Here is a 113,517-nt window from a genome sequence, read left to right on the forward strand (position 1 = left end):
GCCCCGCCCCCGCCCCCGCCCCCGCCCCCCCGTCGGTCATGGAGTTGTGGTGGTGGACGTACTTCTCTTCCGGGGTGAAAACGCCCACCACAAGTCCATGATCGACGAGGCGGGGGCGTGGATTCGCGTCTGTCTGGTGTTGGACAGCGGGGGGTTGGATTTCAGCGGGGGCGGGTTGTTGAGGGCCCGCCATCGTCACAGTGACCCGCTTCGAGCCCTACTCACGGTGTACGGTGGCGCCGTCCGGCAGTGCTGAGCGCGGTGGGGCGGGACTTCACCGCCGCGCCCGAGCGGTTTGCCGCCCGCGAAACCTGAAACGTGGGCGGCGCGTTACGTTGGACATCCGGACCGCCGGTGCCACGGCGGGGTCGAGAACGGTCGCTTCTCGGGCACCGGCAGGCCACGAGCAGGAGTGAGGTCGACAGAGACGTGCCGAGCAAAGCTGGAACCACCCGTCTGGTCATCGTCGAGTCACCGGCGAAGGCCAAGACGATCTCGGGCTACCTCGGCCCGGGGTACGTCGTGGAGGCCAGCTTCGGTCACGTCCGCGACCTGCCGCGCAACGCCGCCGACGTGCCGGCCAAGTACAAGGGTGAGCCGTGGGCCCGCCTCGGGGTGGACGTCGACAACGGCTTCCACGCGCTCTACGTCGTCTCCGCCGACCGCAAGCAGCAGATCAGCAAGCTGATGAAGCTGGCCAAGGAGGTCGACGAGATCTTCCTGGCCACGGATGAGGACCGCGAGGGCGAGGCGATCGCCTGGCACCTCGTCGAGACGCTCAAGCCCAAGGTGCCGGTCAAGCGGATGGTCTTCCACGAGATCACCAAGCCGGCGATCCAGGCGGCGGTGGCCAACCCCCGGGAGATCGACCGCGACCTTGTCGACGCCCAGGAGGCGCGGCGGATCCTCGACCGGCTCTACGGCTACGAGGTCTCCCCGGTGCTGTGGAAGAAGGTCATGCCGAAGCTCTCGGCGGGCCGTGTGCAGTCCGTGGCGACCCGCATCGTGGTCGAGCGGGAGCGGCAGCGGATGGCGTTCCGCACCGCCGAATACTGGGACATCCTGGCCACCCTCGCCGTGGCGAACGCCGGTGAGGGGCCGCGCACCTTCAACGCCACCCTCGTCGCGCTCAACGGTGACCGGATCGCCACGGGTAAGGACTTCGAGCCGACCACCGGCAAGGTGAAGCCCGGCGCCGGCGTTGTGCACCTCGACGAGGGCGGCGCCCGAGGGCTCGCCGCCCGGCTGGAGGGGCGGCCGTTCACTGTCACCCGCGTCGAGGAGAAGCCCTACCGCCGTCGCCCGTACGCGCCGTTCATCACCTCCACGCTTCAGCAGGAGGCGGCCCGCAAGCTGCGCCTGTCCTCGCAGCAGACGATGCGCACCGCGCAGCGGCTCTACGAGAACGGCTACATCACCTATATGCGTACCGACTCGGTGAACCTGTCGGAGACCGCCATCTCGGCGGCCCGCCGGCAGATCGTCGAGCTGTACGGCGAGCGCAGCGTGCCGCCGGAGCCGCGCCGATACACCGGCAAGGTGAAGAACGCGCAGGAGGCGCACGAGGCGATCCGCCCGGCGGGGGACAACTTCCGCACCCCGGGCGAGGTGGCCAAGGAGTTGTCCGCCGAGGAGTTCAAGCTCTACGAGCTGATCTGGCGGCGCACCATCGCCTCGCAGATGACCGACGCGGTCGGCTCCAGCGTCTCGGTGCGCATCCGCGCGGTCTCCACCTCCCAGGAAGAGGCGGACTTCGGCGCCACCGGCAAGACCATCACCGATCCAGGCTTCCTGCGCGCGTACGTCGAGTCCTCCGATGACGAGAACGCCGAGGCCGAGGATGCCGAGCGCCGGCTGCCGACCCTGGTCAAGGACCAGCCGCTGACCGCCGACGAGCTTGCGGCGCAGGGTCACCACACCCAGCCGCCGTCGCGCTACACCGAGGCGTCGCTGGTCAAGGCCCTGGAAGAGCTGGGCATCGGCCGCCCGTCCACCTATGCGTCGATCATGCAGACGATCCAGGACCGGGGGTACGTCACCAAGCGCGGCCAGGCGATGATCCCTACCTTCCTGGCGTTCGCCGTGATCGGGCTGATGGAGCGGCACTATCCCCGCCTCATCGACTACGACTTCACGGCCACGATGGAGAACGAGCTGGACGAGATCGCCGGCGGGGATCACGCCGCTGTCGACTTCCTGACCGCGTTCTACTTCGGCAGCTCAAACGGTGCCGGCGACCAGGGCATCGCCCGTTCGGGTGGGCTCAAGAAGCTTGTCACCGAGAACCTCAGCGAGATCGACGCCCGCAGCGTCAACTCCATCCCGCTGTTCACCGACGACGACGGCCGCGAGGTCGTGGTTCGGGTCGGCCGCTATGGGCCGTACCTCCAGCGGGAGCTGCCCGGCGGTGAGCAGCCGACGCCGGCCGCCTCCGGTGACGGCGAGGAGGGCGGTGCCCAGGGCGACCGGGCGCCGATCCCCGAGGGCCTGGCCCCCGACGAGCTGACCCCGGAGAAGGTGCACGAGCTGTTCCTCGGTGGCAGCGGCGAGCGCAAGCTCGGTGACGACCCGGCCACCGGCGAGCCGATCGTGCTCAAGTCCGGCCGCTTCGGCCCGTACGTGTCCAGTGGCGAGCGGAAGTCGTCGCTGCTGCGTTCGCAGACCCCGGACTCGCTCACCCTGGAGCAGGCCCTCAAGCTGCTCAGCCTGCCCCGGTTGGTGGGCGTCGCGCCGGACGGCGTCGAGGTGTTCGCCAACAACGGCCGCTACGGCCCGTACGTGAAGCAGGGCGAGGAGTTCCGGTCGCTGGAGTCCGAGGAGCAGATGTTCACGGTCAGCCTGGACGAGGCGCTGGCCCTGCTGGCGGCTCCGAAGACCCGTGGACGGCGGGCCGCCGCGCCGCCGCTGCGTGAGATGGGCGTCGACCCGCTGACCGAGAAGCCGCTGGTGATCAAGGACGGCCGCTTCGGCCCGTACGTCACCGACGGGGAGTTCAACGCGTCGCTGCGCCGTGGGCAGACCCCGGAGGCGTTGAGCATCGAGGAAGCCTCGGAGATGCTGGCCGAGAAGCGGGCGAAGGGTCCGGCGCCGAAGAAGAAGGCGGCGGCCAAGAAGGCTCCGGCCAAGAAGGCAGTGGCGAAGAAGGCAACGGCCACCAAGAAGACGGCTGCCGCCAGCAAGTCCACAGCTGCTAAGAAGGCCACGACAGCCAAGGCGAACACCGCGGCGAAGAAGACCCCGGCCAAAAAGGCCGCCCCGCGCAAGGCCACCACCAGCACCGAGTAGTAGGCCTCGCCTTCCTGGAGCCCTTGGAAGGAACACGCCCCTCCAAGGGCTGCTTCCTTCCAAGATCTCGGGCACCCTAGGCGCCGAGGACGTGGGTCAGGTGGGGGTTTGTGAAGACGCGGTCGGGGTCCAGCCGGTCGCGGATCGCCTGGAAGTCGGTGAAGCGGGGGTACGCGGCGGCCAGCGACTCCGCGTCGCGGTAGTGCAGCTTGCCCCAGTGCGGGCGACCGCCCAGCTCGGCGGCCACCTTCTCGAAGGCCCGGAAGTACGGCTCGTACGGTGTGCCGACGTACTGGTGCACGGCGATGTACGCGGAGTCCCTGCCGTACCCGTGCGACAGCCAGATGTCGTCGGCGGCGGTGAACCGCACCTCGACGGGGAAGAGCACCTTGAACGGCAGGCCGTCGATGATGCGCCGGAGCGCGGTCAGCGCCTCTGTCAGCGCCTCGCGGGGCAGGCCGTACTCCATTTCGACGAAGCGGACCCGGCGCGGCGTGCAGAAGACCCGGTCGGAGCGGTCGGTGTAGCGCCGTTCGGTGAGCGCGCGGGCGGAGACGGCGCTGATGCCGGGTGCCAGCGCGGGCACGGCGCGGCCGAGGCGGCAGGCGCCGGCGAAGACGGTGTTGGACAGGAAGTCGTCGTCCAGCCAGCCGCGCCACCGGGGTAGCGGACGGTCGTTGGCGGGTACCCGGTCGTTGGCTTTGACCTGGGCTCGGGTCGTGTAGGGGAACCAGTAGAACTCGACGTGGTCGTGCCTGTCGATGAGTGCCGGCAGTTCGCCGAGCACGTCGGCGAGTTCGGCGGGGCGTTCGTGGGCGTGCAGGACGAAGGCGTCCACGCAGCGCAGCGTCACGTCGACGAGGACGCCGAGCGCGCCGAGGGACACCCGGGCTGCGGCGAAGATGTCGGGGTTCTCGTCGGCGGAGCAGTGCAGCAGTTCGCCGGTGCCGGTGACGAGGGTGAGCGCCTCGACGAACGTGGAGAGGCAGCCGTATGCGGCGCCGGTGCCGTGGGTGCCGGTGGAGATCGCCCCGGCCACCGTCTGCGCGTCGATGTCGCCGAGGTTGGGCATTGCGAGGCGGTGCCGGGCGAGCAGCCCGTTGAGCGCTTGCAGAGTCGTTCCCGCCGGTACGGTGACCAGTCGCCGCTCGACGTCGACGCTGACGGTGGTCTCCAACTCGGACAGTTCCATCCGCCGGTCGTCGGCCAGGGCAATGGCTGTGAACGAGTGGCCGCTACCGGCGACGCGGATCCGGCCTCCGGCGGCGGCGGTGGCACGGACGGCTTCGGCGACATCGCTCGGCGAGCCGGGGCGCAGGATCGCGGTGGCGGTGCCACGCTGGTTGCCGGCCCAGTTTGACCAGCGGGCGGGAAGCGATGCGGTGCCGGCCATGCGGGCTCCTCAATCATGAATATGAACTGACTTCATATCAGGAACGTTGTACCTGGTAAATACCGCAATTGCAGTCCGCTCGTTGTACCGGTAGTCACGGACTCGTGACATGAAGATATGTTCATCCGTCGAAGGGGGGTGGCGCCGAGTGTCCACACCAGCCGCCACGACCGGGCCGCTGCGCCGCGTACCGGTGCAGGGTCGAAGTGTCGCGCGGGTCCAGCGCATGTTGGATGCCTGCGCCGAACTCGTCGACGAGGTGGGGTACGAGGGACTGACCACTACCCTGCTCGCTGAGCGGGCCGAAGTGGCGATCGGTTCGGTCTACCAGTTCTTTCCGGACAAGCGGGCGATCGTGCAGGCGCTGACCCTGCGCACGATGGAGTCGTACCTTCAGCGGCTCGACGAGCGCTTCGCATCCGACGAGATGACCCACTGGTGGGACGGTGTCGACGCGGGGATCGACGAGTACATCACGATGCACCGCACCGTCCCCGGTTTCCGTACTCTGCACTTCGGCGACGTGGTCGACCTGCACCTGCTCGATGAGCAGCGGGACAACAACGGCGTGATCGCCGACCAGTTGGCCCGGGTGCTCACCGAACGTTTCGGGCTCACCGATGTGCCGAAGCTGCGCTTCGTCCTGGAGATCGCGGTGGAGGCGGCCGACGCGCTGATCAAGCTCGCGTTCCGCCGGAAGTCCGACGGCGACGATCGGGTGTTGCTCGAGGCGAAGGCGCTGATCCGGGAATATCTGCACCGCCAGGTCGACGGCCCGGACAGCGGCCGTCCCGTCGCCGTTCCGGTCGAGGCGGCCCAGCCAGCCTGAGGCGGCCCGGTCCGCGGTGACCGCGCGCTGCCCTGGCGCGTCACAGGAAGGCATGGCCCTCGCCCCGGTAGGTGGGAACGGTCGCCACGACCGCATCCCCCTCCACCAGGTGCAGTTCGTTCACCCGTTCGCACAGCTCGCCGGCTTTGGCGTGCCGGAACCACACCCGGTCGCCGATGTTCAGGGTGCTCGCCGCCGCACCGGACAGCGGGGTCTGCACCTCGCCGGCGCCCTCGGTCCCGACCAGCTTCAGGCCGGCCGGCAACCACGGCCGGGGGAGCCGGCTGTCGGCGGCCGGTCCGGAGGCGATCCACCCGCCGCCGAGCACTGTCGCCAGCTCGGGCGTCGGGCGGCGGACCACAGCGCAGGCGAAGAACGCCGCCGGGGTGGGGCGCCAGGCACGGTAGGCGTCGAACAGTGTCGGCCCGTACAGGCCCGATCCCGCGGTGACCTCGGTGACCGCGGGATCGGCGCTTGTCGCGGCCACGCTGCCGGTGCCGCCGCCGTTGACGAACTCCAGGTCCGCGTGTTCGCGTACCGCTGCCACCGCCGCACCCCGGCGGGCCAGCAACTCGCGGTACGACCCGCGCTGGGCCAGCCTGATCGCGCCGGCCAGCAGCGTCTGCCCGGGCGGCGCGTCGCCCAAGCCGGCGATCTGCGCCTCGTACGACATCAGGCCGACCAGCCGGAAGCCGGCCCGACCGGTGACGGTGGCGGCGAGCGCGCCGGCTGCTCGGGCGCTGTGCACCGGTGAGCGGCGTACGCCGACGTGGACCCGACCCCGCAGCGGTCGCCAGGAGGCGTCCAGGTCCAGGCAGAGCCGCAGCTCGGCGCGCTGACCGGGGGCGCGGACGGCGTCGATGAGGTCGAGCTGCCCGGTGCTGTCGATCATGAGGGTGATCGCGGCGGCGAGGGTCGGGTCGGCGGCCAACTCGGCGAGCGACGCCCGGTCCGCGCTCGGGTAGGCGAGCAGCACGTCGTCGCTGACTCCGGCGCGGACCAGCCAGATCGCCTCGGGGAGGGTGAACGCCATCACGCCCCGCCAGCCGGGCCGGGCGAGCGCTCGGCTGATCAACTCCCGGCTGCGGACCGACTTGCTCGCCAGCCGGAGCGGTTTGCCTGCGGCGCGGTCTGTCAACGCGGCCGCGTTCGCGTCGAAGGCGGTGAGATCCACCACTGCGTACGGCGGGTCGAGGTGGTCGGTCGCCCGGTCCAGGCGCTCGCGGAGTTTGTCGCTCTCGATGGCCACGTGTGCACGCTAACTGTCCGGCGGTGAATGCGAAATACCCTCGCGTACGCCTGGGCTGCGGACGGTACCTTCGGCGGCCTAGGCTCAGCGAGCAGGAGAATGTCGCCGGTGGGGCGGCCCCCCACCGGGTCTAGAGTGTTCCACCGGAGGTGCCCAGCGATGGGCCGGCACGTGGAGGTACGGCCATCGAAAGCCAGAACAGCGGCGAGTCGCCCGGCGTGTCGCGCCCGGGTGACCAGTCGGGCAGCGCCGCCAACCAGACCAGTGCTGCCCAGGGAGATCCGTCCGGCTACGCGGCCATCCGCTCCGTACTGCGGATCCAGCCGTTCCGGCGGCTCTGGATCGTGCTCGGCGCCGCGTCCTTCGGTGACTGGCTCGGCCTGCTGGCCACCTCGGTCTTCGCCGCCTCCCAGGTGCAGGGCAGCACCGCGCAGGGCGCGGTGTTCGGTGGCGTGATCGCCATCCGGCTGCTCCCGGCCCTGGTGCTCGGCCCGGTGGCCGGCGTGCTCGCCGACCGGTTCGACCGCCGCTGGACGATGGTCATCTGCGACCTGCTCCGGTTCGTGCTCTTCGCCTCCATCCCGATGGTGGCGCTGGCCGGCGCCAGCGGCGGGATGGTGGTCGCGTGGGCGACAATCGCCACCTTCCTGATCGAGTCGATCACGCTGATCTGGATTCCGGCCAAGGAAGCCGCCGTCCCCAACCTGATCCCGCGCGCCCGGCTGGAAGCGGCCAACCAGCTCACGCTGATCACCACCTACGGCCTCACCCCGGTGCTCGCCGCGCTGGTCAGCGCCGTACTGGACCGCAGCGTCCGGGGCATCACCGGAGGCGAGTTCCCGAACTGGGCCGAACCGGCCCAGTTGGCGCTCTGGTTCAACTCGTTCTCCCGGCTGGCCACCGCCCTTGTCGTCGCGTTCGGCATCAAGGAGATCAGCCAGGGGCAGACCGCCGAGGGCGACCGCCAAGAGCAGAGCATGCTGCGCCAGTTCAAGGAGGGCTGGCAGTTCATCGGCCAGACCCCGCTGGTACGCGGGCTGGTCCTCGGCATCCTCGGCGCTTTCGCCGGCGGCGGCATCGTCATCGGTACGGCGAAGTTCTTCGCCAGTTCGCTGGGTGCCGGCGACGCCGCGTTCTCGCTGCTCTTCGGTGCCATCTTCGTCGGCCTGGCGCTCGGCATCGGCCTCGGCCCGATGATCGTCAAGGACATGTCCCGGCGTCGCTGGTTCGGCATGAGCATCGTGCTGGCCAGCGCCGCCGTGATGACCCTCGCCTTCGCCATCCACCTGTCCATGGCGATCGTCGGCGCGGTGCTGGTCGGCGCCGGCGCGGGCATGGCCTTCCTGGCCGGCACCACCCTGCTCGGCGGCGAGATCAAGGACGAGGTACGCGGCCGGGTCTTCGCCGTGGTGCAGATCGGCACCCGCCTGGTGCTGATCCTGGCCATCGCGCTGAGCAGCCTGCTCGCCGGTGTCGGTGGCTCGCGCAAGCTGGAGATCGCCGACCTGGGCATCTCCATCTCGTCGACCCGCCTGCTGCTGCTGGCCGCCGGCGCCGCCGGCATCTTCGCCGGTATCAGCGCGTTCGGCCAGATGGACGACAAGAAGGGCGTCCCCGTCCTCGCCGACCTGTGGGGCTCGATCCGGGGCCGTCCGCTGATGCCGTCCGAGCCGTTCGTCTCCGCCGGGCTGTTCGTGGTGTTCGAGGGCGGCGAGGGCGCCGGCAAGTCCACCCAGCTCGCCGCGCTCGCCGAGCGGCTGCGCGACCAGGGGCACGACGTCGTTGTCACCCGCGAACCGGGGGCGACCACCGTCGGTAAACGGATCCGGTCGCTGGTGCTCGACACCTCAGGCGACGATGCGCCCTCCCCGCGTGCCGAGGCACTGCTCTACGCCGCCGACCGGGCGCACCATGTGGCCGCTGTGGTCCGGCCCGCACTGGTCCGCGGCGGTGTGGTGATCAGCGACAGGTACGTCGACTCGTCGCTCGCGTACCAGGGCGCCGGACGCACGCTCCCTGTCGACGAGGTCTCCTGGCTCTCCTCCTGGGCCACCGGCGGGCTCAAGCCTGACCTGGTGGTGTTGCTCGACGTCGAGCCGCACACGGGCCTGTCCCGGGTGGTCTCCCGCAGCGGGGACGTCGACCGGCTGGAGGCGGAGTCGATCGCCTTCCACGAGCGTGTCCGTTACGCCTTCCTCGACCTCGCCGCCGCCGACCCGAAGCGCTACCTGGTGCTCGACGCGTCCCGCCCGGCCGATGAGATCACCGGCCTGGTGGTGCGGCGTGTCGAGGAGATGCTCGGCAGGCCTGGCGGCATCGTGCACCCCCGCCCGGCGCAGGGCCCGGACACCTCGGTACAGCCCGAGTTATCCGACGCGGAGCTGGTGACGATGGAGCACAAGACCTGATGCCTGACGTCTTCGCCGACCTTGTCGGTCAGGACGAGGCGGTGGTCGAGCTGCGCCGGGCCGCCGCCGCGGCAGCAGCCGTGCTGCGCGCCGCAGCGGCCGACCGTGCACCCGCGCTGCTCCCCGCCGGCCCCAGCGGCGGCGACGAGCCCGAGGCCGCCGCCGTGCCCGGTGGGCCTGATGTGTCCACCGGGATGACCCACGCGTGGATCTTCACCGGGCCACCCGGCTCGGGCCGCTCGGTCGCCGCGCGTGCCTTCGCCGCCGCTCTGCAGTGCGTGCACGGCACCGGCTGTGGCGAGTGCCCCGGCTGCCACACCACGATGGGCGGCACCCACGCCGACGTCCGGCTTGTGGAGCCGGAAGGGCTCTCCATCGGCGTCAACGACATGCGCGCTCTGGTGCTCCGGGCCGCCAGCACCCCGTCCGGTGGGCGCTGGCAGGTGGTGGTCATCTCCGACGCCGACCGGCTCACCGAGGCCGCCGGCAACGCGCTGCTCAAGGCGATCGAGGAGCCTCCACCGCGTACCGTCTTCCTGCTCTGCGCGCCGTCCACCCACCCGGACGACGTCTCGGTGACCATCCGGTCGCGCTGCCGGGTCGTACCCCTGCGGCAGCCGCCGGCCGCGGCGGTGGCCGAGGTGCTGGTCCGTCGGGACGGCGTGGCGCCCGACGTGGCGCGGTGGGCGGCGGCCGCCGCGCAGGGTCACGTGGGTCGGGCCCGCCGGCTGGCCCGCGATCCGGAGGCCCGCAAGCGACGTGAGGCGGTGCTCGCCGTACCGCGTCGGCTGACCGGTGTCGGCGCGGCGTTCGACGCGGCGTCCGCGCTGATCGAGGCCGCCGAGGCCGAGGCTGAGGCGTCGGTGTCCGAGGCCGACACGACCGAGCGGACCGCGCTTGAGCGGGCGCTCGGCGCGGGCGGCACCGGCCGGGGCGCGGCCGGCGCGATGCGCGGCGCGGCCGGGCAGCTCAAGGAGTTGGAGAAGCGGCAGAAGTCGCGGGCCACCCGGGCCCAGCGCGACGCGCTGGATCGGGCGCTTGTCGACCTGGCGGGCTTCTACCGGGATGCGCTCACCATGGCGCTGCGCGCGCCGGTCGACCCTGTGCACACCGACACCGCCGCGATGGCCGGCGCGGGCGCCCAGAAGTGGGACGCCGAGGGGTCGCTACGCCGGCTGGAGGCCGTGCTCGCCTGCCGGGCGGCCATCGAGGCGAACGTCAAGCCGCGGATCGCGGTCGAGGCGATGATGCTCGCCCTCTGGAAGGGCTGACCCGCAGCAATCGGCCGTGGTCCCGTCCGCCGGACCGTTCATCCACAGGCCATCGACACGTGCGATTGCTGTGCGGTACGGTCCGGTGTGCCGTGGTGACGGTCGCAGCACGCTCAGTGAGGGCCATCCGGGAGGAGTCGCCGATGCCGCGGGGGGAGATCGACGAAGCCTGGATCGAGGAGGCGGTGCGACGCTACCGCCGCATCGAATCGCTCCAGGCCGAGTTCGACCAGGCGGTGTCGACCGTCGAGGTCACCGTGCGTTCGCCGGACGGGCTCGTCGAGGTGGTGGTCACCGCCGGCGGCCGGATCACCGACGTCCGGTTCCTCGGGCCGCTGCACTCCCGCAGTCCACGCGACGTGGCCGGCTCCGTGCAGGCAGCGGTCACCGCGGCGGCCGACGCCGCCGAGTGGGCCCGCGAGAAGCTGCACAACGAGACGTTCGCCGCCTACCGACCACTCGCGGGGGCCTGAGATGGAGGCACTGCGCGCGCTCTCCGCCCGACTGGACGAGGCGAGCGCCACGCTCACCACCCTGTCGCACCGGGTCACCGCCAGCGACCCGGCCCAGGTCGCGTTCGGTACGGACGCCCCGGGCCGACCAGGCGAAATCGGCCGTGCGCTGCACCGGCAGTGGGTCGCCGCCACCGACGACCGTGCTCGCGAGGCACGGGCCGCGGCGCACCGGCTGGCCTCCGCCGCAGCGGCGATCCGCGAGGCCGCCGACCGTTACAGCGACGTCGACAGGGCCGCCCGACGCCGGATCAGCGGGGAGCGGTGATGGACCCGCTGGACAGGCTCGCCGAACCCGGCCTCGACCTGCTGCGCCGTGTCGACGCGTTGCTCGCCGCAGGCGTTCCCGAGGGGCACCGGGTCTGGCCGCTGCTGCGCCGGATGCAGGTGCTGCCGGGCGACGCCGTCCGGGGCTTCCTCGACCTGCACCCCACGCCGCTCGCCAGCGCCGGGCACGCGGTGCGCAGGCTCGTCCGGGGGTACGACGACGTCAGCGCCACGCTCACCGACCCGGTGCTCTGGGCGGGTCCGGCAGCCACGGCGTACGGGCAGGAACGCGCGGCGCTGCTGCACCACCTCGACGACGGCCCGGAGAGCCTGGTCGGGCGACTGGAATCCACGGCCGGGTACGCGGACGCGCTCGCCGACTGGGTGGAGGGCAGCCGGCTCGCACTGGCCCGCACCCTGGCCGACGTGCTGCGCTCGGCCGAGGCGGTCGCCGTGGTCGCCGCCACCGCCGCTGGCCCACCGCGCCGCATCGAGCCCGTCGGGCCAGGTGTGGCCGACGCGGCCGAGATCGCCGCGCGGGTGCTGGCGGTGCTCTCCGTGGCGTACGACGGTGTCGAGACGTTGCTGCGCCAGTGGGCGCCGAGCCTTGCCGAGTCCACCTGGCGGCCGACGGTGAGCGGCCGGCCCCGCTACGACCAGCCCACAAGGGTCGGCTGGTAACCAGCAACCGCCGTTGCGCACTGGACAAGCGGTCGTCGATGCGAGCGCGGCGTAATCGTTCGGCGACAGCCGGCGCGCGGTAGGGCCATGGTCCGTCGTAGGGTGGAGCAATGGGCATGCTCTGCGCGGTCAGCTTCAACCGGTACGGGCGCCTCTACTACCTCGACCCGGGCGAGCTGCGCCCACAGGTGGGCGACAAGGTGCTGGTGCCCACCGACGACGGGCCCGAGGTGGCCGAGTGCGTCTGGGCCGCCCAGTGGGTGACCGAGGAGACTGACGGCTTCCCCCGACTGGTCGGGCTGGCGGGCGACGACGACCTGAGCCGGGACGAGGCGCTGCGTCGGCGTAAGGCCGAGGCCAAGGTGGCCGCGAAGCGGCTGATCCGGGCACATGGCCTGCCCATGAAGGTGGTGGCCGTCGACCACGTGCTCGCCTCCGCCGACGGCGGTGGTGAGCGCAGCACCGTCTACTTCACCGCCCCGCACCGGGTGGACTTCCGCTCCCTGGTCCGCGACCTGGGCGCCACCCTGCACTGCCGGGTCGAGCTGCGCCAACTCAGCGCCCGGGACTCCGCCCGCGTCCAGGGCGGCATCGGCTCGTGTGGGCGCGATCTGTGCTGCGCCACGTTCCTCAACGACTTCGAGCCGGTGACCATCCGGATGGCAAAGGACCAGGACCTGCCGCTGAACCCGCTGCGCATCTCGGGCGCGTGTGGCCGGCTGATGTGCTGTCTCAAGTACGAGCACCCTTTGTACTCCAGATTTCAGGAGTCCGCCCCGGCGATCGGCGCCCGCGTCACCACCCCGGAAGGGGAGGGCCGCGTGGTCGGCCACAGCGTCCCGAGAGACGCGGTGAACGTTCGCCTGGACGCCGACGGCTCGCGCTCCATGTGCTCCCGCGCGGACGTCTGCGGCTCCCGCCGCGCCTACGAAGGCCGTGACCAGTCAGGTCCTGCGGGCGTAACGAAATGATCGAGCAGCCGTCGCGGTGGCAGCTGTTACCATCCCGCGATGGGCGTGCGAAACTATCTGATTGAAGGAGTTTCCTGCACCGGCAAGACTTCAGTATGCAAAGAATTGCGGCGACGCGGCTATCATGCCATCAACGGTGACCGGGAACTGGCTTATCAAGGCGACCCGGAAACCGGTGAGCCGTTGGATGGTCTCGGGCACGAGAATCACATCTGGCGGGTGTACGACGTGAGAGCCCTGGTCGACAAGCATGACGAGCCGGTGACCTTCTTCTGCGGTGGTTCACGGAACTTCCCGAAGTTCATCGACCTGTTCGACGGCGTCTTCGTCCTCGACGTCGACCTGGACACATTGAATCGGCGGCTTGACGGGCGGCCGGAAGAGGAGTGGGGCGGAAGACCGGCGGAACGCGCACTCATCGTGCGATTGCATCGAACGAAGGAAGACGTGCCGAGGAATGGCGTCGTGCTCGACGCCACCGCACCTCTCGCGAGCGTCGTCGATGAAATCCTTCGTCGAGTAATGCTGGCTCCGAGCAAGTGAGAGCACGCTCTGTACCGGCGCTTCCAGTAGGGCGCCCCGGCAGTGGGCAGCCGGGTCACCACACCCGAGGTGATGGTCATTGCGGCCTGGGAAAGCCGCATCCATGATCGTCATTAGAACTGGCATGCGGATGGAAAACTTTTGGAAAGGCTGCGTCGCCATGCTGTTCGGCAGGGGGCGGCTACGGCAGGTAGCTGCCCAGCCGAGCAGGAGGAAATGCGATGCCGGTCAGTCAGGGTGCGTCCGAAAGGTTATCCGGGAGAAGGTCGCAAACGTTATTGAGGCGGCTCGTGGTGGTCGCCGCTGGTGCACTCAGCCTGCTGGTCGCGCTGATCACGCCTGCGCAGGCCGGCACCAGTTGGGTCAGCCACGACGGCGGGGCCAACGTGAAAGTCGTCTGGACTTTCCATGGTAAGCAGATGGTGTCGCTCACCTTCACCGTGGCCGATACCAAATGCAACGCCGCCTCCGCCTGGGGTGACGTGGGGTTGCGAAAAGTGGAAGGGATTTTCACCTCGTACCACGGCCTGTTGAACGACCTCGGGTGCGGCACGACGAAGACGCGCAGCACCGGTCCCTTCTCGACCGGCTTCGACATCCTGAGCCTGCAGATCTGTGCCGATGGCGACGGGTTGGGTAAGAAGACGCCCTCGGCCTGCGGTTCGTGGCATGACAATCCCTATACGTGACAGGTGATCGATGACCCGGTCACCCTTCACTGGCCACGTCAGTGAAGGGTGACCGGGGGTTCGGCCAGGCGTGGGGTCAGCTGCGTCTTCGGGGTCAGCCAGCTCGCTGTGGGGGACTGGTCGGGGTTGACCTGCCAGTCGCGCGCAACCCGGTCCACACCGATCGGATAGATGGTCAGCGTGCCGTCCGGGTCGATGCGCAACCGGAGAAACGACTTGGAGTCCTCGATGCCCTGCCCGGCGAACAGCTCGTTGACGTTCACCCCGAAAGACCCCGCCACCAGCAGGTACGCCGCCACGAGCTGGCTGGACACCAACCCGATCACCGGGCCGTACAGCACCACCGCCGCAACGGCCGGAAGCGGCCACGGCCAGTCGTAGAACGGCAGCGCCAGCCACGCCCAGGTGCCGGCAGCGGCCAGCGCCACGTGCGCCACGCCGTGGCTGACGCCGAGGATCCAGTGCCGTACGTGTCTCTTGCCGCTCGCGTTGGGCGGCTGGGCGAAAAGGACCGCGGCCGCCACAGTGACCAGCACCATCGCCACCAACGGAACGCTGAACAGGCGCTGCCCGGTGGCGTCGGTCCAGTTGGCGGTCGCGCCGGCCATGGCCAGCATCAGCAACGTGTGCAGGGTGCCGAGCAGTGTGGTGAAGCCCGGGTTGCGCAACGGCAGCCGGGCGAAGATGCCCCAGCCGTAGCGGCGGGAACGGGCCGCGTCCGGATAGCGGGCCGCGAGGTCGTACGGCCGAGCGCGGCTGGCTTTTCGCGCCAACGTGTCGCGCGGCGGCACCTCAAGGCGCTCCGGCAGCTTGTGGGTGGGATACAGGTACGCGCCACCGCCGCCACAGGTGATCAGCTGGCGGTCGGTTCCCGTGTAGCGGGCGTAGTGGTGCAGGTCGCCGGAGAGCAGCAGCCGAACCTTCGCCCCGGTCGGGTCGATGATCGTGCGGATGAAGTAGTCGATGGAGTCGTACGCCGTCGGATGGTCGGCGGCCTTGACCCACGTCGGCGCCGGCGCCGCGATGATGACCTTCGACTCCGGGCCGAGTCGCCGGGCCACCTCGTCGAAGTACGCAAGCTGCGGGTCGTCCAGGTACGAGCCGGACTGGTCGTCAACGCCGAGCAGCCACCAGCCGGCAGGCAACTCCACAGCGAAGTACGACCGCGACTGCCCGGTGCCCCAGCCGCCGAAGTTCCGGTCCCGGGAGCGGACGAACAACCGCAGGAAAGCGGTCAGACCGTCGTACCAGTCGTGGTTGCCGGGCACCGCGAACAGCGTCGGCTGCTCCGGCGGCGCCACCGGCAGCGCGGCCTGGTAGGGGCCTTTGCACCGGTTCTCATACTCGGCGTAGGCAGCCGACGGGTACACCTGGTCGCCGCCCATCACCAGGGTCTGCGCGCGGGGCAACCGGTGCCCGTCCACAGTCAGTTCCGGCTGCGCCAGCAGGTACGCCACCGAGTAGGTGGCGTTGAAGCCGTCGCCCAGGTCAGCCACGTAGTCGAGCCACAGACCGCCGTCCGGACCGGCCTGGCGGAAGACACCGTCGCCGAACGCGTTCTGCAACTCACGCTTGTCCAGGTACGCCCCGAACAGCATCGCCAGCAACGTCCGGATACCCGTGCTGATCAGCAGGAACGGGGCCAGCCACGGCACCGGCTTGCGCGGGGTGAAGCCCAATTCCAGCGGGTCCGTGGAGCGCGGCCGGTGGGTGGCCCGCTCGTCGGCGGGTACGGGATCGGGGCGGGCGTCCGTCGGGTCGGGGGTGCGAGGGGTGTGATCGTCGCTCACCCGCCGCAGCCTAATGCCGCTTCCGGTGATCCGCTGTCCGGTAAACGTCCAGATGGCATTCGTTGTCCGGTTAGTGGCAGTGAGCGGGGCGGGGGTATCCCGTGCGGTCCTCGGCCGGCGGTGCCGTACACTTGCTGATCGTTGCCGCCTTAGCTCAGTCGGCTAGAGCGACGCACTCGTAATGCGTAGGTCGACGGTTCGATTCCGTCAGGCGGCTCGGAAAGAAGAAAGGCCCCGTGACCAGGCGAAACGCCACGGTCACGGGGCCTCTCTCATACCTCCCGGAGATCAGCCGTTCGGGCGCTCCGTTGCAGCATCGCGTTGCAGTAGCGCCGCCAGGCTCCATCCATCAGCGCGGACACCGCCCGGTCGACCGCCTCCCGCTTCACCTTCTGCGCCATATCCACATAGATCTGTGTGGTCGTGATCTGCGTGTGCCCGAGGATCTCCTGCACGATCCGAGTGTCGGTGCCAGAGGCGACCATCATGGTGCCGGCGGTGTGCCGGGCGGCGTGCAGCTTCGCGTCAGCGACCCCCGCTCGCCGCAGCGGCGCCTCCCTCGCCGGCTGGGGCCGACCTGATTACGTGCGAAGTCGCACTGTGCGGCGGCAGCGGTTCCGGCACGTGTTCGGGTGGTTCGGCCGGCTACTGCGACCGAACCGCCCTGGTCATGCTCGGGCGTTACGCTGCCCGGTTGTGCGCCCACCTGGATGTCGTATCGACGGTCGTGGCCGGCCACGTTGACAGCCGCAGTTCGAGCAGGGCGGGATGCGGGTCTTTAGCGGCGAAGGCCGAACTGTTGACGTACAGGCGCGTGCGGCCGTGGCGCGGGTCGCTGAGCGCGACCGACGTCGGGTTCTGCAGGCCGGCACTGGCGTGGGTCAGTAGTGTGGTCACCCGTCCGGTGGGGGCCACCCGGACGACGCGGTCGACCGTGTTGAGCGCGGCGTACACGTTGCCTTCCTCGTCGAAGGCGAAGTCGTCGATGGTCCTCAGGTTGCGGTGAACGATCTTGGGCGTGCCCGGGCGGTCATTCGCAACGGGTACGCGGACCAGAGTGCCCCGCGCGGTGTTCGCCACGTAGACCGCGCTGCCGCGAATCTTGAGGCCGTTGGCGCCGGGCATCGGGGCCCCGGCGTACATCTCGCCCGTGGGCTCGAGCAACGGATGTGTGAGCCACGGCTTGCGGACCTCGCGCTGTCCGGGTTCGACGCGCCACACCGAGCCCTGGATGTCGGCCGCGTAGAGAGTGCCCTTCTTGTCGTACGCGATGCTGTTGGGGAGCGCTGTGGACGGCAGGACCACCGAGCGCACCGGTTTGCCGGTGGAGTGGAAGGCGTTCTCGGGCACCGTCCAGATCGCCGCCTCGGCCGGCTCGTCCCTCTTGACCGCCACGTTGAGGGCGCCGGTCCGGGGATCGCGTGCGATGCCCAGGGCGCGGTCTCCCGGAAGTACGACCGACGTACGCCGACCGTCCGGAGTGATCCTGACGACGGAGTGTGCGAACAGCATTGTCAGATAGATCGTGCCGTCCCTGTCCACCAGGATGTTCTCGGGATTCTCGCCTCGCGCGGCGTCGAACGTGGCGACCACCCGGTGCTTACTGTGTGCGGTTCCCGATGACGCCTGCGCCGCAACGGGAAACGCGCTGACGGTCATCACGGCTATCGAGGCCAACGCCGTTGTCTTCGTCCAATCCATCCTTCGCTCCTTTGTTCTCTGCTGCTTCTTGTCTGTCCGGCAGTCCCTCAGATCAGCGACCGCTAGTCGTCGAAATCCGTGCTGCGGTTGACCGGCTCCCAGGCGGTGGCGCCTCCCATGCCCATGGCGCCGCCGGTCACGATCGCCGTCCTGCCTGAAATCCGTCCCGCTTTCGCGCTCCTCTGCTCCTGGTTGACACAGTTTCGAGGGCTCATCCCGTGGCTGCCGGGATGAGGCGGGCGAACCGGAGGGTCCCCTCATGTTCGAGGCTAGCAAGATGAGGGTTGCCTCGACTTGATAGGTTCGTCACATGGAGGCAGCATCGGCATCACCCGCGAGTCCGACCCGCACGCTCCGGCGCGACGCGCAACGGAACCGCGCAGCGCTGCTCGCGGCGGCTGCGGACGCCTTCGCCAGAGAGGGTCTGGAAGCACCGCTGGAGGGCATCGCGAAGGCGGCCGGACTGGCCATCGGCACCCTGTACCGGCACTTCAACACCCGTCTCGACCTGGTTCAAGCGGCCTTCGAGGAGAAGTTCCGCGCCTGGGCCGCCGCGGCAGAGGAGGCGGTCGCCGCGGACGATCCGTGGGTCGGCTTCGTCCGGTATCTCGAGGCGATGTGCGAACTGCAGGCCGACGACCGCGGCATGAACGACCTGGCCTCGATGCGCCTACCCGTGTCCGGCTACATCGAAGAGCAGCTCATGCGCATTCGTGGCCTCGCCCGACAGGCCATGCAACGTGCGCAGGACCAGGGGATGCTGCGGGCCGACCTGACCCCCGAGGACCTGGCCTTCGTCATCTGGTCACACAGCCGTATCGCCGCCGCCACCCGCGACGTACGACCCGACGCGTGGCGTCGCCACCTCTACCTGATGCTCGACGCCTTCCGCGCCGACCGCGCGCACCCACTGCCCGTGCCGCCACTGACCGAGAGTGAGCTATGGAACGCAATGACCAACCTCGGATCCGGCGCCTCCTGCGCCGAATAGACGCCCTCTCCCGCCGGGCCGTCCGGCCACACCGGGCCTCAGTGTCGGCTGTCGCGGCAGTGCAGCCAACCCGCAATGACCGCAGCGGGCAAGGCGAGGAACATGCCGACCAGATGGGCGACCAATGCCCATGAATCTAAGCTGGCCCCGTCCATCCCCTCGTGGTCGATGAAAAATGCCAGGCCGCCACACGGGATAAACAGCACTCCCATCACGACGGCACCCACCAACAGCAGGGCCATCGAACGACGGATAGCGGCCGTCATCAAAACGACCGTCACCGAGGCCGGCACGCCCAGGAGCGCCGGGCCGTCCACCGGCCCCCGACGAGGAGATCCGCTCTTGTAGCCGAGTAGCTACGCCGTCACCGCAGCCTCTTTGTCCTCCACCGCCAGGGTTCAGGCAAAAGGGCGCCTCGCCCGTTCGTTTGTCCACCACGACAGGGGCATTGCCGACCACCGCCTGATGCCAATCATCAGACGCCTTCTGGAGCTAGTGGTGAACGTCAACCTGTCGCCGACACAGGCCGCCGAGCGGCTGGCGGTCTGCCGGCGGTGGAGTCGAACGCCGAGCCGACTGAGCCTCCGGTCAGTCGATGCCTTCGATGATGCGGAAGTCGCGCTCGACGCCGTCGGATAGGGCGACCAGCGCCTCCTGGTAGGCATCACTCTCGTGTGCCGCGATGGCCTGCTCAAAGCTGTCGAACTCGATCAGGACAGTGCGCTCGGCGATTCCGGCGTCGTGTGCGACGATCCGACCGCCACGGGCGAGGAGCCGCCCGCCCCCGGCTTGGACGGCCGGACCGGCCAGCTTGTTGTAGGCAGCCAGCTTCTCAGGGTCTGAAATGGTGTGGTAGGCACTGACCCAGTAGCCCTTGGCCACGGAACCTCCAGTGTTCGGAAGGGCACATCTGGCGATCTGTCAGGCAGATTCCAGTGAGATCACCTTCTCATCATCTCTGAGTTGCTATGCCATCACGTGCCAGTGCGTGCCGCCGCTGGGCGCGGCAACGCTAAGCGGCGAGGCTCTTGATCATGATGTGCTCCCGACGGATGCCGTCGGGCATGTGGCTGCCGAGTTCACCAGTGTCGTGGAAGCCGTTTCGCTGGTAGAGCGCCCAGGCGTGCTTGTTGTCCTCCACAACGCCCAGCCGTAGCGTCCCTGCGCCGACCTGCCGAGCCCACTGCTCGACCGCCTGTACGAGGTGGTCGCCGACACCTCGGCCACGGCCCGCCGGTGCCACGTACATCGAGATCAGCTCGACGACGCCGTCCTGATCTGTCGGCACTCCGCTGGCCATCCCCACGGGCTGCCCGTCGAGCGTCGCCACCATGTTGTACGAACCGGGGATGCCCAGCCGACCGCGCCAGCGGTCCTCGCGGTCGTTGTCGCCCTGCCAGTCCGCCAGTTGGGAACCGAAGGCGTACGGCGCCTCGGTCAGCGCGACGAGCCGTAGCTCCCGCCAGGTCTTCCAGTCGTCCTCGGTGAGCACAACAGTTTTGATCATTGTGGAAGGCTGCCGCAGGTCCGGGAGACCGGGCAATGCGTTTTCGGCGGTCTAGCGCCGTACCGGTGCTGAGGTGGGAAGCTCGGCGGCCACCGTTCCCAGCAGCGCCAATGCCTGCGCCGAGCGGCTGCCGGCCTCGGCCTGGTAGACGATCAGCTGCTGGCCTGCGGCGCCGTCGACGGTGAGGGAGTCGTAGGTGAGGGTCAACTCGCCGACGTCATGATGGTTGAACACCTTCGCCTCGTGGGTCTTTCCCCGTACGTCGTGACGTGCCCACAGGTGGCGGAACTCCGGACTCTTCAAGGACAGCTCCCCGACGAGGTCGGTGAGTCGGGCGTCGTTCAGCAGGTCGCCGGCGGCGGCGCGCAGAGCGCCGAGGCTGGACTGCGCGACGTGCTCCCAGTGGGGATAGAAGGAACGGGCTGCCGGGCTGAGGAAGACGAACCGGACGAGGTTGGGCTCGTCGTCCTCGAACGCCTTGGCGAACAGCGCACGCCCCAACCCGTTACCTGCCAACATGTCCATTCTGCGGTCGACGATCAGTGCGGGGGTGTGCAGCCAGCCGTCCATCAGGCGCAGCAGGCTCGGCCGGACGGTCTCACGGCGCCTCCTGCGGACGGGACCGCGCCTGGTCCTGGTCAGCAGGTGCAGGTGTGCCGTCTCCTCGGGGTCGAGTCCGAGGGTGCGGGCCAGTGCGTCCAGCACCTGGTCGGACGGGTGCTGTTCCCGCCCCTGCTCCAGACGGGTGTAGTAATCGGTGCTGACCCCGGACAGTTGGGCGACTTCCTCCCGCCGCAGACCCGGCGTCCGGCGTCGGCCCGACGAGACGATTCCGACCTCGTCCGGGTTTGTCATTTCACGCCGGGCGCGCAGGAAGTCGCCGAGTGGATTGGTGCCGTCCATGCGCCAAAGATAGCCACGGACGGCCGGCTGCCAGGACGGTCTGCGGGGGTGTGACGCACCCTGGTTGACGGCCGCCGGAGGCCGGAGGGTGGATTCATGGAGTCCACGAAGAAGGTAGTTCTGGTCACCGGTGCGAGCAGCGGGATCGGCGAGGCTGTCGCGCTGCGTCTGGCCGGCGAGGGGCATGACGTGGTTGCGGGCGCTCGGCGGCGGGAACGGCTCGCCGCGCTCGCCGAACGCCACGACAACATCCGGGTACGGCGGCTCGACGTGACAGATCGCGGCGACGTCGCGGCGTTCGTCGACAGCGCGGTCGCCGAGTTCGGGCGGGTCGACGTGATCGTCAACAACGCAGGGCTGATGCCGTTGTCCCGGCTCGACGCCCTGCTTGTCGACGAGTGGGACCGGATGCTGGATGTCAACGTGCGCGGTCTGCTGCACGGCATCGCCGCCGTCCTGCCGGTCTTCCAGCGGCAGGGCAACGGCCATCTGATCACCGTTGCCTCCGTCGGCGCCCACGAGGTGGTGCCGACTTCCGCGGTGTACTCGGCGACGAAGTTCGCGGCATGGGCGATCACCGAGGGTCTGCGTCTGGAGGCTGACCCGAGCCTGCGGGTCACCACGATCACGCCCGGCGTCGTCGAGTCCGAGTTGGCCGAGACGATCAGCGATCCGGTCGCCCGCGAGGCGATGCGGGAATACCGCAAGAACTCGATCTCCCCGGACGCCATCGCGCGGGCGATCTCGTTCGCAGTCGATCAGCCTGCGGACGTCGACGTCAACGAAATCATCATCCGTCCGACCCGGCAGCGAGGCTGACATGTCCAGCGTTGAGCAGCGCAAGGTGTCCGGGGCGGTTGCCAGCATCGTCGCGACGGCGGCGCTCACCGCCTGCGCGACGGAGACATCGTCCACGCCACAACCCGCGCAGGCAACGGCGCGGCCCTCGACCACCGAAACCATCACCCACGGGTACGTCGGGATGTGGGTGACCGCCGACAACCACATCCGGCAGGAGTTGCTGGCCAACGGCCGCTACGACGAGGCACGTGGCCAGCGGGACAGCGCCTACACCGGCCGGTACGAGGTGACCGGCGACCACATCGACTATTGGGATGACACCGGCTTCACCGCCGACGGCCGCTTCGAAGGCGACGTCCTGCACCACGGCGGCTACGTGTTCTACCGCGAGGGCAGCGCGGCCCATCGGCAAGCCGTTGTCACGCGGGGATCCACCGGGTCTTCCTCCTGAGTCCGGAGCGAGCACCACACCGGCGGCGGCGCCGAGGAGGGTGCCAGTGACCGTGGCGGCGAGATATCCGTCCGGCGCGGACGGTGCGATGCTCAGCCTCGACCCGTACTCCCGGTGGGTGAGCGTGACCGTCAGCCCTTCCCGCTCGGCCCGCCAGCCGTCGCAGAGGTCGCCCGGTACGCGATGGCTGCCCTGCCACCGCACCAGCCCTCCCGCAGCCCCGGCGGTGGCTACGGCGACGAGCGCGGGCGCGGGCGCGCGAGTGAGCTGCCGGTCGGCGGAAGCCTTCTGGCATACGGATGGAAAAACCTTGGCAAGACCGCGCTGCCAGTCTGGGTTGGCAGAAAGCGGCTGCGGTCCCCAATCGGGATCCGTTGCGCCGCTTTCTCACAACAAATCGGGGAGGTGAAACATGATTCGAATGATCGAGAACATCGGATACCGGGCGCTGTCGCGCTTCGTGCCGTCCGCCTCGGCTGCCGCCTGGGACTGCAAGTGTGAGGCCTACTCACGGTGGGCCTTCAGGAACGGCTACTGCGTCTGTTCCGGCGACTGCCGGACCGTCACGTGCGTTAGCGGCCCTAAGTAGCCATCAGGCCGGTGGTGGGCCCCGCGCCCACCACCGGCTTGAGCCCAGTGCTCATCCCCGATCGGAAGCAGTCATGCTGACCTCGTTACTTATCACGGTCTTGATATTGAGTGTTATCTCCCTGTTCAACCTCGTTCTCGGGATGGGCATCATTCGGCGCCTGCGGGAGCACACCGAAATTCTGGCGGGCTCCGGGAGTCAGGAGGGTCTGACGCAGCCGGGACACCGCATCGACGACGTCGCGGTGGCAACCCTCGGCGGCGGGACCTTCGCCCGGGACAGCCTGGCCGGCCCCACGCTTGTGGCGTTCTTCATGCCGGGCTGCGCAGGCTGCAAGATCGCCCTTCCGGAATTCATTCGTGAGGTCGGCCAGGGCCGGTACGCCGGACACCGGGTCATCGGCGTGGTCAACGGCTCCGGCGAGGAGGCGGACGCGTTGCGCGACCAGCTCGCCGCACTCGTGGACACCGTGGTTCCGACGGCCACCCGAGACGTCATCAAGGCGTTCGACAGCTCGGTGTACCCGGCCTTCTACGTGATCGACGAAACCGGGACGATCCGACAGAGCAGTACGAAACTGGCGGAGATCGACCTTCCTGTTCCGGCCGTGGCCGGGAACTGATCTGCGACACGGAAGTCGAGCGACGGTGATGGAAGCGACGTCGGGCAGCTGGATCTCGCCCAACCTGCGGCGCGTCGGCCCGGTCCTGTCCCTGGCGTGGAGGGCCGGGCCCGCGCTCCTCGGTGCACAGTCCGCTACTGCTCTGCTGCAGGCCGTTCTTCCGGTGACGATCGCCTGGCTGACGAAGGCGGTTGTCGACGGCGTGGGAGGTCGGGACGCGGGTCTCGCGGCGGGGGCGACAGCCGGTCTCGTCGCCGCTGGCCTGATGATGGGAGTCGCCTCCCATCTTCAGTCCTTCCTCGACAAGCTGGGCGGCTACCGGTCCAGCCTGTACGCGCAGGACGTTCTCTACCAGGCCGTCAACCGCTTCTCCGGCCTGGCCCGGTTCGAGAGCCCAGAACTCCAGGACCGGCTGCGGTACGCGCAGGCCACGGCCGGCCAGACGGCGAGCAGGGCGGTGTCCGGGATCCTCGCGATCGCCGGCGGTGTCCTGACGACCACCGCGTTGCTCTACTCGGTGGGCGTCATCAGCCCGGTGACGGCGGCGTTCCTGGCCCTGTCGGCAGCGCCGGCCGCGGCTGCGGAATTCATGCTGGCCCGTCGCCGGGCGGCCCTGCTGTGGGACCTGGGTCCGCTGGAGCGGCGGGAGATCTTCTTCGCCGGCCTGATCACGAGTATCGGCGCCGCGAAGGAGGTGCGGCTCTACGGGATCGGTGACTATCTGAAGAGCCGCGTACGTCGCGAGCGTCTACAGATCAACGCGCTCCACGGCACCCAGGACCGCCGGGAGCTGCTGACGCTGACCGGCCTCGGCGTGCTCGGCGCCGTCGGCACCGGCGGGGGGTTCGCGTGGATCGTGATGTCCGCCATCAACGGCACCGCCACCGTCGGTGACGTCGCGTTGTACATCGCGGCGGTGGGCGCGGCCCAGGCCGCCGTCATAGCGCTCTCCGGAAGCCTCGCGCGGACGTACGAGGACCTGCTGACCTTCGAGCACTTCCAGTCGGTCGTCACCGCCGAGCCGGACCTGCCGCACGCGGTGCAGCCTCGTCCGGTCACGACGCTCCGTGAGGGGATCGAGCTGCGGGACGTCTGGTTCCGCTACTCACCGTCTCATCCGTGGATCCTGCGCGGGGTCAACCTGTGGATCCCAGCGGGCGCCTCGGTGGCTCTGGTCGGCAGGAACGGCACTGGAAAGAGCACCCTCGTGAAGCTGCTGTGCCGGTTCTACGACCCGACCCGGGGGCAGATCCTGTGGGACGGGGTCGACCTGCGGGAGCTGGACCTGGCCGCACTGCGCGGCGCGATAAGCGCCGTGTTCCAGGACGCCATGCACTACGACCTCACCGCGCGGGAGAACATCGGCCTCGGCGACATCGACCAGATGGACGACCTGTCCGCCATTCGAGGTGCCGCGCGACTGTCCGGGATGGACGACGCGATCAGCGCCCTTCCCCGCGGCTACGACACGCTGCTGACCCGGCTCTTCAAGAGCGCGGCGGAGGCGGACGACGCCGCCACCGGCGTGATCCTCTCCGGTGGCCAGTGGCAACGGCTGGCGCTGGCCAGGGCTTTCCTGCGCGGACGGCGGCACTTGTTGATCCTCGACGAGCCGAGCACCGGCCTCGACGCGGTCAGCGAGGCGGATATCCAGGAACGCGTACGGGGCGTGTGGCAGGGGGTGGCGACGGTGGTGATTTCGCACCGGCTGTCGACGGCCAAGGCGGCGGATGTCGTCGCCGTACTCGACGAGGGTCAGATTGCCGAGGCCGGCACGCACGCCGACCTGATGGCCCGATCCGGGATCTACGCGGGAATGTTCGAACTCCAGGCCAGGGGTTATCAGGAAACCGATGCGGTGGTGGGCTGAACAATGGGAATCGCTTATCTGGAATTCGGCTGTCGCCTCACCATCGGCCTGGTTTTCCTGATCTCCTCGGCCGGCAAGGTCGGTTCTCCGGCGCGGTTCGCCGACTTCCGGTCTGAGATCGCCGCAATGCGTGTGGTTCCGGCGGGTCTGACCCGAGCCGCAGCAGCGTCGGTGTGCATTGTCGAAATTGCAGTGGTCGGCCTCTTGGTCAGTGGCTTCACCGCCGTTGTCGGGTTCGTCGTCGGGTCGGCTCTGCTCGCGGTGTTCAGCGCGGCGATCCTCCGCACCGTACGGTCCGGGGTCGGTGCCCGTTGCCACTGCTTCGGTTTCCGCTCCGGCCGTCTCGGAATACGGCACCTGTACCGCAACGGCTTCCTGATGGCGGTCTGTGCCGCCGGAGTCCTGGCGGCCACCGCCGGGCCGGATCGGACGCCGGCGTGGGTCGACCTGCTGCCCGTGACGCTGCTGGCGCTTGTGGCTGTGGCACTTCTCGTCTTCATGGACGACCTCGTGGACCTGCGGCGAGTGGACGCGACCCCCGGCCGGGGGCGGTTCTGATGGCAGCGGTAGCGGGGCTGATCAGCGCGCTGGCGCTGCTGGGCGGCGCAGCGGTGTGGGTCGCACGCCGTCAGCTCGTGATGATCACCGTCACTGGCGGCAGCATGCATCCGAGCTTGAACGACGGCGACACGATCCTGGTTCGGAAGATGCCGCTGCGCGCGATCCGCGCGGACATGATCGTCGTCTTCGCGCATCCGAAAAGGCACGAGGAGGCGTCGGCGAACGCAGGCGGTGCTGCCACCGACCTGGCCACGACGTGGCTGATCAAGAGGGTCGTCGCGGTACCCGGCGAGCCGGTCCCACCGGAGTTGGGGTGGAACGACCAGACGGTGCCCGCCGGCTGCCTCGTGGTGTACGGCGACAACCGCCGCTCCAGCCACGACTCGCGCCACTTCGGATACGTACGCCGAGCCGATGTGCGGGGGGTCGCGGTGCAGAAACACCTGCCGGACCGGGGCCGCCGCAGGCTGGTCGAGAACAGCCCGGGAGAAGGCCCGTGGCAGAGGACGTATCGCCACCGTGGGACGGCGTAGTGGCCAGTGAGTCGATTGCAACCCGGGAGGGCCAGCGCATGTTGCCGCAGTTGAAGGGGGTCGTCTGGGAACGCTCCGGAGCAGACGTCCAGATCGTCTACGACTTCCGCGACTCGTTCATCGTCACTGACCACGACGGTAGCGTGGAGGCCCTGCTCGACCTGCTACGGGAAGGCGGGCGTACTCCCGAGACGTTGGCCCGTGCCCTGTCCGACCGCTGCGGGCGCGACGTGCCGGTCGACGACGTGCTCGCGGCGATCGAAACGTTCGACGGCTATGGCCTGCTCGAGAACGGGGCGCGGCTGGGGCGGCTGGGGGACAGCGCCACCGGTCGGTATTACTCGAACCTCGCGTTCTTCGAGTCGTTCGCCACCCTGGCGCGGAGCAGGGAGGACTTCCAGGAGCGGCTGACCCGTTCCCATGTCCTGGTGCTGGGCACGGGCGGCCTCAACTCGAACACCATCCCGCACCTGTGCGGCCTGGGCGTGGGCCGCCTCACCGTGACGGACCGTGACGTCGTCGAGCCGCGCAACTTCGCCCGGCAGTACCTCTACCGGTGGGACGACGTCGGGAAGAGCAAGGTGGAGCGGGCCGCCGCCTGGGTGCGGGCGTTCGATCCCAGCATCGACGTCCGCTCGGTCGAGGCGAGCATCGACGGAGTTGCGGACGTGCTCCGGCTGCTTGACGTGGCAGGCCCGGACGTCGTCCTGTCGGGGGTGGACAGCCCGGACGGGATCGACGACTGGGTGAACACCGCGTGCGTGGTGCGGGGCATACCGTATGTGCGGGCCGGGATCTGGGTCACCCAGGGCATCGTCTGGTCGGTCGACCCCGGTAACAGCGCATGCCGAGCCTGCGCCCGGACGATGGCGAACCAGAGCCGCGACGCGGCCAGCGGTGACGCCGCTGTCGCGTTCACCGCTGCCGACCTGTTCCGCACCAAGCCGCGGAGCAATCGTGGGATCGGCCCGGTGGCCGGGCTGCTCGGTTCGTTGTCCGCGTTCGAGGTGCTCCGTTACCTCACCCGGTTCGAGCCGCCCGCGTACGCCGGCAACCCGCTCGAGATCGACTTCGCCGCCGGTTGTGCGATGCGAACGACTGCCTGGCAGCGCCAGGACGAGTGTGAGTGCGCGAACCCACAAACCAACAGCTCTCCACGCACGGAGGCGATCGTGGGCAGCTGACCGTGTTCGAAGGACCGTGGAGAGGAGGCGAAATGAAGATCGAGATCCGACGGATCGAGAGTGTGCGAGTCACCGTGATTGTTGGCGGCCCCACCGACAGCTGACCGGATCGGCTGTGAACGACAGGACACGGACGGCCTGGGAAGTCTTGCGACCCGGGCCGTCCGCTGCGAGGCGAGGAGTTCGCGATGGACGGATCGCCGGTGTTGGCGGTCGGCGTGCCGGCAGCGGTACGGCTGCTCATGGTCGCGCAGGAGGGCGACGAGTTCACCCTCGGCCGGCACGACCTCGGCGTGTACGTCGCGGTGCCCGAGCCGGGAGCGGTGTTCGTCCGCGCGTTGCAGGCGGGTAGTTCGATCGCGGCGGCCACCGACCGGGCCAGCACGGCGGCCGGAACGGCAGTGGACGGCGCCGACTTCCTCGACGGCCTTGCCGCGGCGGGCCTACTCGACGATGTCCGCGGCGACGGCGCGTCGGAGACGTCCGGATCGACCGGGGCGCCCCGGGGCACGATCCGCTGGATCGAGGGCGTCAGCCCACGGGTGGCCCGGGTGTTCTTCGGCTGGCCGGCCTGGCTGCTGTACGCGGGGGCCGCTGCCGCCTCCGTGGCCATGCTGGCGACCGAGCCGGCGCTGCGGCCCTCCTACGATCACATCTGGTGGCTCACCGACCCCCTGCTGGCGGTGCTCCTCTACGTGCCGATCGGTTTCGCGTTGGCAGCCCTGCACGAGATCTGGCACTGGCTCGCCGGTCGTGCGGTGGGCATACCCGCGGCGTTCCGCGTCAGCCGACGCGGCATCTACCTCGTCTTCGAGACCGACCTCAGCCAGCTCCTCACCATTGGCCGGCGGGCTCGTTACGGCCCCTTCCTGGCGGGCATGGCGTTCGACGTGACGGTGCTCGCGCTCGTGCTGGCGCTGCGGTACGCCCACATCGTCGGCGTGACGACGATGCCCGCCGCACTGGACCGGCTGCTGCGGGTGGTCATCCTCTATCTGATCTTCAGCGTCGTCTGGCAGTGGGCGGGGGTGTTCCTGCGCAGCGACGGGTACGCCGTCCTGGCCAACGCGCTGAAGTGCCACAACCTTTACCGCGCCACGGTGCTGACCACCAAGTGGCGGCTCTGGCGCCTGACCGACGACGAGCGCGTCGAACTGGACGCGATCGGACCGCGCGATCGGGCCGTCGCACGCTGGTTCGGCCTCGTGTACCTGGCCGGAATCGTGGTGATGTGGTGGATGGCCGTGACCTTCGCTGTGCCGTTCGCCATCGCGATGGGCGCCTGGGTGCTGGCGAACCTCAGTGCGTTCTCGCCCGCCTCGGTCGCCTTCTGGGAGTCGTTGGTCGTGCTGATTTACCTGGTCTTCGGCCTGATCGCGCCGGTCGTCATCGCCTTGCGTGAGCGCCGGTTGCGACGGATGGGAGCGCTGCTGTGAGTTTGCACCCGCACCGCTGGTGGTGGCGGACGGCGACGATGTCGGCGATCGGGGCGCTGGTGGCCACCCTGTTCACGGGAGGAACCCTGTTCGGGTCCGGGGCCCGTTCGGAGGCCGACGCGGGCCCACGACCGTGTCCGGCCGGCGAGACCGTACCTGTGCTGGAGAGCCCGCACATATCGCAGGCGGAGGCCGCCTCGGTCCGGTACTCGTCGCAGCCCCCGACCTCCGGCCCGCACTTCCCGTTCAGCCTGGCGCCGGGCGCCTACGACAGGCCCATTCCGGATGGACTGACGTTGCACGCGCTGGAGCAGGGCCAGGTCGCCCTGCTGTACGCGCCGGACACCCCGGTCGAGGTCGTCGCGCAGATGCGGCGGCTCGTCCACGCAAACCCGAGAAGTCTGCTGCTCGCGCCGCATCCGGCCGTCCGGGGCGGCGTGGTGCTGACCGCCTGGGGTTGCCTGCAACGGCAGCCGACGTACGACGCGGCGGCGGCAGCGGACTTCGTCGGCGAGGTCATCCGACGGCGAGAGCCGAGGTAGCGGAGCCGCAGCGGGCCGCCGGGGCGCAGGGCGTGCGGAAGTGCGGGAACCGAGGCGACCTGGTGCGGCACGTCGCCACCCGTAGCGAAAAGTCCTGGCATGCGGGTGGAAGGCAATGGGTCTGTCTCCGGCTGCCCTCCAACGCTGTCGACATGATCGACGAGTGGTGGCGGGCGCAGATCGCCGGGCTCGCGTAGCCCTTCCTCCGGCACCACGGCGGCCAGGGTCGATATGGGCGCACAGCGGGTGCAACCTCCCGGGCTGGCCGCCAGGGACCCCGACGCCCTCAGGGTTGATGCGGCCGCCCGGGTTGGCGGCGCGCGAACACGATGCCACCGAGCCGGCTCTCCGGTGAGACGACTGTCGTCTGCGCCTCGACGGTGAACCCGGCGTCGTGCAGCCAGGCCGCCAATTGGGCTGGCTGGCGGCGGTGGACGTGGATTTTCATGGGATGGCCGCCGTACCCCTGGGTCTTGAGAGTGGTCTCGTCGCCGACATGGAACCCGAGCAGCAGCGGGCCGCCGGGACGCAACACCCTCCGGAACTGCGCGAGGACCGCGCCGATCGTGTCGTCGGGGATGTGGATCAGCGAGTACCACGCCACCAGCCCGGCGATCGAGCCGTCGTCCAGATCGAGGTCGGTCATGGAGCCCACCTCGAACCGGAGACCGGGGTGGTCCCGTCTGGCGACGTCGATCATCCCGGGTGACAGGTCGATGCCGAAGGCGTCCAGGCCGAGGTCGTGCAGATGGGCGGTGATGCGCCCCGGCCCGCAGCCGACATCGGCGACCGGCCCGTCACCGGCGGCCCGGACGAGGTCAGCGAACAGGGCGAAGGCAGCCCGTTCGTAGGGCGCTTCGGCCAGGAGGCCGCGCAGCAGGTCCGCGTAACTGTCGGCGACCGTGTCGTAGGAGGTGCGGGTGTCCGCCAGCCAGCCGTCCTCGCTCATGACGGCCACGCTAGACCGACGACCAGTGGCGCGACGTCGGGTCCGATCCGAGCCCGCGCCGATGAGATCGTGTCTCCGACGACATCCATCCTGGAGAGACCATCCGCCGGACATCCTGGAGCCGATTCCATGACGTACGCCCCCGTGACCGTCAGCCTGCCCGTCGCCGACCGCGCGACCGCACACCGCTTCTACTCCGACGGCCTCGGCCTGGAGGCGGTGGGGGAGTTGGCCGACGACGGCCTTCCGGAGCCGTTGCAGTTCGTGGTCAACGACGGGTTGCGGCTGATGCTCGTCCCGACCGGCGGCTTCGGCTGGGTGATCGGCTCGCACGAGGTCGCCGCGCGGGGCCAGAGTGAGTGCGTGCTCAGCCTCGGCGTCGCGTCTCCCGCTGACGCGGACGCGATCGTCGAGCGGGCCCGCGCCGCCGGCGCCGAGGTGGTCACCGAGCCGGCAGCACAACCCTGGGGGTACGCGGGGGCCTTCGCCGACCCGGACGGTCACCTGTGGATGGTGTCCGCTGAGTAGCCGGCCAGGCCCAGGCAGGACTGTCGGTGGTGCCGGATACGGTCCGGTCGTGACAGTGACCACCGATGCCACAGGCATGTTGCCTACCGCCGCCGACGAGGCCCGACTGTGGGCGCTCATCGAGTCGGCGTGGGCCGGGCTCGACGCGGAGGCGCTGGCGCTGCGCCGAGCCATCGTCGAGCGTGATCCCGACGGGGAGGATGACGTGCGGTTCTACGCGATCGACGACTGGCTGGCCCCGTTCCTCGCCCGCCTCGGCGCCCTCAGCGACGAGTTGTCGGCGCAGGAGTTGACCGACCTCGACCGGGTGGTGGAGCGCAAGCTGCACGACATCGACCGGGAGGACATCCACGAGGTGACCGACGGCTCGGACGACGGCTTCCTCTACTGCCGCGGCTTCATCGTCGCCCTCGGCCGGGCCTACTACGAGGCCGTCCGCGTCAATCCTGCTCTTGCTCTGGAAGACGCCGACTGCGAGAGCATGTGTTATTTCTTCGCCCACCTGCACAACGACCGGTTCGGCGGTTGGCCGCAGACCGGCTCCGGCATCTCCCGGGAGTCATTCGGCAACCCCGCCGGCTGGTCGACCTGACGGCACGACGGCGTTCGGCGGCAATGCGCGGAGGGCTGCCGGGGCAGTGCGGGTGCCACCCCGGGCACCCGCGTCAGGAGTAGATCGTCCTGACGTACTCCGGGCCGTAGTGTCGTTCCAGCTCTTCCAGGCTCTCTGCGGGCGCCTCGACCTCCTTGATGAGGCGCGCACGGGCTGGCAACACGTCGGGCTGCCAGGTCTCCGGCTGCCACAGCGACGACCGCAGGAACGCCTTCGCGCAGTGGTAGAAGATCTGCTCGATCTCCACCACCACGGCGAGCACCGGCCGATGCCCCTTGACCACCATGTCGTCGAACCACGCCGCGTCCCGCACCAGCGTGGCGCGACCGTTGATCCGCAACGTGTCGGTCCGCCCGGGGATCATGAAGAGCAGCCCGACGTGCGGGTTGTCCAGGATGTTGCGGTAGCCGTCCGCGCGCTTGTTGCCCGGCCGCTCGGGCAGCGCGATCGTCACGTCGTCCAACACCAGGGCGAAGCCGGCAGGGTCGCCCTTGGGGGAGACGTCGCAGGTGCCGTCCGCGCCGGCCGTGGCCACCAGGCAGAACGGCGAGGCGGCGAGCCACTGCCGGTCCCGCTCGTGCAACCGGACACGATCCTTGTTGGCGGCCCGCGGGTGCGGCGCTCCGAGCAGTTCGCGTAACTCCTCGTGCGAAGTGATCTCCACCGTCACGTGTTCCTCCCCCAGCCGTTGACAGGGGTGGCGGGGCCACACCCCTCGCCAGCCTAAGGCTTGACCAGCGGGAGGTTTGTCCCCCGTCGCCGGGGGTACGGCCTCATCCGACGCGCCCGCCGCACGTACCGTCCGCAGCACGCCGACCAGTGGAGGCCGGGAGATGGAGAGCCGACTCAAGGTGCTGGGCCACCCGGTCCATCCGATGCTGGTCATGTTCCCGGTCGCGCTGCTTGTCACAGCGGTGCTGTTCGACATCGTCGACACTGTCGGCGGTCCCGACCTGCTCGGCGAGGTCGCGTACTGGAACATCACCGTCGGCCTGATCGGCGGCCTGCTGGCCGCGGCGGCCGGCACGTTCGACCTGCTGGCGATCCCGACCGGCACCCGCGCCAAGCGGGTGGCGTTGCTGCACGCCGGGGCCAACGTCGCGGTGATCCTGCTCTTCGCCGCGATCTGGGTGGTCCGGCTCAACGCCGACTCCCGCGCCGCCGGCGGCGCGTTGCTCGTCGTCGAGGTGGTCGCGGTGGCGATCCTCGGGATCAGCGCCTGGCTCGGCGGTGAGCTGGTCGACCGGCTCGGTGTGGGCGTCGACCGTGACGCGAATCTGGACGCGCCCAGCTCACTGCGGCCTCCCACGGCCGCCCAGCGGATCGGAGAGGCGCGATGAGTGAGCAGCAGCCCGGCGGCTTCAGCAGGGGATGGCGGAGCCGGCAGCAGGGCTGGGACCCGATGGGCGAGTTGCAGTCGTTGCGCTCCGAGTTGAGCCGGCTGGTGGGCGGCCGGGCCGGAGCATCAGACGTCGAGCTGAGCGAGACGTCCGACGGCTGGGAGGTCGTCGTCCGGCTGCCCGGCGTGGCACCCGAGGAGGTGGCCGTCGAGCTCGACGACCGGGAGCTGTGCGTGCGCGCCCGCTCCGAGGCGGAGGTCAACGCCGACCAGGGCATCCCCGGCGGCTTCGAGACCCGCGGGTTCGAGTACCGCGTCGACCTGCCCTCCCGCGTCGACCCCGACGGCATCGACGCGGTGATGGACCACGGGCTGCTGCGGGTCCGCCTGCCCCGGGCGGCACGGGCCACGCCGCGCACCATCACCGTCGGCCGCACCGGACCGCGCTCCACAGTCCAATCCGGGGGTACGCCGATGCCTGCCGATCCCGCAGCGGACCGGGAGCTGCACCACCCGGACACCGTCGGCGAGATCGACCGGCCGTAGCAGCCGGCGTGGTCACCCCGTCCCTGCTCGGCCCGACGGCCGGGCTCGTCCCCGACGTGCGGCGGATCGCGGTGCTGCGGGCCAACGCGCTCGGTGACTTCATCTTCGCCCTTCCAGCGCTTGACGCGCTGCGCGCCGCGTACCCCTCGGCGGAGATCGTGCTGCTCGGAGCGCCGTGGCACGCGAAGCTCTGGCGTGACCGGCCCGGCCCTGTCGACAGGGTGCTTGTGGTGCCGCCCGCGCCCGGCATCCGCTCCCCGGAGCCCGACGAACCAGAGTCGTCGATTGACGACTTCCTGGCGGCGGCGGCCACCGGCTTCGACCTGGCGGTGCAGATCCACGGGGGTGGCGCCAATTCCAACCCCTTGATGAGCCGCCTCGGAGCCCGGGTCACCGTCGGGTTGCGCGCCGAGGACGCCCCGCCGCTGGACCGGTGGATCCGCTACGTCTACTACCAGCACGAGGTGATCCGCTACCTGGAGGTGGTGGCACTGGTCGGTGCCCCCGCCACCACTGTCGTACCGACGCTCGCCGTCACCGACGCCGACCGGGCCGAGGCGGCCCGGGTGCTCGGCCCGGCGGACCGTCCCCGCGTGGCGCTGCACCCGGGCGCCACCGACACCCGCCGCCGCTGGCCGACCGAACGCTTCGCCGAGGTGGCCCGCGAGCTGCACGGCGACGGCTACGAGGTGCTTGTCACAGGTACGCCGTCCGAGCGGGAGGTGGTGGACCGGGTGGTCGCGGCGGCGGGCGTGCCGGTCCGGCCGCAGGTCGGCACGCTCAGCCTCGGTGGGCTGGCCGGCGGGTACGCCGACTGCGCGCTCGTCGTCTCCAACGACACCGGGCCGCTGCACCTGGCCGCCGCCGTGGGCACCCCCACGGTGGGCATCTTCTGGGTCGGCAACCTGATCAACACGGCGAACCCGCTGCGCGGTCGGCACCGGCCGATCTGTTCCTGGATGGTGCACTGCCCGGTCTGCGGCGTCGACTGCACGCCCGGCATCTACCCGCACCGGCCCGGCGACGGCGAGTGCCCGCACCGGGACTCGTTCGTCACCGACGTGCCGGTGGCCGAGGTGCTGGAGGCCGCCCGCGAACTGCTCACGCCGTAGTCAGGCCGGCTGCGGGGCGTCCTCGTCGGCGAGGACGACCTCCCACGCCTCCACGTCCCGCTCGGTGACAGTGGTCGGGGACTCCAGGTGGTACGCGCCGCTCGGCAGGACGCCCGCCCCGCCGTACCGGGCCAGCACCGCGAGCTGGGCCGCCACGTCCTCGCCCTGGTGTTTCTCCTGCACCCGTCGCCAGAAGTCGAACCCACCGGACGCGACGAGCTTCGCCCTGTCGTAGAGGACGCACCCGCCGATCCAGGACACCTTGTACGCCCGCCACGCGCCAGGCGGCAGCGCCAGCTTGGCGGTGATGTGCAGCAGGTTGGCCGCCGAGTGGATACGCGCACGGTCCCACTGGGCGGTGCCCGGCCGGATCCGCTCCGGCGTCGGCGGGCCGGCCCACTCCTCGTAGTGCCCGTGCGCGTCCGGCCGTACGTCGTCGGTGTACGACAGCCCGTGCACCCCGTTGCCGACGAAGCCGCAGCCCAACTCCTCGATCGCGGTGACCAACCGGTGCAGCGCCCCCGGTTCCAGCCAGACGTCGTCGTCGAGGCTGAGCACGTACCTGGCAGTCGACGCGGCGAGCAGGTACGCGCGGTGCTCGGCCAACCCGCGCCGGGGCAGGCGGCGGGTCAGCAGCACCGGGTGACCCCCGTGGCGCAGCGCCCGGACCATTGTGGCCGCCGCAGGGTGGGCGTACGCCGGCTCCCCGTCGGACTGGTCGCTGACCACCACCCCGAAGGCGGGCACCCCGTTCTGGGCGGCGAGCCCGGCCAGGGTGACCGCCAGCTCGGCGGGCCGGTTACGTGTCGGGATCAGCACGTCGACAAGCCGGTCGGTGCGGAACGACGCGGCGGTGCCGAGGTCGAGGGGCCGGTTCACGACGGTCGGGTGGTCATGCTGCTGCCCGTCGGCGGCGCGCTCGCCGGTTGCGTCCCGGTGCTCAACGACGTGTCGGGCCTGCTGGCCTGGGCGCGGGACACCGCGTCGGGCTCCGGGTCCGTGGCCTGCGACGACAGGTCCTGGCTGTGTGACCGGATCCGCTCGATGATCGCCGACGTGGACCGGTCCGGCACGTACCCGAGGGTCCGCACCTGGCCACCGAGCCGGCGTACCAGTGGCGCCTCCGGCACCAGCTCCGGCGGATAGTCGCCGCCCTTTACGTACACGTCCGGCCGGACGGCCTCGATCAGCGCGGCGGGCGAGTCCTCCTCGAAGATCACCACGTGGTCCACGCAGGACAGCGCGGCGAGCAGTGCGCCCCGGTCCTCCACGGGGTTGACCGGCCGGTCCGGCCCCTTCAGGCGACGGACGCTGCCGTCGGAGTTGACAGCCACGATGAGCAGGTCGCCGAGGGCACGGGCCTGTTCCAGGTAGCGCACGTGCCCACGGTGCAGCACGTCGAAGCAGCCGTTCGTGAACACCACCGACCGTCCCGCCTCGCGATGCGCGGCCACTATGGCGTCGAGTTCGTCGGTGCCGACGAGCGCCGGATGCCCGCCGGTCACCGGCCGCATGTCGAGGGCGGCGAGCAGGTCGTCGCGCAGGCACACGCAGGTGCCGGTGTCGGACACGGTGATGGTGGCCGCGAGCTGGGCGAGTTGCGCGGCGGTGGGCAGCGGCGCGTCGGCGGCCAGGGCCAGCGTCATCGCCGCCAGGTACGCGTCCCCGGCGCCCACGGCGTGGCTCGCCGGGACCGGGGTGCTGTGGCTGCGCCGCCGCTCGCCGTCGGCGCCGCCGACCACAGCGCCCTCGGTGTCCAGGGTCACCGCGACCACGTCGGCGCCGGTGTGCGCGTGCAACTCGGCCAGGCGCGACTCGGCGAGCACCGCCCGGTCCACGCCCGCCCCGGCCTCGGTGTTCACAGTGACACCGGTGCCGGTGACGCTGAGCCCGTCGCCGGTGAACGCCACCCGGCCCTCGCTCGCTGTGGGTTCGCCCACCGGGCCGGGGCGGTCGGCGCTGATCCCCGCCGCTCGGCCGGGGGCATCGGCTCGGACGAAGCCCGGCGCGGTGCCGTCGGTCTGAGCGGCGCTGTCGGTGTGGGCGGCTCCGTCGGTGTGGGCTGTGCTGTCGGTGTGGGTTCCGCCCGGGGCCGCGCCGACGGTCAGTTCGGAGGGACCGTCGGTCGGGTCGCTGTCGGGGTGTTCCAGGTGCAGGTCCGTGCCGCCCGTCGGGCGGGACGCGCCGCCGGCACGGGCCAGCAGCCTCGTCGCCTCCGCGAAGCTGGGAGTGACAACCGTCGGTGCGAGGCCCCGCCAGTCGGCGAGGTCGTGAGCGTCGAGCGCGACGGTGGCGTACCGCTCCCGCTGCGCGACCAGCCACGCGCGGACCGGCGCGGGCAGGGCACCCAGACCGTAGTCGCAGACCACGAGGGTCGGCGCCTCCCCGCCGGCGGCTGCCCGCAGCTCCTCGGTGGCGCAGTCAAGCGCCGTGAGCAGCCGGGACACCCCGTCCGGGTCCAGCGCGTCGTCCGGGTCGCCGGAGTCCTCCCGGAGCAGGATCTGATTACCTGCCAGCATCCGCCGCTTCACGGGTGTGGGGCGGCCGGGCTGGCTTACCGTACGGTCCCAGACGCCCGCGCGGTCCAGACAGTCGTGCAGTTCGTCGCCTGCCACGTCGGCGCCCACGGGGGCCACCAATACCGCCCGTCCGCCGAGGGTGGCGACGTTGACCGCGGTGTTCGCGGCCCCGCCCGCCGCGGAGATCCGCCGTCGCAGGGTGAGGACCGGTGCGGGCGCCTCCCGGCAGAGCCGATCGGAGTCGGCGAACCGCCACTCGTCAAGCATGGCGTCGCCGACGATCAGGACCGGGCGCCCGAGCCAGCTCTCCACGACGGTCGCGAGCCGGCGCTGTTCCGCTGCTGCTCCTGCCATGCCTCCCCGGGTCCCCAACGCCCTCCGGGCCAAACCTGGCCGGTGAGGCGTCCGGCCGCTGGTCAGGTGGCCTTTGTCAATCGGGGGGCCGTGCGCTGCCGCACAGTGCCCTTCCTTACCGGCCGGACCTGTTTCGGGTGTTCGGCGGCGGGAAGGGAATTGAGGTGCCCCCGGAGAGGAGATGTACCGAGATGACAGCGACACTGCAAGGCAAGCGGATCGCGTTCCTGGCCACCGACGGCGTCGAGGAGGTCGAGTACGTTCAGCCGCGCGAGGCCGTCGAGAAGGCCGGCGCGACAGCCGAGCTGGTCTCGCTCAAGCCGGGCTCCATCCAGGCGTTCAACCACCTGGACCAGTCGAAGACGTACGACGTGGACGTCACCGCCGACAAGGCGGACGCCGCCGGGTACGACGCGCTTGTGCTGCCCGGCGGGGTGGCGAACCCGGACTTCCTGCGTACCGACCCGGACGCGGTGCGGTTCGTGAAGGCGTTCTTCGACGCTGGCAAGCCGGTCGGGGTGATCTGCCACGGCCCGTGGACGTTGATCGAGGCGGACGTGCTGCGGGGCCGACGGATCACGTCCTGGCCGAGCCTGCGGACGGACCTGACGAACGCCGGGGCCACCTGGGTCGACGAGGAGTGCGTCACCGACGGCAACCTCACCAGCAGCCGCAACCCCGACGACCTCCCCGCCTTCTGCGAAAAGATCACCCAAACCTTCGCCGCCTGACCGTCCCCCCTCGCCCCCGGCCCCGCCCCACCCTGTCGATCATGAGGTTGGCGGGAGCGATACGCCGATCCGGCCCCGGCAACCTCATGATCAACCCGGGGAGGGTGGGGGTGGGCGGGACGGGGTGGGGGTCGGGACGCATGGTTTCTGTTGGGCGGGAAAGTAGGCGGAATGACCCAAGCCTCCGCCGCCCCGGTGTTGAATCACCGGCAGATCCGGCTGCTCATGCTCGGTCTGATGACCGGCATGCTGCTGGCCGCACTCGACCAGACCATCGTCGGTACGGCCCTGCCGACAATCGTCGGTGAACTGGGTGGGATCAACCACTACTCGTGGGTGGTCACGGCGTACCTGCTCGCCTCGACGGCGTCGACGCCGTTGTACGGCAAGATGGCCGACCTGTACGGCCGCCGGCCGGTGTTCCTGTTCTCGATCGGCACGTTCCTGGTCGGGTCGTTGCTGGCCGGGTTGTCGCAGAACATGACCCAGCTGATCGTCACCCGGGGCATCCAGGGCCTCGGCGCGGGTGGCCTGATGACGTTGGCGTTCACGATCATCTCGGACGTGGTGTCCCCCCGCGATCGTGGCCGCTACCAGGGGTTGTTCGGCGCGGTGTTCGGCATCTCGTCGGTGGCTGGCCCGCTTGTCGGTGGTTACTTCGCGGAGACCGACTGGCGGTGGATCTTCTACATCAACGTGCCGCTGGGGATCCTTGCCATCGTGGTCTGCTACCACGTGATGCGGCTGATCCCGTTCGAGCGGCGTAAGCACGCGATCGACTGGCTGGGTGCGGGTCTGCTTGTCGCCGGGGTGAGCTGTCTGCTGCTGGCGTTGAGCTGGGGCGGCAACGAGTATCCGTGGGGTTCCGGGGTGATCATCGGCCTGCTGGCCGCGGGCGCGGTGCTGGCAGTGCTCTTCGTGCTCCAGGAGGCCCGTGTCGCCGAGCCGATCCTGCCGCTGCGGCTGTTCCGCAGCGCCACGTTCGCGCTCGCCAACTCCGCAGGCTTCGTGCTGGGTCTGGTGATGTTCGGGTCGATCATCTTCATCCCGCTGTACCTGCAGATCGTCAAGGGCGCCTCGCCGACCCGCAGCGGTCTGCTGATGCTGCCGATGATGGCGGGCATCATCGTCACGTCGATCGTCACCGGCCGGGCGATGAGCCGCATCGGGCGGTACAAGTGGTTCCCGGTCGCCGGGGCGGTGACGCTGGTGCTGGGCATGCTGCTGTTCACGAGGCTGCACGTGGACACCTCGCTGTGGGTGGCGTTCGGCTTCATGGTGGTCATCGGCGTCGGCCTGGGTCTGTGCATGCAGTCGCTGGTCCTGGCGGTGCAGAACGCGGTCTCGGTGCGGGACCTGGGCGCCGGTACGTCCTCGGCGACGTTCTTCCGGTCGCTTGGTGGTTCGTTCGGCGTGGCGATCCTCGGCACGCTGCTGTCCTCGCGGCTCAACACGCAGTTGGCCGAACGGCTGCCGGGCGCGATCGCCCAGCTTCCGCCGGACCAGCAGGCGGCGATCGCGGCGAGCGGCGGAACGAACATCTCGATCAACGACCCGGCGACGATCATGTCGTTGCCCGGTGCGGTGCGGGCCGCCATCCAGGAGTCGTTCGTCGACTCGCTGCACCTGGTCTTCCTGACCGCCGGCCTGGTCGCCATCGTGGCGGTGCTGGTCACAGTGGCGATGCCCAACAACACGCTGCGAGGTGCGGGGCCGGAGGGTGCCACCGGTGGTGCCGACCCGATCGGCGGTAAGGCTCCGGCGCCGGGCGGCAAGCCGCTCACCAAGGAGTCGAAGGATGAGGCCGCCGCCGACATGGAGGCCAAGTCCCAGACGATGATCTGACGGACCGCCGGCTCACCTACTTCAGGATGAGCCGGTTGGTCTGATCGAAGACGTCCAGGTCGGCCAGGGTCTCGTTGACCGAGGCGGAGAGCGGTGCCGGGAACCGGTCGCGGGGAAAGAAGCCCGCGTCGGTGGTCTCGTCGGTGGTCCGGGACAGCTGCCCGTCCCACTCCTCCACCTTGAACGCGGTGGTGAAGACCTGGTACGTGTGCCCGTACATGTTGGTGCTGGTCCGGTCCGGGCCGGTGTAGAGGGCGAACGCGCAGACCCGCAGCGCCCGCAACCCGGTCTCCTCGCGGACCTCGCGTACGGCGCAGTCGGCGATCGACTCACCCAGCTCCATGGCGCCGGCGGGCATTGCCCACTGGCCGTTGTCCGAGCGTTGGATCAGCAGGATGCGCCCGGCGTTGTCGTTGACCACGGCCCGGGCGCCGACGAACATCAGCGTCCGGTCACCGGCCAGCGCGCGTAGTTGCCCCACGTACGAATCGGCCCAGGAAATGCTCACCTGCGCCAATTTACGGGGGTTCCCAACGTGTGACCGGCGACACTAGCTTGTTACCCATGCGTAGCACGATGATGGACGCCCCTCTGCAGGTCTCCCGGATCCTCGACCACGGCGCCGGGGTGCACGGCACGGCCGAGGTGGTCACCTGGACCGGCGGCGAACCCCGCCGGATGACGTACGCCGAGGTGGGCCGCGCGGCGGCGCGGCTGGCACACGCGCTGCGCGACGAGTGCGGGGTGACAGGCGACGAGCGGGTCGCCACGTTCATGTGGAACAACAACGAGCACCTGGTGGCGTACTTCGCGGTGCCGAGCATGGGTGCGGTGCTGCACACCCTCAACATCCGGCTCTTTCCCGACCAGGTCGCCTACATCGCCAACCACGCGCAGGACCGGGTGGTGCTCGTCGACAGCACGCTCATCCCGCTGCTGGCCCGGGTGATCGGCGAGCTGGCCACAGTGCGGCACGTCGTGGTGGTCGGCGGCGGTGACCCGGCGCCCCTGGTGGCTGCTGCCGGTGACCGGATCACCGTGCACCACTGGGACGCGCTGCTCGCCGACCGTCCCGACACGTTCGACTGGCCCGAGGTGGACGAGCGGGACGCGGCGGCGCTCTGCTACACCTCGGGCACCACCGGACATCCCAAGGGCGTCGCCTACTCGCACCGCTCGATCTACCTGCACTCGTTGCAGGTCTGCATGCCCGAGGGGTTCGGCCTCGGGCCGACCGATCGGGAGCTGGCGATCGTGCCGATGTTCCACGCCATGTCGTGGGGCCTGCCGTACGCGGCGTTCCTGTCCGGCGCGTCGCTGATCATGCCGGACCGGTTTCTCCAGGCGGCGCCGATCGCCGAGATGATCGCCGCCGAGCGGCCGACGCTGGCCGGCGCGGTGCCGACCATCTGGACCGACCTGCTCGCATACCTGGACACCCACGACGTGGACACCTCGTCGCTCACCGAGGTGATCGTCGGTGGCTCGGCCTGCCCGCCGGCCCTGATGCACGCGTTCGACGAGCGGCACGGCATCGACGTGATCCACGCCTGGGGGATGACAGAGATGTCCCCGCTGGGTTCGGTCTCCCGCCCACCGGCCGGCGCGAGCGGTGAGCAGGCGTGGCGCTACCGCTACACGCAGGGCCGGGTGCCGGCCGGCGTGCAGGCGCGCATCGTCGGCCCGGCGGGCGAGCCACTGCCCGCCGACGGCACGTCAGTGGGCGAGCTGGAGGTCCGGGGGCCGTGGGTGACCGCACGGTACGTCGGTGACGACGCCCCCGACGAGGAGAAGTTCCGCGACGGCTGGCTGCGTACCGGGGACGTGGGCACGCTGTCCCCGGACGGGTACCTGACGCTCACCGACCGGGCCAAGGACGTGATCAAGTCCGGTGGTGAGTGGATCTCCTCGGTGGAGCTGGAAAATGCGCTGATGGCCCATCCGGCGGTGCTGGAGGCCTGCGTGGTGGGGGTGCCGGACGAGCGGTGGGGCGAGCGTCCGTTGGCCACCGTGGTGGTCCGGGAGGGCGGCACGGCGACCGCCGAGGAACTGCGCGACTTCCTGGCCGCCACAGTTGTCCGCTGGCAGCTGCCCGAGCGGTGGGCGTTCATCGACGCGGTGCCCAAGACCAGCGTCGGGAAGTTCGACAAGAAGGTCGTCCGTTCGCGGTACGCCGGAGGCGAGCTCAGTGTCCGGGAGCTGACAGCCCCGTAACGTTTTAGCGGGCACCGTCGCCTGTTGGGGAAGAGGGAATTCTCCTGATCATTTCCTCCCCAGGGGGCGGCCCCGGCGTTCGCACCGCGCCGGGGCCGCCCTTTCCTTGCGGGTAACCCGCACCGTCATTGTTGCGAAAATTGTTCGGCTCTGTCCTGATGACGGGGAAATCAGCAGCCGAAGACCCGATCAGGCGTCGCTGGTGGGGATCTGGACCTTGCCCACCACCGAGTCCTCTACCGCCTGGTGGGCCGCCGCCGCGTCCGCCAGCGGGTAGGTGTGCAGCGGCAGGCCGGCGTCGGCGCCCACCCGGATGCCACCCTGGTTGGCCGCCGCCGCCACGTCGACCACGCCCTGTGCCTTTGCCGCCTTCGGCTCCGTGTAGACCAGCACGAACTGCCACCTGCTGTTGAGCGCGAACAGTGGACGGACCGGCACCGTCATCTCGGCGCCACCGTCGTCGGCGTACACGCAGACAGCGCCGCCCTGCCGGAGGACCTGCGCGTCCGTCGACGCGTTGCGGGCAGGGGAGACCTCGACGACCGTGTGGACCCCGTCCGGGGCGATCTTGCGGACCTCTTCGACCACGTCCTGCTCCCGGTAATTGATCACCAGGGAGGCGCCGGCCGCCGCAGCGAGCTGCGCCTTCTCCGGGCTGCTCACCGTGGCGATCACAGTGGCGTCAGCCCACCGGGCCAACTGGATCGCCGCGTTGCCGACAGCGCCCGCCCCGCCCTGCACCAGCACTGTGTGGTCGGCCAACGCGCCGGAGCGCAGCGCGTCCGGCATGAGCTCGCCGGCCGTCAGGCAGCGGTGCGCGGTCAGGAACGGGATGCCCAGGCTCGCCCCCAGCTCGAACGAGGCGTCACCCAGCGGCACCGTCTGCCGCACCGGCACCAGCGTGTACTCCGCGGCGGTGCCCCACGGCCGCTGCCAGGCAGCCTCCCAGATCCAGACCCGTTCACCGATCAGCTCGGCGTCGACTCCCGTGCCGACCGCCTCGATCACTCCCGCGCCGTCCTGCCCGGGGATCTGCCACCTCTTCGGCGCGGAGGACCGCCGGGACTTCCAGTCCGTCGGGTTCACCCCGGACACCGCCATCCGGACCAGGACCTCGCCCGCCCCCGGCTCCGGCACCGGGCGGTCGACCAACTCCAGCACCGAAGGGTCGCCGGTGCGCTCGTACACGATGGCCTTCATCCGTCGACTCCTCAGCTGTCCGGCGCGCGGCACCCGTGTCGAGCACCGTCGCCTGCGGTACCCCGCACGGTCCCCGTCATGCCGACCGAGACCGGCCCGGAAACCGCACAACCGGGGACAGCCGTGACGGCGCGCAGGTCAACCCTTCAGCCCGCCCACCAGCTCCGGGGTCAACTCACCGATCGAACCCAGCGTCGCCGCCGCCAACGCGGCCGCATCCGGGTCCAGGGGGTACGAGCCGTGCGGCACCGCCACCACCCGCATCCCTGCCGCGGCAGCCGAGCGGACCCCGTTCGACGAGTCCTCCACCGCCGCACAGCGGGTCGCGTCGACGCCGAGGCGCTGCGCGACGGTCAGGTACACGTCCGGTGCCGGCTTGCCCCGCTCGGTCTCCTCGGTGGACAGGGTGACGGCGAAAGCGTCGGTCAGACCCGTGGCGTCCAGCGCCGCAGCGATCAGCCGGGTCGGCGACGAGCTGGCCAGCCCCAGCGGCCACCGCGCGGCCATCCGGCGCACCACCTCGTCCGCGCCGTCGATGAGGGGTACGTGTTCCCGGTAGCGCCGGGCCATCTCCCGCACCACCTCGTCGGCGACCTGCTCAGCGGTGCGCCGCACGCCCAGCTCGCCACTGAGATAGGCGGCCCACTCGCCGGTGCTCATACCCATCAGCCGACGCTGGGTGTCCGGCTGCCACGTCCCGCCGTGCTCGGCCACGTACGCCCGCCGGACCTCCTCCCACACGGGCTCGGAATCCACGATCACGCCGTCCAGGTCGAAAACCACAGCATCCACCACGGGCCCATCCTGCCCGACCCGGAGGCGTCCGGTCAGGCGGGCAGTGGGGGCAGCCCGATCGGGCTGTCCGGCGGGATCAGCGTGTGACAGGACCGGGCGATCGGTTCCAGCAGCTCACGCAGCCGGTCGGTGCGATCCACGCCGAGGGCCAACCACGGGTGTTCGGCGGCCCGGTCGGTGGCGTCCTCGACGGCCTGGAAGTCGGCCCGACTCTGCTCGGTGGCCGTACCGTCCGGTGCCAACCAGCCGCGCTGTGTCAGCCGCTCGCAGGCGGCGTGCCACTGCTCTTCCGTCCAGCCCCGGCCCAGCAGGTTCACAGGTGACATGCCGACGGCCACCTTCCAGGCCAGCGTCTCCACCGGGTCCAGGCCAGCGGCCACCAGCGCCGCAACGTGCCCGTCGCCCCGCTGCTCGCGCAGCGTCGTCGCGGCCTGCCAGATTCGGGCCAGGGGGTACTCCCCGATCGGCAGCGCCGCATTGGCAGCGCCGAGCACCCGGCCCGCCGTCTGCGCCGCAGTGGCGGCCTCCTCCAGCAGGTCGGCGGTCTCCATGAGGTGCGCCTCGGGCAACTCGTAGGTCAGCTCGGCGAGCGCCTGCACGGCACCTGTCAGCCGGGCCCGCAACGCCTCCGTCGGCGTGGCCAACCGCCACACCGCCGGCAGCGCCCGGCTCACCATCGGCGGCGCGAAGGTGAAGAAGGCGGCAATCACCGGAGCCGCCTCGGTGGCGCCCAGCGGCGCGGAGCGGCCCGCGAAGTAGCCACGCCAGTACCCGCGCAGGCCGACCGCCTCGTACGCGGCACGGGCCCGGGGATGGAAGTAGGTGACAGCGTGCACCGCTTCGAAGTGCGTCCACATCAGCCGGGCGGTCCGCCCAGGCTCAGCCAGCGTCGTCACACCGCACCTCCGCGTCCCCGTCCGGATGCCCACCCCGGGGCGGCGGACCGCCCAGGGGGTGACGCCGAACCTACTGCCGGTGGGTAACCGGCCGGAAGCCCCATGTGAACAACTCCATCGCGCCCGGACGACAACCGGGGCGATCCAGACAGGTCACTGGGCGGCGAGCACGTCCACCACGAAGCGCAGCGGGCCGGTCGGACGACCGCCAGCGGCTGCCTCGTCGTTGCCGTACGCCAGCTCGCCCGGGATGTCGAGCTGCACCCGGCTGCCCACGGTCACGCCCACCAGGCCCTGGTCCCAGCCGGGAATGACCTGCCCCACCCCGATGGCGAAGGTGGCCGGCTGGCCCGCGTTCCAGGACGAGTCGAACTCCTTGCCGTCCTTGTAGAACACGCCCACGTAGTTGGTGGTGATGGTCTGGCCCTGCTTGACGGCCGGGCCGGTGCCCTTGATCACCGGGGTGACAGTGAGCTTCTTCAGCTCGCCAGTGCCGGCCTTCACCGTCGGCTTCTTGCTCAGCGCCGGGTCGGCGTTCTCGGGCATCTGCGGAGCCGGGGGCGCGGTGGGGGCGTCCGCAGCCGGGGCGGACGCCGACGGGGTCGCACCTGCCTGGTTGGTGGGCTTGTCGTCGCCCCGGTTCCGGTCGATCCACACGAAACCGCCGATCAGCAGCGCCATCACGGCGACGCCGGCGAGGCCACCCGCCCACGCGTTGCGGCGCCGCTTCGCCTCGGCGGCCTTCTGCGCCGCCAGCTGGGCGGCCAGACGCCGCCCCGCCTTCGTCGCCGGGCTCTGGCCCTCCGACCGGTTCTGCTGCGTCCGCTCGCTCACGTCGTCGACTCCCTGCTGCGAAGGTGTGGCCGGCACCCGGTGCCGGGGGGAAAGCCGACGCACACGGTACCCGCCCTGCGGCCCGCTGTGCCCGCCCCGGACGTCTCGGATCGCCCAGGGAGGCCGTCGCGGGACGTTATTCGGGTACGACCATGAAGTCGGTCACGAACGACGTGACACTCCCGTCGGCCGCGCGCCCGATCCAGGTTCCGTAGCAACCGTCGCCCCAACCCGTGGTGACGGTGACGACGTTCGCGCCGGTGGTCTCGTCCAGCACGGCCGTGATCAGCCCCGGGACCTGCGACTCGGGCGGCTCCGCGGGGATGAAGACCTCCTCGACGCGATCCTCGTCCCAGGCTTCCAGGGCGGCGAGCGCTGTCGGGTCGGCGAGAGTGCCGGCGCCGGCGTCCACCCCGTACCCGAAGTAGTCGTCCGGGCCGAGGGCGGCGACATCCTGGTCGCCCGCGACGGCCGGCTCCCAGCGCACCGTCGGCGCCTCGGAGATCACCAGCTCCAGTGCCGCCACCCGCCGGTCGACCTCGGCGTCCTCCCGCAGCACCGCAGCCACCCAGGCGCGGGCGGGATGACGCCCAGGCGGCACCGTGACAGTGAACGGCTCGGCCTCAGGGCGGACCAGCGGGTCGCACCCGACCACCTGGCCGGTCGGCAGCACGATGTCGCCCACCGGGTGGACCTCGATCAGGTACGCGCCGTGCGCATCGGTGAAGCGCGCCCCGGGCGTCAACAACCGGTCCAGGTCAGGGGTGTACGGCATGAGGGCTCCTCCGGTTGCCAGCGGCCGGCGGAGCGTACCCGGTCCGGCCGACACCCCTCGTCGCTGCCGTACCGGTCAGGCGGTCTTGCGCGGTGCGGTCTTGCGGGCGGTCGTCTTCTTCGCCGGTTCGGCCTTCTTCGCCGCTGTCTTCTTGGCGGCGGTCTTCTTCGCCGGCTCGGCCTTGGCTGCCGTCTTCTTCTCGGCGGCCTTCTTGGTGGCGGTCTTCTTCGCAGGGGTCTTCTTGGCGGCTGCCTTCTGCGCCGAGCGGGCCGACGAGATGGGCGTCGGCTCGCCGCCACCGCCGCGGGCCGGTTGCTCGCCGCGCGCCGCACGGGCCCTGTCCACCGACGCCTTCAGCGCGGCCATCAGGTCCACCGCCGCGGCCGGAGCCTCCTCGGCCTCCTCCGGCTGGACGACCTCCCGACCCTCCACCTTGGCGTCGATGACCTCCTGCAATGCCGCCCGGTAGTCGTCGGTGAACACGTCCGGCTCGAACTCGCCGGCCATCGAGTCGATAAGCGAACTGGCCATCGCCAACTCCGGCGGGCGGACCTTGAGGTCCTCGTCGAGGAAACCGAAATCCGGGGTACGGATCTCGTCCGGCCAGAGCATCGTGTTGAGCAGCAGCACACCCTCGCGCACCCGCAGCGTTGCGAGCTGCTCCCGCTGGCGCAGCGCCACCTTGACGATCGCCACCCGCTCCGAGTCGATGAGCGCGTCGCGCAGCAGCACGTACGGCTTGGTGGCAGTGCCCTCCGGTTCGAGGAAGTACGCCTTGTTGTAGAGGATCGGGTCGACCTGCTCGGCGGGTACGAACTCCAGCACGTCGATGGCGCGTGAGCTGGTCAGGGGCAGCTCGGCGAAGTCCTCGTCGGTGAGGATCACCATTTCGCCGCCGCCGATGTCGTAGCCCTTGGCGATGTCGTCGTAGGTGACCTCCTCGCCGCAGACCGAGCAGGTGCGCTTGTAGCGGATCCGACCGCCGTCCTCGCGGTGGACCTGGTGGAACCGGATGTCCTTCTCCTCGGTCGCGGAGTAGAGCTTCACCCCGATCGAGACGAGCCCGAACGACACGGCTCCCTTCCAGATGGCACGCATCCTGCGCTCCCTTCCCCGGTATCGACCATGCTCGCATCCGAAAGAACCGGACGCGAGGTGTTCGGCCTGGTACTACAGTCGGGTCGTGCCCGGAGCGCCGCTCAAGCCGATGCTCGCGATGACCGGGCCCCTCCCTGCGGGTGACGGCTGGGCCTACGAGTTCAAATGGGACGGCATCAGGGCACTCGCCGACATCTCCGGTCGTGCTCAACATCTGTACGCCCGTACCGGCGTGGAGATCACCGCCGCGTACCCGGAGCTGGCCACCCTGCCCGAGCAGGTCGACGACGTGCTGCTCGACGGCGAGGTGGTGCTGTTGGGCGAGGGCGGGCAGCCGTCGTTCACCGCGTTGGCCGAGCGCATGCACGTCCGGGACCGCAACAAGGCGGCACGGTTGGCGGCGGTCATGCCGGTCACGTACATGATCTTCGACCTGCTGCGGATCAATGGCGACGACCTGACCGGCTGGCCGTACGAGCGCCGCCGGGAGGCCCTGGACGCGCTCGCGCTCGGCGGTGCCCGGTGGGCGGTGCCGCCGGTCTTCTCCGACGGCCCGGCCACCTACGAGGCGGCCGGCGAGCACGGCCTGGAGGGCGTGATGGCCAAGCGGGTCGACGCCGTCTACCGGCCGGGGGTGCGCTCGCCGGACTGGGTGAAGGTCAAGCTGGAGGTGACCGGCGACTTCGTGGTGGGCGGCTGGCGGCCGGGAGCGCGCCGCATCGGCGGGCTGCTGGTCGGCGTACCCGGCCCGGACGGCCGGCTGATCTACCGTGGGCGGGTCGGCGGCGGGATCGGCGCAGCCATGGAACGGCAGCTCCTCGCCGAGCTGGAGCCGTTGCGCTCCGGCGTGTCACCGTTCGCGGCGGGTGTGCCGCGCGAGGATGCCCGGGGTGCCATCTGGGTAGAACCCCGGGTGGTGGTGGAGGTGAAGTACGGCCAGCGCACCCCCGACGGCCGGCTGCGCTTCCCCCGGGTGCTGCGGATGCGCCCGGACAAGCCGCCGGAGGAGGTCGACGATGCCGGCTGACCGGCTGAAGGTGGACGTCGAGGGCCGCCCACTGGAGTTGTCCAACCTGGACAAGGTCCTCTATCCGGCGGCAGGCTTCACAAAGGGTGAGGTGATCGACTACTACACCCGGATCTCGCCGGTGCTACTGCCGCACCTGGCCGACCGACCGGTGACCCGGATCCGGTTTCCCAACGGGGTGGACGACAAATCGTTCTTCGAGAAGAACAAGCCGGCAGCCACCCCGGACTGGGTGCGGGTGGAAACCCTGCCAGCGCCCGGCTCGACCAAGGGCCGGGAGACCATCGACTACGTGGTCGCCGACGACTTGCCAACCCTGGTCTGGCTGGCCAACCTGGCCGCGCTGGAGCTGCACACACCGCAGTGGAAGGTCGGCGAACACCCGGACATGATGGTTGTCGACCTGGACCCGGGGCCGCCGGCAGGGCTCGCCGAGTGCTGCCCGGTGGCGGTGCTGATGCGCGACCGGCTCGCCGACGACGGCATCGACTCGTACCCGAAGACGTCAGGCAAGAAGGGCATGCAGCTGTGCTGCCCGATCGCCGGCAACCAGTCCGCCGACGACGTCTCCGCCTACGCGCGTCGCATCGCGCAGGAGTTGGAGAAGGAGCACCCGAAGCTCATCGTGTCGAAGATGGCCAGGAACCTGCGCCCCGGCAAGGTCTTCATCGACTGGAGTCAGAACAACGCGGCGAAGACGACAGTCGCGCCGTACTCGCTGCGCGCCCAGCGGGCACCATCGGTGTCGACGCCGCTGACCTGGGACGAGGTCGAGGCCGGCGCCCGCGGCCGGAAGCCGGCCGTCCGCCAGTTCACCTCCGCCGAGGTCCTGGACCGTGTCGAGGAGTACGGCGACCTGCTCGCCCCGCTGCTCGACGGCGGCCCGGAACTGCCCGCGCGCTGACGTTGCCGACAACTACGGCTGTCGGCCGACGACGGTCGGGACCAAAGTCGTTGAGTAGGGTGAATCCGACGTCGTCACCGGGGAGCGGACATGCAGGCAACCGTCACTGTCGACCTACCCGTCGACGTCGAACGTCCCCTGCTCAGCTATCGCGACGAGGCCACCGGTGAACGCGTCGACCTGGCCGCGCACCAGCTCGGTGCCTGGGCGGCGCGCAGCGCGAGCCTCCTGCGGGACGGCTGCGGGCTCGGCCCCGGCAGCCGCGTAGCGGTGCTGCTGCCGCCGCACTGGCGTACCGCCGCGGTGTTGTTGGGGGCGTGGGCCTCGGGCCTGGCGGTGTCGTTCCGGCCGCGCGCCACGGCGGGCCTGCCCGTGCTCGAACCGGGCGGGGACCGGCCGTTCGACGCGGTCTTCGTGACGCCGGAGCGGCAGGACGACTGGCTGGAGGACGTGCCGGACGCCACGCACCGCTACCTGGTGGGCACCGGGCCGGGTCGCCTGGCCGACGTGCCGTTGGGCTGGCTCGACTGGTCCGCCGAGGTGCTCCGGCACCCGGACGTCACGCCCGACCACGCCGCCATCCACCCGTCGGATCCGGCCAGCGCGGACGGGACGACCTACGGGCAGTGGGGTGCGCTCGCCCAGGAGGTCGCGGGGATGCTGGGCCTGCGCGCCGGCGATCGGCTGCTTGTCGACGCCGCCGAGCACGAGCAGCCGCTGAAGTGGTTGCTCGCGCCGCTGTCGGCTGGCGCGTCAGTGGTGATCAGCGCCAACCTCGACCCGGCGCGGCGGGACGCGGTCGTCGCCGCCGAACAGGCGACCCGGGTCCTCTGACCCGCGCCCGCCAGGCCCAACAGCGCTTGGCGAACCTGTTCCGTTACATCGTCATCCGCCCTGTTCACAGGGTCTTTCGTCGATGCCGTAGGCGTGTTCTCATACCCCACGACGACGTCATCGACGCGCACCGCTTCCCGCACTGAAAGGTGCAACGATGCACAGGAGACCAACCTTCCGACTGGCCGTCCTCACCGCCACCGCCGCGACGCTCCTGGCGTCCGGCGGCGCCTCCGGGGCGCTTGCCACTGCCGCCCCCGCCTCTCCGGGTGTCGAGGCGTGTGAGTCGGGCGCCGACCGGCACAGCGCGGCCCGGGTCGCCAAGGGCGCCACCGCGCAGGAGCCAGAGCTGTACTCCACGAACGAGGCGAAGGCCTATGGGGTGGTCAAGGACGCCCCGCGCCTGGCCAACGGCAGCGTCACAGTGCCGACGGTCTTCCACATGGTGTCGGACCACCCTCTCAGCGCGGCCGAGCGGACCAGGTGGAACACCCTGATCGCCGCGCAGCTGACCGTGCTCAACGACTCGTTCGCGGGCCGTACGGCGGCGAACGCCTCCGACACGCCGTTCCGGTTCTCGCTCGTCGAGACGACGTGGACGGTGAACAGCGCCTGGTACACGGTCGAGCCGGGCAAGAACGAGCGGGACATGAAGAGGGCGCTGCACACCGGCGACTCGGAGACCCTCAACGTGTACGCGGCCAACATCGGCGGCGGTCTACTCGGCTGGGCGTACTTCCCGAAGGACTACAACAACGGCCGCGCGTACATCGACGGTGTGGTGATGCTCGACGAGTCGATGCCGGGCGGCACCGCCGGCAAGTACGCCCTCGGCGACACCCTGACGCACGAGGTCGGGCACTGGCTGATGCTGGAGCACACCTTCGCGCACGGCTGCTCCGCCGCAGGTGACTTCGTGGAGGACACCCCGCGCGAGGCGGGGCCGCAGTTCGACTGCCCGGTGGGCGCGGACTCCTGCACCGCACCAGGGCTGGACCCGATCCACAACTTCATGGACTACACGCAGGACTCCTGCATGAACATGTTCACAGCCGGACAGGCCGACCGGATGAGCGACGCCTGGGTGGCGTTCCGAGCCGGCGGCGCCGGCTGACCAGGGCGCAGTGGTCTTGATCGACTCGGTTTCCTTGAAGGCGCGGTATCAGAGCGCTGGGGATACCCCGATTTCCTGGAAACCGAGTCGATCAAACTGCCGTCAGTCGAACGACGGCAGGGACGGGCCGAGGACGTCGTCGGCGTCGACGATCGTGTACGCGTACCCCTGCTCGGCGAGGAAGCGCTGCCGGTGCGCCGCGTACTCGGTGTCGATCGTGTCCCGGGACACCACCGTGTAGAAGTGCGCCTGCCGCCCGTCGGACTTCGGCCGGAGCACCCGGCCCAGCCGCTGCGCCTCTTCCTGGCGCGATCCGAACGTGCCTGACACCTGGATCGCCACCGCCGCCTCGGGCAGGTCGATCGAGAAGTTGCCGACCTTGGAGATCACCAACGTCCGCAGCTCGCCGGACCGGAACGCGTCGAACAACCGCTCGCGCTCCTTGTTCGTGGTCGAGCCCTGGATGATCGGCGCGTCGAGGTATTCGCCGAGCTGGTGCAACTGGTCGATGTACGCGCCGATCACCAGCACCTGATCCTCCGGGTGCCGGTCGACGAGCGCCTTCACCACCGGCAGCTTCGTGCGGGCGGTAGCCGCCATCCGGTACCGCTCCTCGGCCTCCGCCGTCGCGTACGACATCCGCTCCGCGTCGGTGAGGGTCACCCGGACCTCGACACACTCGGCCGGGGCGATCCAGCCCTGCGACTCGATGTCCTTCCACGGCGCGTCGTACCGCTTCGGACCGATCAGGCTGAACACGTCGCCCTCCCGGCCGTCCTCGCGTACCAATGTCGCCGTCAGGCCCAGCCGGCGGCGGGCCTGGAGATCCGCGGTGAACCGGAAGATCGGCGCGGGCAGCAGGTGCACCTCGTCGTAGACGACAAGGCCCCAGTCGCGGGCACCGAACAGGTCAAGGTGGGTGAACGCGCCGCCGCGCCGCGAGGTGAGCACCTGGTACGTCGCGATGGTGACCGGGCGGATCTCCTTACGCTCGCCGGAGTACTCGCCGATCTCCTCCTCGGTGAGCGAGGTGCGGGCGATCAGCTCCCGCTTCCACTGCCGGCCGGCGACGGTGTTGGTGACCAGGATCAGCGTTGTCGCCTTCGCCTCGGCCATCGCCGCCGCCCCGACAAGGGTCTTGCCGGCCCCGCAGGGCAGCACCACCACACCCGACCCGCCGGCCCAGAACGCCTCGACGGCTTCCCGCTGGTACGACCGCAGCGTCCACGGCTTGCGCCCGTCCTTGCCGGCCTCGGCCAGCTCGATCGGGTGCGCCTCGCCGTCGACGTACCCGGCCAGGTCCTCCGCCGGCCAACCCAACTTCAGCAGCGCCTGCTTGAGCCGGCCACGCTCGGACGGGTGCACCTGGATCGTGTCGTCGTCGATCTTGTTCCCAAGCATGCCGGCGAGCTTCTTGCTCTTGGCCACCTCGATCAGCACGAGCCGGTCCAGCGCACGCAGCACCAACCCGTACGCCGGGTCGTTGGCGAGTTGGAGCCGGCCGTACCGGTCCATCGTCTCGGCGACGTCCACCAGGAGCGCGTGCGGCACCGGGTACCGCGAGTATTTGAGCAGCGAGTCCACCACGCCCTCGGCGTCGTGCCCGGCGGCGCGGGCGTTCCAGAGCCCGAGCGGGGTCAGCCGATAGGTGTGCACATGTTCGGGAGAGCGCTCCAGCTCGGCGAACGGCGCGATCGCCATCCGGCAGGCCTGCGCGTCGGGGTGGTCGATCTCCAGCAAAAGGGTCTTGTCCGACTGAACGATCAGTGGTCCACCACTCACGCCAGCGTCCTCTCCTCGATTGGCTGTCGGGTCGCGGCAGTCGCTTACCCGACGCTGGCCGACCATCCAGTGTCGCACGATCCGGGATCAGCAAAGAAAGATGCCGACTGGGCGCAACCGCGACCGTACTGACAAACGTCTAGCAATGGGACGACTGTCCAGGGGAGGTCTCATGAAGCGGTTCCGGATCACTTCCCGGCTGGTCGCCCCGCTGGTGGTCGTGCTGGTCGGCACCGGCGCGTGCACGTTCGATCCGCAGTCCGGCGGGGGTGGCGGCGGGGGAGCCGCCCCGGCAGGTGCGGCGGAACAGGTAACGGGGGCGAGCGGCACGTCCGGGCCGGACCAGCGCGGCCGGCCAACGCCGGCCGCGCCGACGGCGGGGCCGACCAGCAGCGCCACGACGAAACCCAAGCCCAAGCCGACCCGCAGCACGCCCGCCCCGACCACGGCCGCGCCCACTGCCCGAGCCGCCGGCTGCCCGCAGGGCGAGCACCAGCGCGCTGTGGAGACCTACCTAGCCCAGTTGGGCGGGTTCGGGCCGGTGACCGTGGACGGCCAGCAGTCCGCCGCCGACTGCGCGGCCATCAAGAAGTTCCAGAAGAGGTACGGCATTCGCCCCGTCGAGGGTCGCGCCGGGCCAACCACGTTCGACGTGGCGAAGCGACTCGCCACCACCGATCCGACCCGCTGCAAGGCGGGCACCGGCACCACGTTCTGCGTGGACCTGACCCGCCAGACAGTGTGGGCCCTGCGCAACGGCAAAGTGATCATGGAACCGACGGTGACGCGGACCGGCATGTCCGGCTACCGCACCCCGTCCGGCACGTACGCCGTCAACTACCGCAACCCCAAGGAGTGGTCCAACCCGTACGAGGTGTGGCTGCCGTACTGGCAGCACTTCACCCAGGGGATGGGCTTCCACGAGACCACCACCTACCTGCACGACAAGTCCATCGGCTCGCACGGCTGTGTCAACCTGCTGCACGCCGACGCCGTCCGGATGTGGGAGTTGGGCAAGGTCGGCACACGCGTCGTTCTGGTCGGCCGTCGGCCCGGCACCTGAGTGACCTGCCCGACTCCGGGTTTTAACCCCTGTCACAGCGGTCCCAGGAGTGACACTCTTGGGAGTTCAGGGGCCGAACCGGGCGGGGAGGGCTGGGCATGACGGTCGACCGTGACGTGATCGCAGAACACGAGCAGGCACCGCCCGACGAGGTGTCCCGAGCGACAGTGGTCGCGTACGGCGTCGCCGCGACGCTCCTGCTCGGATGGTTCCTCTTCGGCTGGCTGGTGCTCCAGCAGGGCTTCGTCGACTCGGTCGGGGAGTCCGCAGGCGCCGGCTTCGCGCTGCTGCTGATCGTCTCGGTCATCGGCACCGTACGCCGCAGCCGCAGTCACCGCTGATCCAACAGCGTTCCCCATTCATGGGGCAGTTCCGTCTTGTCCAATGGTCGTGTGGCGGCGCCGCTGTGGAGCTGCCCCACTTATGGGGCGGCTCTGTTTGGTCCGGCGGTCGTGTGGCGGCACCGCTGTAGAGCTGCCCCACTTTTGAGGCAGCCCTGTCTTGCCCGGCGGTCGTGTGGCGGCGCCGCTGCTGCGTGCCCCACGCATGGGGCAGCTCGACAGGGAGCGGCCATACCCCTGCGGGCTGGCGGCGGGCGGGTGGCGCTCGACCGGACTGGCAGGGTGGACGGCGGCGAGCGCGCTGGGCAGGTCACAGGCACGGGACCGCGCTGACCGAGCGCACGAGGGCGGGCTAACGTGAGGGGCGTGGCGCTCTCCCTGGCGATCTCGCCCTGCCCCAACGACACGTTCGTCTTCGACGCCCTGGTGCACGGTCGGGTGCCCGGCGCACCGCCGGTCGAGGTGACGTACGCGGACGTGGACGTCACCAACACGGCAGCCGAGCGGGGCGCATTCGACCTGGTGAAGGTGAGCTTCGCGGCGCTGCCCTGGCTCCTCGACAAGTACCACCTGCTGCCCTGCGGCGGCGCTCTCGGCCGGGGATGTGGGCCCCTGGTGCTCACCCGGGGCGACCGCGCGGGCGGCCCCGACCGCACCGACCTGACCGGTGCCACGGTGGCGGTGCCGGGCGACCGGACCACCGCGTACCTGCTGTTCCGGCTCTGGTCGGCGGGCCGGCCGCCGGCGCGGATCGAGGTGGTTCCGTTCCACGAGATCATGCCGGGCGTCGCGGCTGGCCGGTACGACGCCGGGCTCGTCATCCACGAGGCACGGTTCACCTACCACCGGCACGGCCTGACCGCGCTCGTCGACCTCGGCGAGTGGTGGGAGGCCGACACCGGCCTACCCATCCCCCTCGGCGCGATCCTGGCCCGGCGTGGCGTCGTCGACCCGGAGGCCGCCGCCGGCTGGATCCGCGAGTCGGTCCGGCAGGCCTGGGCGGACCCGACGGCCAGCCGGGAGTACGTGCTTGCGCACGCCCAGGAAATGGAGCCCGACGTGGTGGACCGGCACATCGACCTCTACGTCAACGAGTTCACCGCTGACCTTGGGGAAGCCGGTTTCGCCGCGGTGACGGCACTGCTCGACCGGGCCGCCGACGCCGGGCTCGTGCCTCAGACCTCCAGCTCGCGCGCCACCGCGTGGACCAACTGAGCGATCTTCTGCGCGGCCTTCTTGTCCGGGTACCGACCCCGACGCAGGTCCGGTTGGACCTTCGCCTCCAGCACCTTGATCATGTCTTCGACGAGACCGTGCAGCTCCTCGGCCGGTCGCCGGCGCAGCTCCGCCATCGACGGCGGCGCGTCCAACAGTTTGACGCCCATGGCCTGCGAGCCCCGGCGGCTGTCCACCACGCTGAAGTCGACCCGTTGACCACCCTTGAGGTCGGTGACGCCCGCAGGCAGGGCACCCTTGGGCAGAAACACGTCGCCGCCCTCGTCGCTCGTGACGAAGCCGTATCCCTTGGCCGTGTCGTACCACTTCACTCGACCCGTAGGCACCTGTAAACCCCTGCTTCACTTGAGCCGCTACTGCTCCAAGGCTAGCTGGATCATGCCGTCGAGCGCCGCTGGGAATCCGACGAGATCGTCAAGCACCAGCTTCGCCCCGGCCGCGCGCAACTCCTGCGCGGAACACGGGCCCGTCGCTACACCGATCCCGGGCAGCCCGGCGGCTTCCGCAGCCACCATGTCCGCCACATGGTCACCGACGTAGTGGGTCGCGTCGTGCTCCCTCAAAGCGATCGCCTTCTGCTCGGCGAACAGGTCACCGGCCAGCTCGTCGACCTTAAGGCCCAAGTGATCCAGGTGCAGCCGGGCCAGCCGACCCATCTTGGCAGTGACAACCAGCACACGACCGCCCCGTGCGCGGATCGCGTCGACCGCCTCCCGGGCGCCGGGCATCGGGACCGTCGGGGTGATCGCGTACGCCGGGTACAGCTCCCGGTACGCCAACACGGCCGACTCGACCTGCTCCGGCGGAAACCAGTACGCGAGCTCGGTACGCAGCGGCGGCCCGAGCCGGGACACGGCCAGATCGGCGTCCACCGGCACGCCCGTCCTGGCGGTCAGCGCCCGGAAGGTCGCGGCGATGCCGGGGCGGGAATCCACCAGGGTCATGTCGAGATCGAATCCGACGGTCGGTGCGGGCATGTCGAGAAACGTACCCGGTGACCCGGGGTCGGCCGGACGTCCGAGGGGCGCGACTGCCCCGTCCCGGGCTAGCGTGGAAAGACGATGACCACCTCACTCGCCGACCACCTGCGGTCACTGCCCGACGAGTCGCTGGCCGCGCTGCTCCAGCTTCGGCCGGACCTCGTCGTGCCCGTGCCGGCCGACATCTCCGCCCTGGCCATCCGCGCCCAGTCCCGGGTCTCGGTGGCACGCGCGCTGGACGGGCTCGACCAGTTCACCATGCAGATCCTCGACGCCGCCCGGCTCACCCGGCACCCGGACGAGGGCACCACGGACACCGACTCCGTGCTCGCCATGGCGACCGCCGGCCCGCACCCACCGGCGCCGACGTCCGTCCGGGCCGCCGTCGACCGGCTACGGGCGCTCTTCCTGCTGTACGGCCCCGAGCACGCCCTGCACGTGGCGGCCGCCGTCGACGAGGTGTCCCCGTACCCCGCTGGGCTCGGCCGACCCGCCGCGGACCTGGACCTGCGCTCGGCCGCGCTCTGCGCGGACCCGGCGAAGCTGCGCCGGACGCTACTCGCCGCGCCCTCGTCGGCCCGGGCGATCCTCGACCGGCTGGCGGCCGGCCCGCCGGTCGGCACCGTGCCACCGGGGGCGTTGCAGGCACCGCCGATCGGCGCGGAGGACCCCGTGCTCGCCGACCCGACAAACGGTGGGGCGCCGACCGGCTCGCCGGTGCGCTGGCTGGTCGACAACCGGCTGCTGGTTTCCACCTCATCCGGTTCGTCGACGGGCGGCGGCACTGTGGAGCTGCCCCGCGAGGTCGGCCTCCTGCTGCGTCGCGACAGTGGCCCACTCGGACCGCTGCACACCAGTGCGCCACCGGTGACTGCCGCGCCGCGCGAGCCGAAGGCGGTCGACTCGGCCGGGGCCGGGCAGACCATGGAGGTCGTCCGGCACACCGAAGGGCTGTTGGAGCAGCTCGCCGCCGAACCCGCGCCGGTGTTGCGCTCGGGCGGTATCGGCGTCCGGGACCTGCGGCGGTTGGCGCGTACCGCAGGGCTGGACGAGGCGACGACCGCGCTGCTGCTGGAGGTGGCGTACGCGGCGGGCCTCGCCGGTGAGCTGGAGCTGTCCGGTACGAGCACCGCCCGGTACGGGGCAGATCAGCAGGTGCTGCCGACCGGCGGGTACGAGGTGTGGCGGGCCGCTTCGCTGGCCCAGCGCTGGGAGCAGCTGGCCCGTGCCTGGCTGACGATGACCCGGCAGGTCGGCCTGGTCGGCCAGCGTGACGATCGGGACCGGCCGATCACCCCGCTCTCCGCCGAGGCTGAACGGGCCAGCGCACCCGCGACCCGGCGGGCGGTCCTCGCCGTGCTCGCCGACCTGGAACCCGCGACCGCACCCACAGCCGAGGAGGTCCAGGCTCTGCTGGACTGGCGGGCGCCACGGCGCAGCCGGGGTCGGGAGGCCGCCCACCGGGAGGTGCTGGCCGAGGCGGCGCAGCTCGGCGTGACCGGCCTGGGAGCGCTCACCTCGTACGGCCGGCTGCTGCTGGGTGAGCTGACGTCGGCCGACGAGCCGGGCGGCGACCCGCTGGGGCTGTACGTGGACGCGGAGAGCGGCGATCCCTCCAGCACCGCCAGGGCGCTCGACGCGCTGCTACCCGCACCGGTCGATCATTTCCTGGTGCAGGCCGACCTGACAGTGGTGGTGCCCGGCCCACCGGAGCCCGAGCTCGCCGCCGAGTTGGAGGCGGCGACCGAGCCCGAGTCGGCCGGCGGGGCAAGCGTGCACCGGGTCACCACGGCGAGCATCCGGCGCGCCCTGGACGCCGGTTACACGGCCGAGGATCTGCACGAGCTGTTCCGGCGTCGCTCGCGTACCCCAGTGCCGCAGGGGCTCAGCTATCTGGTGGACGACGTGGCCCGCAAACATGGCGGGCTGCGGGTCGGGGCGGCCGGGGCGTACCTGCGGAGCGACGACGAGACGCTGCTCACCGAGGTACTGGCCGACCGGCGGTTGGAGCCGTTGACCCTGCGGCGGCTCGCGCCGACGGTACTGATCACCCCGTACCAGGTGGGTCGGCTGCTGGTTGCCTTGCGCGACGCCGGGTACGCCCCGGTGCAGGAGGACGGCACCGGCAGCACCATGCTGTCCCGGCCCCGGATCCGGCGCGCCCCGGCGCGGGTGCCGGTGGCCACCCGGGCGTTCGACCCGCTGGCTGCCCCGAAGCTGCCGATGCCGCGGCTGCTCGGCGTGGTGGAGCACGTCCGGCGGGGCGATGCGGCGGCGCGGGCGGCCCGACGGGCGCCAGCGGTGGTACGCGGTGGTGCGGCGGGGCTCGGCGGTGGTCCCGTGCCAGCGCACACGCACAGCGAGGCCCTCGCGGTGCTCCAGCAGGCGGTACGCGACAAGGCGCTGGTCTGGGTCGGCTACGTGGACGCCCACGGGGCGACAGCCTCGCGGCTGGTCAAGCCGGTGTCGATCGGTGCCGGCTACCTACGTGCCGAGGACGAGCGGACCGAGATGCTGCACACGTTCGCGCTGCACCGGATCACCGCGGCGGTAGTGGCGGACTGATCCGAACAACGGCTCCGCCGCGCGGCCGCCCCTGGTGCCGAACGGCCCCTGCCGGACGCGGCGCGGGTTGCCGCTGTCTAGTGTCGCCGCTGTCTAGTCGCAGTCACGATCGAGGCGCCAGCCCGCCGCAGAGGTATGGGTGTGACTGCCGCTCCCTGTAGAGCTGCCCCATAAGTGGGGCACGCTGAGCCGCGCTGACACGGCTGGCTGCGCCGCGATGCCGGGGGTGCCATGCGGCCGGCCGCTTCCACGCCAGGCTCGAGGTAATCCTGGCGGCCCCCGCGATGGTGGTCGTCGAACCGTGGGGCTGCCCCGGCAGTCCGTCCGCCTGCCCCACTTATGGGGCAGCTCTACAGGCACTCACCGAGGTATGCACAGCGGCGGCGGCGCTATCCACAGGGTTATCCACAACCCGAAGGGCCGCTGTTGACGGTCGATGCTGAGCGGAAAACCATGGATTGGTGGCTATCGGTGAGGATGCAATCGATGTGGGGGCGACACTGCGGGATCTGCGTCGACGTGTCGATCTGAGCCAGCGGGAGTTGGCTGACCGGTCGGGCGTCCCGAAGAGCACGTTGGCCCGCATCGAGGCGGGGCGGGGCGCGGGGCCGGCGTTTCGGACGGTGGAGCGGCTCGTCCGTGCCGCCGGTGGTGAACTCGCCGTCAGGCTGCCCGGCGACGAGTCCAGGCTCGACGAGCCAGAGGCCGAGGGGCCAGAGACCGAGAGATCTGGTGCCGACGAGCCAGAGGCCGAGCTACGGGACGAGGCAGGTCGTCGCTATCCGGCGCACCTTGACGTGCGTCGAGTCTTGACCCTCAAAGACTGGCCAGGTGCCTGGTGGGTGCACTCGTACACGCTGCCGGAGCGGTTGTGGCCGCTGCGTGTCCCGGAGTTGACCTACGACCTGGACCGAGGGCGGCGCGACGAGCGGCGGTGGCGGAATCGGACGCGCGCCCAGGTGCGGTTTCGGCGCGCGACCGAAGGGCTTCCGGTGACGTCCTGGCGCTTTCTTGCCGAGGTGCCCGGAGCCGGGGCGGTCGGTGAGTTGAGAGCCCATGAGCGCAGCGTCGACCTTCTCCTTGGCGAAGACTGGGGCGACAGGCGTGAGCTGGTGCTGGAGGGCGTGGTGGTGGCTCCCGGCCTGCGAACCCTGGGCATCGGGCGTCAGCTGATCGGGCTGCTGGCCAGAGAGATGGCAGTGGCCGGCATCCGGACGACCCACGCGATCGCCGAGGCCGGCGGTGTTGATTTCTTGCTTGCCTGCGGCTTCGAGCTGCAGGCGGGTCGGCCGTCGGCGCTCGCACTCGAAGTTCGTTCCTCTCGGCCGTAGTCAGTGCAGCGCTGCCGCCGCCTCGGTCAACGCGGCGAGGGCCTCGTGTAGGCGCCAGGCGTCGCGGTCACGAGGGCCGACCGGGTTGGAGATCGTGCGCAGCTCGGCGAACGGCAGTCCGGCCTGCGCTGCGGCGACCGCCACGCCGTACCCCTCCATGGCCTCGGCGACCGCGGCCGGATGGCGGCGACGCAGCTCGTCGGTGCTGAGGGCTGTGCCGGTGACAGTGCTGACCGTGAGGATCGGGCCGGCCGTGGCGGCCGGCAGGGCTGCCCGCAGCGCCGCCAGCAACTGCGGGTCGGCCGGCATCACGCTGCCGCCGCCGAGCAGAGCGGGCGGCATGCCCAGCTCGTCGACGGGGATGAAGCCGTCGGGTGATTCGGCACCGAGGTCGGCGGCGATGCTCGCGGTACCGAGCACGGTGTCCCCGACGCCGGCCTGCCCGGCGAAGCCGCCGGCCACGCCGGCGCTGACGACGGCACGGTACGGGTGGCCGGCAGCCTCGGCCAGCACCAACAGCCGGGCGGTGGCGGCACCGGCCACGGCCGGTCCCACTCCGACCGGGGCGACGGTCACCGTGGCGTCGACCAGGCCGGCGCGCACCGCGTCGGCCTCGGCGGGCACCGCCGTCACCACCAGCAGCCCGGTCACGCCAGCGGCGGTCACGACAGCGGGCCGGGGGACTCCCGGCGGGTCTCGTCCTCGGCGCTGCTTCCCGGGCCGCCGACAGCGGACGACGGCCGGTAGATGTGGTAGCCGGGCGGAGCGAGCCCCGGTTCGTCGTACTGTGGCGAGCTGGCCTGGGCCGGTGCCGGCGAGGTGGGCGCGGCGTCCTGCGGTGCCGCGGCGGGCTCGTCGGCCGGCTCGTCGTCGGTGGCCAGTTCGTCGTCACCCAGCGGTCGGCCGGCCAGCTTCTCGGCGCGGAGCCGGGTGGCGACCAGCACCCCTCGGACGGCGGCCAGGATGCCCACGCTGGCCGCTACCGCGATGCCGGTACGACCGTTGAACGGGACCAGCCCGAGCCCTCCGCCTGCGACGAAGGCGAGCATCAGCACCGTCTCGGAGTGGGCGAACGAACTGGCCCGCAGCCGTTCCGGGATGCGTTCCTGAATGGAGGCGTCGACGGCGAGCTTGGAAATTCCACTGACCAGCGCGGTGACCAGGCAGAGCAGCGCCACCATCAGCAGTGAGAACTGGATGACGGCCAGCACGCCCACCCCGGCCACGATGATCATGCTGCTGGACTGGATGGCGGTCGGCCGGTGGATGCGCAGGCGGGTGCCGACGGCCGTGGCCAGGAAAGTGCCCACCGCCAGCGCGGCGCCGACCAGCCCCAGCGCCCACTCCGCCCCCAGATCCCGGCCGAACACCCCGGTGGTCAGGTCGCCCTTCTTGATCGCGAAGGCGAGGAACAGCAGCAGGAAGCCGTACATCGCACGCAGGGTCGCGGCACCGATCAGGCTGGCCATCACCAGCCGGCCGGCTGGACGGCCACGACCCAACGGCCGTTCGCCCCGCCGCCGGCCGAACGCCCGCAGCGGCCGGGGGACCCGCTCCGGTGGCTCCGAATCCGCCTTCGGTGGCAGTCGCAGCGAGATGACCATGCCGACGAGGAAGATCACCGACGCGACACGCAGCGGCCACTGCGGCCCGAACCAGAACGCCGCCAACCCGATCGGCGCCACGAGCGCGCCCGCCACAGTGCCGTAGACGCTGGCCCGCGCGCCCACCTGGGAGAGGCCAAGCCCTTCCGGCAGCAGTCGGGGCACCGCCGCGGATCGGGCCACGCCGTACGCGCGGGACAGCGCGAGCACCCCGAAGGCGGCCGGATAGAGCCCGAAGCCGTGGATGTAGTCGGAGATCAGCCAGGCCAGGAACGCCCGGCCGAGCATCGTGGCGGCCAGCGCGTACCGTCGGCCGTGCCGGAAGTGGTCCAGCAGCGGACCCACCACGGGGGCGAGCATCGCGAACGGAACCATCGTCACCAGCAGGTAGAGCGCGACCTTGCTGCGGGCCTCGCCCAGCGGCACGTTGAAGAAGATCGTCCCGGCCAGGCCGATGGCGATCAAGGTGTCGCCCGCGCAGGAGACGGCGTGCAGGTCGAACAGGCGCACCATGCCGACCTCGCCGCCGGCCCCCCTGGTCCGGGCGCGGCCGGCGTGACGGGTCACCCAGCGTCCGCTGCCCACGGAACCACGCAGGAGCAGGCGGACGGCACGGATGCCGGTGCCGACGGTACGCCCGAGGATGGATCGCCCGGAGCGGTTGTACGGCGGCATGTGCACCATCCTCGCCCATCCGCCCCACCTACGCCGCACCACTGCGGGGAAACGTTCCCTGGGAGTCCCTGTCACCCGTGCGGGGCGCATGGGGAACAATGGTGAAGTGACCAGGCCCGTCTCCACCCGTGCCGCCCGCCTCGACCAGGTCTGTGCCGCCGCCGTCGAGGTGGCCCGCGCCGGCATCACCGAGGTGGACGCCGACGACGTCGGCGATCACCTGCAGGTTGTGGCCGAAGGTGACCGGCTGGTCACCCACTACTTCGACTGTCGTCTCGCGGGTTACCAGGGCTGGCGGTGGGCGGTCACGGTGACCCGAGTGCCGCGCAGCCGGACGGTGACGATCTGCGAGACGGTGCTGCTGCCCGGCCCGGACGCGCTGCTCGCGCCCGGCTGGCTGCCCTGGCAGGAACGGCTCAAGCCGGGCGACCTCGGCCCCGGTGACCTGCTGCCGACCTCACCGGAAGACGAGCGCCTGGCGCCTGGCTATCTGCTCTCCGACGACCCCGCGGTCGAGGAGACCGCCTGGGAGTTGGGCCTCGGTCGGGCGCGGGTGCTCTCCCGGGAAGGCCGCGCCGACGCGGCGCAGCGCTGGTACGACGGTGATCACGGCCCCACGGCTGCCATCTCCACCGCCGCTCCGGCCGCTGCCCGATGCGGCACCTGCGGCTTCTACCTGCCGCTGGCAGGTGCGATGCGCCAGGCGTTCGGCGCGTGCGGCAACTTCTACGCCCCCGACGACGGTCGTGTGGTGAGCGCCGACCACGGTTGCGGCGCCCACTCCGAGACGCTTATCGAGGCCGCCGAGACCGCGGTGGAGGATCTTCCGACGGTGTACGACGACAGCGCGGTGGAGGCCATGTCGGTCAGCCGTGCCCCCGGTTCGGTGGAGTCCAGCGAGCCTGCGGAGCCGTACGGGCATTCCTGAGCCTGCGGAGCCGTACGGGCATTCCTGACAGTGCGCGGTGGTGGCCGGACGGGCCGCTGACGTCAGCTCGCTCGGCGGCGGCGCCGCTTGGCGTCGTGACGCATCATCGTGGCGAGGCCGGGGAAGCCCCACAGAAATCCGGCGAGGCAGGTCCAGAGCCAGTTCTGGTGGCCGTTCTCGGTCAGCCAACCCCGGAAGAAGATCAGCAGCACCAGCCCGGCGACCGCCCAGGCGATCAGCCCGGCGACGGCGAACGGCACCATCGGTGGGTCCAGCGGCGCGGGCCGCGGTTGCTGGTCGTTCGGCACGCGGCAAGCGTACGGGATCTACTTCCCCTGCCCGCCAGCGATCTGGGACGATGCCGGCGTCAACCGGAAAGATCACCTGCGAGGACCTGATGGCAGTTCTGCCGCCCGAGAACGGCACACCACCCGCCCCCGCTCATCCACGTAACGGCTTTGACCGCTTTTTTGAGATTTCCGCCCGTGGCTCAACGTTGAGCCGTGAGGTACGTGGTGGCCTGGCGACCTTCTTCACGATGGCGTACATCGTGGTGCTCAACCCCCTGATCCTGGGCGGTGCCGTCGACGGCGACGGAAAGTCCCTCCCGATTCCCGCTCTTGCTGCGGCGACCGCGTTGGTCGCCGGCCTGATGACCATCCTGATGGGTGTGGTCGGCCGCTTCCCGCTCGCGCTCGCCGCGGGCCTGGGCGTGAACGCCCTGGTGGCGTACGAGATCGCGCCGGAGATGACCTGGGCCGACGCCATGGGCCTCGTGGTGATCGAGGGCGTGCTCATCGCGGTGCTGGTGCTGACCGGCCTGCGTACCGCAGTGTTCCGCGCGGTGCCGACGCAGATGAAGACCGCGATCGGCGTCGGTATCGGCCTCTTCCTGACCATCATCGGTCTGGTGGACGCCGGTTTCGTCCGGCGGATCCCGGACGACGCCAACACCACCGTCCCGGTCGGTCTGGGTATCGGCGGCAAGCTGGTGAGCTGGCCGATGCTCGTCTTCGTGGTGGGTCTGCTGATCACCCTGGTCCTCGTGGTGCGGCGGGTGAAGGGCGCGATCCTGATCGGCATCCTGGCGTCCACGGTGCTCGCGGTGATCGTGGAGGCGGTCGGCAACATCGGCCCGTCGTTCGTCAACGGGCAGCCCAACCCGAAGGGCTGGTCGCTGAACGTGCCGGAGTTGCCGAAGACGGTGGTGGACCTGCCGGACCTGTCGCTGCTCGGCAAGTTCAACGTGCTCGACTCGTGGAGTCGGGCCGGCTGGCTGGTCGTGCTGATGTTCGTCTTCACCCTGCTGATCACGGACTTCTTCGACACCATGGGCACGATGGTGGCGGTCGGCCAGGAGGGCGACCTGCTCGACGAGGAGGGCACTCCGCCGAGGGCGAAGGAGATCCTGCTCGTCGACTCGATCGCGGCGGCGGCCGGTGGTGCTGCCAGCACCTCCAGCAACACGTCGTACATCGAGAGTGCCGCAGGTGTCGCGGAGGGTGCCCGGACGGGCGCGGCCAACCTGGTCACCGGCGCCCTGTTCCTGCTGGCGATGTTCCTGGCGCCACTTGTGGTGGTCGTGCCGTTCGAGGCGGCGTCGACGGCCCTGGTGGTGGTCGGTTTCCTCATGATGACGGCGGTGCGGACGATCGACTGGTCCGACTACGAGATCGCCATCCCGGCGTTCCTCACCATCGTGCTGATGCCGTTCACGTACTCGATCTCCAACGGGATCGGTGCTGGTCTGATCACCTTCGTGGTGGTCAAGCTGGCCAAGGGCAAGGCCCGGGAGATCCACCCGTTGCTGTACGGGGTGGCCGCGCTGTTCGTGCTGTACTTCCTGCGTGGGCCGGTCGAGTCCCTGGTGCTCTGACGTCTGCTCCGGGCGGGGAGCGGATCGGACTTCCCGCCCGGAACGGCGCGAATGTTCTCGTGAGGCGAGTCATATTGGATGTCATTAGCCAGGCTTATTAGTTAGGCTAACTACCGTGATGGAGCGGACGGTGACGGCGGAACGCGTGCCACCGGCGCAACTGGCTCCCCAGTTGCGTGATGCGATCACCCGACTCAACCGGCGGGTCCGCCAGGCCCGGCCGGTTGGCGACCTGACGGTCACCCAGCTCTCGGCGCTCACCAGCATCCGGCTGGCGGGCACGATGACGCCGAGGGAACTGGCCGACGTCGAACGGGTGCAGCCGCCGACGATGACCAAGATCGTTGCGAAGTTGGAGGAACGCGGCCTCGTGCGGCGGACCCCCCACCCGACCGACGGCCGGCAGGTCATCCTCGCGGCGACCGAAGAAGGGCAGGCCGTGCTCGACCAGTTCGAGCGGGCCCGCGATGAGTGGCTGGCCCACCGGCTGGCCGCGCTCGACGAGGACCAACGGGAGACCCTGCTCAGGGCCGCCGGGATTCTCCAGCAGCTCGCTCGCGCCTGAGCCCGCGCCACTGGGCCGTGCCGTCACGTGTCGATGACGCGTACGTCCAAGGAGGCGCACCAAGAGTGCAGGCCAAGCTGAGCACGATGTTCCAGTCCCTACAGGTCCGTAACTACCGGCTCTTCGCGTCCGGGCAGCTGATCAAACTGATCGGCGTCTGGATGATGTTCATCGCCCAGGACTGGCTGGTCCTCGAGCTCTCCGACAACTCGGCCACCGCGCTCGGTGTGGTGACCGCCCTTCAGTTCACCCCGGTGCTGCTACTCACGCTGCTCTCCGGCCGGCTCGCCGACCGGTACGACAAGCGGGTGCTGCTCTTCGTCGCCAACGCCTTCTGGACGGTGCTGGCGCTCGGTATGGCAGTGCTGGTCCTCACCGATCTGGTGCAGCTCTGGCACGTCTTCGCGTTCGCCGCGCTGCTCGGCACCGCCAACGCCGTCGAGACCCCGGTCCGCCAGGCGTTCGTCTCCGAGCTGGTCGGCACGCCGCTGCTGCCCAACGCGCTGTCGCTGAACGCCGCAGTGTTCAACTCCGCCCGGATCGTCGGCCCGGCCGTAGCCGGCCTTGCCATCGCCGCCTTCGACGTGGGCCCGGTGTTCCTCGTCACCGCCCTCAGCTCGATCGCCCCGCTGGTCACCGTGGTCCAGATGCGGACCTCCGAGCTGCACCGCGCCGCCCTGCTGCCGCGCGACGAACGGGACTCCGCCCGGGTGATCGACGGACTGCGGTACGTGTGGCGCCGGCCGGACCTGCTGCTGCCGATGGCGGTGATGTCGGTGATCGGCATGTCGCTGTTCAACTTCCAGCTCACCCTCGCCGCGCTGGCCAAGACGGTCTTCCACACCGGTGCCGCCTCCTTCGGCCTGTTCAGCACGGCACTGGCCGTCGGGGCGCTCGGTGGTGCTCTCAGCGGCACCGGCCGGCGCAGCCGACCGTCGGTCTGGCTGGTGCTCGGCGCCGCTGTCGCCTGTGCGAGCTTCGGCACCCTGGTCGGCTTCGCGGGGGCGTACTGGCTGGTCGTGGCGCTGCTGGTGCCCACCGGCTTCTTCATGGTCTTCTTCGCCCAGGCCGCCAACCAGCGCGTCCAGCTCGGCGTGGACGCCGCCTTCCGGGGACGGGTGATGGCCCTGTGGGTGCTGGTGTTCCTGGGCACCAACCCGGTCGGCGCACCGCTGATCGGCTGGGTCGCCGAGCACTTCGGCGCCGGCGCGAGCATCTGGATGGGCGGGCTGATCTCGCTGGCCACCGCGCTTATCGCGCTGGCCTGGCAGCTGCGCCGCTCCGATGCCCGGCTGCGCTTCCGGGTGCTGCCCATGCCCCGCTTCTACGTCGTCTCCGCCAACAGCTGAGCGCGTCAGGAACGGCCCCTTCCTCTCGCAACCCGCGAGGAGGGGGTCGTTCCCTGTACGGGGCACCGGAGCGGGTCCCGATCGGCGGATTGTGCGGATGCGGCCAAATTGCTGGCGAGGCGGCACGACGGGGCTTAGCGTCGATATGTGGAAGTCGGACGCGCGCTGACGCTTGCCCTGGCGCTCATCGCCATGGCCAGCCTGCCGGCGGCGCTCGCCCTGCTCTTCTGCGCCGACGAAATCCTCGACCGGGTGGTCTGTGGCTGGTCGGAGTGGCGTGAACGCCGTCGGGAACGGCGCACCATCGCCCGTCTCGACCGCGCCGTCGAGGCCGACTCGCTGACCCGCGACATCGACCTCAGTGAGTTCGACAGCGCCGACCGGCGTCCTCTGGAGCAGCTCGCCGCCGACCTGCGCCGCCTCGGTGGCCAGCGGCTCGGCAGCAGCGGCCGGTCCATGGTCTGGTACGCGGGGGTGCTCCAGGCGTACGACGACCGGCTCCGTTTGGCCTGCCGCGCCCTCGGCATCACCGAACACCTCGCCGAGCTGACAGGCGTCGACCAGGAGATCGAACGTGTACGGGTCGAGGGTGTGCTGCACGCCGCCGGCCTGACCCTCCCGGCGGCCCGCGCCGGGCACCGTCAACGGCACCGCTGAGCGGCTCGTCGTTGCGGCTCTTCGTCGCGGTCTACCCGCCCGTCGAGGCGGTCACCCACCTCGGCACCCGGGTCGCCGGCCTGCGTGTCGGTGCGGCGGCCGCCGCCGACATCCCGATCCGGCTCGCCGACCCGGCCAACCTCCACCTCACAGTTGCCTTTCTCGGCGAGGTCGAGACCGCCCGGCTGGTCGAGGTCTTCAGCGCTCTAGGGCTGGCCGCCGAACGGTTCCGCGACGGTCGGGACGCCCCGCCCCGGTTGCGGCTCGGCGGCGGTGGTCTGTTCGGCGATGGCCGGCGCACAGTGCTCTGGACAGATGTGCGCGGTGACGTCGAGGCGTTGCGGACGCTGGCCGGGCTGACCCGGGACCGGTTGCGGCACGCCGGCCTGCCGTATGACGAGAAGCCCTTCCGGCCGCACCTGACCATCGCCCGGCCCGGTGACCGGATGGCCCCGGCCGACATCGAGGCCGACCGGGTCACCCTTGACGACTACCGAGGGCCGGAATGGCCGGTCAGCGAACTGCTCCTCGTACGCAGCCACCCCGGCCCGCGCTACGAGCGCCTCGCCGCCTGGCCCCTGTGAGTCGAGGCATCATGGGTCGCAGTCGAGTGTGAACCGAGGCGCACGTCGCAGTCGAGCCGGTGGGTGGGGTCGCGCGGCCCCGCGTCGACAGGAGGCGGATATCGTCGCCCGTCGACGCGGAGCGTCAGGAAGACTCGCGCGCGGCCGGACCGCTGCCGAAGAGAACGTCGTCCCAGCTCGGCAGCCGCTTGCGCGGCTTGCCGGCAGCGTCGGTGGACTCGCCACCGGCCGCAGCCGCGGCACCGGTCCGCCGAGGTCGCAGCACCGCCAGCGACGGCACGGCCGGGACCTCCTTTGGCGCATCCGCGTCGTCGTCGAAGGCCGACCCCTGGCCGCCGCCGAGAAGCGCGGCGGCACCGCCGCCGACAGGTCGCTGCCGGGGCGCGTCCGACCCTGCCAGAGCAGCAGGGGTACGCGGTTCCAGCCCACGACCCGACGAGGCGCCGAGCGGACGGTCCAGTGAGGCGAGCAGGGCGTCCCGGCCAGCCCGGATCGGGTCCCGACCCTGGCGGGGGTGCTCGGACGCGGCCGGCAACCCGTGCCCACCACGGCTCGGTTCACCACGCGACGGGCCGGGCAGGGCGTGCCCACCCCGCTCCGGCGCCGGCTCCTGACCGAGGATCGGCGTGGGCCGCTCGGCGCACAGGTACTGCGCCATGTCGTCGTGCGGCGTGACCGCCTGCCGGGTCTTGTCGAGATCCCAGATGGCCTGCGCGGTGGCCTTGCCGGACGGCCAGGTGGCGATGATCCGCCAGGTGCCGTCGTCGCGCCGGTAGGCGTCCCAGGAGATCTTCTCGGTGTCGATGCCGTGCTGGCTCAGCCGGCCGTTCACCACCTCGGCGAGCGGGGTCGGCTTCTCCGCGCCCTTGAGCCTGGTGCGGCGGGCGTGCTGGGCGAGCATCGCCCGCTCCTGGAGCACCGGCCCGGCGTAGCGAAGCACACGGTCCACAGGCACACCGGCGATCCGGGCGACGTCCTCGGCGGACTCACCGGAGCGGATGCGGGCCTGGATGTCCCGAGGAGACAGCGAGGGAACCGGGTCGACGGTCGTCGGCGCCGCCGGAAGGGGCGGTGCGCCGGGCTCGGCGTGCAACGCGCCGGCGATCCGCTCGTCGATCGGCAGGGCTAGCAGCCGCCCGACCTCGTCGGCGAGAACCAGGGCATGGCCGTCCTCGGAGAGGGCGACGAAGCGTACTGGGCGCATTGCGTTGCCTCCGTCCCGCTTCGCTGGCCGCACGCCACGAGTCGGCCACCCAGGCGTCTCTGACCACCGTACGCGCATCTGTCTCGGGGTGGGGGAAGCGACACCCCGCATGTCGCGACTGAGCTGCGGCGATGATCACGGTCGGTGTCGGTCGGGGCTCCGACCAACACCGACCGTGACGATCGTCAGAGGCGCTCGACCACGTAGTCGATGGAGGCGGTGAGCGCCTCGACATCGGACGGCTCGACGGCCGGGAACAGCGCCACCCGCAGCTGGTTGCGGCCGAGCTTGCGGTACGGCTCGGTGTCGACGATGCCATTGGCGCGCAGCGCCTTGGCGATCGCCGTGGCGTCCACACCGTCGGCGAAGTCGATGGTCGCGACCACGTTGGACCGCAGCGCCGGGTCGGTCACGAACGGAGTGGCCACTGTGGACCGCTCCGCCCAGCCGTACACCGTCGCGGCGCTCTCGGCGGTGCGCTTTGCCGCCCAGGCCAGGCCACCCTGCGCGTTCATCCAGTCGGTCTGCTCGGCGGCCAGGAAGATGGTCGCCAGCGCCGGAGTGTTGTACGTCTGCTCCAGCCGCGAGTTGTCGATCGCGGTGGTCAGATCCAGGAAGGCCGGGATGTAGCGGCCGGACGCCTTGATCTCGGCGGCCCGCTCCAGCGCGGCAGGCGACATCAGGGCCAGCCAGAGGCCACCGTCGGAGCCGAAGCACTTCTGCGGCGCGAAGTAGTAGACGTCGGTCTCGCCGACGTTGACCTCCAGGCCACCGGCGCCGGAGGTGGCGTCGACAAGCAGCAGCGAGCCCTCGTCCGCGCCCGCGACCCGACTGATCGGCACGGCCACACCGGTCGAGGTCTCGTTGTGCGGCGTCGCGTAGACGTCCACGCCGGCCTCGGCGACAAGGGTGGGCGCGCTGCCCGCGTCGGCCTTGCGGACGGTCGGCTCGCCCAGGAACGGGGCGTCCTTTACCGACTTCGCGAACTTGGCACCGAACTCGCCGAAGCTGGCGAACTGCGCACGGTCCCGGACGAGGCCGAACGTGGCGACCTCCCAGAACGCGGTGGTGCCGCCGTTGCCGATCACGACCTCGTAGCCCTCGGGCAGCGAGAAGAACTCGGCGATGCCGGAGCGCAGCCGGGCAACCTGGTCACGGACCGTCTTCTGCCGGTGCGAGGTGCCCAGGAAGCTGGTGGCCACGTCGGCGAGAGCGGACACGGCCGCAGGCCGGACCTTGGACGGGCCGCAGCCGAACCGGCCGTCAGCGGGCTTGATCTCGTCGGGAATCCGGATGATCGAGGCGTCAGCCACGGTATGAAGGTCCTTCCGCAAGGGCTAGGGCGGGCCCGGCGACACTGCCGGCCCCCATCCTCGCACCAGGATCCGGCGGTGAAGGCCAGGCCCTCACCTGCAGGCCTGAGTCCTTCACCACACTCACCCCCGCCGCGACGAAGGAAGGGCCCCTTCTTAACAGCAGGCGTTAGAAAGGGGCCCCTCCTCTACGCCAGGCGTTAAGAAGGGGCCCTTCCTTACACCTCAGACGCCGTGGGGGATGGCGGCCCAGCCTTCGACGTCGGACGGCTTGCGGGTTTCCGGGCCGACGTAGCGGGCGGACGGGCGGACCAGCCGCTGCAGGCGCTTCTGCTCCAGGATGTGCGCGCTCCAGCCGCCCATCCGGGCGCAGGTGAACATCGAGGTGAACATGTGCGCCGGCACCTCGGCGAAGTCCAGCACGACGGCCGACCAGAACTCGACGTTGGTGGCGAGCACCCGGTCCGGGCGACGTGCCTGCAACTCGGCGAGGGCAGCCTTCTCCAGCGCCTCGGCGATCTCGAAGCGCGGCGCGCCCAGCTCCTTGGCGGTGCGCCGGAGCACGCGGGCGCGCGGGTCCTCGGCACGGTAGACCCGGTGGCCGAAGCCCATCAGCCGCTCGCCGCGGTCGAGGACGCCCTTGACGTACCCCTCGGCGTCGCCGCTGCGCTCAACGGCCTCCAGCATGCTGAGCACCCGGGACGGTGCGCCGCCGTGCAGCGGGCCGGAGAGGGCTCCGATGCCGGAGGAGATGCACGCCGCCGCGTCCGCCCCGGTGGAGGCGACGATGCGGGCGGTGAAGGTGGAGGCGTTCAGGCCGTGCTCGGCGGCCGAGATGAAGTACGCGTCGACGGCCTTGACGTGGCGGGGGTCGGGCTCGCCACGCCAGCGCTTCATGAACCGCTCGACGATTGTCTGCGCCTTGTCGATCTCCTTCTGCGGCACGGCCGGCAGGCCGAGGCCCCGGGCGGACTGCGCGACGAAGGAGAGCGCGGTCACCGAGACCCGGGCGAGATCTTCACGGGCCTGCTCGTCGGAGATGTCGAGCAGTTGGTTGAGCCCCCAGTACGGGGCCAGCATGGCGACCGCCGACTGCACGTCGACCCGGATGTCACCGGAGTGCACCGGCACCGGGAACGGCTCCGCCGGCGGCAGGCCCGGCCCGAACCGGCCGTCGACAAGCAGCGCCCACACGTTGCCGAACGAGACCTGGCCGATCAGATCCTCGATGTCGACCCCGCGATAGCGCAGCGCGCCACCTTCGCGGTCTGGTTCGGCGATCTCGGTCTCGAAGGCTACGACGCCCTCCAGCCCGGGTTTGAAATCGGCCATGTCGCTCTCCTGGATCTGCTCGGTGCGCCCGATCAGCTCATCCGGCCGGTCGGCCGGGCGCCTTAGGCGACCCTCAGGGATGTGTTCGGAACATCTTGCCTGCTGCGTCAGCGGATACGCGACCCACGGCGACTGTGCCGCACGCGACACCCCCGGGCGCGCATATTCCACGCCGCTCGGTGAGACTGGGCGGTGCGGGCTGGTCAGCGCGGGAGTGCGCGACCGGGCCGCCGAGAAGGAGTAGGACGTGACGGGCGACACACCTGGTCCGGCCGCGATGCGTAACGAGTACGCCGCGGAGCTGGGCCTGACCGAGGCCGACCTGGCCGGTGACTGGCACACCCAGTTCGACAGCTGGTTCGCCGACGCGGTTGCCTTCGGGCTACCCGAGCCGAACGCGATGGTGGTGGGCACCGCCGACGCCGCCGGCCGGCCGAGCGGCCGGACCGTGCTGCTGAAGGGGTACGACTCCGACGGCTTCGTCTTCTTCACCAACCACCTGTCCCGCAAGGGAGTCGAGGCGGCTGCCAACCCGTACGCCAGTCTGGTCTTTCCGTGGTTCGCCATGCAGCGGCAGGTGGTCGTGGCGGGCCGGATCGCCCCGGTGGAGGCCCCGGTGACCGAGGCGTACTTCGCCAGCCGGCCGCGCGGCTCCCAGCTGGGCGCCTGGGCCAGCCCGCAGTCGCAGGTGGTGCCGGATCGGGCCGTGCTCGAGGAGCGCTATCGGGAGGTGGCCGAGCGGTTCGCCGACGAGGCCGTCATCCCGCCCCCACCGAACTGGGGTGGCCTGCGGGTCCGGCCCGATTCGGTGGAGTTCTGGCAGGGCCGGGCCGGTCGACTGCACGACAGGTTGCGGTTCCGGCGCACCGACGAGGGGCCACCCGGTGGCGTCCCGAGCGGCGACGGGAGCTGGATCGTCGAGCGGCTGGCACCGTGACGGGCGTGCAGGAGGCCCGGCGGCGGGCAGGACGCCGCTGGGCGATCGACGTACGTCCGCTGCGCGTCCCCGCGTACCGGCGGCTCTGGCTCGGCAACACCGTGGCGATGTTCGGCTTCCAGTTCACTGCCGTCGCCGTGCCTGTGGAGATGTACGCCCTGACGAAGGACTCGTTCTGGGTCGGCCTGCTGGGCGTGGCGGCCTTCGTACCGTTGCTGATCTTCGGGCTCTGGGGCGGCGCCATCGCCGACGCCCGCGACCGCCGGGTGGTGTTGCTCGGCGGGTCGGTGCTGCTCTGGGCGTCCACCCTTGGCCTGCTGGTGCAGGCGCTGCTGAACGTGGGCAGCCCGGTGCTGCTGTTGGCGCTGATGGCGGTGCAGTCGGTGGCGTTCGCGATCAGTTCCCCGGCCCGTAGCGCCATGCTGCCCCGACTGGTGCCGGACAACCTCGTGCCGGCTGCCAGCACCCTGAACTACACGACGTTCACCGCGGCCTCGGTGGCCGGGCCGCTCGCCGCCGGCCTGATCCTCGCGGCCTCCACCGACACCAGGCTCGTCCTGTCGATCGCGTACGGCGTGGACGCGGTGCTGTTCACAGCGATGCTCTGGGCAGCCCTGCGCCTGCCGTCGCTGCCGCCGGAGCCGAGCCCCGACGGTGAGCCCCGCCGTGCCGGCCTGGCAAGCGTTGTCGACGGGTTCCGCTACCTGGCGACCACGCCGGTGCTGCTGCTCTCCTTCGGGGTGGACCTGATCGCGATGATCCTGGCCATGCCCCGGGCGCTGTTCCCGGAGATCGCCCACGAACGCTTCGGAGGTGGTGGAGCGGTCGGCCTGCTCTACGCCGCCATCGCGATCGGCTCGATGATCGGGGGGTTGACCTCCGGTTGGATCGGTCGACTCCGCAGGCAGGGGCTCGGCCTGGTGGTCGCTGTGGTCGCCTGGGGCCTGGCGATCGCAGCCGCCGGGTTGGCCCACCACCTCTGGCTGATGGTGGTGCTGCTCGCCGTCGCCGGTGCCGCCGACCTGGTCAGCGCGGTCCTGCGGCAGTCGATGCTGCTGGTCTACGCGCCGGACCGGATGCGTGGTCGGCTCCAGGGCGTCAACACGGTGGTGGTGGCCGGCGGGCCGCGGCTTGGTGACCTGCGGGCCGGCACCATGGCCGCCGGCTTCGGTGGCGGGGTGGCCTGGGTGGCCGGCGGCCTCGCCTCGGCGGCGCTCGTGGTGGTGCTCGCGGTCGCCTTCCCGGCCCTGGTGCGCTACCGCGCCGCGACGGCGTCGAGCGGCGATCGGGCCTGACGGAGCCGGACAAGGGGCGGCGATCGCGCATGACAGGCGGTGGGCGGTGGGCGGCGAGCGGCCGTGACCGTGTCGAGCGGCGCGCGGGGGTGACCGGTTAGGGTCGCCGGCATGGACACCCCCGACCAGCGCCCCTTCTCCGGCGCCCAGTGGACCATCGCCGCCGCCGGCCACGAGGCCGTCATCGTCGAGGTGGGCGGCGGCCTGCGGACGTACCGGAAGGACGGCGTCGACCTGCTCGACGGGTACGCGACCGACGAGGTCTGCCCCGGCTGCGCCGGACAGGTGCTGGCGCCCTGGCCGAACCGGATCCGGGACGGCCGCTACCCGTTCGCCGACCGTACGCATCAGCTCGCGCTGACCGAGCCGGAGCGGCACGTGGCCATCCACGGGCTTGTCAACTGGGTGCCGTGGCGGCTGCTGGAGCAGACGGCGGACTCGGTGACGGTCGGCTACGACCTGCCGCCGCAGCCTGGCTACCCGTGGCCGTTGCGGCTGCTCAGCCGCTGGAGCGTCGGCGTGGACGGTCTGCGCGCCGAGCACGAGGTGACGAACGTCGGTGCCGAGGTGGCGCCGTTCGGCTTCTCCGTGCACCCGTACCTGCAACTGCCGGGCGTCGCGGTGGACGACCTGGTCATGCGGCTGCCGACGCGTACCCGGGTGCTTGTGGACGGCCGGCTGCTGCCGGTGGGGGTCACCCCGGTGGCAGGCACCGAGTACGACTGGACCAGCCCGCGCCGGATCGGCGGGGTCGAGTTGGATCTCTGCTTCGGTGACGTGATTCGGGACGCCGACGGCGGCTCGTCGGTGAGTCTGACCGCTCCGGACGGCTCGTCAGGGGTGAGTATCTGGGCGGACGCGGAGTTCGGCTGGTGGCAGGTGTTCACTGGTGACGCGCTCACCGGCGAGCGGCACCGGCGTTCGGTGGCGATCGAGCCGATGACCTGCCCGCCGGACGCGTTCCGCTCCGGCAGGGACGTACTCACGCTCAAGCCCGGCACCACCTGGCGGGGCGCCTGGGGCATCCGGCCCGGGGCCTGAGCGGGCGGGAGAAGAGGGCGGGGAGATGGAGTTCGCCGAGGTCGTCCGGCGCCGGAGGATGGTGCGCAACTACGACCCGGACCGCCCGGTCCCGCCCGGCGTGGTGGACCGGCTGCTCGACCACGCGATCCGTGCGCCGTCGGCCGGCTTCACCCAGGGCTGGGGTTTCCTGGTGCTGGAGGAGTCGGCCGACCGGGAGCGGTTCTGGGCGGCCGCGACGCCCGGAGGCGGAGGGCGGGAGCGCTGGCTGGCCGGCATGCGCAGGGCACCGCTGATCGTGGTGCCGCACGCCAACGAGTCGGCCTACCTGCGGCGGTACGCGGAGTCGGACAAGGGTTGGACGGATCAGTCCACCGATCGCTGGCCGGTGCCCTACTGGTACGTGGACACCGGCTTCGCCTCGCTGCTGATGTTGCTCACCGCAGTGGACGAGGGGCTGGGGGCTTGTTTCTTCGGGATTCCGCCGCAGCGGCTGGCCGCGTACCGGGAGGCGTTTGGCGTGCCGGCGGAGTTCCGCCCCATCGGCGCGGTCACGATCGGTTATCCCGCACCTGACCATCGGTCACCATCGCTGCGCCGAGGACGTCGTGGAGTGGACGACGTGGTGCGACGTGGGCGGTGGAGCTGAGTCATTCCTCCCAGTTGTCCGGCTGAGGAACGGACGACGGGTAGCGAAACTGACATCAGGGAGCAGAACGCTGCGTGCGCTGGGCCGCTAGGCTGGCACGGTCATCGGTGCCGCGCCGCGCGGTGCCCGCCGCGGCCCGGCTCGGCGCCGTCGGTCGGCCCGGCCACGGGGAGGGGAGCGTGCCGTCGTGATCTTCAGAGCGGTCCGGGACGGGCGTCCCTATCCGGAGCACAACCTGACGCTCAAGCAGTGGGCGGAGATCCCGCCCCGCCCGCTGCGCCTGGACCAGTTGATCACCACCAAGCGTGAGCTGGCGCTCGACAAGCTGCTCGCCGAGGATTCCACCTTCTACGGTGACCTCTTTCCGCACGTGGTGCAGTGGAACGGCGGGCTCTATCTGGAGGACGGTCTGCACCGTGCCCTGCGCGCGGCCCTTCAGCAGCGCAACCAGATCCACGCTCGGGTGCTCGTGCTCTCCGGGTCGACCGAGTGACGAGCACTTCTGCCACGCCCTGAGCCTTCGTTAAGGTGGCGTCCATGACTGCTCCACTGGACCTGCTCGATCTGGACCCGTCGCTCAGCGAGGAGGAGCGGCAGATCCGGGACGTCGTCCGCCAGCTCGTCGACGACCGGGTCCGCCCGCACGTCGCCGACTGGTACGAGCAGGGTCGCGTGCCGGCCCGGGAGCTGGCCCAGGAATTCGGCAAGCTCGGGCTGCTCGGAATGCACCTGAGCGGGTACGGCTGCGCCGGCGCCTCCGCCGTCGCGTACGGGCTGGCCTGCCAGGAGCTGGAGGCCGCCGACTCCGGCGTCCGCTCGCTCGTCTCGGTGCAGGGCTCGCTTGCCATGTACGCCATCTGGCGCTACGGCAGCGAGGACCAGAAACGGCGTTGGCTCCCCGCGATGGCCACCGGCGAGGTGATCGGCTGCTTCGGCCTCACCGAGCCCGACCACGGCTCCGACCCGGCCTCGATGGCCACGCGCGCACACCGCGACGGCGACGACTGGGTGCTCAGCGGCGGCAAGATGTGGATCACCAACGCGCCGATCGCCGACGTCGGGGTGATCTGGGCGCGTACCGAGTCCGGTGTGCGTGGCTTCGCCGTACCCATGGACATGCCAGGTGTCACGACCCGGGAGATCCCCCGCAAGATGTCGCTGCGCGCCTCGGTGACCGGCGAGATCTCCCTCGACGACGTCCGCATTCCGGCGGCGGCGCAACTGCCCGAGGCGATCGGTCTGAAGGCCCCGCTGAGCTGCCTCACCGAAGCCCGCTACGGCATCGTCTGGGGCTCGGTCGGCGCCGCCCGCGACTGCCTGGAAACCGCCTTGGCGTACGCCACCACCCGTACCCAGTTCGGCCGCCCGCTCGCCGGGTTCCAGCTCACCCAGGCCAAGCTCGCCGACATGGCGGTCGAACTGGTCAAGGGCCAACTGCTCGCCCTGCACCTCGGTCGGCTCGCCGACGCCGGCCGGCTGCGCCCCGAGCAGGTGAGCGTGGGCAAGCTGAACAACGTGCGGGAGGCCCTGGCCATCGCCAGGCAGTGCCGCACCATCCTCGGCGCCAACGGCGTCTCCGGCGAATACCCGGTGATGCGGCACGCGAACAACCTGGAGAGCGTGCTGACGTACGAGGGCACCTCGGAGATTCACCAACTGGTCGTCGGGCAGCGGCTCACCGGGCTCTCAGCATTCGCCTGACCTGCCGTTTTGTGCTTTCCGGCCGCTCACCGCGCGGCTGTCGTACGGGGGCCGTACCGTCATTGGCAGACGACGTGTCTGACGAGGACGGTGAGTGTGATGGCTCGCGACGCTGACATCAACGAGCCCACCAGGGAGTTCCCCGGTTACCCGACCGGCGACGATCTCAAGGAGCGCTCGACCGCGGCACCCGAACCGCCCGCGGACACACCCGGTGACACCGGCGGCCCGACGACCGGCGGGGCAGGTGGGGCGGCCCGTGGCCTGCTCCTGCTGCTCGGTGCCGCCGCGCTTGCCGTGGTGGTGCTGCTGGGCGTGCAGGCGACCGGCTTCCTGCCGGATTTCCGCAACCCGTTCGCCAAGGAGCAGACCGACCGCAGCCAGCCGCCGCTGCTGAAGTCGATTCAGGACCTCAGCCGCTACGTTGCCGCCGAGGGCAACTTCCAGGTCGTGGTCGACACCCAGAACGACAGGCGCAACGTTCCCGACTTCCTGCTCAACGAGCGCACCCTGTTCGTCGGGGCCGGCAGCGTGGAGGCGTACGTCGACTTCGGCAAGATCGGCGAGGGTGCCATCGTGCAGTCCGCCGACGGTAAGTCCGTCGAGATCAAGCTGCCCGCGCCGCAGCTCGGTGAGACCAACCTCGACCTGGAGAAGAGCTACGTCTTCGCCGAGCAGCGCGGCCTGCTCAACCGGCTCGGCGACCTGGTCGGCAACGATCCCAACCGGCAGCAGCAGGTCTACCAGCTGGCCGAGGAACGGATCACCGCCGCCGCCCGGGACAGCGGGCTCTCCGCCCGTGCGGAGGAGAACACCCGCAAGATGCTGGAGGGGCTGCTGCGCTCCCTCGGCTACCAGCAGGTCACTGTCACCTACACCGCTCCCTGAGCTACCAACACCTCCGTACGCGGAAGCGCCCGCCCCGACCTTCGTCGGAGCGGGCGTTTCGCGTGTCCCTGGCGTCGGTGCACGCGGCGGATCCTGCGGTGCTCACGGAGTCCCATGCCGCCGGTCGCCCCGTCGGCCTGCCGTCGCGCCTGTGCCACCCCCTCCTCGCGCCAAGATCCGCGCAACTTCAGGGATGTTGCTGTCTCAGGTGCCGCCGAGGCAGCAACTTCAGGGTTGTTGCTGCCTCGGCCGGCGGTGGTGCCTTAACGCGGGTTGTTGTGGGGAGGGTCAGCGGCCTGTGGCGGCGAGGTAGCGGTCCTCGTTGGGCATGAGGACCCAGAGGATCAGGTAGACGATCACCTGGGTGCCGGGCAGCAGCAGCGACAGCAGGAACAGCAGCCGCACCATGCCGGCGGACATACCGAACCGCTGACCGAGGCCGGCGCAGACACCGGCGAGCATGCGCCCCTGGCGGGGCCGAACCAGTTTGCGACTCATCGTCGTACTCCCACTCTGCGGCAATGCGCCGCGTCTGCAATCCACGGTAGGAAGGGCTGGCCACCCTGCCCTCGGTCTCGAGGAGGATCGGCGACCCGTGGACCCGTAGGTACATACCCGTGCGGACTGCCTCCAACGCCTCCAACGCCTCCCGCGCCCGCGCGCCCCTCGCCCCTCGCCCCTCGCGGGAGATCAAGCATGATCTTGGACCCGGTGCTCGCGACGGGGCGTCAAGAGGCGTGTTCGGGACGCGCGGTGGCTGCGACGGAGTGGTCGGGCAGCCCCGACTCAGCGCCGGGTCGTCGGGCAGGTCGTGCGGTCGCGTGGTCCGGTGGGCGGTGTGCTGGGCGGGTAGGCTCGCAGGTCGGGCACCCACCACCCCGGGTGGCCGGCGGGCGCCCGACCGGGCGACCACGAGCGGGGCCGCCTGACCGGTGGCCACGACCGGGCCGGATCCCGTACGACGGGACGACGGCGAGGAAGCGCAGCCATGATCAGTGTTTTCGACCTTTTCAGTGTCGGTATCGGGCCGTCGAGCTCGCACACGGTGGGGCCGATGCGGGCCGCCCGTACGTTCGTGTCGGGGCTCAAGGCCGACGGGTTGCTCACCGACACGGCGCGGGTGCAGGCCGAGCTGTTCGGTTCGCTGGGTGCCACCGGGCACGGGCACGGCAGTGGTCAGGCGGTGCTGCTGGGGCTGGCCGGCGAGGCGCCGGAGACGGTCGACACGAATTCTGTCGGCTCCCGGGTCGAGCGGATTCGCGCCGAGCAGCGGATCAGCCTGCTGGACGCGCACGAGGTCGACTTCGACCCGGACCGGGATCTGACGCTGCATCGTCGCCGTTCGTTGCCGTACCACCCGAATGGGATGACGTTCGCGGCGTACGACGGGGCGGGTGTAGAGCTGCGGAGCCGCACCTACTACTCGGTGGGCGGCGGCTTCGTGGTGGACGAGGCGGCGGCCGGCGCGGATCGGATCAAGCCGGACGGCACGCGGGTGCGGTACCCGTTCCTGACCGGGGCGCAGTTGCTGGAGGTCACCACCGCGACGGGCCTGTCGATCAGCGAGGTGATGCTTGCCAACGAGCGTTCCTGGCGCAGCGAGGCGGAGATCCGGGCCGGTCTGCTGGACATCTGGCGGGTGATGCGGGAGTGCGTGCAGCAGGGCTGCGAGCGTGACGGCGTACTCCCTGGGGGGTTGAAGGTCCGGCGGCGCGCGGCGGAGCTGCGGCGCAGCCTGGAGGCGGACACCGGGAGTACCGATCCGCTGCGCGTGATGGACTGGGTGACGCTGTTCGCGCTGGCGGTGAACGAGGAGAACGCGGCCGGCGGTCGGGTGGTCACCGCGCCGACGAACGGCGCGGCGGGGATCATCCCGGCGGTGCTGCACTACTACACGCGGTTCGTGCCGGGTGCCGACGAGGACGGCGTGGTGCGGTTCCTGCTGGCGGCCGGGGCGATCGGCGTGTTGTTCAAGGAGAACGCCTCGATCTCCGGCGCGGAGGTGGGCTGCCAGGGTGAGGTCGGTTCGGCGTGTTCGATGGCCGCCGCCGGGTTGGCCGAGGCGCTCGGCGGCACTCCCGAGCAGGTGGAGAACGCCGCCGAGATCGGGATGGAGCACAACCTCGGGTTGACGTGTGACCCGGTAGGTGGCCTGGTGCAGATCCCCTGCATCGAGCGGAACGCGGTGGCTAGCATCAAGGCGATCACGGCCGCCCGGCTCGCGCTGCGCGGTGACGGGGTGCACGCGGTGTCGCTTGACAAGGTCATCAAGACCATGCGGGAGACGGGCGCCGACATGAAGGTCAAGTACAAGGAGACGGCGCGTGGCGGTCTGGCCGTCAACGTGATTGAGTGCTGAGTCGGCCGATTCGGGGCATTCGTTCACCGACTGCTAACCTGTCGTCCGTTTCAGGAGGCGGGAGGCTGCGGTGACCGCTGGCGTCGCGGCGTTGTGGTCGCACCGCAACTCGCTGCGCATCCTGGTCCGGCGTGATCTCGCGGTGAAGTACCAGCAGTCGGTGCTCGGCTACTTCTGGTCGTTGATCGAGCCGCTCGGCATGGGCGCCATCTACTGGTTCGTCTTCGGGGTGCTGTACTCCCGCGACACCGGCCGGCACCTCGGTGAGGCGGCCGGGTCGTACCCGCTGTTCCTGATCACGGGGATCTTCGCCTGGATGTGGACCAGTTCGGCGCTGAGCGAGGCCACGAACGCGCTGACCGGCCAGTCCCGGCTGATCACCACGATGAACGTACCCCGGCAGGTCTTCCCGATCGGCCGGGTCACCGGCCGGTTCGCCGAGTACGCGGCGGGCCTGCCGATCCTCGCCGCCATCGCGGTGATCTACACGGTGCACGGTCGGATCCACCCCGGCTGGTCGTTGCTCGCCCTGCCGCTCGCGGTGGTCGTCCAGGCGGCCCTGCTGATCGGGCTGGCCCTGCTGCTGTCGGCGTGGAACGTGCTGATGCGCGACGTGGAACGGCTCATGAGGCTGATCATCCGGGTGCTCTTCTACGCCACGCCGATCATCTACCCGCTCAGCCTGGTCCGGGAGTCCAGCCTGCCCGGCTGGCTGAAGGTGGTGTACGAGCTGAACCCGCTGGTGGGGATCTTCCAGCTGCACCACGCGATCTGGTACCCGGACGAGTTCCCGGACGCCCGCCTGCTCGCCACCACCGTCGTCGGCAGCCTGCTGGTGCTGGCCGCCGGCTGGTGGTCGTTCCGCCGGCTGGAGCCCGCCGTGCTCAAGGAACTCTGAGATGGCGCCGATCATCGAGGCCGATCAGCTGGGCATCCGGTTCGTCCGCAACCGTCGTCGCCAGCTGCGGCTGCGGGAGTTGTTCATCCACCGGGGCGCGCGGGGTGCCCTGCCGGGCCAGTTCTGGCCGCTGCGCGACGTGTCGTTCACCGTCGAGCCGGGCGAGACGGTCGGGGTGATCGGCCGCAACGGCACAGGTAAGAGCACCCTGCTGCGGCTGATCGCCGGGGTGCTCATCCCGGACGAGGGCAGCATCCGGGTGCACGGGGCGGTGGCCCCGCTGCTGGAGCTGTCCGCCGGTTTCTCCAACGACCTGACCGGCAGGGAGAACCTGCACCTGGTCGGTGGACTGCACGGGCTGTCGGCGAGCTACCTGAAGCGGCACTTCGACGAGATCGTCGAGTTCGCCGGTGAGCAGGTGGAACGGGCCATCGACACGTCCGTGCGGCATTACTCGTCGGGGATGAAGGTGCGGCTCGGCTTCGCGATCATCTCGCACCTGCCGCACCCGATCCTGCTGATGGACGAGGTGACCGCGGTTGGCGACGCGGAGTTCCGCAAGAAGTGTTACGCGACGATTGATCGTCTGCTCGGGGAGGGGCGCACCTTGGTGCTGGTGTCACACAACGAAAAGGACCTGACCCGGTTCTGCCGTCGGGGGTTGTTCCTCGACGCGGGCCGGTTGACGCTCGACGGCACCATCGCCGAGGCGCTCGACGCGTACCACGCCGCGGTCCCGCGGTGACGCTCGCGATAGTGCTCGCCGCCGGGACGCCCGCGGCGGGCCTGGCCACCGCGACCGGCGAGCCGCTTGCCGACCGGCTCGCCGCCCAGTTGCGCCGGGCGGGGGCGGACGAGGTGCGCTTCGCGGCCACCCTCGACGACCTGGCCGCGCTTGCCGACGCCGCCACCGGTCCGCTGCTTGTCACAGGCACCGACCTGGTGGCGCACACAGCCGTACTGCGGCATCTGGCCACCAGCCCGGTGGGGCCGACGGTGGCGCTGGTGCTCAGCGATCCGCCGGTGCCGGGACGGACGGCGGTGCGCGAGGAGCGCGGGCAGGTCGTCGACGCCGGCGCGGTGGGCGACCTGGACGGCGACGCCACAGGCGTGTTCGGCGGTGCGTTGAGGGTCGGCGTGGACGACCTGCCGAACCTCGCCGCTGCGGCCCGCGCCGCCGCGTCCGGAGTGCTCCCCGTCGCCGCCCCGATCGGCCCGGCCGGTGACGTGTCGCCGCTGCCGGTGGCCGGCGGTGTGGGCTCGGCAGGCTCGGCCCCCGCCGATGGTCCCGGGTCCGCCGTGGACCGGCTCGTCGCGGGTCTCGCGGCGCTCGGCACCTTGATCTTCGCCCAGCGGGTACGCCTGCTCGTCGCGCACCGGGTCGAGGACGCCGTCGGGCTGGCCGCTGCCGAGGCGGCGGTGACGGCTGTGGACGAGGACCGGGCCGAACTGCGGCTGTCGGTGAAGGAGAAGGACGACTTCTTCTCCACGTACTTCGTCAGCACCTGGTCGCCGTACGTGGTGCGGCTGGCGGCACGGATGCGTCTCACCCCCACCGGGGTGACGGTGATCTCGGTGCTGTTCGCGCTGGCCGCTGCCGTGCTGTTCGGCGTCGGCGGGCGACCCGCGCTTGTGGGCGGCGCCGTGCTGCTCTACCTCGGGTTCGTGCTGGACTGCGTGGACGGTCAGTTGGCCCGTTACACAAGGCATTTCAGCGCCTGGGGCGGTTGGCTGGACACGATGGCCGACCGGGCGAAGGAATACCTCGTCTACGCCGGGCTGGGCTTCGGGGTGAGCCACGCCGGGCTGGGCAACGGCTGGGCGCTGGCGATCGCCGCGATGACGTTGCAGACCGTCCGGCACATGACCGACACCTGGTACGGGGTGCTGCACGACGAGGCGGCACGCCGGCCTCGATCGGCGACTGGTGCCAGCGGCGGGATCGGTGACCGGCTCAACGCGGCGTCGACACGGGTGCAGGCGGACACGGGTTCGCTGTCGTACTGGCTGAAGCGGACCGTCGTGTTCCCGATCGGTGAGCGGTGGGCGCTGATCGCGATCACAGTGGCGCTGTTCAACCCGCTTGTCAGCCTTGTCGCGGTGCTGGTGTGGGGCACGTTGGCGTTCGCGTACACCGGGGCGCTGCGTACGCTGCGGGCCCGCTGGATGCGGGTGCCGGTGCTGGACACGGTCGACGCGACGCTGCACCGCGACGACGGGCCGTTGGCCCGCTGGTTGCCTGCGGTCCGCCCGATGGGTCCGCTCACACTGGCGGTGATCGCCGCGCTCGGCCCTGCGGTGCTGCTTGTCGCGGCGCTGCTGGGCGACTCGCCGGAGGGTCTGCGCTGGACGGTGCCGGTGGCGTTGCTGGTGCTGCTGGCCGGCGGCCTCGGTGCCGGGGCGGCACACAACGGCCCGTTGGACTGGCTGGTGCCGGCGGCGCTGCGGGCCGGCGAGTACCTGTTCGCCATCGCGGTCGGTGTGGTCGGCGACGCGCCCGGGTGGCTGATCTTCGGTTACGTCTTCGTGCTCACCGTGCACCACTACGACCTGACGGCGCGACTGGAGAAGCGGCAGGTGGCGCCGCCTCTGCACGCGGCCACGCTGGGCTGGGAGGGACGTTCGGTGCTGCTGGCCCTCGCCGCGATTGCCGGTATGGTCGGTATGGGCATGGCTACACTCGGTGCGTACCTTCTCGTGGTCTTCGTGGCGAGCGCCGTCCTGGCCTGGTTCGTCCGACCGGCCCGTGACGCGCGGGCGTCGGCCGCATCCCTGGGCGCGGGAGGTGTGACGCCCCGCTGACGGAGGGACGGCCGGATGACCCTGATCAGTTTCGTGGTGCCGGCCTTCCGGGTGCAGGGATATCTGCGCGAATGCCTGGACTCGATCCTCGGGCAACCGGACACCGACATCGAGGTGATCGCCGTCGACGACTGCTCGCCGGACGCCAGCGGCGAGATCATCGACGAGTACGCGGCCCGCGACCCCCGGGTCCGTGCGGTCCGGCTGCCGGAGAACGTCGGCCTCGGTCCGGCCCGCAACATCGGGCTGGACCGGGCCGTCGGCGAGTACGTGTGGTTCATCGACGGTGACGACTGGCTGATGCCCGACTGCCTGCCGGAGGTCGCCGAGCGGCTGCGGACGACAAAACCTGACGTGCTGCTCGTCGACCACGTCCGGGCGTACTGGAACGACACAGTCACCCGCAGTGCGATGGCCGAGGTGTTTCCCGAGTCACCAGGGACGGCAACGTTCCGGCTGCGGGACCGGCCGGAGACGATGCGGCTGCTGCACACCGCCTGGAACCGGCTGGTCCGCAGGCAGTTCCTTGTCGACCTGGGGCTGCGTTTCTCGGACGGCTGGTACGAGGACGTCTCGTTCAGCTATCCGGTGCTGATGGCGGCGCGGCGGATCGGCGTACTCGATCGGGTGTGTGTCAACTACCGGCAGCGCCGTGCCGGCGCGATCACCAAGACCCGGGGTGACAGGCATTTCGAGGTTTTCCCGCAGTGGCATCGGGTCTTCCACCTGATGGACGCCTGGTCGCCGGCTGTGGACGAGCTGCGGCCGGCGGTGTTCGAGCGGATGATCTGGCATTACCTGACGGTGCTCGGCAACGGCCAGCGGATCGCACCGGAGTTGCGGTCGGCCTTCTTCGTGCAGATCACCGAGGACTACGCGCGGTGGCTGCCCGAGGGCGGCTACCCCCTACCGGAGGGGGTGGAGGGGGTCAAGCACCGGCTGGTCGCGGCCGGCCGGTGGCGGACGTTCACGGCGCTGCGGGCTGCCAGCCGAGCCCGTGACACGGCCCGCCGGCAGGTGCGGACCGCCAAGCGGCGGGTCGGGCCGGTGGCCCGTCGCAGTGCCCGGGTGACCCGCGACGGCCTGCTGCGCGAGTACTACCGGGCGGAGCTGCGCCGGCCTGTCGATCCGGCCCTCGCCGTGTACGCCGCCTACTGGTACCGCGGCTACGCCTGCAACCCGGCGGCGATCTACGAGGTCGCACGCCGGTTGGCCCCCGGTGTGCGTGGGGTGTGGATCGTGCGCCGCGACCGGGTGGACGCCGTGCCGGCAGGGGTGGAGTACGTGGTGGCAGGCACTCCCGCCTACTACCGGGTGCTGGCGCGGGCCCGCTGGCTGATCAACAACGTGAACTTCCCGGACTTCGTCCGCAAGCGGCCGGACCAGGTGCACGTGCAGACCCACCACGGCACCCCGGTCAAGGTGATGGGGTTGGACCAGCAGCGCTATCCCATCGGTGCGGGACGGATGGACTTCGCAGGACTGCTGCGCCGCGTGGACCGCTGGGACTACAGCGTCAGCGCCAACAGCTTCTCCACCCAGATGTGGGACCGGGCGTACCCGGCCACGTACACCACGCTGGAGGTGGGCTACCCGCGCAACGACCGGCTGGTCACCGCCGGTCCGGACGAGGTACGGCGGCTGCGGCAGGAGTTCGGCTTCACCCCCGACGAGCAGGTGGTGCTGTACGCCCCGACGCACCGCGAGCACCTGCCCGGCTACCGGCCCCCGTTTCAGCCGGACCGGTTCGTCGAGGCGTTGGGTGACTCGGGCCAACTGCTGATGCGCAGTCACTACTTCCACGATCGGGATCGCCGTCCCGGCCGGCCGGGTAACTGGGAACGGGTACGCGACGTCAGCGGCTACCAGCGGGTGGAGGACCTCTACCTGGTGGCCGACGTGCTGGTCACCGACTATTCCTCGGCGATGTTCGACTACGCGGTTCTGGATCGCCCGATCGTGCTCTACGCGCCGGACTGGGAGTCGTACCGTCTGGCTCGGGGTGTCTACTTCGACGTCACGGCCGAGCCGCCGGGCGCGGTGGCCACCACCTTCACGGATCTGCTCGACCTGTTCCGCACCGGCGCGGTGCGGACGGCCGGGGCGAACAGCGCCCGGGAACGGTTTCGGGACCGTTTCTGCACGTTGGACGACGGCCGGGCGGCGGAGCGGGTGGTGCGTCGGGTGTTCCTGGGCGAGCCGTCGGAGCAGTCGAGCCGGTGCTGACGCCCGACCCGGGTGCCTAGTGTCGTGTAATAGCAACGTCATCGGCCGAACATGAGACGTTTACCCGATGTGCGAGCGCAATGATCCTGGTCACAGTCTTGTGGGGTTCGGCCGACAAGCTGGGGGAGGTGACGGTGAGCACCGTCGCGCTCAAGGATGTGAGCAAGGTCTTCAAGGACGGCACGCTGGCCGTCGACAAAATCAACCTGGACGTGAACGACGGCGAGTTCATGGTGTTGCTGGGCCCGTCCGGCTGTGGCAAGTCCACTGTGCTGCGGATGATCGCCGGTCTGGAGGACCCGACCGAGGGCGCGGTCCTGCTGGACGGCGAGCTGGCGAACGACCTGCCACCGCGAGATCGCAAGATCGCGATGGTCTTCCAGGACTTCGCGCTCTACCCGCACATGACAGTGGGCGACAACATCGCCTTCCCGCTGCGGCTGGCCGGAGTGGAGCCGGAGCCGCGGGGTGAGCGCGTCACCGACGTGGCGAGCGCGCTGGGCATCAACGACGTTCTGGCCCGCAAGCCGGGTCAGCTGTCCGGTGGGCAACGCCAGCGGGTAGCGATGGGCCGGGCAATCGTCCGACGACCGGGCTTGTTCCTGATGGACGAGCCGCTGTCCAACCTTGACAGCGGGCTCCGCGCCGAGCTGCGCGCGGAGATCTCGGGCCTGACCCGGGAGCTGGGCGTCACCACCGTCTACGTCACCCACGACCAGGCCGAGGCGCTGACAATGGCCGACCGGGTCGCGATCATGCGCCGCGGGGTGCTCCAGGACGTGGGCACACCCACCCAGGTGTACGGCCGTCCAGCGACGCTCTACGTGGCAGCCTTCCTCGGCAGCCCGCGGATGAACCTGCTTGAGGCGTCGGTCTACGTCCACCTCGACCGGTACGTCACGCTCAACCTCGGTGACCAGGCGCTCTACCTGCCCTGGAACGACATCCGCAGCCGGGCGGTGGCGCACTACCACGGCGAGCGGATCGTGGTCGGGATGCGAGCCGAGGCGCTCACTCCTGTCGCTCCGGACAGCCCCGGTGATGTGCTGCGCGGCCGGATCCGCTACCTGGAGCACCACGGCCACGAGTCGCTGGCGTTCCTCGACATCGGGGCGACCGCGATCATGGTGGACGAGATGGGTGCACCGCTGGACTCGCCGCCGATCGGTCAGCGAGGGCTGCGTCGGTTCGGCGCGGTGATGCAGCGGCTCACCGGCAAGCCGGTGGAGACCGAGGAGCCGCAGGCCAATGGCACCCGCACCAGCGTGCTCCCCGATCCGGGTCGGCACCATCGCCGGCCGGCCGAGTTGGCGGTGCGGCTGGCGCCGTACCCGGCGGTCACCGCCGGGCATCCGCTCGCGGTCTCGGTACGGATGGACGCGCTGCACTTCTTCGACGAGCGGGGCGCGCGGATCGACGTGGGTTGGCGGTAACGCCACGCCGGAGCGGGGTGGCGAGCCGCCCTCCCGGTGGCCTACCGTCTGCCCACCCAGTCCACAGTGAAAGTCACCGAGAGGGGTGCACCCGTGTCGGGTGACCGTCCCAGCCCGCTCGTCATCGAGCGCATCCTGCGTGACCGGCAGGGCATCTGGCAGCAGATCGTGGCCGAGCGTGATCTCAACGCGCTGACCGGGCGGATGCTGGCCAGCTCGGCCATCGCCCTCGCCTGTTACGGGGCGGTGCTCGGTGCCTTCCACAGCCCGCTCATGGCGCTCACCTCCGCGCTGAAGCTGCCACTGCTGTTCCTTGTCACACTTGCCATCTGCCTGCCCACGCTCTACCTGTTCAACCTGGTCTTCGGCGCCCGGTTGTCGGTGCGCCAGTCGTTGGCGCTGGTGATGGTGGCGATCACCGTCACCTCGATGCTCGCTGTGGCGTTCGCGCCGATCAGCCTCTTCTTCCTGATCACCGCTCCGGACTACGGCTTCTTCAAGCTGCTGAACGTCGCCATCCTGACGCTGTCGGCGCTGGTCGGGCTGCGCTTCCTGACCGGTGGGATGCAGGTCCTCAACGACCACGGTCTGCTCGCCCCGGCGGTGGCCGCCGAAACCCCGGCCCAGGTCAGCGCCCCGGCGCCGGCCGCCGTGTCCGCAGGCGCCGTGCCGGCCACCGTGGCCGCCGGTTCGACCTCCTCCGCCGGCGCGGAGCCGGTCGCAGTGCCGGCCGGAGCGGCGGCGGCAGGGGCGGGCGCGAACGGCGGCACGCCCGCCGCGGCACCGATTGTCCAGACCCCGGCGCAGGTCCCCACCCAGGCCCAGTGGGGCGGGCAGCCGGCCCCCGGCGTGCTGCCGCCCGGCTACCCGGCGACGAACCGTCCGTGGGGCACCCCGCCGGTCCGCCGCGGCGAGCCGACCCAGCGGCCGGCAAGCATGACGCTGCTCTACATCTGGATCCTGCTCTTCGGCTTCGTCGGGACCCAGCTGGCCTGGACACTGCGCCCGTTCTTCGGCGACCCGGGTCAGGATTTCGCCTTCTTCCGCAGCATCGACGGCAACTTCTACGCCGAGATCCTGCGGACGATCGCCAACCTGTGACCGGGATGGCAGGTGGAAAGGCCCTGGTTGCCGCCTTGGTTACCCGCGAGTAACGTCGGCACATGACAATCGACTCCCGCCAGGTGGCGGCCGGAATGCTGGAAGCGGTGCCGTTCGCCCGTACCCTCGGCATCGAATTCGTCGAGGTGGCACCCGAGGCGGACGGCGGGGTGCGGGCGGTCGTGCGGCTGCCCGACACCCCGGCCATCCACAACCACATCGGCGGGCCGCACGCCGGCGCGATGTTCACGCTCGGCGAGACGGCCTCCGGCACGATCGTGCTTGTCGCCTTCGGGCACCTGCTCGACCGCATGGTGCCGCTCGTCGTCCGGGCCGACATCGCCTACCACAAGCGCGCGTACGGGCCCGTCCTGGCCACCGCGCGACTCGGTCGCCCCGCCCAGGAAGTGATCGACGAACTCGAAGCCGGCCAGCGACCCGAGTTCCCGATCGAGGTGCAGATCGGCACCGAGGACGGCAAGCACACATCGACGCTCACCGTGCTCTGGACGCTACGACCGAACTGAGCGGCGGCGCGCGTCACCGAAAAGGGGTTTGCGGGCCGGCGGGGTGGTTAGATTCGTACCGTGCTGGGCCTACCTGCTCATGTGACCGCCTGTCTCTTCGATCTGGACGGTGTGCTGACGCAGACCGCCCGAGTGCACAACGCCGCCTGGACGCAAACGTTCGACGAGTTCCTGCGCCAGCACGCGACGTCCACCGGGACTCCGTTCCAGCCGTTCGATCCCGGACCCGACTACAACAGGTACGTCGACGGCCGACCGCGCGCCGACGGCGTCCGGTCGTTCCTCGCCTCCCGTGGCATCGTTCTCCCCGAGGGCACCCCGGACGACCCACCGGACGCCGACACTGTGAACGGCGTCGGCAACCGCAAGAACGTCCTGCTACTGGAGCACCTGCGCACCGACGGCGTAGAGGTCTACCCGGGCTCGGTGCGCTACCTGGAGGCGGCGGCCGCCGCCGGGCTGCGTCGGGCAGTGGTGACCGCGAGCGCCAACGGGCATGAGGTGGTCGCCGCAGCCGGGGTGGACCGACTGCTGGAAGCGCGGGTCGACGGGATCGTCGCCCGGCAGCAGGGGCTGCGCGGCAAGCCACAGCCGGACACCTTCCTGGCCGGGGCCGCCCTGCTCGGCGTCGACCCCACCCAGGCTGCCGTCTTCGAGGACGCGCTCTCCGGAGTGGCCGCCGGTCGCGCCGGCGGTTTCGGCTTCGTGGTCGGCGTCGACAGGGTCGGTCAGGCCGACGAGTTGCTCGCGCACGGTGCCGACATCGTGGTCAAGGACCTCGCCGACCTGCTCGACGCCGGTGACGCCGACCCGCCGACGCGTACGGTCGACGCGACGACGAGCGACGATCGGGGCACCGCGTGATCCGGGAACGGGCCTATCCCGTCGAGCCCTGGCACATCCGGGAAACCCGCCTGGACATGGACGTGCTGGCCCAGTCGGAGTCGGTCTTCGCGCTGTCCAACGGTCACGTGGGCCTGCGCGGCAACCTCGACGAGGGCGAGCCGCACGGCCTGCCCGGCACCTACCTCAACTCGTTCTTCGAGCTTCGCCCGCTGCCGTACGCGGAGGCAGGCTACGGCTTCCCCGAGTCCGGGCAGACCATCGTCAACGTCACGAACGGCAAGCTGATCCGGCTGCTCGTCGACGACGAACCGCTCGACGTGCGCTACGGCGAGCTGATCTCCCACGAGCGGGTGCTCGACATGCGCGCGGGCACCCTGCACCGCGAGCTGCACTGGCGCTCCCCGGCAGGCCGTGAGGTCAAGGTCCGCAGTACCCGGCTGGTGTCGTTCACCCAACGGTCGGTGGCCGCGATCAACTACGAGGTGGAGGCCGTCGACGGCCCGCTGCGGCTCATCGTGCAGTCCGAGCTGGTGGCAAACGAGTCGCTGCCCGCGCAGAGCAAGGACCCCCGGGTCGCGGCGGTCCTGGAGTCGCCTTTGCAGGCCGAGGAGGAACTGACCACACCCGACGGCGGGCAGCTGATCCACCGCACAAAGGTCTCCGGGTTGCGGGTGGCCGCCGCCATGGAGCACGAGGTGCACGGTCCGGACCGCACCACGATCGAGTCCGAGGGGTACGAGGACTGGGTCCGTACGACCATCGCCTGCGTGCTCAAGCCCGGTGAGAAGCTGCGGATCGTCAAGTACCTGACGTACGGCTGGTCGAGCCGACGCTCCCTGCCGGCGTTGCGTGACCAGGTCGGCGCGGCACTTGCCGGCGCCCGCCTCGACGGATGGGAGGGGCTGCACCGGGAGCAGCGCAGCTATCTCGACGAGTTCTGGGACGCGGCGGACGTCCTCGTCGAGGGCGACCCGGAGATCCAGCAGGCCGTCCGGTTCGGTCTCTTCCACGTGCTTCAGGCCGGTGCCCGTGCCGAGCAGCGGCCCATCTCGGCCAAGGGGTTGACCGGCCCCGGGTACGACGGGCACGCCTTCTGGGACACCGAGATGTTCGTCCTGCCGGTGCTGACGTACACCCAGCCGAGCGCGGTCCGCAGCGCGTTGCAGTGGCGACACAGCACGCTTGACCAGGCACGCGAGCGGGCCGAGACACTCAACCTCAAGGGCGCCGCGTTCCCGTGGCGAACCATCGAGGGGCCGGAGTCCTCCGGGTACTGGCCGGCCGGCACCGCGGCGTTCCACATCGCCGCCGACATCGCGGACGCGCTGCGCCGGTACGTGCTCGTCACCGGCGACACCGAGCTGGAGCGGGAGATCGGGCTGGAGCTGCTCGTGGAGACCGCCCGGCTGTGGCGCTCGATCGGGCACCACGACCGGCGCGGCCAGTTCCACATCGACGGGGTCACCGGCCCGGACGAGTACACGGCCGTGAAGAACGACAACATCTACACGAACCTGATGGCGCAGCGGAACATGCTCACCGCGGCCGAGTCGGCGATGCGCTACCGCGACGAGGCGTTCCGCCTCGGCGTCACCGACGAGGAGGCGGCGAGCTGGCGGGATGCCGCCGCCGCGATGCACATCCCGTACGACGACGAGCTGGAGGTGCACCAGCAGGTGGAGGGGTTCACCCGCCTCCAGGAGTGGGACTTCGCGCACACGCCTGCGGAGAAGTACCCGTTGCTGCTGCACTATCCGTACTTCGAGCTGTATCGCAAGCAGGTGGTCAAGCAGGCCGACCTGGTCCTGGCGATGCACTGGCGGGGGGACGCGTTCACCCCCGAGGAGAAGCTGCGCAACTTCCTCTACTACGAGCGCCGGACGGTCCGTGACTCGTCGCTGTCGGCGTGCACGCAGGCGGTGCTGGCCGCCGAGGTGGGCTATCCCGAACTGGCGCACATCTACCTGCGCGAAGCCGCCCTGATGGACCTGCACGACCTCAACGAGAACACCCGCGACGGCGTGCACATGGCCTCGCTGGCCGGCGCGTGGCTCGCCCTGATCGGTGGGCTCGGCGGGTTGCGCGACCACGACGGTCAGCTGTCGTTCGCGCCCCGGCTCTCCAGCCGGCTCAGCCGCCTTGAGTTCTCGTTGCAGTGGCGCGGACTGGCGCTGCGCGTGGACGTCCGGCCGCACGAGACGACGTACTCGCTGCGACACGGAGGCCCGGACGACGTGGTGGAGCTGCGCCACCACAACCAGCTGCTGCGGGTCACCTCCGACGAACCGGTGACAGTACCCGTGCCGCAGGCGGAGCCGACGGCTGCGCCGGCGGAGCACCCGCCGGGCCGGTCGCCGCTGCTCCGGCTGCCCGAGCGCGACGAGTGACGGCCGGGACGGGAGTCTCCCGTCCCGGCCGTTGCACGCGTACGTCAGACGGGTTCTCCGGTCGACGGGCGGCCCAGGGCGTCCCTGGGGGCCATCGCCCGGGGATCGTCGGGCAGGCGGGCCTCGGAGGCCTCGTCCCCGAAGTTCCGGCTCCGCTCGATGTCCTGTTCGCGCCGGTTCCGTTCGTCCATCTGCTGCTGCCGGGAGGTCTGCTGCTTGGCCATGGCGATCCTCGCGATCCGTCGGGGCGCGGTTGCGCCTGCGCGGTCTGCGGTCACCTCCCGGCTACCCGGCGGCATCTGCGACAAACGCGGCCCAGGCCCGGGCATCCCGGGTGCGTGCGAAGCCCCAGGCGGGGTACGCGCGTGGGACGGGCGAGCGCGCGGAGGTGCGGTATGGACGAGCAGAGCAGCACGGTGACCATTCCGGTAGGGGACGTCCAGCTTCCCGCCGATCTGCTGCTGCCCGCTGATCCGGCCGGCGTGGTGCTGTTCGCGCACGGCAGCGGCAGCTCGCGGCACAGCCCGCGCAACGTGGCGGTGGCCCGGACGCTTAACGGGCGTGGTCTCGCCACTGTGCTCGTGGACCTGCTCACCCCGGCGGAGGAGGAGGTGGACGCGCGTACCGCCGAACCGCGGTTCGACATCGGGTTGTTGGCTGGCCGGCTGGCCGGGATCGTCGACTGGCTGGCGGTCGAGCGTCCCGCCGGGGACGTACCCATCGGTCTCTTCGGGGCCAGCACGGGTGCCGCCGCCGCTCTGGTCGCCGCCGCGTCCCGCGCGGACCGGGTGAGGGCTGTGGTGTCCCGGGGCGGTCGACCCGACCTGGCCGGTGCGGCGCTGGCGCGGGTGCGTACCCCCACGTTGTTGCTTGTCGGCGGCCTGGACGAGGAAGTGATAGTGCTCAACGAGCAGGCGCTCGGCGAGTTGGGTGAGGTCGGCGAGCTGCGGGTGGTCCCGGGCGCTACCCATCTGTTCGAGGAACCCGGCACGCTCGACCAGGTGGCCGACCAGGCAGGTGCCTGGTTCAGCGACCACCTGGTCGGCGAGGCCGTTCGTCGCAGCTGAGGCCGACGGGGTCAACCCGCCGGAGCGGCCGGAACCGCAAGGGTGGCAGTGGCCCGGTGCCGTTGGACGGTGTCGATGATGCGCCAGAGGACGGCGGTGATCGGGACACTGACGAAGGCCCCGGCGATACCGGCGATCAGGGTGCCGGCGGTGACGGCCACCAGGATCACCGCCGGGTGCAGTCGGACCTGCCGCTTCATCACCAGCGGTTCGAGCAGGTTGCCCTCGATCTGCTGGACGGCGATCACCGCCGCGAGGGTGAGCAGCGCCGTCGTCGGCCCGTTGGCAGCGAGGGCCACGAGCACCGCCACAGCGCCGGCCACCGTCGCGCCGATGATCGGTACGAAGCCGCCGAGGAAGGTGATGAGCGCCAGTGGCAGCGCCAACGGCACCCGCAGCACCACCAGGGCCAGGCCGATGCCGATCGCGTCGATAGCGGCGATCAGCATGGTGCCCCGGCTGTACGCGCCGAGCGTCTGCCAGCCGCCCCGACCGGCCTCGGCGACCACGGCCCGGTTCGGGCCGGTCATCCGGGACAGCACCCAGTGCCACATCGACCGGCCGTCCTTGAGCAGGAAGAAGAGCAGCACCAGGGCGAGCAGCGCGGAGCCGAACACCTCGGTGGCCGTCCGGGCGCCGGAGACCGGGTCCGGCGAACTGCCGCTCAACCCGTCCCGGGCCTGGCTGATCAGGCGGTCCAGTTGGGCGTCGGTGACGGGCAGGGTGGACGTGACGAAGTCCCGGCTGCGGTCGACGCCCTGGGTCAACTCCTGGCTGAGCTGGTCGAACTGGCTCGCCGTCAGGTTCCACACAAGCGCGCCGACGCCCACCAGGATGCCGAGCAGCAGCAGGACGGTGAGCAGCGCGGCAAGTGCCGCGGGCACCCGCAGCCGGCGAAGCCGGAGCAGCACCGGGTCCAGCAGTGCGGTGAGGAAGATGGTCGCGGCCAGCGCGATGGCGAGCGGTGCCAACAGCAGGGCGATCCGGCCCAGCAGGTAGAGCCCGGCGACGATGACCACCAGGCAGGCGCTCCACAGCACCGCGGTGCGGACCAGCCACGGCAGCGCCGTCCACGGGTTGCGCGGCTGTACGTCGTGCGTCGTCTCCCCGGAGTCTGCCCCGGGTTCCTCTGCCGCCATGTCGGTCCTCCTCGATGTCCGGGAGGTCGGTACCCGGCCTGACGCGCGCCGACACCCGTACCGCTCCAACGCGAGGTGGGCCGGTGTCGTGGCGGGTGCACACGGGACATCCGTTCCTGGCCGGCGAGTCTGGATCGTCCGAGTTTGGGCAACCCGGCTCAGGGAAGCCATCACTGACGCAGTCGGAAGTGGAGGAGGACCGCGATGAGCGACTTCATGGACAAGGCCAAGGACTTTGCGGACAAGCACGACAAGCAGGTTGACCAGGGGATGGAGAAGGCCGGCGACGCGGCCGATCGGCGCACCGGCGGAAAGTACGACGACCAGATCGACAAGGGCGTGGATCAGGCTCAGGCCCGTACCGGAGAGGGCGACCAGGTCCGCTGACACACCGGGACATCCCGGGCCGCCACCAAGTGGCGACCCGGGATGTCCCTTGCGGACCGTCACCGACCATCCGGCGACGGGTCAGTGCTGCCCTTCGCGTAGCTCGTCCATCGAGGTCGGCCGGCCGCTCAACGCGTCACGCACACGGTCGACCAGGCCGGTGCCGGGGGCGAGCAGCTTGTTCGCCGGAGGGCGGTCCGGTGCGCTCGGGTGCGGCCGGGTCGGCGCGATCTTCTTGATCGCCGTCACCTTGCCGGCCAGCTCGACAAGCTCCTCCCGGGCCGTCGCGGCACGCAGCCGGGGAAAGAGGTCGTTCTCCTCCTCCTGGACGTGGTGCCGGATGGTGCTGGTCAGGTGGGCGAGCAGTTCGTCGAAGCGCGGATCGGACGGGTCGACCGACTCCAGGTCCTTCATGGTCCGTTCGGCGTCGGCGTGCTCGGCGATCTCATGCTCGGCGATCTGGTCGCCGTCGGGCAGCGCCTTACGGGCCGTCGGATAGACGTACGCCTCCTCGGCAATCGCGTGGCGGACGAGTTCGGAGATCACCACGTCGACGAGTTGACGGCGGTACTCGGGGGTGCCCTGCCGCGTCTCCAACTCGACGAAGAGCGCCTCGACCTCATGGTGGTCGGTGACCAGGATGTCGACGACGTCCTGGTCGTCGACGGTCTGCGGATTGCTCATCTCACGTCCCCTTGCCGGTTGCGGATCGGTGGGTGTGTGTGGCCCCTGGTACCCCGCAGCGGTCTGACAAACCCATGGTCGCCGATGGATTGCCGGGACGACGCCCGGGTATCCGCCGCCATGGCCGACGACCGTCCACGACCCGGCCGCGGCCGGTCTCGACTCGAAACGGCTGCCGAGAAGAGCGGCCAGTTTGTCGAAACAGTGCGGCACCGCAGCGGGCAGGCCGGCCGGCTCCGGGCCCGACAGTGGGAGATCACCCTGGTGATCGCCGCCCAGGCAGGGCTGGCCGCGGCGCTCGCCGCCCTGATCGCCAAGCATTTCCTCGGCTCCGGCTCGCACGTCTTCGCCCCCGCCGCGGCCGTCGGTACGATCGCCACCGCCATCGGGCAACGAGCCCGGCGTACCTTCGAACTGCTGGCCGGCGTCGCGTTGGGCCTCATCATCGGCGACACGCTGCGCTTCGTCGTCGGCTCGGGGCCGTGGCAGACCGGCCTGGTCGTCGCCCTCGCCATCGCCACCGCCCTGCTGGTGGCCGGGAAGGGTGGCCCGCTTGTCGGGCAGGCCGGCGGTACCGCCGTGCTGATCACGACGTTGGCCCCGATGGAGAGCGGCCTTGAGGTGCCCCGGATCTTCGACGCGCTTGTCGGTGGCATCGTCGGCCTGGTGGTGGTCGCGTTGCTGCTGCCGGTCAATCCGCTGCGGGTGCTGGACCGGGCGGCGACACCGATCTTCGAGGTCCTCCGCGAGCAGCTCGCCGAACTCGCGCAGGCGGTGCGGGACCGCGACAGCGACCGGACGTTGCGTGTGCTCGACCAGCTCCGTGGCAGCGACGACGACCTGGGCCGACTGCACGACGCGCTGAGCGGGGCCGAGGAGGTGGTGACGATCGCGCCGGCCCGGTGGCACCGCCGCCAGCAGTTTCACAGGTACGCCCTCAGCGCGGGTCACCTCGAACGGTTGCTGCTGGACAGCCGCGCCCTGGCCCGCTGGTCCACGACAGCACTCCAGTACGACGAGCAGATCCCGCCGGAGCTGCCGGACGCGATCGCCCGGCTCGGTGCGGCGGTGGCGCAACTGCGTACGGAGTGCAGGGGCGATGACACCTTCCAGAACACCCGTACGCTTGTCGAGGAGTGCGCGAACCTGGCCGGGCGGGCGGCCGCCTGTGGGGTCAGGTCGTTCGGCGACGCCCTCGTCACCGGCCTGCGCACCGCGGCCAGCGACCTGCTCCGCGCCACCGGCTGCGAACCGGACGACGCCAACAGGATCGTGCGTGAGGCCGCCGGCGCCGGCGAGGCCGCCACGCACCCGCCGACCCGGCGACACCTGTACCGGATCCGGCCGACCCGTGCGTCGCGGTCCCGACGGCGGGCCGACCTGGCCACCCGTCGCCGTTACGACGGCAGGGCCGGCCTCCCCGACAGTGGGAGACCGGCCCGGTGAACCGTGCGGATCAGGAGGAGTAGCCGCGCTCCGCGATCCAGTTGGCGACCTTCGGCAGACCCATCCAGTACTCGCCGAGCGCCGGGTTGGCAGGGTCGGCGACCCGGATGGTGTCCCCGCCGTCGCGGTAGCCGACAAGCGTCACGTAGTGGCCGCCCTCGTACGAGTGCGGGTTGCCGCTCATGTCGACGGCCGTGCCCTTGATGTTGGCCACCACCGGCCGTCCGGCGTCGACAGCGGCCCGCACGTCGTGCCGCAACTGATCGACCTGGTCGGGGCGGGCCACCGGGTCACTGATCTCGGTCGTCCGGTACCTGTCGCCGGTGAGCGTGTTCAGCACCCGGGTGATGTCGAGGGCCGACGCGGTGCCCGACTCGGTGGTGCCGAGCAGTTTGGCGACGTCGTCCTGCGGCAGTGCCTTGCCCTGGGCGGAGAGCGCCATCCGGGTCGCGGCCGGCCCGCAGTAGTAGAAGTTCGGCTGCGCCTGGTAGTCGAAACCGAGCACCCGCTCACCGCTGCGGTTCGTCTGGTTCGACGACGTAGGGGCAGCCTGTGCCGGGGCGGAGGCCTGCGCAATGGCAGCCGGGCCGAGGGCACATCCGCCCGCGACCAGCAGGCCGACAACGGACAGACCGCTTTTCTGCATGATCGGGTTCATGGTCGAGTCTCCGTTCGAGGGGTTGGAGCCTCCGACTGGGCGGAGGGCAGCAGCACCGGGAATGGCGCTCGGCTCATCAGGGGACGACCCGCGGCGGTCTCGGCCGGGGGTCGTACGGGTGTAACGGCCCTGCTCCGGGCGGCATTCCGCTCTGCGGCGGCACCTCTGACCGCGCAAAACGCCCAAGGATCGTGATGTGGCTCGAACGGGCCGATCGGCGGCGGGTCAGAGGCTCCCGAGCAGCCGGGTCACGGTGATCTCGATGACCACACGTTCGGGATTCGGACGCGGGGTGCGATAACGGTCGGCGTAGCGGCGCTCCGCCTCGGCCACCGCCGACCGATCCGACCGGAGCACCGCCCGGCCCTCGATGGTGAGCCAGCGCCGGCCATCCACGTGGCAGACGGCCACCGGCAGGCCCGCCGGCCCGGCATCGGCCACATGACGTGCCTTGCGGGACGTACCGGAGGTGATCACCCGAGCCAGCCCGGACTCCGGATCGAAGGTGACCCCGACGGGCACCACGTGCGGGGTGCCGTCGGCGCGCAGGGTGGTCAACGTCGCGAGGTGCCGCTCCGCGCAGAAGGCCGCCACCCGGTCGTCGTGCCCGTCCAGCCGGTGATCGCCCGCCACGCCCGTCCCCTGTCCGTCGAACCGACCTCGATCATCGTACGGAGCGTCGGGCGGCCTCCGGAGCCGGCGGCGCGTCGGGCTGCCCGGGCAGCCGGCGACCCTCCGCCCGGCGCTTCTGCACCAGCCGGGTGAGGTAGATCAGCGCGCCGGCCAGGACACCCATGTCGTCCAGATAGATCGGGTCCGGAAGGATGTCGACCGGGAAGATCGCGTAGATGAGCGCCCCGTAGAAGACGACCTTGCCGCTCGCGCCGAGCCCGGTCAGCATCCGGCGGGTACGCACCACCCGCACCGCCAGCAGCACCGCGCCGACAAGTGTGGCGATCGCCAGGATGCCGGCGATCACCACGAGCACCCACGTCTCTCGGGACATGGCGTCACGCTAACCCACCGACGGCGGTCCGGCCCGCTGTCGGACCGCCGTGCCGTGCGGTCAGAACGCGGGGACCGCCGCGCGGCCGCGGGCGACCACCACGTTCTCCCGGGTCGGCTCGGTCAGCGGCCGGCCGACCTCGCTGAGCGGCAGCACCGATGACGACTCCGCCACCCGCCGCCCGGTCGCCTCGAGGGCCTCCGCGCGGAGGCTGCGGGCCGCCGCAACAGCCAGCTCGGCGGCCCGCCAGGCGGCCTGCTCCTGCTCCTGGGCGGCGACGTGCCGGGCCGCCAGGTTGTCGCGGATCGCCCGCTGGAGCACGAGTTCCTGCTCGACCGGGTGCAGCCGGGGGTCCCAGCCATTGCGGTACGCGAACACGTCGCTGAGCTGCTCCACCGACAGCTCCCGCCGCCAGTACGCGTCCAGCGCGGCCCGATGCAGGTAACGCTCGCGGTCGGCGTACTCGGCGGGGGTCTGGGTGGTGTACGGCAGTGGCATCGCGGAGGCCTCGGCGAGCCTGCGGACGCCGGCCTCGGCGGCCTCCAGTTCCTGCCACGCGGCCTCGACCGTCTCCTGCGCGGCCACCCACTCCGCCCGCAGACGCTGGGCGGTGGTGGTGGCGCGCTCGGCGGCCACCGCGACCTCCTGCGCGTAGCGGCTCTGCTCCCGTTCCTCCTGTGCCTCTTCGATCTGACTGGGCATTGCCGCGTCACGGATCCGCGCGGCCAGGTCGAGGCGGAGAAGGCCGGGGCGCAGCAGGAGTACGGCGACAGCGGCCACGACCACCCCGAGCAGGCTCAGCCAGATGACGGCGGCCCGGGGCACGTCGGGCAGGACGGCGGAGAGGACGGTCTGCATGATCAGCACCTCGCGGTCGAACAACGGGTATCGACGGATGGTCCTGACGGCACCGGGCCGGTGATCGAGCGATGTCGACGCGGTCGGCTCCGAGTGGTCGGGAGAAGCTGTTGGCGACCCGATGGGCCGGGACGCGCGTGACCCGGGGGCGGGTCGCGCGGATCGTCAGGCGGGCCGGGTCAGCGGGTGGGCGGGCCGCGCCGGGCGGGTGCGCCCCGGCCGGGCTCGATGGCCGGCGAGTGCTCCAGGCCAGCGGCGACCGGGCCGGTCGCCGTGGTGGTGACGGCTCCATCGGCCGCCTCGGAAGGGTTCGGCGGGCTCGCACTGTCGGCTGTCTGGGCAGCGGACGCGGCCTCGGGCCGGAGGGTGTCCACCCGGCTGCTCACGGCGATCGGCCGTGGCTGCGTCGGGGAGGGAGGCGGTGTCGCGGCGAGGGCGCCGCCGAGGCCGACAGCGAGCACCAGTGCGGTGAACGCCAGCCGGGTCAGCTCCCGCAGTGACCGCAGCACGACCCGCCGGGCTGGGCGGATCTGGTTTGCGGACGACACCCGACCAACCTATCCGCCGACCCGGCGTTGTGCAGCATGTCTGCCGCGCCAGCCGGGGTGACCGCTGCCACTGTGGCCACTGTGGACGGGGCCGACCGGGTGGGCATCCTGCACCGTGCGCGTGACGAACGGCCCGGCCTCAAGTGAGGCCGGGCCGTCAAGGTCCAGTGGTATCCGTCGACGCAGCCCGGCTGCGAGCCGTGCCGCCCCGGGGAACTGTCAGCTTGCGGTGCCGAGTACCGGCGGCGCGGCGTCCCCGCCGTCCTGCCACACCATTTCGTCCTCGGTCAGCCAGGTCAGGCGGTCGTCGGACTCGTCGTCGGTCGGCCGGCCGTTCCCGCCGAGAAGGCCGGGACGGTTGGTGCCCGACCCGCGGCCGGAACCCGCCCGGCCGGTCGCTCCCTGGCCCCCGGCTGCGGCAGCCCGGCCGGTGGCCTCGCCGCGCCGGCCGTCGATGCCGCGCCCGACGCCGCTCGCCGAACGGGTGTCGGCAGCTGCGGCACCACCGGTCGGCCGTGCCGACGGGGTGGGCGTGCTCGTCGAACCCGCAAGCGTGGACGTGCGCAGCACCCCGCCGGCCGGTGTCCCACCCGGTGCCCCGAAGAGCAGGCCCCGGCCGGTCCCGGCGCTGGCCGGTGCCGTGGTCGGCCCGGACATGCTGGCCAGCCCGGCGACGCCGCCGGCGAGCAGTGCCCCGCCGATCAGAGGGTTGGCACTGGCGAGGGAGGTGCCACCCGTGGAGGGGGCCGGACCGGTGACGACGCCGGGCGTGCTGCCGGTGACCGGGCCGCCTTCCTGGCCGGTGACGAACCCGGCGGGGACCGGGGCCGCGGACGTGTGGGTCGGCGTCGTGATCGTCGCGCCGCCGGTGTGCGCGAGGCGGCCGGTGGTGGTCGGGGCGGCGTGGGGCGTGGTGGTGCTCGGCACGCTGCGGGGCGTCGTCGGGTCCTGGTTGACAGTCTTCGGCGTCTCGGCGTCCGGACGCGGCGGGTCGACCACGCGGTCATAGGCGGACAGGTCGTAACCGGCGGCCAACTCGGCCACCACGTTCACCATCCGCTTGTGGGCCTTCTCCTGCTCGGCCTTGTCCTGCTGGTGGCCCATGATGCCGCCGACGACAGCCCCGGGCAGACCGAAGGCGGCGCCCTTGAGCGCACCGGAGATCGCCCGGTCGTTGTCGTCGGTCTCCTCCGGGCTCTCCGCCTGCTTGCGGGCGGTGCGGAGCTGGCCGGCCATCATGGTCAGGCCCTGCTTGACGCCGGTCATGCCCTCGCTGAGCGCGTCGGTGTGGCTGACGACCAAGGTCAGCCGCCGCTGGAACTCGCGGCCTGCCGAACCTGTCCAGCTGTTGCCGAGCTTCTCGATGTCGCCGCTCAGCTCCCGGCTCAGGCCGTCCAGGATGCCCTTCAGCGTGGCCCACTTGGCGGCCAGCTCATCGATCTGCTCGGGCTTGCCGGCCATCACCGCGTCGTACAGCTCCTGGTGGCTTTTGCCCTCATAACGCTGGGTGTATTCAGACACGCCCGTCCCCCTTCGGCTTGAGCGCCCGGTCGACCCCGCTCAGCGCCGAGTCGATGTCGGTGGCGTTTGCCGCGTTGCGCGCCTCGGCGGTGCGGTAGTTGGCGAGAATGGTGCTAGTGGCCTGCTGCGCCGCCAGCACAGCCTGCCGGAGCCGTTCGGCCTGTTCCACATAAGACTCGTGGACCGAGCTGTAGCGGCGGGCGTTCTGGGTGGCGTCGGTGAACAGGCCCAACGCCGGAGGGCTGCACTGCATCTCGGTGTTGAGCTTGCGCAGTACCGTCTCGGCCTGGCTGAGCCGCGCCGCGAGGTTCTTGTGGAAGTCCTCAAGGGACAGCAGGTCAACTTCCGTACGGCCGGTCATGGCTACATCCCCGTCGTTCTGGTTGACAACCGTCAGCGGAACCAGGTTAGTCCACCAGCGCAAGCCGAGGCGACCCGTGGCGCTCGCTCAGCCGTTGGTGCCCGTCGATGGCGTGCCACCTGGCGAGAAATGCGCGAGCGCGTCCTCGCGGTCCAGAGTCGGCCCGGTGGGGATCAGGGACAGCAGGGACCCGGGCACCGCCAGCGGGGTGACCCCCTCGTACCCGAGCGCCCCCAGTGCCTCGGCCGACCCGAGCGGATACCTGACGCCCTGCGGGCTGATCAGGTAGACAGTCGACCCGGCGGCGCCGGACCCGCTTGTGCCGGCGCCGGGAGCGGCCTGGGCCAGCACGCCCTTGCCGCCGGGCAGCAGCACCGACTCGGCAGTGCGGACCGCGTCCCGGTTGCTCTGCCGCACCGGCACCGAGTTCGGCTCGTTGGCGCTCAGCTCGGCAGGCGCCCGGTCGAAGACCTCAAGCGTGGTGGTCGGCGGGCCGCCCGCGGTGCCGGCCCGGTACGTCGCGCAGAGCAGCGTCTGCCCGGCGCGGGCCGGGTACAGGGAGGGAAGCGTCCGCGGCATCCCGTCCGGCTCCAGCCGCTGTTCGGTAAGCAGGCGGCCGGCCTGATCCGGCGTGATGTCGGTGATCTGACCGCCGCCGCTGATCAGCAGCAGCGCCGTGATCTCGCTGATCGAGACGAGCCCTTCGCGGGCCAGGACGTAGTGCTGCCCGGCCGCCTGGAACACCTGGCCGATGGTGGCCGGTCGGCCAGCCACGCTCAGCCCGCTACGGTCACCCAGGCCGGACAGCGACGGCTTGCGCAGCGGTGGCCCAGCCGGCAGGGCGTTGAGCAGTTGCTGCCCGACGGGCAGGGGCGCCGTGCCGCTCATCCGCAGCGCAGCGACCGACTGGTCGCCGCCGAGCACCTCGAGCCGGGCGTTGCCGGTGAGCAGGTGCCGCTGACCGTCCACCGTGACAAGCACGGCGCGGTCACCCAGCGGGGCGCCGCCGGGCAGCGCGCGGTCGATCACGACGCGGGTGGTGGAGCGGCGCGGGTCGACGGGGTCGGGTACGTCGCATACCGACCAGGGCAGGCCGGTCAACGACTTGCGGCCGGGCAGCGCGTCCGGGGCGCCGACGATGCCGACAGTGCGACCGCGCGGACGGTCCCGCAGCGAGGTCTGCGACATCGTCCGTACCTGCGGGTTCGGCTCGTTCAGGATCAGTCGGGCGGAGGTGTAGTTGAGCGTCGGGTGGAGCTTGCCCTCGACGAACACGTACGTCGCGCCGGTCTCCCGTTCGATGACCAGCGTGTTCTCGTCCAGCGGTGCGGTGTTGCCGGTCAACTGGCCGTAGGCGCCCACCCCGCCGAGCACCACGGCCGCGGCGATCGCGCTGCCGAAGACGGCCATGCCGAGCCGCCGCATTGGCAGGTTGGTGGTCTCCGGATCGCCCGACAGGAGAGCGGAGACGATCCGGCGGGTGACGAAGCGGTACGCCTGCACCTGATCGCGGCGGGTCCGCATGACTTACCTCCGGCGGGGTGGATCCGCGACGATCAGGTCAGGGTGCCGTCGCGGGCTTCCCTACGATAAGGGGCCGACGGCCGGCCCTCTGGCCCGCCGCCTGGTCGGCGCCGGGCGTTCCCCGGAGCAGAGCCACATCGTGCAGGAGGGACAGTCAGCGATGACGCAGGTTCAGGCGCGACCCGCCCGAGCGGTCACGAGCCCGTCCGACGTCCCGGCGCGGGTGGCCCCGGGCGTCGATCGACCGGGCCGGGGTCGTATCGGCCCGGTGCTTGTCGGCCAGCTCGTCGTGCTGGAGGTGTGTGCGGTCGGCGTCTGGGCCGCGACGGCCGGCCCGAGCTGGCTGCTCGCCGTGGCGGGTACCGTCGCGGTGCTGGTCGTGGCGGTGGTGTTCGCCCGGCGCGGTGGCCGCTGGTGGTTCGAGGACGTGCTGTTGCGCCGCCGGTTGCGGCGTCGCCGCCAACGCGCGGCGGCGGCGGCATTGGCGAGCGCTTCGGTCGCCGACCCCCGGTTGGCCGCGCTCGCACCCGAGTTGAGCGTCATCGAGCTGACCGACCGTGGCACCCGGCTGGGCATCGGGCAGGACGACCAGGGCTGGTTCGCGGCGGTTGCCCTGCAACCAGTCACCGGCGCGACGAGCGGTTCGGTGGACGCGTCCGTCGTGGACCGCGTACTGCGGGTGCTCAGCGACTTCTCGGCACCCGTCTCCCGGGCCCAGGTCGTCGCGCACACACTGGTCTGGTACCCGGCCTCCGGTGCGCCGCCGGCAGCGCACCGGTCCGTCTGGGTGGCGCTGCGGCTCACGATCCGCGACGCCCGGGTCGAGACCGTCAGCCGGGGCGGTGGGCTGCCCGGCGTACACCGGACGTTGGCCGCCGGGATCGGCCGGCTGGGCAAGGCGCTGACCGCCGCCGGGCTGGCCCACCGGCCGCTGGGCCGCGACGAGCTGCGCGCGGCAGTCGTGTCGGCAGCCGGCCTCGACCTGGTTCCGGAGACGCCGGCGGAGACCTGGCAGGGGCTGCGGGGCGGCGGCTGGACGCACCGTTGCCTGACCCTGCGGGGACGGCCCGACACCCCGCTCGGCCCGCTTGTGGACGCGATCACCGCCACGTCGGCACCGTCGCACACGGTGGCGGCGGTGGTCTCGTCCGACGGTCGCGTGGCGGCGCCGCTGCTGCGGGTCGCGGCGATGGACAACCACGTCGAGGCACTGGTCAAGGTCGTCCGGGACGTGGCACAGCGGGCCGGTCTCCCGGCCCGGCCGATGGACGGGCAGCACGGCCCGGGCATCTACGCCAGCGCGCCGGTCGCGTCGACGCCGGCCGGCAGGGTCAGGGCCGCAGGTTGACGATCCAGCCGTACAGGCCGCAGACCCAGAAGGCGAGCGGAACCAGCGAGATGATCAGCATGATCTCGACGATGTCGAGCAGCCGGCCCCAGACCGGCGAGATGCGCTTGCCTGCGACGGTCAGGCCGTAGATCAGGCTGATCACGGCCGCCAGCAGCAGCCCACCGAGGATGAGGCCCAGCCGGACCGGCAACGAACCCCCGGCGAAGGTGGCCGCCGCCGCCAGGCCCAGCCCGACAGTGCCGGCGAGCAGCACCGGGATGCGCTGCGCCCGGCCCAGGAGCGGACGGGCGCGCAGCAGCGAGAGCAGGGCCAGCACCAGGCAGAGCAGCACCGCCGGCAGCCGGCCGTCCAGTGCCAGCACCAACTGCGCGCCGAGCACCAGCACCGACACCGTCCACAGCAGACCGGTGAGGAACTGGTCGGCCCGGTCGCTGCGTTCGAGCACCTGCCGGCCGTCTACCGACTCGCTGTCGGTCTTCAGGTCCTCCGGACCGGTCGGGATCGACGGCACCGGCAGCCGGGCCAGCCGGTAGGCGATCATCGGCAGCGCCGGCACCGCGCCGAACGCGACGGCCGCCACCACCGCTGCCGCCGCTGCGGCGTCGAGCCCGAAGGCGAGGCAGAGCAGTGCGCCCAGACCGGCGCCCGCGCCCACCCCGATCGCGGCGAAGAAGAGCGGGTACCGGTCACCGACGGCCAGCACGGCCACCGCCCCGGCGACCACCACGGCGGTGGCCGCGAGCAGGGCGTGCGGGCTGCCCAGGTCGGTTAGTCGCAGGTCACCGGCGAGCAGCAGCAGACCACCGGTGCCCCCGTACACCAGGCCGACAATGGCCAGGACCGCGCCGGTCCGGCTGTCGCCTGCGGCGCGGGAGAGCACCGCCGCGCCGACAAGCAGCGCCACTGCGACAAGCAGGGCGGCCATCGCGCCGGGCAGGTGCGGCGGGCCGGTGAAGAGGGCGGCCACCGCGCCGGCGCCGAACGCCGCCGCGGCGAACAGCACCGCGAACGACCGGGTCGTGCTGACCTGCCAGGAGCCGGGACGCTGGTTGGTGGCGGTCGCGACCGCATCCACCACGTCGTCGAAGACGATCTCCGGCGCCGCCGCCGACCGGGGATTGAAATACAACACCTCGCCGTCGCGTACGCCCAACTGCGCGGCGGTACGCCCACCGTCCAGCGGTGCGCCGCCCAGCCGGGACAGCGCCCAGCCGCCGTGCCGCACACCCTCGTCGGCCAGGTCCTCCCCGGCGTAGCGCAGCAGCGTGGGAAGCAGGTCGGCCATCGGTACGTCCGACGGCAGAGCCAGGTCCATCCGCGTACGGGGAGCCACGATGGTGATCCGGCTCAGGCCACCGGTCGCCGTCTTCGTCGCCACAGTGGCCTCCTGGGTCGTCCTACGCTCGGCGGGCGGCGGTGCCGCAGTACGGGGTGCACCGCGCCCACGGGAGATTACCTACGATGACGAGCACGTACAGTGCCCACCCGCGGGCTTCGATCCGCGACGGCACGTCATCGGGCCGCTTCTGGGGAGGAGACAGCCGTGAGCACGGTCGTGTTCCGCCGGCTCCCGCGCCAGCCGGGGCCGGCTCTGCCACGCGGCGAGGTGCTGCTGGAGTCGCCGCCCGAGCTGCCCGAGCCGACGCCCCGCGGCATGGGCCAACTGCTGATGATCCTGCCGATGGTCTGCGGGGTCGGCGCGATGGCATTCCTCTACGCCGGCCGGGGTGGCGGCATGATGACGTACGTCGCCGGTGGACTCTTCGGCGTCTCGATGCTCGGCATGGCGATCGGCTCGCTCGCCAACAGCGGCGGCAACGACAAGGCCGAGCTGAACGCCGACCGTCGCGACTACATGCGCTACCTGGCCCAGATGCGCAAGCGCACCCGCAGGGCCGCCGAGCAGCAGCGGGCAGCGATGGCCTGGCGGCACCCGGAGCCGGACGCGCTCTGGTCGATCGCGGCGTCCCGCCGGCTCTGGGAACGGCGGATCACCGAGGACGACTTCGGCGAGACCCGCATCGCGCTCGGCCCGCAGCGGCTGGCCGTCGAGATCGTCCCGCCGGAGACCAAGCCGGTGGAGGACCTGGAGCCGATGAGCGCCATCGCGCTGCGCCGGTTCGTGCGGGCGCACTCGACAGTGCCGGAGCTGCCGACAGCGCTCTCCGTACGCGCGTTCAGCCGGGTGGTGCTGCGCGGTGACCGAGAGCCGGTGCTCGACCTGACCCGCGCGGCCCTGGGTCAGCTGGCGACCTTCCACGCCCCCGACGACATGGTGATCGCGGTGGTCGCCGCGCCCGACCGGCAGGCCGCCTGGGAGTGGGTGAAGTGGCTTCCGCACGCCCACCACAGTGGCCGGACGGACGCCGCGGGTGCCAGGCGGCTCGTCTTCGCCAGCCTGGCCGAGGCCGAGGAGTCGCTGAACGGTGAACTGGCCGGGCGTCCCCGCTTCACCGCCGAGGCCAAGCCGCTGACCACCGCGCCGCACCTCGTCGTGGTGATCGACGGCGGCGAGGTCGCGCCGACCTGTCAGCTGGTGGGTCAGGGTCTGCTCGGTGCCACCACCATCGATCTCTCCGGGACGGTGCCGCGCGATGCCGGCCGTTGGCTGCTCTGCCTGGACGCCGGCGACGGCAGCTCACTCGAACTGATCCGGGGCACCTCGTCGACGCAACTGGGCCGACCGGACCGGCTCACCGTCGAGGCCGCCGAAGGGCTGGCCCGGCAGATCGCCCCGTACCGGCTGTCCCAGCAGCAGACCAGCAGCGAGGAGCCGCTGGCACGCAGCATGGAGCTGCCGGACCTGCTCGGCGTCGGCGACGCGGCGGCCGTCGACGTCCACCAGACCTGGCGGCCGCGCGGTCACCGTGACCGGCTGCGGATCCCGCTCGGCGTCGGCCCAGACGGCAACGTCGTCGAGCTGGACTTCAAGGAGTCGGCGCACGAGGGCATGGGCCCGCACGGTCTGGTGATCGGTGCGACCGGCTCCGGCAAGAGCGAACTGCTCCGTACGGTGGTGGCCGCGCTCGCGGTGACCCACTCGTCGGAGGAGCTGAACTTCGTCCTTGTGGACTTCAAGGGCGGTGCGACGTTCGCCTCGCTGGAGGCGCTGCCGCACACAAGCGCTGTCATCACGAACCTGGCCGATGAGCTGCCGCTTGTCGACCGGATGCGCGACGCGCTCGCCGGCGAGATGGTGCGCCGGCAGGAGCTGCTGCGGGCGGCCGGCAACTACGTCTCCCGCTTCGAGTACGAGAAGGCCCGCGCGGCCGGCGAGCCGCTGGCTCCGATGCCCAGCCTGCTGATCATCTGCGACGAGTTCAGCGAGCTGCTGGCCGCCAAGCCCGACTTCATCGACCTGTTCGTGATGATCGGCCGGCTCGGTCGGTCGCTCGGTGTGCACCTGCTGCTGGCCAGCCAGCGCCTCGAAGAGGGCAAGCTGCGCGGCCTTGACACCCACCTGTCGTACCGGATCGGTCTGCGTACTTTCTCGGCGGTGGAGAGCCGGATCGTGCTCGGCGTGCCGGACGCGTACGAGCTGCCGAACGCGCCGGGGCACGGCTACCTGAAGACCGACACCAGCACGATGCTGCGGTTCCGGGCCGCGTACGTCTCCGGCCCGTACCGGGCGCCCGGCCAGCAGGCATCCGCGTCGCAGGCACTGGTGCAGCGCCGGATCGTGCCGTACGGCGTCGACTTCCTGCCGGCGCAGGCCCCCCAGATGCCTGTGGACTCCGCGCCGGAGCCGGAGCAGCCGGCCGACGGTAAGGCCGTCGCGATGCTCGACGTGCTCATCGACCAGCTCAAGGGCCGGGGCCGCCCCGCACATCAGGTGTGGCTGCCGCCGCTGGCGGACCCGCCGGGCCTGGGTGAGCTGCTCGGCCCGCTGGCCGTCGACCCGACGTACGGGTTGTGCACCGCGTCCTGGCCGGGCCGGGGTCGGCTCACGGTGCCGGTCGGCGTGGTGGACCGCCCGTACGAGCAGCGCCGTGACCCGATGATGGTCGAGCTCGCCGGGGCCGGTGGCAACGTGGTCATCGTCGGTCGCTCGCTCAGTGGCAAGAGCACGATGCTGCGGACGTTGCTTGCCTCGTTGGCGCTCACCCACACGCCGCGTGAGGTGCAGTTCTTCTGCCTGGACTTCGGTGGCGGCGCGCTGCGCAGCCTGGAGCGGTTGCCGCACATGGCGGGGGTGGCCGGCCGGCGCGACGTCGAGGCGGTGCGCCGTACGGTGGCCGAGGTGGTCGCGGTGCTGGACGAGCGGGAGATGCGCTTCGCCCAGCACGGTATCGACTCGGTGGCCAGCTATCGCCGCCGCCGGGCGGCGGGTGAGTTCGCCGACGACCCGTTCGGTGACGTGTTCCTGGTGGTGGACGGCTGGAACACCCTGCGCCAGGAGTACGAGGAGCTGGAGCAGACCATCACGACGCTCGCCAACCGTGGCCTCGGCTTCGGCGTGCACGTGGTGCTCACCGCGGCGCGGTGGGCGGAGGTCCGGATCAACATGCGGGACCTGCTCGGCACCAAGCTCGAACTGCGCCTGGGCGACGCCGCCGAATCCGAGATCGACCGACGGTCGGCAATGAACGTGCCGGAGAAGTCACCCGGCCGTGGCCTGACCCGGGACAAGCTGCACTTCCTCACTGCCATTTCGCGGATCGACGGCCGGCGTGACATCGACGACCTGAGCGAGGCGTCGATCGCCCTGGCCGGGCACGTGGCGGCCAACTGGCCGGGTCGTCCGGCGCCGAAGGTGCGGCTGCTGCCGCGTCGGCTCGCCGTTACCGAGCTGGCGCGGATCATCGACCGGTCGGCGCCCGGCCTGCCCATCGGCGTCAACGAGTCGGCGCTCGCCCCTGTGTATCTGGACCTGGCGAACGAGCCGCACCTGACGGTGTTCGGCGACGCCGAGTGTGGCAAGACCAACCTGCTGCGGCTGATCGCCCGTGGCATCACCGAGCGGTACACGCCCGCTCAGGCCCGGTTGGTGATCGCCGACTACCGGCGTGGGCTGCTGGGCGCGGTGGAGGGCGATCACCTGCTTGACTACGCGCCGTCCAATCAGGCGTTCGCGCAGGGGCTCGGCTCGATCCGCAGCGCGCTGTCCAACCGGTTGCCCGGCCCGGACGTGACCACCGCGCAGCTGCGCGACCGCAGCTGGTGGAAGGGCCCGGACCTGTACATCCTTGTCGACGACTACGACCTGGTGGCCTCCGGTGGCAGCAATCCGCTCAGTGCTCTGCAGGAGTTGTTGCCGCAGGCCCGCGACATCGGCCTGCACCTCATCATCACGCGGCGGGTGGGCGGCGTGTCCCGCGCGCTCTACGAGCCCGTGCTGCAACGGTTGCGGGAGCTGGACTCGCCCGGCCTGCTGATGTCCGGCAGTCGGGAGGAGGGCGCGGTCTTCGGCACGCTGCGGCCGAGCCCGCAGCCGCCCGGCCGGGGCACGCTGGTCCGTCGGCGCGACGGCCAACAGCTCATCCAGACCGCTTGGTCCGAGCCGTCGTGACCGGGCTCGCCCGGTTGTGCGGTGATCCGGCATCGCAATTTTGTCGTCCGCGTCAAATACCTGTCCCGTAAAACCGGTAATCACGTCGGCTGATTCGTCACTATTCACCTACGGCGGCCTACCAGGGCTGCGAGGACTGGACGGACTCCGCTACGGTCTCTGTTGGAGTGTCCGTCGGTGGGGTGTTTTGCTGCCTTGCCGCGGGGGAGGGGGCGCGGCAAAGCCGCCGCCACAACATGACGGAAGGGTGTGAAGCATGGCGTTCGAGGTCGAAGCTGCGACTCTGCATACCGCCGCGAGTGACGTGCGGTCTACGCGTAGCGAGGTCGACGGCGAGCTGAAGAAGCTGTGGAACGTAGTCGACGACCTGGCCATGGCGTGGAAGGGTCAGGCGTCCACGGGCTTCCAGTCGCTGATGACGCGTTGGAACGAGGACACCGTCAAGCTGCTGACCGCGATGGATGACATCGCGGACCTGCTCGACAAGTCGGGTACGACGCACCAGGTCAACGACGAAGAGCAGCAGCAGATGCTGGACAAGTTCCACTCTGCTCTCAACCCGTGATCCCGTAGCGAGCAGAGGAGGAAAACATGGCGATCAAAGTTGACTACGCGGTCCTCGAGAGCAGCAACCAGCAGATGCAGGCCATCTCGAAGACCATCGACGAGAAGCTCGACACGCTGCGGTCGATGCTCTCCAAGCTCGAGTGGGACGGCCAGGACCGCGTCGCCTACGAGCAGCACCAGGCGAAGTGGGACCAGGCCGTCCGGGACATCAACCGGGTCCTGAACGAGATCGGTGGTGCCGTCGGCATCGCCCGTGAGAACTACGTCTCCACCGAGATGAGCAACTCGAAGGTGTGGGGCTGAGACAATCGCCGGTGCGGCTCCGGTCCGGTTCGACCGGGCCGGAGCCGCATTGCGTTGGCGTCGGCACAGGTTCTGGGAGAGCGATGCGTACGGGGAATCGTTTCCGATCGGCCCGGCTGGCGGCTGCGGCCGCAGTGGCATTGTGTGCCGCGCTGGTTCCCGCCGTTGTCGCACCGGCACCCGCTCGTGCCGCCGACACGGTCCGGGGCCTGCAGTGGTATCTCGACTCGCTGAAGATTCCCCAGGCGCAGAAACTCACGCAGGGCAAGGGCGTCGTGGTCGCCGTCATCGACGGTGGGGTGGACGCCAGCCATCCAGACCTTCGCGG

General features: G+C 70.9%; 110 protein-coding genes and 1 tRNA gene (1 of these 111 only partly in view). 69 read left to right on the forward strand and 42 right to left on the reverse strand.

Features of this window, described 5'->3' with window-relative positions; translation table 11 throughout:
- Positions 1-429: 429 nt before the first annotated feature.
- Entirely contained in the window at positions 430-3,285 is a 2,856-nt protein-coding gene (topA, locus tag ADK66_RS23095; RefSeq protein ID WP_053658729.1) for a type I DNA topoisomerase, read from the forward strand.
- 76 nt (positions 3,286-3,361) lie between these two features.
- On the opposite strand, the gene ADK66_RS23100 is transcribed toward topA, so the two are convergent.
- Positions 3,362-4,678 carry a D-arabinono-1,4-lactone oxidase gene (locus ADK66_RS23100; RefSeq protein WP_053658732.1) on the reverse strand — a complete coding sequence of 439 codons (1,317 nt, stop codon included), beginning with the start codon at positions 4,676-4,678 and terminating at the stop codon, positions 3,362-3,364.
- A gap of 226 nt (positions 4,679-4,904) precedes the next feature.
- Here ADK66_RS23100 and ADK66_RS23105 point away from each other — a divergent pair, with 226 nt between their 5' ends.
- Complete coding sequence (locus ADK66_RS23105; RefSeq protein ID WP_053658734.1) at positions 4,905-5,507, forward strand: TetR family transcriptional regulator; 603 nt, start codon at positions 4,905-4,907, stop codon at positions 5,505-5,507.
- Between the two features lie 40 nt (positions 5,508-5,547).
- Here ADK66_RS23105 and ADK66_RS23110 read toward each other — a convergent pair whose 3' ends face one another.
- A complete protein-coding gene (locus ADK66_RS23110; protein WP_053658736.1) occupies positions 5,548-6,756 on the reverse strand; it encodes an amino acid deaminase/aldolase in 1,209 nt (402 codons plus the stop codon).
- Positions 6,757-7,100: 344 nt separating this feature from the next.
- Between ADK66_RS23110 and tmk the strand changes: the two genes are divergently transcribed.
- The 8 genes from tmk (at position 7,101) to ADK66_RS23150 (ending at position 14,098) form a co-directional block, all read left to right on the forward strand.
- Entirely contained in the window at positions 7,101-9,164 is a 2,064-nt protein-coding gene (gene tmk / locus ADK66_RS23115) for a dTMP kinase (protein ID WP_053659402.1), read from the forward strand.
- Positions 9,164-10,435 (forward strand): DNA polymerase III subunit delta', encoded by a 1,272-nt coding sequence (locus ADK66_RS23120; protein WP_053658737.1) that lies wholly within the window; start codon positions 9,164-9,166, stop codon positions 10,433-10,435. Before tmk ends, ADK66_RS23120 begins: the two co-directional genes overlap by 1 nt.
- A gap of 143 nt (positions 10,436-10,578) precedes the next feature.
- Positions 10,579-10,908: a YbaB/EbfC family nucleoid-associated protein gene (locus ADK66_RS23125; protein ID WP_053659404.1), complete on the forward strand. Its 330-nt coding sequence runs from the start codon at positions 10,579-10,581 to the stop codon at positions 10,906-10,908.
- 1 nt (position 10,909) lies between these two features.
- Positions 10,910-11,215, forward strand: a complete 306-nt coding sequence (locus ADK66_RS23130; protein ID WP_053658739.1) for a hypothetical protein — start codon at positions 10,910-10,912, stop codon at positions 11,213-11,215.
- Positions 11,215-11,895, forward strand: coding sequence for a hypothetical protein (locus ADK66_RS23135; RefSeq protein ID WP_053659407.1), 681 nt, complete (start codon positions 11,215-11,217; stop codon positions 11,893-11,895). Before ADK66_RS23130 ends, ADK66_RS23135 begins: the two co-directional genes overlap by 1 nt.
- 110 nt (positions 11,896-12,005) lie before the next feature.
- Positions 12,006-12,866: a regulatory iron-sulfur-containing complex subunit RicT gene (locus ADK66_RS23140; protein ID WP_053658741.1), complete on the forward strand. Its 861-nt coding sequence runs from the start codon at positions 12,006-12,008 to the stop codon at positions 12,864-12,866.
- A 39-nt stretch (positions 12,867-12,905) separates the two neighbouring features.
- Entirely contained in the window at positions 12,906-13,409 is a 504-nt protein-coding gene (locus ADK66_RS23145; RefSeq protein WP_053658743.1) for an AAA family ATPase, read from the forward strand.
- 290 nt (positions 13,410-13,699) lie between these two features.
- The gene (locus ADK66_RS23150) at positions 13,700-14,098 is read left to right on the forward strand and encodes a hypothetical protein (RefSeq protein WP_053658745.1); all 399 of its coding nucleotides are present in this window, start codon (positions 13,700-13,702) and stop codon (positions 14,096-14,098) included.
- 38 nt (positions 14,099-14,136) lie between these two features.
- Here the strand turns inward: ADK66_RS23150 and ADK66_RS23155 are convergent, their stop codons facing one another.
- Positions 14,137-15,897, reverse strand: coding sequence for a metallophosphoesterase (locus tag ADK66_RS23155; RefSeq protein ID WP_209274651.1), 1,761 nt, complete (start codon positions 15,895-15,897; stop codon positions 14,137-14,139).
- A 134-nt stretch (positions 15,898-16,031) separates the two neighbouring features.
- On the opposite strand from ADK66_RS23155, the gene ADK66_RS23160 reads away from it, so the two are divergent.
- A tRNA-Thr gene (locus tag ADK66_RS23160) sits at positions 16,032-16,105 on the forward strand.
- A 55-nt stretch (positions 16,106-16,160) separates the two neighbouring features.
- Here the strand turns inward: ADK66_RS23160 and ADK66_RS23165 are convergent.
- Positions 16,161-16,436 (reverse strand): tyrosine-type recombinase/integrase, encoded by a 276-nt coding sequence (locus tag ADK66_RS23165; RefSeq protein WP_082377617.1) that lies wholly within the window; start codon positions 16,434-16,436, stop codon positions 16,161-16,163.
- Positions 16,437-16,569: 133 nt separating this feature from the next.
- Entirely contained in the window at positions 16,570-17,589 is a 1,020-nt protein-coding gene (locus ADK66_RS23170) for an SMP-30/gluconolactonase/LRE family protein (protein WP_167946118.1), read from the reverse strand.
- A gap of 310 nt (positions 17,590-17,899) precedes the next feature.
- On the opposite strand from ADK66_RS23170, the gene ADK66_RS23175 reads away from it, so the two are divergent.
- The gene (locus ADK66_RS23175) at positions 17,900-18,580 is read left to right on the forward strand and encodes a TetR/AcrR family transcriptional regulator (protein ID WP_053658752.1); all 681 of its coding nucleotides are present in this window, start codon (positions 17,900-17,902) and stop codon (positions 18,578-18,580) included.
- A 38-nt stretch (positions 18,581-18,618) separates the two neighbouring features.
- Here the strand turns inward: ADK66_RS23175 and ADK66_RS23180 are convergent, their stop codons facing one another.
- From ADK66_RS23180 to ADK66_RS23195, 4 genes are all read right to left on the reverse strand, one after another.
- On the reverse strand, positions 18,619-18,846 hold the full coding sequence (locus ADK66_RS23180) for a hypothetical protein (RefSeq protein WP_157552853.1): 228 nt from the start codon (positions 18,844-18,846) through the stop codon (positions 18,619-18,621).
- Positions 18,847-19,168: 322 nt separating this feature from the next.
- Complete coding sequence (locus ADK66_RS23185; protein ID WP_053658755.1) at positions 19,169-19,462, reverse strand: DUF1330 domain-containing protein; 294 nt, start codon at positions 19,460-19,462, stop codon at positions 19,169-19,171.
- Positions 19,463-19,592: 130 nt separating this feature from the next.
- Positions 19,593-20,087 (reverse strand): GNAT family N-acetyltransferase, encoded by a 495-nt coding sequence (locus tag ADK66_RS23190; protein WP_053658757.1) that lies wholly within the window; start codon positions 20,085-20,087, stop codon positions 19,593-19,595.
- A 51-nt stretch (positions 20,088-20,138) separates the two neighbouring features.
- Entirely contained in the window at positions 20,139-20,990 is an 852-nt protein-coding gene (locus ADK66_RS23195; RefSeq protein WP_053658758.1) for a helix-turn-helix transcriptional regulator, read from the reverse strand.
- A 96-nt stretch (positions 20,991-21,086) separates the two neighbouring features.
- Here ADK66_RS23195 and ADK66_RS23200 point away from each other — a divergent pair, with 96 nt between their 5' ends.
- From ADK66_RS23200 to ADK66_RS23240, 9 genes are all read left to right on the forward strand, one after another.
- The gene (locus ADK66_RS23200) at positions 21,087-21,809 is read left to right on the forward strand and encodes an SDR family oxidoreductase (RefSeq protein WP_053658760.1); all 723 of its coding nucleotides are present in this window, start codon (positions 21,087-21,089) and stop codon (positions 21,807-21,809) included.
- A gap of 1 nt (position 21,810) precedes the next feature.
- The gene (locus ADK66_RS23205) at positions 21,811-22,242 is read left to right on the forward strand and encodes an Atu4866 domain-containing protein (protein WP_053658762.1); all 432 of its coding nucleotides are present in this window, start codon (positions 21,811-21,813) and stop codon (positions 22,240-22,242) included.
- Positions 22,243-22,904: 662 nt separating this feature from the next.
- Positions 22,905-23,453 (forward strand): redoxin domain-containing protein, encoded by a 549-nt coding sequence (locus ADK66_RS23210; protein ID WP_082377619.1) that lies wholly within the window; start codon positions 22,905-22,907, stop codon positions 23,451-23,453.
- A gap of 28 nt (positions 23,454-23,481) precedes the next feature.
- A complete protein-coding gene (locus ADK66_RS23215; RefSeq protein WP_053658766.1) occupies positions 23,482-25,323 on the forward strand; it encodes an ABC transporter ATP-binding protein in 1,842 nt (613 codons plus the stop codon).
- Between the two features lie 3 nt (positions 25,324-25,326).
- Complete coding sequence (locus ADK66_RS23220) at positions 25,327-25,881, forward strand: MauE/DoxX family redox-associated membrane protein (protein WP_053658767.1); 555 nt, start codon at positions 25,327-25,329, stop codon at positions 25,879-25,881.
- Positions 25,881-26,417 (forward strand): S26 family signal peptidase, encoded by a 537-nt coding sequence (locus ADK66_RS23225; protein ID WP_053658770.1) that lies wholly within the window; start codon positions 25,881-25,883, stop codon positions 26,415-26,417. The genes ADK66_RS23220 and ADK66_RS23225 overlap by 1 nt, the downstream gene beginning before the upstream one ends.
- A 38-nt stretch (positions 26,418-26,455) precedes the next feature.
- Positions 26,456-27,601, forward strand: coding sequence for a ThiF family adenylyltransferase (locus tag ADK66_RS23230; RefSeq protein WP_053658772.1), 1,146 nt, complete (start codon positions 26,456-26,458; stop codon positions 27,599-27,601).
- A 188-nt stretch (positions 27,602-27,789) separates the two neighbouring features.
- Positions 27,790-29,037 (forward strand): hypothetical protein, encoded by a 1,248-nt coding sequence (locus ADK66_RS23235; protein ID WP_053658774.1) that lies wholly within the window; start codon positions 27,790-27,792, stop codon positions 29,035-29,037.
- Entirely contained in the window at positions 29,034-29,579 is a 546-nt protein-coding gene (locus tag ADK66_RS23240) for a DUF3105 domain-containing protein (protein ID WP_157552856.1), read from the forward strand. Before ADK66_RS23235 ends, ADK66_RS23240 begins: the two co-directional genes overlap by 4 nt.
- A 286-nt stretch (positions 29,580-29,865) precedes the next feature.
- On the opposite strand, the gene ADK66_RS23245 is transcribed toward ADK66_RS23240, so the two are convergent.
- Positions 29,866-30,528 (reverse strand): class I SAM-dependent methyltransferase, encoded by a 663-nt coding sequence (locus tag ADK66_RS23245; RefSeq protein WP_053658778.1) that lies wholly within the window; start codon positions 30,526-30,528, stop codon positions 29,866-29,868.
- Positions 30,529-30,657: 129 nt separating this feature from the next.
- Here ADK66_RS23245 and ADK66_RS23250 point away from each other — a divergent pair, with 129 nt between their 5' ends.
- Together ADK66_RS23250 and ADK66_RS23255 are read left to right on the forward strand one after the other, a co-directional pair.
- The gene (locus ADK66_RS23250; RefSeq protein WP_053658780.1) at positions 30,658-31,056 is read left to right on the forward strand and encodes a VOC family protein; all 399 of its coding nucleotides are present in this window, start codon (positions 30,658-30,660) and stop codon (positions 31,054-31,056) included.
- Positions 31,057-31,105: 49 nt separating this feature from the next.
- Complete coding sequence (locus ADK66_RS23255) at positions 31,106-31,648, forward strand: DUF4240 domain-containing protein (protein ID WP_231640160.1); 543 nt, start codon at positions 31,106-31,108, stop codon at positions 31,646-31,648.
- A 73-nt stretch (positions 31,649-31,721) separates the two neighbouring features.
- Here the strand turns inward: ADK66_RS23255 and ADK66_RS23260 are convergent, their stop codons facing one another.
- Positions 31,722-32,339, reverse strand: coding sequence for a pyridoxamine 5'-phosphate oxidase family protein (locus ADK66_RS23260; RefSeq protein WP_053658783.1), 618 nt, complete (start codon positions 32,337-32,339; stop codon positions 31,722-31,724).
- 163 nt (positions 32,340-32,502) lie between these two features.
- Here ADK66_RS23260 and ADK66_RS23265 point away from each other — a divergent pair, with 163 nt between their 5' ends.
- Genes ADK66_RS23265 through ADK66_RS23275 form a run of 3 tightly spaced genes read left to right on the forward strand, consistent with a single transcriptional unit; the run spans position 32,503 to position 34,666 of the window.
- A complete protein-coding gene (locus ADK66_RS23265; protein ID WP_053658785.1) occupies positions 32,503-33,009 on the forward strand; it encodes a DUF2231 domain-containing protein in 507 nt (168 codons plus the stop codon).
- Complete coding sequence (locus ADK66_RS23270; protein WP_053658788.1) at positions 33,006-33,554, forward strand: Hsp20/alpha crystallin family protein; 549 nt, start codon at positions 33,006-33,008, stop codon at positions 33,552-33,554. Before ADK66_RS23265 ends, ADK66_RS23270 begins: the two co-directional genes overlap by 4 nt.
- Positions 33,555-33,562: 8 nt before the next feature.
- Positions 33,563-34,666 carry a glycosyltransferase family 9 protein gene (locus tag ADK66_RS23275; RefSeq protein ID WP_053658790.1) on the forward strand — a complete coding sequence of 368 codons (1,104 nt, stop codon included), beginning with the start codon at positions 33,563-33,565 and terminating at the stop codon, positions 34,664-34,666.
- Here the strand turns inward: ADK66_RS23275 and ADK66_RS23280 are convergent, their stop codons facing one another.
- Both ADK66_RS23280 and rfaE2 read right to left on the reverse strand, forming a co-directional pair.
- Entirely contained in the window at positions 34,667-35,545 is an 879-nt protein-coding gene (locus ADK66_RS23280) for a glycosyltransferase family 2 protein (RefSeq protein WP_053658792.1), read from the reverse strand.
- Positions 35,542-37,539: a D-glycero-beta-D-manno-heptose 1-phosphate adenylyltransferase gene (rfaE2, locus tag ADK66_RS23285; RefSeq protein ID WP_231640161.1), complete on the reverse strand. Its 1,998-nt coding sequence runs from the start codon at positions 37,537-37,539 to the stop codon at positions 35,542-35,544. The genes ADK66_RS23280 and rfaE2 overlap by 4 nt, the downstream gene beginning before the upstream one ends.
- A 191-nt stretch (positions 37,540-37,730) precedes the next feature.
- Here rfaE2 and ADK66_RS23290 point away from each other — a divergent pair, with 191 nt between their 5' ends.
- Both ADK66_RS23290 and ADK66_RS23295 read left to right on the forward strand, forming a co-directional pair.
- Positions 37,731-38,270, forward strand: coding sequence for a type 1 glutamine amidotransferase domain-containing protein (locus ADK66_RS23290; RefSeq protein ID WP_053658794.1), 540 nt, complete (start codon positions 37,731-37,733; stop codon positions 38,268-38,270).
- Positions 38,271-38,441: 171 nt separating this feature from the next.
- The gene (locus tag ADK66_RS23295; protein ID WP_053658795.1) at positions 38,442-40,115 is read left to right on the forward strand and encodes an MDR family MFS transporter; all 1,674 of its coding nucleotides are present in this window, start codon (positions 38,442-38,444) and stop codon (positions 40,113-40,115) included.
- 16 nt (positions 40,116-40,131) lie between these two features.
- On the opposite strand, the gene ADK66_RS23300 is transcribed toward ADK66_RS23295, so the two are convergent.
- Positions 40,132-40,623, reverse strand: coding sequence for an NUDIX domain-containing protein (locus ADK66_RS23300; protein WP_053658797.1), 492 nt, complete (start codon positions 40,621-40,623; stop codon positions 40,132-40,134).
- 56 nt (positions 40,624-40,679) lie between these two features.
- Here ADK66_RS23300 and ADK66_RS23305 point away from each other — a divergent pair, with 56 nt between their 5' ends.
- Positions 40,680-42,329, forward strand: a complete 1,650-nt coding sequence (locus tag ADK66_RS23305) for a fatty acid--CoA ligase (protein WP_053658799.1) — start codon at positions 40,680-40,682, stop codon at positions 42,327-42,329.
- 189 nt (positions 42,330-42,518) lie between these two features.
- Here the strand turns inward: ADK66_RS23305 and ADK66_RS23310 are convergent, their stop codons facing one another.
- The 6 genes from ADK66_RS23310 to ADK66_RS23335 form a co-directional block, all read right to left on the reverse strand.
- Positions 42,519-43,529, reverse strand: coding sequence for an NADPH:quinone reductase (locus ADK66_RS23310; RefSeq protein ID WP_053658801.1), 1,011 nt, complete (start codon positions 43,527-43,529; stop codon positions 42,519-42,521).
- A gap of 138 nt (positions 43,530-43,667) precedes the next feature.
- Entirely contained in the window at positions 43,668-44,324 is a 657-nt protein-coding gene (locus tag ADK66_RS23315; protein WP_053658802.1) for an HAD family phosphatase, read from the reverse strand.
- Between the two features lie 32 nt (positions 44,325-44,356).
- The gene (locus ADK66_RS23320; protein ID WP_053658804.1) at positions 44,357-45,181 is read right to left on the reverse strand and encodes a hypothetical protein; all 825 of its coding nucleotides are present in this window, start codon (positions 45,179-45,181) and stop codon (positions 44,357-44,359) included.
- 192 nt (positions 45,182-45,373) lie between these two features.
- Positions 45,374-46,090, reverse strand: a complete 717-nt coding sequence (locus ADK66_RS23325; protein WP_157552904.1) for an FKBP-type peptidyl-prolyl cis-trans isomerase — start codon at positions 46,088-46,090, stop codon at positions 45,374-45,376.
- A gap of 100 nt (positions 46,091-46,190) precedes the next feature.
- Positions 46,191-46,829 (reverse strand): DUF4241 domain-containing protein, encoded by a 639-nt coding sequence (locus ADK66_RS23330; protein WP_053659409.1) that lies wholly within the window; start codon positions 46,827-46,829, stop codon positions 46,191-46,193.
- Between the two features lie 75 nt (positions 46,830-46,904).
- A complete protein-coding gene (locus tag ADK66_RS23335) occupies positions 46,905-47,927 on the reverse strand; it encodes a Ku protein (protein WP_053658808.1) in 1,023 nt (340 codons plus the stop codon).
- A gap of 85 nt (positions 47,928-48,012) precedes the next feature.
- Between ADK66_RS23335 and ligD (ADK66_RS23340) the strand changes: the two genes are divergently transcribed.
- The 4 genes from ligD (ADK66_RS23340) (at position 48,013) to ADK66_RS23355 (ending at position 51,806) form a co-directional block, all read left to right on the forward strand.
- A complete protein-coding gene (gene ligD, locus ADK66_RS23340; protein ID WP_053658810.1) occupies positions 48,013-48,954 on the forward strand; it encodes a non-homologous end-joining DNA ligase in 942 nt (313 codons plus the stop codon).
- Positions 48,944-49,858 carry a non-homologous end-joining DNA ligase gene (ligD, locus tag ADK66_RS23345; RefSeq protein WP_053658812.1) on the forward strand — a complete coding sequence of 305 codons (915 nt, stop codon included), beginning with the start codon at positions 48,944-48,946 and terminating at the stop codon, positions 49,856-49,858. The genes ligD (ADK66_RS23340) and ligD (ADK66_RS23345) overlap by 11 nt, the downstream gene beginning before the upstream one ends.
- A gap of 90 nt (positions 49,859-49,948) precedes the next feature.
- On the forward strand, positions 49,949-50,692 hold the full coding sequence (locus tag ADK66_RS23350; RefSeq protein ID WP_053658814.1) for a TIGR03089 family protein: 744 nt from the start codon (positions 49,949-49,951) through the stop codon (positions 50,690-50,692).
- Positions 50,693-50,849: 157 nt separating this feature from the next.
- A complete protein-coding gene (locus ADK66_RS23355) occupies positions 50,850-51,806 on the forward strand; it encodes a zinc metalloprotease (protein ID WP_053658816.1) in 957 nt (318 codons plus the stop codon).
- A gap of 102 nt (positions 51,807-51,908) precedes the next feature.
- On the opposite strand, the gene ADK66_RS23360 is transcribed toward ADK66_RS23355, so the two are convergent.
- Positions 51,909-53,588, reverse strand: coding sequence for a DNA repair helicase XPB (locus ADK66_RS23360; RefSeq protein ID WP_053658818.1), 1,680 nt, complete (start codon positions 53,586-53,588; stop codon positions 51,909-51,911).
- A gap of 172 nt (positions 53,589-53,760) precedes the next feature.
- Between ADK66_RS23360 and ADK66_RS23365 the strand changes: the two genes are divergently transcribed.
- From ADK66_RS23365 to ADK66_RS23375, 3 genes are all read left to right on the forward strand, one after another.
- Positions 53,761-54,651: a L,D-transpeptidase family protein gene (locus tag ADK66_RS23365; protein ID WP_053658820.1), complete on the forward strand. Its 891-nt coding sequence runs from the start codon at positions 53,761-53,763 to the stop codon at positions 54,649-54,651.
- Positions 54,652-54,749: 98 nt separating this feature from the next.
- The gene (locus ADK66_RS23370) at positions 54,750-54,992 is read left to right on the forward strand and encodes a hypothetical protein (protein WP_053658822.1); all 243 of its coding nucleotides are present in this window, start codon (positions 54,750-54,752) and stop codon (positions 54,990-54,992) included.
- A 366-nt stretch (positions 54,993-55,358) separates the two neighbouring features.
- Entirely contained in the window at positions 55,359-56,207 is an 849-nt protein-coding gene (locus ADK66_RS23375; protein WP_053658824.1) for a 1,4-dihydroxy-6-naphthoate synthase, read from the forward strand.
- On the opposite strand, the gene ADK66_RS23380 is transcribed toward ADK66_RS23375, so the two are convergent.
- Both ADK66_RS23380 and ADK66_RS23385 read right to left on the reverse strand, forming a co-directional pair.
- On the reverse strand, positions 56,168-56,554 hold the full coding sequence (locus tag ADK66_RS23380) for a cold-shock protein (protein WP_053658827.1): 387 nt from the start codon (positions 56,552-56,554) through the stop codon (positions 56,168-56,170). The genes ADK66_RS23375 and ADK66_RS23380 overlap by 40 nt on opposite strands.
- Before the next feature lie 27 nt (positions 56,555-56,581).
- Positions 56,582-57,205: an HAD family hydrolase gene (locus tag ADK66_RS23385; RefSeq protein WP_053658829.1), complete on the reverse strand. Its 624-nt coding sequence runs from the start codon at positions 57,203-57,205 to the stop codon at positions 56,582-56,584.
- Between the two features lie 84 nt (positions 57,206-57,289).
- Here ADK66_RS23385 and ADK66_RS23390 point away from each other — a divergent pair, with 84 nt between their 5' ends.
- Both ADK66_RS23390 and ADK66_RS23395 read left to right on the forward strand, forming a co-directional pair.
- The gene (locus tag ADK66_RS23390; RefSeq protein ID WP_053658831.1) at positions 57,290-59,773 is read left to right on the forward strand and encodes a helicase-associated domain-containing protein; all 2,484 of its coding nucleotides are present in this window, start codon (positions 57,290-57,292) and stop codon (positions 59,771-59,773) included.
- Positions 59,774-60,234: 461 nt separating this feature from the next.
- Positions 60,235-61,104 (forward strand): helix-turn-helix domain-containing protein, encoded by an 870-nt coding sequence (locus ADK66_RS23395; RefSeq protein WP_082377620.1) that lies wholly within the window; start codon positions 60,235-60,237, stop codon positions 61,102-61,104.
- On the opposite strand, the gene ADK66_RS23400 is transcribed toward ADK66_RS23395, so the two are convergent.
- Together ADK66_RS23400 and ADK66_RS23405 are read right to left on the reverse strand one after the other, a co-directional pair.
- On the reverse strand, positions 61,105-61,755 hold the full coding sequence (locus ADK66_RS23400; protein WP_053659411.1) for a futalosine hydrolase: 651 nt from the start codon (positions 61,753-61,755) through the stop codon (positions 61,105-61,107).
- Between the two features lie 11 nt (positions 61,756-61,766).
- Positions 61,767-63,383 (reverse strand): MFS transporter, encoded by a 1,617-nt coding sequence (locus tag ADK66_RS23405; RefSeq protein ID WP_053659413.1) that lies wholly within the window; start codon positions 63,381-63,383, stop codon positions 61,767-61,769.
- Positions 63,384-63,471: 88 nt separating this feature from the next.
- Here ADK66_RS23405 and ADK66_RS23410 point away from each other — a divergent pair, with 88 nt between their 5' ends.
- Positions 63,472-64,311 (forward strand): DUF3027 domain-containing protein, encoded by an 840-nt coding sequence (locus tag ADK66_RS23410; RefSeq protein ID WP_053658834.1) that lies wholly within the window; start codon positions 63,472-63,474, stop codon positions 64,309-64,311.
- 62 nt (positions 64,312-64,373) lie between these two features.
- Here the strand turns inward: ADK66_RS23410 and ADK66_RS23415 are convergent, their stop codons facing one another.
- Complete coding sequence (locus ADK66_RS23415; protein WP_053659415.1) at positions 64,374-64,574, reverse strand: DUF2530 domain-containing protein; 201 nt, start codon at positions 64,572-64,574, stop codon at positions 64,374-64,376.
- A 134-nt stretch (positions 64,575-64,708) separates the two neighbouring features.
- Between ADK66_RS23415 and ADK66_RS23420 the strand changes: the two genes are divergently transcribed.
- The 5 genes from ADK66_RS23420 to thpR all read left to right on the forward strand — a co-directional run bounded on the left by ADK66_RS23420 (position 64,709) and on the right by thpR (position 69,342).
- Positions 64,709-66,187 (forward strand): NCS2 family permease, encoded by a 1,479-nt coding sequence (locus ADK66_RS23420; protein ID WP_157552862.1) that lies wholly within the window; start codon positions 64,709-64,711, stop codon positions 66,185-66,187.
- 115 nt (positions 66,188-66,302) lie between these two features.
- Positions 66,303-66,752, forward strand: a complete 450-nt coding sequence (locus ADK66_RS23425; RefSeq protein WP_197281622.1) for a MarR family winged helix-turn-helix transcriptional regulator — start codon at positions 66,303-66,305, stop codon at positions 66,750-66,752.
- 65 nt (positions 66,753-66,817) lie between these two features.
- On the forward strand, positions 66,818-68,101 hold the full coding sequence (locus ADK66_RS23430; protein WP_053658838.1) for an MFS transporter: 1,284 nt from the start codon (positions 66,818-66,820) through the stop codon (positions 68,099-68,101).
- A gap of 147 nt (positions 68,102-68,248) precedes the next feature.
- The gene (locus ADK66_RS23435) at positions 68,249-68,758 is read left to right on the forward strand and encodes a hypothetical protein (RefSeq protein WP_053658840.1); all 510 of its coding nucleotides are present in this window, start codon (positions 68,249-68,251) and stop codon (positions 68,756-68,758) included.
- Between the two features lie 11 nt (positions 68,759-68,769).
- Positions 68,770-69,342 carry an RNA 2',3'-cyclic phosphodiesterase gene (gene thpR / locus ADK66_RS23440; RefSeq protein WP_053658842.1) on the forward strand — a complete coding sequence of 191 codons (573 nt, stop codon included), beginning with the start codon at positions 68,770-68,772 and terminating at the stop codon, positions 69,340-69,342.
- A gap of 124 nt (positions 69,343-69,466) precedes the next feature.
- Here thpR and sepH read toward each other — a convergent pair whose 3' ends face one another.
- The 3 genes from sepH to ADK66_RS23455 all read right to left on the reverse strand — a co-directional run bounded on the left by sepH (position 69,467) and on the right by ADK66_RS23455 (position 73,191).
- Positions 69,467-70,546, reverse strand: a complete 1,080-nt coding sequence (gene sepH / locus ADK66_RS23445; protein WP_053658844.1) for a septation protein SepH — start codon at positions 70,544-70,546, stop codon at positions 69,467-69,469.
- Positions 70,547-70,731: 185 nt separating this feature from the next.
- Positions 70,732-71,859, reverse strand: a complete 1,128-nt coding sequence (gene serC, locus ADK66_RS23450) for a phosphoserine transaminase (RefSeq protein WP_053658846.1) — start codon at positions 71,857-71,859, stop codon at positions 70,732-70,734.
- A gap of 225 nt (positions 71,860-72,084) precedes the next feature.
- Positions 72,085-73,191 (reverse strand): citrate synthase 2, encoded by a 1,107-nt coding sequence (locus tag ADK66_RS23455; RefSeq protein ID WP_030329620.1) that lies wholly within the window; start codon positions 73,189-73,191, stop codon positions 72,085-72,087.
- A 277-nt stretch (positions 73,192-73,468) separates the two neighbouring features.
- Between ADK66_RS23455 and pdxH the strand changes: the two genes are divergently transcribed.
- The 7 genes from pdxH (at position 73,469) to ADK66_RS23490 (ending at position 79,681) form a co-directional block, all read left to right on the forward strand.
- The gene (gene pdxH / locus ADK66_RS23460) at positions 73,469-74,128 is read left to right on the forward strand and encodes a pyridoxamine 5'-phosphate oxidase (protein WP_053658848.1); all 660 of its coding nucleotides are present in this window, start codon (positions 73,469-73,471) and stop codon (positions 74,126-74,128) included.
- Positions 74,125-75,423: an MFS transporter gene (locus ADK66_RS23465; protein ID WP_053658850.1), complete on the forward strand. Its 1,299-nt coding sequence runs from the start codon at positions 74,125-74,127 to the stop codon at positions 75,421-75,423. The genes pdxH and ADK66_RS23465 overlap by 4 nt, the downstream gene beginning before the upstream one ends.
- Positions 75,424-75,534: 111 nt before the next feature.
- Positions 75,535-76,464 carry an aldose 1-epimerase family protein gene (locus tag ADK66_RS23470; protein WP_053658852.1) on the forward strand — a complete coding sequence of 310 codons (930 nt, stop codon included), beginning with the start codon at positions 75,535-75,537 and terminating at the stop codon, positions 76,462-76,464.
- 25 nt (positions 76,465-76,489) lie between these two features.
- Positions 76,490-77,092: a nitroreductase family protein gene (locus ADK66_RS23475; protein ID WP_053658853.1), complete on the forward strand. Its 603-nt coding sequence runs from the start codon at positions 76,490-76,492 to the stop codon at positions 77,090-77,092.
- Positions 77,093-77,279: 187 nt separating this feature from the next.
- Positions 77,280-77,585 carry a type II toxin-antitoxin system VapB family antitoxin gene (locus tag ADK66_RS23480; protein ID WP_053658855.1) on the forward strand — a complete coding sequence of 102 codons (306 nt, stop codon included), beginning with the start codon at positions 77,280-77,282 and terminating at the stop codon, positions 77,583-77,585.
- Positions 77,586-77,629: 44 nt separating this feature from the next.
- Positions 77,630-78,793, forward strand: a complete 1,164-nt coding sequence (locus ADK66_RS23485; protein WP_053659419.1) for an acyl-CoA dehydrogenase family protein — start codon at positions 77,630-77,632, stop codon at positions 78,791-78,793.
- 99 nt (positions 78,794-78,892) lie between these two features.
- Positions 78,893-79,681 (forward strand): DUF4230 domain-containing protein, encoded by a 789-nt coding sequence (locus ADK66_RS23490; protein WP_053658857.1) that lies wholly within the window; start codon positions 78,893-78,895, stop codon positions 79,679-79,681.
- 288 nt (positions 79,682-79,969) lie between these two features.
- On the opposite strand, the gene ADK66_RS23495 is transcribed toward ADK66_RS23490, so the two are convergent.
- Positions 79,970-80,179 carry a PspC domain-containing protein gene (locus tag ADK66_RS23495; protein ID WP_053658859.1) on the reverse strand — a complete coding sequence of 70 codons (210 nt, stop codon included), beginning with the start codon at positions 80,177-80,179 and terminating at the stop codon, positions 79,970-79,972.
- A 490-nt stretch (positions 80,180-80,669) separates the two neighbouring features.
- Between ADK66_RS23495 and ADK66_RS23500 the strand changes: the two genes are divergently transcribed.
- The 10 genes from ADK66_RS23500 to ADK66_RS23545 all read left to right on the forward strand — a co-directional run bounded on the left by ADK66_RS23500 (position 80,670) and on the right by ADK66_RS23545 (position 94,260).
- Positions 80,670-82,040: an L-serine ammonia-lyase gene (locus ADK66_RS23500; RefSeq protein ID WP_053658861.1), complete on the forward strand. Its 1,371-nt coding sequence runs from the start codon at positions 80,670-80,672 to the stop codon at positions 82,038-82,040.
- 70 nt (positions 82,041-82,110) lie between these two features.
- Positions 82,111-82,938 carry an ABC transporter permease gene (locus tag ADK66_RS23505; protein WP_053658863.1) on the forward strand — a complete coding sequence of 276 codons (828 nt, stop codon included), beginning with the start codon at positions 82,111-82,113 and terminating at the stop codon, positions 82,936-82,938.
- A gap of 1 nt (position 82,939) precedes the next feature.
- Positions 82,940-83,683: an ABC transporter ATP-binding protein gene (locus ADK66_RS23510; protein WP_053658865.1), complete on the forward strand. Its 744-nt coding sequence runs from the start codon at positions 82,940-82,942 to the stop codon at positions 83,681-83,683.
- The gene (locus ADK66_RS23515) at positions 83,680-85,740 is read left to right on the forward strand and encodes a DUF5941 domain-containing protein (protein WP_157552865.1); all 2,061 of its coding nucleotides are present in this window, start codon (positions 83,680-83,682) and stop codon (positions 85,738-85,740) included. Before ADK66_RS23510 ends, ADK66_RS23515 begins: the two co-directional genes overlap by 4 nt.
- A gap of 15 nt (positions 85,741-85,755) precedes the next feature.
- Entirely contained in the window at positions 85,756-87,966 is a 2,211-nt protein-coding gene (locus ADK66_RS23520; RefSeq protein WP_053658866.1) for a bifunctional glycosyltransferase family 2 protein/CDP-glycerol:glycerophosphate glycerophosphotransferase, read from the forward strand.
- A gap of 80 nt (positions 87,967-88,046) precedes the next feature.
- Positions 88,047-89,399 (forward strand): ABC transporter ATP-binding protein, encoded by a 1,353-nt coding sequence (locus ADK66_RS23525; RefSeq protein ID WP_053658868.1) that lies wholly within the window; start codon positions 88,047-88,049, stop codon positions 89,397-89,399.
- A gap of 93 nt (positions 89,400-89,492) precedes the next feature.
- Positions 89,493-90,500 (forward strand): hypothetical protein, encoded by a 1,008-nt coding sequence (locus tag ADK66_RS23530; protein ID WP_053658870.1) that lies wholly within the window; start codon positions 89,493-89,495, stop codon positions 90,498-90,500.
- 62 nt (positions 90,501-90,562) lie between these two features.
- Entirely contained in the window at positions 90,563-91,027 is a 465-nt protein-coding gene (locus ADK66_RS23535; protein ID WP_053658872.1) for a DUF4442 domain-containing protein, read from the forward strand.
- Positions 91,028-91,087: 60 nt separating this feature from the next.
- Positions 91,088-91,891 (forward strand): HAD family phosphatase, encoded by an 804-nt coding sequence (locus ADK66_RS23540; protein WP_053658874.1) that lies wholly within the window; start codon positions 91,088-91,090, stop codon positions 91,889-91,891.
- On the forward strand, positions 91,888-94,260 hold the full coding sequence (locus ADK66_RS23545) for a glycoside hydrolase family 65 protein (protein ID WP_053658876.1): 2,373 nt from the start codon (positions 91,888-91,890) through the stop codon (positions 94,258-94,260). Before ADK66_RS23540 ends, ADK66_RS23545 begins: the two co-directional genes overlap by 4 nt.
- 44 nt (positions 94,261-94,304) lie before the next feature.
- Here the strand turns inward: ADK66_RS23545 and ADK66_RS23550 are convergent, their stop codons facing one another.
- Positions 94,305-94,484 carry a hypothetical protein gene (locus ADK66_RS23550; RefSeq protein WP_053658878.1) on the reverse strand — a complete coding sequence of 60 codons (180 nt, stop codon included), beginning with the start codon at positions 94,482-94,484 and terminating at the stop codon, positions 94,305-94,307.
- A gap of 171 nt (positions 94,485-94,655) precedes the next feature.
- Between ADK66_RS23550 and ADK66_RS23555 the strand changes: the two genes are divergently transcribed.
- Positions 94,656-95,327 carry a dienelactone hydrolase family protein gene (locus ADK66_RS23555; protein WP_053658880.1) on the forward strand — a complete coding sequence of 224 codons (672 nt, stop codon included), beginning with the start codon at positions 94,656-94,658 and terminating at the stop codon, positions 95,325-95,327.
- Between the two features lie 11 nt (positions 95,328-95,338).
- On the opposite strand, the gene ADK66_RS23560 is transcribed toward ADK66_RS23555, so the two are convergent.
- Positions 95,339-96,466 (reverse strand): AI-2E family transporter, encoded by a 1,128-nt coding sequence (locus ADK66_RS23560; RefSeq protein ID WP_053658882.1) that lies wholly within the window; start codon positions 96,464-96,466, stop codon positions 95,339-95,341.
- Between the two features lie 204 nt (positions 96,467-96,670).
- On the opposite strand from ADK66_RS23560, the gene ADK66_RS23565 reads away from it, so the two are divergent.
- Positions 96,671-96,853, forward strand: a complete 183-nt coding sequence (locus tag ADK66_RS23565) for an antitoxin (protein ID WP_053658884.1) — start codon at positions 96,671-96,673, stop codon at positions 96,851-96,853.
- Between the two features lie 81 nt (positions 96,854-96,934).
- On the opposite strand, the gene ADK66_RS23570 is transcribed toward ADK66_RS23565, so the two are convergent.
- On the reverse strand, positions 96,935-97,537 hold the full coding sequence (locus tag ADK66_RS23570) for a hemerythrin domain-containing protein (RefSeq protein ID WP_053658886.1): 603 nt from the start codon (positions 97,535-97,537) through the stop codon (positions 96,935-96,937).
- 204 nt (positions 97,538-97,741) lie between these two features.
- Here ADK66_RS23570 and ADK66_RS23575 point away from each other — a divergent pair, with 204 nt between their 5' ends.
- Positions 97,742-98,983: an aromatic acid exporter family protein gene (locus ADK66_RS23575; RefSeq protein ID WP_231640162.1), complete on the forward strand. Its 1,242-nt coding sequence runs from the start codon at positions 97,742-97,744 to the stop codon at positions 98,981-98,983.
- A gap of 10 nt (positions 98,984-98,993) precedes the next feature.
- On the opposite strand, the gene ADK66_RS23580 is transcribed toward ADK66_RS23575, so the two are convergent.
- The 8 genes from ADK66_RS23580 to eccB form a co-directional block, all read right to left on the reverse strand.
- Positions 98,994-99,641, reverse strand: a complete 648-nt coding sequence (locus ADK66_RS23580) for a C39 family peptidase (RefSeq protein ID WP_053658889.1) — start codon at positions 99,639-99,641, stop codon at positions 98,994-98,996.
- Positions 99,642-99,866: 225 nt separating this feature from the next.
- Positions 99,867-100,274, reverse strand: coding sequence for a pyridoxamine 5'-phosphate oxidase family protein (locus ADK66_RS23585; RefSeq protein ID WP_053658891.1), 408 nt, complete (start codon positions 100,272-100,274; stop codon positions 99,867-99,869).
- A gap of 31 nt (positions 100,275-100,305) precedes the next feature.
- Positions 100,306-100,647 (reverse strand): YkvA family protein, encoded by a 342-nt coding sequence (locus tag ADK66_RS23590; RefSeq protein ID WP_053658893.1) that lies wholly within the window; start codon positions 100,645-100,647, stop codon positions 100,306-100,308.
- Positions 100,648-100,707: 60 nt separating this feature from the next.
- Complete coding sequence (locus ADK66_RS23595) at positions 100,708-101,505, reverse strand: hypothetical protein (protein WP_053659423.1); 798 nt, start codon at positions 101,503-101,505, stop codon at positions 100,708-100,710.
- 179 nt (positions 101,506-101,684) lie between these two features.
- Positions 101,685-102,053 (reverse strand): hypothetical protein, encoded by a 369-nt coding sequence (locus ADK66_RS23600; RefSeq protein ID WP_053658895.1) that lies wholly within the window; start codon positions 102,051-102,053, stop codon positions 101,685-101,687.
- Positions 102,054-102,272: 219 nt separating this feature from the next.
- A complete protein-coding gene (locus ADK66_RS23605; protein WP_053658897.1) occupies positions 102,273-103,574 on the reverse strand; it encodes a WXG100 family type VII secretion target in 1,302 nt (433 codons plus the stop codon).
- Positions 103,567-103,935, reverse strand: a complete 369-nt coding sequence (locus tag ADK66_RS23610; protein WP_053658899.1) for a hypothetical protein — start codon at positions 103,933-103,935, stop codon at positions 103,567-103,569. Before ADK66_RS23610 ends, ADK66_RS23605 begins: the two co-directional genes overlap by 8 nt.
- A gap of 87 nt (positions 103,936-104,022) precedes the next feature.
- A complete protein-coding gene (gene eccB / locus ADK66_RS23615) occupies positions 104,023-105,459 on the reverse strand; it encodes a type VII secretion protein EccB (protein WP_053658901.1) in 1,437 nt (478 codons plus the stop codon).
- A 160-nt stretch (positions 105,460-105,619) separates the two neighbouring features.
- On the opposite strand from eccB, the gene ADK66_RS23620 reads away from it, so the two are divergent.
- A complete protein-coding gene (locus ADK66_RS23620; RefSeq protein ID WP_053658903.1) occupies positions 105,620-106,807 on the forward strand; it encodes a type VII secretion protein EccE in 1,188 nt (395 codons plus the stop codon).
- Here ADK66_RS23620 and eccD read toward each other — a convergent pair.
- Positions 106,791-108,188: a type VII secretion integral membrane protein EccD gene (gene eccD, locus ADK66_RS23625; protein ID WP_053658905.1), complete on the reverse strand. Its 1,398-nt coding sequence runs from the start codon at positions 108,186-108,188 to the stop codon at positions 106,791-106,793. The genes ADK66_RS23620 and eccD overlap by 17 nt on opposite strands.
- Positions 108,189-108,353: 165 nt before the next feature.
- On the opposite strand from eccD, the gene eccCa reads away from it, so the two are divergent.
- From eccCa to ADK66_RS23645, 4 genes are all read left to right on the forward strand, one after another.
- Positions 108,354-112,319: a type VII secretion protein EccCa gene (eccCa, locus tag ADK66_RS23630; protein ID WP_053658907.1), complete on the forward strand. Its 3,966-nt coding sequence runs from the start codon at positions 108,354-108,356 to the stop codon at positions 112,317-112,319.
- Between the two features lie 256 nt (positions 112,320-112,575).
- On the forward strand, positions 112,576-112,884 hold the full coding sequence (locus ADK66_RS23635; RefSeq protein WP_053658909.1) for a WXG100 family type VII secretion target: 309 nt from the start codon (positions 112,576-112,578) through the stop codon (positions 112,882-112,884).
- A gap of 26 nt (positions 112,885-112,910) precedes the next feature.
- Positions 112,911-113,189, forward strand: coding sequence for a WXG100 family type VII secretion target (locus ADK66_RS23640; RefSeq protein WP_053658911.1), 279 nt, complete (start codon positions 112,911-112,913; stop codon positions 113,187-113,189).
- Between the two features lie 83 nt (positions 113,190-113,272).
- Positions 113,273-113,517: the 5' end (the start) of a S8 family serine peptidase gene (locus ADK66_RS23645; RefSeq protein WP_082377621.1), read on the forward strand. 1,228 nt of this gene lie beyond the right edge of the window; 245 of the gene's 1,473 nt are visible here — the first part of the coding sequence; its start codon is at positions 113,273-113,275; its stop codon lies off the right edge, out of view.

It is taken from the genome of Micromonospora sp. NRRL B-16802 (assembly GCF_001279555.1).
GTDB classification, from domain to species: Bacteria; Actinomycetota; Actinomycetes; order Mycobacteriales; family Micromonosporaceae; genus Micromonospora; species Micromonospora profundi.

Bases quoted from the DNA above. Each gene is read 5' to 3' on its own strand.
- ADK66_RS23100 (WP_053658732.1), bottom strand. From the start codon at position 4,678: ATGGCCGGCACCGCATCGCTTCCCGCCCGCTGGTCAAACTGGGCCGGC.
- ADK66_RS23105 (WP_053658734.1), top strand. From the start codon at position 4,905: ATGTTGGATGCCTGCGCCGAACTCGTCGACGAGGTGGGGTACGAGGGA.
- ADK66_RS23120 (WP_053658737.1), top strand. From the start codon at position 9,164: ATGCCTGACGTCTTCGCCGACCTTGTCGGTCAGGACGAGGCGGTGGTC.
- ADK66_RS23125 (WP_053659404.1), top strand. From the start codon at position 10,579: ATGCCGCGGGGGGAGATCGACGAAGCCTGGATCGAGGAGGCGGTGCGA.
- ADK66_RS23130 (WP_053658739.1), top strand. From the start codon at position 10,910: ATGGAGGCACTGCGCGCGCTCTCCGCCCGACTGGACGAGGCGAGCGCC.
- ADK66_RS23135 (WP_053659407.1), top strand. From the start codon at position 11,215: ATGGACCCGCTGGACAGGCTCGCCGAACCCGGCCTCGACCTGCTGCGC.
- ADK66_RS23140 (WP_053658741.1), top strand. From the start codon at position 12,006: ATGGGCATGCTCTGCGCGGTCAGCTTCAACCGGTACGGGCGCCTCTAC.
- ADK66_RS23145 (WP_053658743.1), top strand. From the start codon at position 12,906: ATGGGCGTGCGAAACTATCTGATTGAAGGAGTTTCCTGCACCGGCAAG.
- ADK66_RS23170 (WP_167946118.1), bottom strand. From the start codon at position 17,589: ATGGATTGGACGAAGACAACGGCGTTGGCCTCGATAGCCGTGATGACC.
- ADK66_RS23175 (WP_053658752.1), top strand. From the start codon at position 17,900: ATGGAGGCAGCATCGGCATCACCCGCGAGTCCGACCCGCACGCTCCGG.
- ADK66_RS23180 (WP_157552853.1), bottom strand. From the start codon at position 18,846: ATGACGGCCGCTATCCGTCGTTCGATGGCCCTGCTGTTGGTGGGTGCC.
- ADK66_RS23190 (WP_053658757.1), bottom strand. From the start codon at position 20,087: ATGATCAAAACTGTTGTGCTCACCGAGGACGACTGGAAGACCTGGCGG.
- ADK66_RS23195 (WP_053658758.1), bottom strand. From the start codon at position 20,990: ATGGACGGCACCAATCCACTCGGCGACTTCCTGCGCGCCCGGCGTGAA.
- ADK66_RS23200 (WP_053658760.1), top strand. From the start codon at position 21,087: ATGGAGTCCACGAAGAAGGTAGTTCTGGTCACCGGTGCGAGCAGCGGG.
- ADK66_RS23205 (WP_053658762.1), top strand. From the start codon at position 21,811: ATGTCCAGCGTTGAGCAGCGCAAGGTGTCCGGGGCGGTTGCCAGCATC.
- ADK66_RS23210 (WP_082377619.1), top strand. From the start codon at position 22,905: ATGCTGACCTCGTTACTTATCACGGTCTTGATATTGAGTGTTATCTCC.
- ADK66_RS23215 (WP_053658766.1), top strand. From the start codon at position 23,482: ATGGAAGCGACGTCGGGCAGCTGGATCTCGCCCAACCTGCGGCGCGTC.
- ADK66_RS23220 (WP_053658767.1), top strand. From the start codon at position 25,327: ATGGGAATCGCTTATCTGGAATTCGGCTGTCGCCTCACCATCGGCCTG.
- ADK66_RS23225 (WP_053658770.1), top strand. From the start codon at position 25,881: ATGGCAGCGGTAGCGGGGCTGATCAGCGCGCTGGCGCTGCTGGGCGGC.
- ADK66_RS23230 (WP_053658772.1), top strand. From the start codon at position 26,456: ATGTTGCCGCAGTTGAAGGGGGTCGTCTGGGAACGCTCCGGAGCAGAC.
- ADK66_RS23235 (WP_053658774.1), top strand. From the start codon at position 27,790: ATGGACGGATCGCCGGTGTTGGCGGTCGGCGTGCCGGCAGCGGTACGG.
- ADK66_RS23245 (WP_053658778.1), bottom strand. From the start codon at position 30,528: ATGAGCGAGGACGGCTGGCTGGCGGACACCCGCACCTCCTACGACACG.
- ADK66_RS23250 (WP_053658780.1), top strand. From the start codon at position 30,658: ATGACGTACGCCCCCGTGACCGTCAGCCTGCCCGTCGCCGACCGCGCG.
- ADK66_RS23265 (WP_053658785.1), top strand. From the start codon at position 32,503: ATGGAGAGCCGACTCAAGGTGCTGGGCCACCCGGTCCATCCGATGCTG.
- ADK66_RS23270 (WP_053658788.1), top strand. From the start codon at position 33,006: ATGAGTGAGCAGCAGCCCGGCGGCTTCAGCAGGGGATGGCGGAGCCGG.
- rfaE2 (WP_231640161.1), bottom strand. From the start codon at position 37,539: ATGGCAGGAGCAGCAGCGGAACAGCGCCGGCTCGCGACCGTCGTGGAG.
- ADK66_RS23290 (WP_053658794.1), top strand. From the start codon at position 37,731: ATGACAGCGACACTGCAAGGCAAGCGGATCGCGTTCCTGGCCACCGAC.
- ADK66_RS23295 (WP_053658795.1), top strand. From the start codon at position 38,442: ATGACCCAAGCCTCCGCCGCCCCGGTGTTGAATCACCGGCAGATCCGG.
- ADK66_RS23305 (WP_053658799.1), top strand. From the start codon at position 40,680: ATGCGTAGCACGATGATGGACGCCCCTCTGCAGGTCTCCCGGATCCTC.
- ADK66_RS23310 (WP_053658801.1), bottom strand. From the start codon at position 43,529: ATGAAGGCCATCGTGTACGAGCGCACCGGCGACCCTTCGGTGCTGGAG.
- ADK66_RS23320 (WP_053658804.1), bottom strand. From the start codon at position 45,181: ATGTGGACGCACTTCGAAGCGGTGCACGCTGTCACCTACTTCCATCCC.
- ADK66_RS23330 (WP_053659409.1), bottom strand. From the start codon at position 46,829: ATGCCGTACACCCCTGACCTGGACCGGTTGTTGACGCCCGGGGCGCGC.
- ADK66_RS23335 (WP_053658808.1), bottom strand. From the start codon at position 47,927: ATGCGTGCCATCTGGAAGGGAGCCGTGTCGTTCGGGCTCGTCTCGATC.
- ligD (WP_053658812.1), top strand. From the start codon at position 48,944: ATGCCGGCTGACCGGCTGAAGGTGGACGTCGAGGGCCGCCCACTGGAG.
- ADK66_RS23350 (WP_053658814.1), top strand. From the start codon at position 49,949: ATGCAGGCAACCGTCACTGTCGACCTACCCGTCGACGTCGAACGTCCC.
- ADK66_RS23355 (WP_053658816.1), top strand. From the start codon at position 50,850: ATGCACAGGAGACCAACCTTCCGACTGGCCGTCCTCACCGCCACCGCC.
- ADK66_RS23365 (WP_053658820.1), top strand. From the start codon at position 53,761: ATGAAGCGGTTCCGGATCACTTCCCGGCTGGTCGCCCCGCTGGTGGTC.
- ADK66_RS23370 (WP_053658822.1), top strand. From the start codon at position 54,750: ATGACGGTCGACCGTGACGTGATCGCAGAACACGAGCAGGCACCGCCC.
- ADK66_RS23385 (WP_053658829.1), bottom strand. From the start codon at position 57,205: ATGCCCGCACCGACCGTCGGATTCGATCTCGACATGACCCTGGTGGAT.
- ADK66_RS23390 (WP_053658831.1), top strand. From the start codon at position 57,290: ATGACCACCTCACTCGCCGACCACCTGCGGTCACTGCCCGACGAGTCG.
- ADK66_RS23405 (WP_053659413.1), bottom strand. From the start codon at position 63,383: ATGCCGCCGTACAACCGCTCCGGGCGATCCATCCTCGGGCGTACCGTC.
- ADK66_RS23410 (WP_053658834.1), top strand. From the start codon at position 63,472: ATGGGGAACAATGGTGAAGTGACCAGGCCCGTCTCCACCCGTGCCGCC.
- ADK66_RS23415 (WP_053659415.1), bottom strand. From the start codon at position 64,574: ATGGTGCCGTTCGCCGTCGCCGGGCTGATCGCCTGGGCGGTCGCCGGG.
- ADK66_RS23420 (WP_157552862.1), top strand. From the start codon at position 64,709: ATGGCAGTTCTGCCGCCCGAGAACGGCACACCACCCGCCCCCGCTCAT.
- sepH (WP_053658844.1), bottom strand. From the start codon at position 70,546: ATGCGCCCAGTACGCTTCGTCGCCCTCTCCGAGGACGGCCATGCCCTG.
- ADK66_RS23455 (WP_030329620.1), bottom strand. From the start codon at position 73,191: ATGGCCGATTTCAAACCCGGGCTGGAGGGCGTCGTAGCCTTCGAGACC.
- pdxH (WP_053658848.1), top strand. From the start codon at position 73,469: ATGCGTAACGAGTACGCCGCGGAGCTGGGCCTGACCGAGGCCGACCTG.
- ADK66_RS23470 (WP_053658852.1), top strand. From the start codon at position 75,535: ATGGACACCCCCGACCAGCGCCCCTTCTCCGGCGCCCAGTGGACCATC.
- ADK66_RS23475 (WP_053658853.1), top strand. From the start codon at position 76,490: ATGGAGTTCGCCGAGGTCGTCCGGCGCCGGAGGATGGTGCGCAACTAC.
- ADK66_RS23485 (WP_053659419.1), top strand. From the start codon at position 77,630: ATGACTGCTCCACTGGACCTGCTCGATCTGGACCCGTCGCTCAGCGAG.
- ADK66_RS23490 (WP_053658857.1), top strand. From the start codon at position 78,893: ATGGCTCGCGACGCTGACATCAACGAGCCCACCAGGGAGTTCCCCGGT.
- ADK66_RS23495 (WP_053658859.1), bottom strand. From the start codon at position 80,179: ATGAGTCGCAAACTGGTTCGGCCCCGCCAGGGGCGCATGCTCGCCGGT.
- ADK66_RS23500 (WP_053658861.1), top strand. From the start codon at position 80,670: ATGATCAGTGTTTTCGACCTTTTCAGTGTCGGTATCGGGCCGTCGAGC.
- ADK66_RS23510 (WP_053658865.1), top strand. From the start codon at position 82,940: ATGGCGCCGATCATCGAGGCCGATCAGCTGGGCATCCGGTTCGTCCGC.
- ADK66_RS23520 (WP_053658866.1), top strand. From the start codon at position 85,756: ATGACCCTGATCAGTTTCGTGGTGCCGGCCTTCCGGGTGCAGGGATAT.
- ADK66_RS23525 (WP_053658868.1), top strand. From the start codon at position 88,047: ATGATCCTGGTCACAGTCTTGTGGGGTTCGGCCGACAAGCTGGGGGAG.
- ADK66_RS23535 (WP_053658872.1), top strand. From the start codon at position 90,563: ATGACAATCGACTCCCGCCAGGTGGCGGCCGGAATGCTGGAAGCGGTG.
- ADK66_RS23550 (WP_053658878.1), bottom strand. From the start codon at position 94,484: ATGGCCAAGCAGCAGACCTCCCGGCAGCAGCAGATGGACGAACGGAAC.
- ADK66_RS23555 (WP_053658880.1), top strand. From the start codon at position 94,656: ATGGACGAGCAGAGCAGCACGGTGACCATTCCGGTAGGGGACGTCCAG.
- ADK66_RS23560 (WP_053658882.1), bottom strand. From the start codon at position 96,466: ATGGCGGCAGAGGAACCCGGGGCAGACTCCGGGGAGACGACGCACGAC.
- ADK66_RS23565 (WP_053658884.1), top strand. From the start codon at position 96,671: ATGAGCGACTTCATGGACAAGGCCAAGGACTTTGCGGACAAGCACGAC.
- ADK66_RS23570 (WP_053658886.1), bottom strand. From the start codon at position 97,537: ATGAGCAATCCGCAGACCGTCGACGACCAGGACGTCGTCGACATCCTG.
- ADK66_RS23580 (WP_053658889.1), bottom strand. From the start codon at position 99,641: ATGAACCCGATCATGCAGAAAAGCGGTCTGTCCGTTGTCGGCCTGCTG.
- ADK66_RS23590 (WP_053658893.1), bottom strand. From the start codon at position 100,647: ATGTCCCGAGAGACGTGGGTGCTCGTGGTGATCGCCGGCATCCTGGCG.
- ADK66_RS23595 (WP_053659423.1), bottom strand. From the start codon at position 101,505: ATGCAGACCGTCCTCTCCGCCGTCCTGCCCGACGTGCCCCGGGCCGCC.
- ADK66_RS23610 (WP_053658899.1), bottom strand. From the start codon at position 103,935: ATGACCGGCCGTACGGAAGTTGACCTGCTGTCCCTTGAGGACTTCCAC.
- eccB (WP_053658901.1), bottom strand. From the start codon at position 105,459: ATGCGGACCCGCCGCGATCAGGTGCAGGCGTACCGCTTCGTCACCCGC.
- ADK66_RS23620 (WP_053658903.1), top strand. From the start codon at position 105,620: ATGACGCAGGTTCAGGCGCGACCCGCCCGAGCGGTCACGAGCCCGTCC.
- ADK66_RS23635 (WP_053658909.1), top strand. From the start codon at position 112,576: ATGGCGTTCGAGGTCGAAGCTGCGACTCTGCATACCGCCGCGAGTGAC.
- ADK66_RS23640 (WP_053658911.1), top strand. From the start codon at position 112,911: ATGGCGATCAAAGTTGACTACGCGGTCCTCGAGAGCAGCAACCAGCAG.